96 protein-coding genes, 3 rRNA genes, 3 pseudogenes, 1 riboswitch and 1 other annotated feature (1 of these 104 running past the window's edge) are annotated in these 115343 nt (G+C 31.0%); of the genes and pseudogenes, 28 read left to right on the top strand and 74 right to left on the bottom strand.

The window, feature by feature from the left end; all coding sequences use genetic code 11:
- The first annotated feature begins 155 nt into the window (after window positions 1–155).
- From CLJU_RS07795 to CLJU_RS07780, 4 genes are all read left to right on the top strand, one after another.
- Window positions 156–596, top strand: coding sequence for a hypothetical protein (locus tag CLJU_RS07795; RefSeq protein WP_013238251.1), 441 nt, complete (start codon window positions 156–158; stop codon window positions 594–596).
- Window positions 597–629: 33 nt separating this feature from the next.
- Window positions 630–1133, top strand: a complete 504-nt coding sequence (locus CLJU_RS07790; RefSeq protein WP_013238250.1) for a hypothetical protein — start codon at window positions 630–632, stop codon at window positions 1131–1133.
- 396 nt (window positions 1134–1529) lie between these two features.
- Window positions 1530–1901, top strand: coding sequence for a hypothetical protein (locus tag CLJU_RS07785; RefSeq protein ID WP_242825702.1), 372 nt, complete (start codon window positions 1530–1532; stop codon window positions 1899–1901).
- Complete coding sequence (locus tag CLJU_RS07780; RefSeq protein WP_013238248.1) at window positions 1885–2490, top strand: DedA family protein; 606 nt, start codon at window positions 1885–1887, stop codon at window positions 2488–2490. The genes CLJU_RS07785 and CLJU_RS07780 overlap by 17 nt, the downstream gene beginning before the upstream one ends.
- Before the next feature lie 95 nt (window positions 2491–2585).
- Here CLJU_RS07780 and CLJU_RS07775 read toward each other — a convergent pair whose 3' ends face one another.
- Genes CLJU_RS07775 through CLJU_RS07765 form a run of 3 tightly spaced genes read right to left on the bottom strand, consistent with a single transcriptional unit; the run spans window position 2586 to window position 6084 of the window.
- Complete coding sequence (locus CLJU_RS07775) at window positions 2586–3986, bottom strand: MFS transporter (protein ID WP_013238247.1); 1401 nt, start codon at window positions 3984–3986, stop codon at window positions 2586–2588.
- A gap of 28 nt (window positions 3987–4014) precedes the next feature.
- Complete coding sequence (locus CLJU_RS07770; RefSeq protein ID WP_013238246.1) at window positions 4015–5067, bottom strand: hypothetical protein; 1053 nt, start codon at window positions 5065–5067, stop codon at window positions 4015–4017.
- Between the two features lie 15 nt (window positions 5068–5082).
- Window positions 5083–6084 carry a phosphodiester glycosidase family protein gene (locus CLJU_RS07765; RefSeq protein WP_013238245.1) on the bottom strand — a complete coding sequence of 334 codons (1002 nt, stop codon included), beginning with the start codon at window positions 6082–6084 and terminating at the stop codon, window positions 5083–5085.
- Window positions 6085–6510: 426 nt separating this feature from the next.
- On the opposite strand from CLJU_RS07765, the gene CLJU_RS07760 reads away from it, so the two are divergent.
- Complete coding sequence (locus CLJU_RS07760) at window positions 6511–7716, top strand: MGDG synthase family glycosyltransferase (protein WP_013238244.1); 1206 nt, start codon at window positions 6511–6513, stop codon at window positions 7714–7716.
- Window positions 7717–7782: 66 nt separating this feature from the next.
- Here CLJU_RS07760 and CLJU_RS07755 read toward each other — a convergent pair whose 3' ends face one another.
- The 5 genes from CLJU_RS07755 to CLJU_RS07735 all read right to left on the bottom strand — a co-directional run bounded on the left by CLJU_RS07755 (window position 7783) and on the right by CLJU_RS07735 (window position 13099).
- Window positions 7783–8358 (bottom strand): phosphatase PAP2 family protein, encoded by a 576-nt coding sequence (locus CLJU_RS07755; protein ID WP_013238243.1) that lies wholly within the window; start codon window positions 8356–8358, stop codon window positions 7783–7785.
- A gap of 195 nt (window positions 8359–8553) precedes the next feature.
- Window positions 8554–9990: a sensor histidine kinase gene (locus CLJU_RS07750; RefSeq protein ID WP_242825701.1), complete on the bottom strand. Its 1437-nt coding sequence runs from the start codon at window positions 9988–9990 to the stop codon at window positions 8554–8556.
- Window positions 9971–10651, bottom strand: coding sequence for a response regulator transcription factor (locus tag CLJU_RS07745; protein ID WP_013238241.1), 681 nt, complete (start codon window positions 10649–10651; stop codon window positions 9971–9973). Before CLJU_RS07745 ends, CLJU_RS07750 begins: the two co-directional genes overlap by 20 nt.
- Window positions 10652–10707: 56 nt before the next feature.
- Window positions 10708–11286 (bottom strand): zinc dependent phospholipase C family protein, encoded by a 579-nt coding sequence (locus tag CLJU_RS07740; protein WP_013238240.1) that lies wholly within the window; start codon window positions 11284–11286, stop codon window positions 10708–10710.
- A 394-nt stretch (window positions 11287–11680) separates the two neighbouring features.
- Window positions 11681–13099, bottom strand: coding sequence for a sugar porter family MFS transporter (locus CLJU_RS07735; protein WP_013238239.1), 1419 nt, complete (start codon window positions 13097–13099; stop codon window positions 11681–11683).
- A 307-nt stretch (window positions 13100–13406) separates the two neighbouring features.
- Here CLJU_RS07735 and CLJU_RS07730 point away from each other — a divergent pair, with 307 nt between their 5' ends.
- Together CLJU_RS07730 and CLJU_RS07725 are read left to right on the top strand one after the other, a co-directional pair.
- Complete coding sequence (locus CLJU_RS07730; RefSeq protein WP_013238238.1) at window positions 13407–14168, top strand: DeoR/GlpR family DNA-binding transcription regulator; 762 nt, start codon at window positions 13407–13409, stop codon at window positions 14166–14168.
- Between the two features lie 19 nt (window positions 14169–14187).
- On the top strand, window positions 14188–15417 hold the full coding sequence (locus CLJU_RS07725; RefSeq protein WP_013238237.1) for an aminopeptidase: 1230 nt from the start codon (window positions 14188–14190) through the stop codon (window positions 15415–15417).
- 368 nt (window positions 15418–15785) lie between these two features.
- Here the strand turns inward: CLJU_RS07725 and CLJU_RS07720 are convergent, their stop codons facing one another.
- From CLJU_RS07720 to CLJU_RS07665, 12 genes are all read right to left on the bottom strand, one after another.
- Window positions 15786–16631: a TylF/MycF/NovP-related O-methyltransferase gene (locus CLJU_RS07720; RefSeq protein ID WP_013238236.1), complete on the bottom strand. Its 846-nt coding sequence runs from the start codon at window positions 16629–16631 to the stop codon at window positions 15786–15788.
- A gap of 53 nt (window positions 16632–16684) precedes the next feature.
- A complete protein-coding gene (locus CLJU_RS21595) occupies window positions 16685–18862 on the bottom strand; it encodes an HD domain-containing phosphohydrolase (protein WP_013238235.1) in 2178 nt (725 codons plus the stop codon).
- Between the two features lie 418 nt (window positions 18863–19280).
- Entirely contained in the window at window positions 19281–20693 is a 1413-nt protein-coding gene (locus tag CLJU_RS07710) for a L,D-transpeptidase family protein (RefSeq protein ID WP_013238234.1), read from the bottom strand.
- Window positions 20694–21346: 653 nt separating this feature from the next.
- Entirely contained in the window at window positions 21347–22027 is a 681-nt protein-coding gene (locus CLJU_RS07705) for a M15 family metallopeptidase (RefSeq protein ID WP_013238233.1), read from the bottom strand.
- Between the two features lie 281 nt (window positions 22028–22308).
- Window positions 22309–23268, bottom strand: coding sequence for a DUF4367 domain-containing protein (locus CLJU_RS07700; RefSeq protein WP_013238232.1), 960 nt, complete (start codon window positions 23266–23268; stop codon window positions 22309–22311).
- Window positions 23269–23270: 2 nt separating this feature from the next.
- Complete coding sequence (locus CLJU_RS07695; RefSeq protein ID WP_013238231.1) at window positions 23271–23816, bottom strand: sigma-70 family RNA polymerase sigma factor; 546 nt, start codon at window positions 23814–23816, stop codon at window positions 23271–23273.
- A 192-nt stretch (window positions 23817–24008) separates the two neighbouring features.
- Window positions 24009–25580, bottom strand: a complete 1572-nt coding sequence (locus CLJU_RS07690) for a serpin family protein (protein WP_013238230.1) — start codon at window positions 25578–25580, stop codon at window positions 24009–24011.
- A 332-nt stretch (window positions 25581–25912) separates the two neighbouring features.
- Window positions 25913–26893 (bottom strand): VanZ family protein, encoded by a 981-nt coding sequence (locus CLJU_RS07685; RefSeq protein ID WP_013238229.1) that lies wholly within the window; start codon window positions 26891–26893, stop codon window positions 25913–25915.
- A gap of 268 nt (window positions 26894–27161) precedes the next feature.
- Window positions 27162–28217, bottom strand: a complete 1056-nt coding sequence (gene arsB, locus CLJU_RS07680) for an ACR3 family arsenite efflux transporter (protein WP_013238228.1) — start codon at window positions 28215–28217, stop codon at window positions 27162–27164.
- A gap of 83 nt (window positions 28218–28300) precedes the next feature.
- Entirely contained in the window at window positions 28301–30046 is a 1746-nt protein-coding gene (arsA, locus tag CLJU_RS07675) for an arsenical pump-driving ATPase (RefSeq protein WP_013238227.1), read from the bottom strand.
- Window positions 30047–30067: 21 nt separating this feature from the next.
- Entirely contained in the window at window positions 30068–30445 is a 378-nt protein-coding gene (gene arsD, locus CLJU_RS07670; RefSeq protein WP_013238226.1) for an arsenite efflux transporter metallochaperone ArsD, read from the bottom strand.
- Between the two features lie 31 nt (window positions 30446–30476).
- Complete coding sequence (locus CLJU_RS07665) at window positions 30477–30803, bottom strand: ArsR/SmtB family transcription factor (protein WP_013238225.1); 327 nt, start codon at window positions 30801–30803, stop codon at window positions 30477–30479.
- 366 nt (window positions 30804–31169) lie between these two features.
- Between CLJU_RS07665 and CLJU_RS07660 the strand changes: the two genes are divergently transcribed.
- Window positions 31170–31628: a C-GCAxxG-C-C family protein gene (locus tag CLJU_RS07660; RefSeq protein WP_013238224.1), complete on the top strand. Its 459-nt coding sequence runs from the start codon at window positions 31170–31172 to the stop codon at window positions 31626–31628.
- A gap of 185 nt (window positions 31629–31813) precedes the next feature.
- Here CLJU_RS07660 and CLJU_RS21590 read toward each other — a convergent pair.
- The 11 genes and pseudogenes from CLJU_RS21590 to CLJU_RS07615 form a co-directional block, all read right to left on the bottom strand.
- Window positions 31814–31975, bottom strand: a pseudogene (locus CLJU_RS21590) (N-acetyltransferase family protein); the annotation flags it as partial.
- A gap of 13 nt (window positions 31976–31988) precedes the next feature.
- Complete coding sequence (locus CLJU_RS07655) at window positions 31989–32645, bottom strand: pentapeptide repeat-containing protein (protein WP_013238223.1); 657 nt, start codon at window positions 32643–32645, stop codon at window positions 31989–31991.
- Window positions 32646–32867: 222 nt separating this feature from the next.
- Window positions 32868–33986, bottom strand: a complete 1119-nt coding sequence (locus CLJU_RS07650; RefSeq protein WP_013238222.1) for a Ger(x)C family spore germination protein — start codon at window positions 33984–33986, stop codon at window positions 32868–32870.
- Window positions 33980–35059, bottom strand: coding sequence for a GerAB/ArcD/ProY family transporter (locus CLJU_RS07645; protein WP_013238221.1), 1080 nt, complete (start codon window positions 35057–35059; stop codon window positions 33980–33982). The genes CLJU_RS07650 and CLJU_RS07645 overlap by 7 nt, the downstream gene beginning before the upstream one ends.
- A complete protein-coding gene (locus CLJU_RS07640) occupies window positions 35060–36517 on the bottom strand; it encodes a spore germination protein (protein WP_013238220.1) in 1458 nt (485 codons plus the stop codon).
- A 483-nt stretch (window positions 36518–37000) separates the two neighbouring features.
- Window positions 37001–37525: pseudogene (locus CLJU_RS07635) on the bottom strand (AIR carboxylase family protein); the annotation flags it as partial.
- A gap of 317 nt (window positions 37526–37842) precedes the next feature.
- Window positions 37843–38571: an MIP/aquaporin family protein gene (locus CLJU_RS07630; RefSeq protein ID WP_013238218.1), complete on the bottom strand. Its 729-nt coding sequence runs from the start codon at window positions 38569–38571 to the stop codon at window positions 37843–37845.
- A 35-nt stretch (window positions 38572–38606) separates the two neighbouring features.
- Entirely contained in the window at window positions 38607–39887 is a 1281-nt protein-coding gene (gene larA, locus CLJU_RS07625) for a nickel-dependent lactate racemase (RefSeq protein ID WP_013238217.1), read from the bottom strand.
- A gap of 182 nt (window positions 39888–40069) precedes the next feature.
- Entirely contained in the window at window positions 40070–40744 is a 675-nt protein-coding gene (locus tag CLJU_RS07620) for a LysR family transcriptional regulator substrate-binding protein (RefSeq protein WP_013238216.1), read from the bottom strand.
- On the bottom strand, window positions 40732–40926 hold the full coding sequence (locus CLJU_RS22885; RefSeq protein WP_242825718.1) for a helix-turn-helix domain-containing protein: 195 nt from the start codon (window positions 40924–40926) through the stop codon (window positions 40732–40734). Before CLJU_RS22885 ends, CLJU_RS07620 begins: the two co-directional genes overlap by 13 nt.
- A 146-nt stretch (window positions 40927–41072) precedes the next feature.
- A complete protein-coding gene (locus tag CLJU_RS07615; protein WP_013238215.1) occupies window positions 41073–43010 on the bottom strand; it encodes a molybdopterin-dependent oxidoreductase in 1938 nt (645 codons plus the stop codon).
- A gap of 199 nt (window positions 43011–43209) precedes the next feature.
- Here CLJU_RS07615 and CLJU_RS07610 point away from each other — a divergent pair, with 199 nt between their 5' ends.
- Entirely contained in the window at window positions 43210–44157 is a 948-nt protein-coding gene (locus CLJU_RS07610; protein ID WP_013238214.1) for a S8/S53 family peptidase, read from the top strand.
- A gap of 89 nt (window positions 44158–44246) precedes the next feature.
- Here the strand turns inward: CLJU_RS07610 and CLJU_RS07605 are convergent, their stop codons facing one another.
- The 9 genes from CLJU_RS07605 to CLJU_RS07565 all read right to left on the bottom strand — a co-directional run bounded on the left by CLJU_RS07605 (window position 44247) and on the right by CLJU_RS07565 (window position 52924).
- Window positions 44247–45986, bottom strand: a complete 1740-nt coding sequence (locus tag CLJU_RS07605; protein WP_013238213.1) for a methyl-accepting chemotaxis protein — start codon at window positions 45984–45986, stop codon at window positions 44247–44249.
- 414 nt (window positions 45987–46400) lie between these two features.
- Window positions 46401–47165, bottom strand: coding sequence for a MerR family transcriptional regulator (locus CLJU_RS07600; RefSeq protein ID WP_013238212.1), 765 nt, complete (start codon window positions 47163–47165; stop codon window positions 46401–46403).
- A gap of 87 nt (window positions 47166–47252) precedes the next feature.
- A complete protein-coding gene (locus CLJU_RS07595; RefSeq protein WP_013238211.1) occupies window positions 47253–48419 on the bottom strand; it encodes an ABC transporter permease in 1167 nt (388 codons plus the stop codon).
- A 13-nt stretch (window positions 48420–48432) separates the two neighbouring features.
- Complete coding sequence (locus tag CLJU_RS07590) at window positions 48433–49095, bottom strand: ABC transporter ATP-binding protein (protein WP_013238210.1); 663 nt, start codon at window positions 49093–49095, stop codon at window positions 48433–48435.
- A 47-nt stretch (window positions 49096–49142) separates the two neighbouring features.
- Window positions 49143–50084: an efflux RND transporter periplasmic adaptor subunit gene (locus CLJU_RS07585; RefSeq protein ID WP_013238209.1), complete on the bottom strand. Its 942-nt coding sequence runs from the start codon at window positions 50082–50084 to the stop codon at window positions 49143–49145.
- A 75-nt stretch (window positions 50085–50159) separates the two neighbouring features.
- Window positions 50160–51419 carry a sensor histidine kinase gene (locus CLJU_RS07580; RefSeq protein WP_035787953.1) on the bottom strand — a complete coding sequence of 420 codons (1260 nt, stop codon included), beginning with the start codon at window positions 51417–51419 and terminating at the stop codon, window positions 50160–50162.
- A complete protein-coding gene (locus tag CLJU_RS07575) occupies window positions 51379–52065 on the bottom strand; it encodes a response regulator transcription factor (protein WP_013238207.1) in 687 nt (228 codons plus the stop codon). The genes CLJU_RS07580 and CLJU_RS07575 overlap by 41 nt, the downstream gene beginning before the upstream one ends.
- Window positions 52066–52124: 59 nt before the next feature.
- Window positions 52125–52568, bottom strand: coding sequence for a MarR family winged helix-turn-helix transcriptional regulator (locus CLJU_RS07570; RefSeq protein ID WP_013238206.1), 444 nt, complete (start codon window positions 52566–52568; stop codon window positions 52125–52127).
- Window positions 52569–52600: 32 nt separating this feature from the next.
- Window positions 52601–52924: a DMT family transporter gene (locus CLJU_RS07565; protein ID WP_023163293.1), complete on the bottom strand. Its 324-nt coding sequence runs from the start codon at window positions 52922–52924 to the stop codon at window positions 52601–52603.
- A 218-nt stretch (window positions 52925–53142) separates the two neighbouring features.
- Here CLJU_RS07565 and CLJU_RS07560 point away from each other — a divergent pair, with 218 nt between their 5' ends.
- The 6 genes from CLJU_RS07560 to CLJU_RS07540 all read left to right on the top strand — a co-directional run bounded on the left by CLJU_RS07560 (window position 53143) and on the right by CLJU_RS07540 (window position 57761).
- Window positions 53143–53418 (top strand): hypothetical protein, encoded by a 276-nt coding sequence (locus CLJU_RS07560; RefSeq protein ID WP_013238204.1) that lies wholly within the window; start codon window positions 53143–53145, stop codon window positions 53416–53418.
- Window positions 53419–53868: 450 nt separating this feature from the next.
- Window positions 53869–54345 carry a MarR family winged helix-turn-helix transcriptional regulator gene (locus CLJU_RS07555; protein WP_013238203.1) on the top strand — a complete coding sequence of 159 codons (477 nt, stop codon included), beginning with the start codon at window positions 53869–53871 and terminating at the stop codon, window positions 54343–54345.
- Window positions 54346–54377: 32 nt separating this feature from the next.
- The gene (locus CLJU_RS07550; protein ID WP_013238202.1) at window positions 54378–55430 is read left to right on the top strand and encodes an HlyD family secretion protein; all 1053 of its coding nucleotides are present in this window, start codon (window positions 54378–54380) and stop codon (window positions 55428–55430) included.
- Between the two features lie 8 nt (window positions 55431–55438).
- The gene (locus CLJU_RS23135; protein WP_013238201.1) at window positions 55439–56131 is read left to right on the top strand and encodes an ABC transporter permease; all 693 of its coding nucleotides are present in this window, start codon (window positions 55439–55441) and stop codon (window positions 56129–56131) included.
- Window positions 56086–56592, top strand: coding sequence for an ABC transporter permease (locus CLJU_RS23130; RefSeq protein WP_278244765.1), 507 nt, complete (start codon window positions 56086–56088; stop codon window positions 56590–56592). The genes CLJU_RS23135 and CLJU_RS23130 overlap by 46 nt, the downstream gene beginning before the upstream one ends.
- Entirely contained in the window at window positions 56592–57761 is a 1170-nt protein-coding gene (locus CLJU_RS07540; RefSeq protein ID WP_013238199.1) for an ABC transporter permease, read from the top strand. The genes CLJU_RS23130 and CLJU_RS07540 overlap by 1 nt, the downstream gene beginning before the upstream one ends.
- A 577-nt stretch (window positions 57762–58338) precedes the next feature.
- Here the strand turns inward: CLJU_RS07540 and CLJU_RS07535 are convergent.
- Together CLJU_RS07535 and CLJU_RS07530 are read right to left on the bottom strand one after the other, a co-directional pair.
- Complete coding sequence (locus tag CLJU_RS07535; protein WP_013238198.1) at window positions 58339–58860, bottom strand: nitroreductase family protein; 522 nt, start codon at window positions 58858–58860, stop codon at window positions 58339–58341.
- A 31-nt stretch (window positions 58861–58891) separates the two neighbouring features.
- Window positions 58892–59104 carry a zinc ribbon domain-containing protein gene (locus CLJU_RS07530; protein WP_013238197.1) on the bottom strand — a complete coding sequence of 71 codons (213 nt, stop codon included), beginning with the start codon at window positions 59102–59104 and terminating at the stop codon, window positions 58892–58894.
- 159 nt (window positions 59105–59263) lie between these two features.
- On the opposite strand from CLJU_RS07530, the pseudogene CLJU_RS23330 reads away from it, so the two are divergent.
- Window positions 59264–59507, top strand: a pseudogene (locus CLJU_RS23330) (ISNCY family transposase); the annotation flags it as partial.
- Between the two features lie 45 nt (window positions 59508–59552).
- Here the strand turns inward: CLJU_RS23330 and CLJU_RS07525 are convergent.
- The 9 genes from CLJU_RS07525 to allE form a co-directional block, all read right to left on the bottom strand.
- On the bottom strand, window positions 59553–61016 hold the full coding sequence (locus CLJU_RS07525) for an NCS1 family nucleobase:cation symporter-1 (RefSeq protein ID WP_013238196.1): 1464 nt from the start codon (window positions 61014–61016) through the stop codon (window positions 59553–59555).
- A gap of 40 nt (window positions 61017–61056) precedes the next feature.
- Window positions 61057–62415, bottom strand: a complete 1359-nt coding sequence (gene allB / locus CLJU_RS07520; protein WP_013238195.1) for an allantoinase AllB — start codon at window positions 62413–62415, stop codon at window positions 61057–61059.
- Between the two features lie 18 nt (window positions 62416–62433).
- Entirely contained in the window at window positions 62434–63801 is a 1368-nt protein-coding gene (gene allB / locus CLJU_RS07515) for an allantoinase AllB (RefSeq protein WP_013238194.1), read from the bottom strand.
- A 110-nt stretch (window positions 63802–63911) separates the two neighbouring features.
- Complete coding sequence (locus tag CLJU_RS07510; protein ID WP_013238193.1) at window positions 63912–65381, bottom strand: NCS1 family nucleobase:cation symporter-1; 1470 nt, start codon at window positions 65379–65381, stop codon at window positions 63912–63914.
- Between the two features lie 196 nt (window positions 65382–65577).
- Window positions 65578–66573, bottom strand: coding sequence for a ketol-acid reductoisomerase (gene ilvC, locus CLJU_RS07505; RefSeq protein ID WP_013238192.1), 996 nt, complete (start codon window positions 66571–66573; stop codon window positions 65578–65580).
- A 66-nt stretch (window positions 66574–66639) separates the two neighbouring features.
- Window positions 66640–67578, bottom strand: a complete 939-nt coding sequence (gene arcC / locus CLJU_RS07500; RefSeq protein ID WP_013238191.1) for a carbamate kinase — start codon at window positions 67576–67578, stop codon at window positions 66640–66642.
- 18 nt (window positions 67579–67596) lie between these two features.
- On the bottom strand, window positions 67597–68610 hold the full coding sequence (locus CLJU_RS07495; RefSeq protein ID WP_013238190.1) for an aspartate/ornithine carbamoyltransferase family protein: 1014 nt from the start codon (window positions 68608–68610) through the stop codon (window positions 67597–67599).
- Window positions 68611–68654: 44 nt separating this feature from the next.
- Entirely contained in the window at window positions 68655–69893 is a 1239-nt protein-coding gene (locus CLJU_RS07490) for a Zn-dependent hydrolase (RefSeq protein WP_041705071.1), read from the bottom strand.
- Window positions 69894–69913: 20 nt separating this feature from the next.
- Window positions 69914–70681, bottom strand: a complete 768-nt coding sequence (allE, locus tag CLJU_RS07485; RefSeq protein ID WP_013238188.1) for a (S)-ureidoglycine aminohydrolase — start codon at window positions 70679–70681, stop codon at window positions 69914–69916.
- Window positions 70682–70933: 252 nt separating this feature from the next.
- Here allE and CLJU_RS07480 point away from each other — a divergent pair, with 252 nt between their 5' ends.
- The 4 genes from CLJU_RS07480 (at window position 70934) to CLJU_RS07465 (ending at window position 77416) form a co-directional block, all read left to right on the top strand.
- Entirely contained in the window at window positions 70934–71467 is a 534-nt protein-coding gene (locus tag CLJU_RS07480; protein WP_013238187.1) for a nitroreductase family protein, read from the top strand.
- A gap of 240 nt (window positions 71468–71707) precedes the next feature.
- Window positions 71708–73381, top strand: a complete 1674-nt coding sequence (locus CLJU_RS07475) for a PucR family transcriptional regulator (RefSeq protein WP_013238186.1) — start codon at window positions 71708–71710, stop codon at window positions 73379–73381.
- Between the two features lie 412 nt (window positions 73382–73793).
- The gene (locus CLJU_RS07470; protein ID WP_013238185.1) at window positions 73794–75860 is read left to right on the top strand and encodes a helix-turn-helix domain-containing protein; all 2067 of its coding nucleotides are present in this window, start codon (window positions 73794–73796) and stop codon (window positions 75858–75860) included.
- A 182-nt stretch (window positions 75861–76042) separates the two neighbouring features.
- On the top strand, window positions 76043–77416 hold the full coding sequence (locus tag CLJU_RS07465; protein ID WP_013238184.1) for an MATE family efflux transporter: 1374 nt from the start codon (window positions 76043–76045) through the stop codon (window positions 77414–77416).
- A 4-nt stretch (window positions 77417–77420) separates the two neighbouring features.
- Here the strand turns inward: CLJU_RS07465 and CLJU_RS07460 are convergent, their stop codons facing one another.
- The 9 genes from CLJU_RS07460 to CLJU_RS07420 form a co-directional block, all read right to left on the bottom strand.
- The gene (locus CLJU_RS07460; RefSeq protein WP_013238183.1) at window positions 77421–78143 is read right to left on the bottom strand and encodes an effector binding domain-containing protein; all 723 of its coding nucleotides are present in this window, start codon (window positions 78141–78143) and stop codon (window positions 77421–77423) included.
- Window positions 78144–78399: 256 nt separating this feature from the next.
- Entirely contained in the window at window positions 78400–79344 is a 945-nt protein-coding gene (locus CLJU_RS07455; RefSeq protein ID WP_013238182.1) for a helix-turn-helix transcriptional regulator, read from the bottom strand.
- Window positions 79345–79369: 25 nt separating this feature from the next.
- Window positions 79370–80680, bottom strand: coding sequence for a DUF6179 domain-containing protein (locus CLJU_RS07450; protein WP_023163284.1), 1311 nt, complete (start codon window positions 80678–80680; stop codon window positions 79370–79372).
- Complete coding sequence (locus CLJU_RS07445; protein WP_013238180.1) at window positions 80680–81153, bottom strand: DUF6323 family protein; 474 nt, start codon at window positions 81151–81153, stop codon at window positions 80680–80682. Before CLJU_RS07445 ends, CLJU_RS07450 begins: the two co-directional genes overlap by 1 nt.
- A 568-nt stretch (window positions 81154–81721) precedes the next feature.
- The gene (locus tag CLJU_RS07440) at window positions 81722–83644 is read right to left on the bottom strand and encodes an ABC transporter ATP-binding protein (protein ID WP_029170170.1); all 1923 of its coding nucleotides are present in this window, start codon (window positions 83642–83644) and stop codon (window positions 81722–81724) included.
- Window positions 83631–85373 carry an ABC transporter ATP-binding protein gene (locus CLJU_RS07435; RefSeq protein WP_013238178.1) on the bottom strand — a complete coding sequence of 581 codons (1743 nt, stop codon included), beginning with the start codon at window positions 85371–85373 and terminating at the stop codon, window positions 83631–83633. Before CLJU_RS07435 ends, CLJU_RS07440 begins: the two co-directional genes overlap by 14 nt.
- Before the next feature lie 45 nt (window positions 85374–85418).
- Window positions 85419–85862 carry a MarR family winged helix-turn-helix transcriptional regulator gene (locus CLJU_RS07430; protein WP_013238177.1) on the bottom strand — a complete coding sequence of 148 codons (444 nt, stop codon included), beginning with the start codon at window positions 85860–85862 and terminating at the stop codon, window positions 85419–85421.
- A 143-nt stretch (window positions 85863–86005) separates the two neighbouring features.
- Window positions 86006–87904, bottom strand: a complete 1899-nt coding sequence (locus CLJU_RS07425) for an AAA family ATPase (protein ID WP_013238176.1) — start codon at window positions 87902–87904, stop codon at window positions 86006–86008.
- Between the two features lie 281 nt (window positions 87905–88185).
- Window positions 88186–88647 (bottom strand): hypothetical protein, encoded by a 462-nt coding sequence (locus CLJU_RS07420; RefSeq protein ID WP_063562603.1) that lies wholly within the window; start codon window positions 88645–88647, stop codon window positions 88186–88188.
- Window positions 88648–88872: 225 nt separating this feature from the next.
- Window positions 88873–88974: riboswitch (purine riboswitch) on the top strand.
- 174 nt (window positions 88975–89148) lie between these two features.
- Between CLJU_RS07420 and CLJU_RS07415 the strand changes: the two genes are divergently transcribed.
- Together CLJU_RS07415 and CLJU_RS07410 are read left to right on the top strand one after the other, a co-directional pair.
- Window positions 89149–90465 carry a nucleobase:cation symporter-2 family protein gene (locus CLJU_RS07415; protein ID WP_013238174.1) on the top strand — a complete coding sequence of 439 codons (1317 nt, stop codon included), beginning with the start codon at window positions 89149–89151 and terminating at the stop codon, window positions 90463–90465.
- A gap of 21 nt (window positions 90466–90486) precedes the next feature.
- A complete protein-coding gene (locus tag CLJU_RS07410; protein WP_013238173.1) occupies window positions 90487–91059 on the top strand; it encodes a xanthine phosphoribosyltransferase in 573 nt (190 codons plus the stop codon).
- 243 nt (window positions 91060–91302) lie between these two features.
- Here CLJU_RS07410 and CLJU_RS07405 read toward each other — a convergent pair whose 3' ends face one another.
- Window positions 91303–91818: a hypothetical protein gene (locus tag CLJU_RS07405; protein WP_013238172.1), complete on the bottom strand. Its 516-nt coding sequence runs from the start codon at window positions 91816–91818 to the stop codon at window positions 91303–91305.
- Between the two features lie 309 nt (window positions 91819–92127).
- On the opposite strand from CLJU_RS07405, the gene CLJU_RS07400 reads away from it, so the two are divergent.
- Complete coding sequence (locus tag CLJU_RS07400; protein ID WP_013238171.1) at window positions 92128–92769, top strand: hypothetical protein; 642 nt, start codon at window positions 92128–92130, stop codon at window positions 92767–92769.
- A 72-nt stretch (window positions 92770–92841) separates the two neighbouring features.
- Here CLJU_RS07400 and ilvA read toward each other — a convergent pair whose 3' ends face one another.
- A complete protein-coding gene (gene ilvA / locus CLJU_RS07395; protein ID WP_013238170.1) occupies window positions 92842–94053 on the bottom strand; it encodes a threonine ammonia-lyase in 1212 nt (403 codons plus the stop codon).
- A 175-nt stretch (window positions 94054–94228) separates the two neighbouring features.
- Window positions 94229–94502 (bottom strand) — a binding site (T-box leader).
- Window positions 94503–94681: 179 nt separating this feature from the next.
- On the opposite strand from ilvA, the gene CLJU_RS07390 reads away from it, so the two are divergent.
- From CLJU_RS07390 to CLJU_RS07380, 3 genes are all read left to right on the top strand, one after another.
- Entirely contained in the window at window positions 94682–95413 is a 732-nt protein-coding gene (locus CLJU_RS07390) for an ABC transporter ATP-binding protein (RefSeq protein WP_013238169.1), read from the top strand.
- Window positions 95403–96587: an ABC transporter permease gene (locus CLJU_RS07385; protein ID WP_013238168.1), complete on the top strand. Its 1185-nt coding sequence runs from the start codon at window positions 95403–95405 to the stop codon at window positions 96585–96587. The genes CLJU_RS07390 and CLJU_RS07385 overlap by 11 nt, the downstream gene beginning before the upstream one ends.
- A gap of 89 nt (window positions 96588–96676) precedes the next feature.
- Complete coding sequence (locus CLJU_RS07380) at window positions 96677–97717, top strand: M42 family metallopeptidase (RefSeq protein WP_013238167.1); 1041 nt, start codon at window positions 96677–96679, stop codon at window positions 97715–97717.
- A 92-nt stretch (window positions 97718–97809) separates the two neighbouring features.
- Here CLJU_RS07380 and CLJU_RS07375 read toward each other — a convergent pair whose 3' ends face one another.
- From CLJU_RS07375 to CLJU_RS07360, 5 genes are all read right to left on the bottom strand, one after another.
- Window positions 97810–99723: an endonuclease MutS2 gene (locus tag CLJU_RS07375; RefSeq protein ID WP_013238166.1), complete on the bottom strand. Its 1914-nt coding sequence runs from the start codon at window positions 99721–99723 to the stop codon at window positions 97810–97812.
- Between the two features lie 399 nt (window positions 99724–100122).
- Window positions 100123–100284 (bottom strand): hypothetical protein, encoded by a 162-nt coding sequence (locus CLJU_RS21580; RefSeq protein WP_013238165.1) that lies wholly within the window; start codon window positions 100282–100284, stop codon window positions 100123–100125.
- Window positions 100285–100320: 36 nt separating this feature from the next.
- Window positions 100321–100905, bottom strand: a complete 585-nt coding sequence (locus CLJU_RS07370; protein WP_013238164.1) for a DUF4291 domain-containing protein — start codon at window positions 100903–100905, stop codon at window positions 100321–100323.
- A 15-nt stretch (window positions 100906–100920) separates the two neighbouring features.
- The gene (locus CLJU_RS07365) at window positions 100921–101820 is read right to left on the bottom strand and encodes an NUDIX hydrolase (RefSeq protein ID WP_013238163.1); all 900 of its coding nucleotides are present in this window, start codon (window positions 101818–101820) and stop codon (window positions 100921–100923) included.
- Between the two features lie 59 nt (window positions 101821–101879).
- On the bottom strand, window positions 101880–103448 hold the full coding sequence (locus tag CLJU_RS07360) for a PucR family transcriptional regulator (protein ID WP_013238162.1): 1569 nt from the start codon (window positions 103446–103448) through the stop codon (window positions 101880–101882).
- Window positions 103449–103675: 227 nt separating this feature from the next.
- Here CLJU_RS07360 and CLJU_RS07355 point away from each other — a divergent pair, with 227 nt between their 5' ends.
- Window positions 103676–104824, top strand: coding sequence for an iron-containing alcohol dehydrogenase (locus tag CLJU_RS07355; RefSeq protein ID WP_013238161.1), 1149 nt, complete (start codon window positions 103676–103678; stop codon window positions 104822–104824).
- A gap of 22 nt (window positions 104825–104846) precedes the next feature.
- Complete coding sequence (locus CLJU_RS07350) at window positions 104847–106823, top strand: oxidoreductase (RefSeq protein WP_013238160.1); 1977 nt, start codon at window positions 104847–104849, stop codon at window positions 106821–106823.
- A 225-nt stretch (window positions 106824–107048) separates the two neighbouring features.
- Here the strand turns inward: CLJU_RS07350 and CLJU_RS07345 are convergent, their stop codons facing one another.
- The 7 genes from CLJU_RS07345 to CLJU_RS07315 all read right to left on the bottom strand — a co-directional run.
- A complete protein-coding gene (locus CLJU_RS07345) occupies window positions 107049–108500 on the bottom strand; it encodes a sensor histidine kinase (RefSeq protein WP_013238159.1) in 1452 nt (483 codons plus the stop codon).
- A 23-nt stretch (window positions 108501–108523) separates the two neighbouring features.
- Window positions 108524–109219: a response regulator transcription factor gene (locus CLJU_RS07340; protein ID WP_013238158.1), complete on the bottom strand. Its 696-nt coding sequence runs from the start codon at window positions 109217–109219 to the stop codon at window positions 108524–108526.
- A 21-nt stretch (window positions 109220–109240) separates the two neighbouring features.
- The gene (locus tag CLJU_RS07335) at window positions 109241–110053 is read right to left on the bottom strand and encodes a CPBP family intramembrane glutamic endopeptidase (protein WP_013238157.1); all 813 of its coding nucleotides are present in this window, start codon (window positions 110051–110053) and stop codon (window positions 109241–109243) included.
- A gap of 44 nt (window positions 110054–110097) precedes the next feature.
- Window positions 110098–110346: a hypothetical protein gene (locus CLJU_RS07330; protein WP_023163267.1), complete on the bottom strand. Its 249-nt coding sequence runs from the start codon at window positions 110344–110346 to the stop codon at window positions 110098–110100.
- A 231-nt stretch (window positions 110347–110577) separates the two neighbouring features.
- Window positions 110578–110695 (bottom strand): 5S ribosomal RNA (gene rrf / locus CLJU_RS07325).
- Between the two features lie 267 nt (window positions 110696–110962).
- Window positions 110963–113852: ribosomal RNA gene (locus tag CLJU_RS07320) — 23S ribosomal RNA — on the bottom strand.
- Between the two features lie 418 nt (window positions 113853–114270).
- Window positions 114271–115343 (bottom strand): 16S ribosomal RNA (locus CLJU_RS07315); it runs 437 nt beyond the window's last position.
- Together the 16S, 23S and 5S rRNA genes form the textbook arrangement of a ribosomal RNA operon.

Raw genomic sequence — 115343 nt, 5'->3', positions numbered from 1 at the left:
TCATAATCCAATAAATGAATTTCAAAATTCTAGCAAATAAATCCATTGATAATTATTTATTCACATAGTTGTCACAGGGTTGTCACAATTCCTATTTATAATCAAGATATTTAAAAAATGAAAAATTTATCATGTATAAAAAGGAGATACATTTGATGACCAAAAATGCCCTTTTAAAGAAAGCAACAGTATATTCACTTGTAATTTGCATGTCTACAATCTTATTTGCTGGATGCCAAAATGATACATCTAAGGCAGCCAGCAGTAATACAAAAAACATATCACAAAGTGGTGCTAGACCTTCTTCTAGTCAGATGGAACAAAGAGTACAAGATAGTGTTAAATCTTTAGTAACTGCAGGAACTATTACACAAGCACAGGCAGATAAAATTACAACAGCTTATACAACACATCCTAATGGAAACAAAAATAAGACACAGAATAATCAACAGGGAGGCACTCAAAACAAACAAAGATTTAATCCTTTAAGTAAATTGGTAAGTGATGGTACTATTACACAAGCTCAAGCTGATGCTGTTACTCAAAAACTAAGGGGAAATTTTCAACATAGAAATAATGGGCCGTCTTCTAATTAGATAGCCTAATATAAATAATTAAGAGGTGAAAATATGAACACAATAAATAGTAATCCAAATCAATATAATTTGTATACTCAGAACAATCCACAGGTTTCAAACACACAAGCTCAACCAAAAATGCATCACCACCATCATAAAAGTACAGAATCACAGGACTCACTAAAGCTTAGCCAAGATGGACTCCAAGCTGTAAGTAGTTCTAGCCAAGATGGGACAAGCAGCACTACATCTAAAAATCCATTGGACAGCTTGGTAGCTAGTGGAACAATTACGCAAGATCAGGAAAATGCTATAAAAAATGCCTTTCAAACAGCAAGACAAGCTAATCCATCAGGAACATATAATAGTAACCCAACAAATCCTATAAGCAGCCTTGTAGCTAATGGAACTATTACTCAGGATCAAGCAAATGCTATAAGCCAAACAGCAATGCACCACCATCATCATGGACAACAGACGCAAGGAGTATCAGAGCCCAGCCAAACTACACAAGCATCAAATAACTTAACAGAACCATCAAGTAGTTCATTATAACCAATACGGGATAATAACTAATCAAAGCTTACAAATCGGTACCTCAAAATTAAAAAGGGATACCGATTTTTATATTTATCCGATCGCTACCATTGCTAACACCCCCATCGAACACAGCGAAAGCGACTATCAACAAATCAAAGATTTGGGATATCTGCTTTTTATCAAAGTTGAGGGTGATAAGCACTGCTACGCGCCTGGATAACAATTTCTCCTAAAGGATAACGCCTTCTAAGTGCTGAAGCACTAAGAATCCTGTTAATAAGCATCAGGTGGAGTCAAAACTCAACCTGATGCCAAGAACTCTGTTTATGAACTTTAGTACATATTAATATCAGACTGTGAAACGATATATTATATATATTTAAAGTAATATAAGTGAGGTAAATGTTTGTAATGAAAAATCTAAAAATAAGCATATTATCAATTTTAATTATTACAATTGTACTTATAATAACTAAGGAGTCCATAACACTACACAAAGAATTTAAAAATGTTCAAATTCCTACTAAGCAAAGTAGACAACTTGGAAATATGAGTACTTATAAATGGTTAACTGTTAAAAAAATATCTCACAAATATAATATAAATGAGCAAGAGATTTTTAAATCTTTGGGAATTATTCCTCACAGTGGAGATGAAAATATACCTCTTATTCAATTAACAAAAAAATATAATAAAAATCAAGAACAAATGAAAAGGAACTTAAAGAAACTTCTTCAACGCTATAGAAATCTAGAGGGTAAAAAGCATGAACAATCTTACTAATTTACTAATAATATATTTTAGGAATTATAACATTTGGTTTTTAAGTATCTTAATCATGTTTGGATGCATAGGAGTCCCTACAGGAGCAAGTTTGGTAGTAATAGCATCTGGCGCTTTTGCTTATGCCGGTCAATTCAATATAGTAATTCTTCTATTAGAAATCTGGTTTTTTTCATGTGTCGGTGATAATATTGCCTATATTATGTGGAAAATTATAGATAATAAATTTTTAGATAAATCTTTTAAATTAAAAACTTATTTTCAACCTAAAATAATAAAGTCACAAAATTATTTAGAAAAGCATGGTAAAGGAGCAATTTTTTTTACCAGGTTTTTAATATCAGCTATGGGACCTTTTGTTAACGCAGCAGCAGGTATTACAAAATACAAACTAAGTACCTTCAATTTATTTGTTGCTTTAGGTGAGTTATTATGGTCATGTATGTACTTAGGATTAGGATACTGGTTTGGTGATTCTTGGGAATCTATAGTTCCTATAGTAACCCAAGTTGGTCAAATTTTAACCTATGCTACTATTCTAATTGTTGCAATATACTTTTTTATTAAAGCCAAAAAAATGAGAAGGTAATATTAACTAAGGGCATTTAAATGATAGATTTTGCAATTTAATTTGCAGGGACAGATTTTCATATAGTTATATAAAATAGAGCCTAAACCAACTAGTTATTTAATCAATTTAGCTCGTTTACGAAGAATGGATTTTACCTCATTTATGTCTTCTTCATTATTTTTTGACATCTTTATATAAAATAAAGATGAAGGAATTAAAAATAGTTCAAATAATGATAGTGTAATTATATACTTCTGCGGTTCTCTTACATATAAGGAAACAACAGATAATAGAACGCCAACTCCAGCATTTCCTATAGCTCTTCCTAACCCATTAGCAAGATTAGCTATACTAAAAGCTATTCCTCTATACTCTGGAAGATTTACATCAGTTATTAAAGCAAGCCAATTTGGTGTATTTGCAGATTGAGCTGCACTTGCAAGAAAAGACAATAAAAATATCATACTTATCCAAGGATTCATAATAATTTGCCTTAATAAGTCTAAAAGTACTAATAAAGAGTTGTTGCTATCCGGTAATGATAGTTTATTCATTGGAATTAAAAACATTGCTATGTAAAATATCATGGTTATAAAAATAAAAAAAGATGTAAGTAATGACCTTCCTTTATACGTTTTTTCTTGAAGTATATCTCCAAGATAACCAAAAAAAGGTGATGTCAAACCGCCTAATTGAAATATTGCAAAAAGATATCCTGAAGCAATAATTGCAGTCTTCATACTATATCCTTGATGTTGAATTTTTGAAATGTATAGTGTTGGAAGCCATATTAAACTTCCAGTTGTTATATTCATAAAAAATGACTGTAAAAACAATAAGACATTACTCTTCCTCGAAATAATATCATATAAATACTTAAACTCAATGCTGGGATTATACTTATATCCTGCTTTAATAATATCTTGTAATTCTGGTTCTGATTCGCCTAAGTTAGGCTCTCTTATAAAAAAATACATAATAATTAGTAAGAATCCAATAATACTCACAACTTCAAAAGGTTTTCTCCAACTTGTAGCAGGAGCAATAAGAGATGCCATTAAAGCTCCTACTATTCCACCAAATCCCTGTGACATGCCCCAAAGACTTAATAACATGCCCCGAAACTTATATGGAATATAATCAGTCAAAACGCTAAATCCAATCGAAGCTATACACCCAAGTCCTAATCCAGTAAAAAATTGAAAAATAAAAAGTTGAGTATAGCTACCACAACGTGAAGTTAAGTATACCGATGCTGACCAGAAAACGGTACCTATCATAATAAGCCTTTTTCTATTAAACTTTCCTGCAAGATAGCCCCAGCAAATTGACGAAAGAGATGTAACTAAAATGTTAACAGCTGAAGCAATCCCCAATAAGTATACTTGTATATTTAAATCCTTTGCAATAGACGAAAAAAGTGGTGGAAATAATCCTATAATTATATTATCAAAAGCTGCCAGGGCCACGAAAACAAATATGGTATAAATTATTTTTATATTACTAGTATTCATATAGTGATAGCTCCTTTAAGATTGTAATTTATTGAAATATAGTTTTAATAATTTGGTTGTTTTTTTCGCTTATTATACCCTCATTATATATATCAATTATATTGCCATTATAATATGTTTCCTTTCCTGTTAAAAACTCATTAATTGTTGATTTAGAACTATCCTTTATAAAGATTTGTCCTTTAAAATTTACATAAATGTTATTAGTATCTACTGATGTTTTAATATCAATCTTTTGCCAATTTTCACCAGATATATTACCATAGTATATTAGTTGTGTTTTATTATCATTTGTTAATGCTAAATATACATTATCACTATTATCTACTCCTAATAAACTTAAGTTACTGTTTCCTTCAATTTCTATAGGTAAATTATTATTACTACTAAAAACTTTTTTGTCATCTAAGTTTTCATATATTAAAACATCGTCTTGCTTAGTAGAAGCAATTTTCCCAATATTATGGGTTCCGGTATTAATACTATTTTCCTGAGCCATTATATTTATCCTATAAATTTTACTATAATTGTTATTTAAATTTGACAGCTTAACATATATAACATTGGTAAGCGTAGACATATCTATTAAACTTATTTTTTCATTGATATTATGCATAGGTATTTCAATATTTCTGTTATTTACTTCATTAAATATCTCAACCTTAGCCTTATTATTCATATCATAATAGTAAAATTTGAAGTATGCACCATTTTTCGGACTAATTGGTCTTTCAACTAACACCAATCTATTTCTATCATATAACCATTTATAATATGAAATTTCCATTCCATCATTTGCAGACACCTTAGTTTTCTCAGCATTTTCTGAGTTTAAAACAAACAAATTATTATCCTTTAAATAAGCAAGATATTTTCCATCAAATGATGCTGTTATATTTGAACTTCCATTTTCTAAAATTAGCTTCGGTTTTACAGCTTCTTTAGCTGTATCATTTTTTATTTTAGTTGAAGAATAAGATACACTGTCAACAAAATATACATTTTCTAAAAATACTAATACACCAAATTGGATAATCAACATAGTTAAAAATCCAACTATAAAAATCTTAAGATATCTCAACTTAATCCCTCCTAACTATGGTTCAACATATAGAGCTGTTGCTACAGTCCTTTCCCCCAACGGGTTGCAGGGATTATTTATAATACTGCCTTTGTAATACATCGTACTTGATGAACCACCGTCTAAATTAGTAGCATTATAAGCATTATAATCTAACATAATTTTTTGTATATCACGTAATGTTGCCCCTGGCATGTCTATTTTTCTTCCATCAACCACTAATAACAGTATAGTACCATCCTTTCTCTGTCCTATAGCAGTTCTTGCAGTAATACCCTGACCTCCATCGCCACTAAAAGTAGTTTTCCCATTTATTATTAAAGGCGGGCCAAAAGATATTGCCTCAGATACTTGAAGATTTTTCAAATCACTAATGCTATGACTTCCTACTATCATTTTTCCTTGGAAATCTAATGCCATAACATCTAATGATTTTGTATCCAACACATCCTGATATACAATTTTCCCATTAGAAAAAACAAATCCTGTAGGATACGCTCCTGTTCCAGTCCATAAACTTCCACTATTGGATTTATCCATAAATCCCCCACCATTAATAGCAGCAACAGCGTTATGATCTTTTGCAATATCACTTGTCCTTTCTCCCTGCTTTGTTAAATTATTTGTATAACCTACTTTCACTTTAAGAGGATTTTTGACAACAAGTATATATCCTTTGAATCTTGAGCTATTTATATTATATCTTTCTATGTTGTTGTCTTTATAATTATTGATTTTGATATTTGAAATTTTTTCTTCTGTACTCCCCGTACTTTCCATACCACTACTTAATATTTTAGATATCTGTGAATTATTCAAAAATAGCTTAGCAATATATTGATGCTTATAGCTGGACATGGAGGTACCAACAATCATCTTTCTAACCACTGGGAATGGTCCATAAAATACTAATAAACAGCTTATAAAAGACGCTGTGAATATTTGCAACATAATTATTAATATTATAATTACTACTGATATTTTCTTTCGTTTTATTTTATATCCTTTGTTTTTCATTTTTAAACCTCTTAGCACATTAATAATTTTCATTAACTTTAATAGTTAGTTAACCTCTTGTTTTATAGATCTTAGTTTGTATTTTTACCCTATAAGATTAAAATTACATTAAAGTCAAATTAAAAACGCCTTAGATATTCTTATTTATATAAGAAATATTATTCCCATTCATAATCTTTTCATTATAATTAATTTATAAAAAATGAAAAACTACTTAAAATAAATTGTATATGTATTTATTAACTGATCAAGATACTAAATTTAATCTAATTTTAATGAAATCTTAAACTTACTTTAAATTTAATTAGCTAGTATATAATACGAATGATAATGGTTTCCTACTTATAATTTTTATAAACTTACATAGCTATTCACTCATTATAATACTAGTAAGTACCTAATTTATCTAACGAAAGGAGGTATATTATGATTAATAATATACTTATCATTTCCTCTGATTTTACGGGACATGGACATAAAAGTATAGCAGAGGCTTTATGTGAAAAATTTCAAAAATATAATAACGTTAAAATTCATGTTGTTGATGGATTTTCCCTTGGTGGAACAACATTATTAAACATAGGTAAGGCATATGGTCCAATCACTAGGAAATCCGAAAACTTATGGGAACTTATATGGGATATATCCTCTACTAATCCTTCACTCATCAATGAAATCATTGAATTCAAAATAAAAGATAGGTTTTTGAAATTGTTAAAAGAGGTACATCCTGATTTAATTTTGACAATACATCCTAATTTTAATGGCTCTGTTATAAACATACTGGAGAAATATAATATCAAAATACCTGTGGTTACTCTTATTGCAGATCTAATAAGTATATCCCCACTATGGGCAGATCCAAGAGCTGATTACATTATAAGCCCTACACAAGAGGCAAAAGATAAATGCATGAAATTTGGTGTTATGGAAGATAAAATAAAAGTATTAGGATTTCCAGTGCGTTCAAGATTTTACAACTATTCAAATAGTCTCATAGAACATAATAGCTATAATACAAGCAGACCTTTAAAATGTTTAATAATGAGCGGCGGCGAAGGTGTTGGAAATATGGAAAAAATAGCCGACATTCTTCTCCTTAACTTTAATTGTGAAATAAAGATTGTTGCAGGTAGAAATACATCATTAAAAAATAAATTACATCAATCATTGGTTGAAAAATACGGAAGCAAAGTTGAAATATATGGTTTTGTTGAAAATATACAAGATTTAATGATGTCTTCTGATATAGCATTTACAAGAGGAAGTCCCAATGTTATGATGGAAGCTATTGCATGCAGTGTACCACTAATAATAACCGGTGCCCTGCCAGGCCAAGAAGAAGAAAATCCAAAATTTATTGAAAAATACAATCTTGGAGTAGTATGTAAAGATATTAATAATCTACAATTTATTATAAATAATTTAACATTAAATAATGGAATTGAATTACACAAAATTAAACATGCTCAAAAAGTCTTCAGTAATCCATATACTTCAGAAAATATTGTAAATTTCATTTTAAGCATAGATAATAATTCTAATAAAGTTATGATACAAGATATAGTTCCATTGGTTAGTAAAAATTCCGATAAATCTATTGTATATAGGCATTTACAAAAACTAAAATAGCTGAGTTTCCAATAACATGAGCTAAAATTTTTATGCTCATGTTATTAAAGTATTAAAAACAATTTTTCATAATATATTTTGGTAAAACATTGCAACCTTTTCCATAAATCCTTCTTGTAAAATTATAAAAATTAGCTTTGAGCATAATATGCCAAGTATAACTCCTGCTATAACATCTGTTGGATAGTGAACATATAAATACATTCTGGATAAAGCTATTAAAAATGCTATTCCTATAAATATCAACTTATACTCAGTAAAATACATGGATAACACTTCTGCAGCAGCAAAAGAAGACAAAGTATGTCCTGAAGGGAAAGAATAAGATACAGGCTTTGAAATCAACATATTCAAACTATTTTGCTGATTACATGGCCTAGTTCGTCTTACTATGTGTTTCACTATTCCTTCTCCAGTAATTGTGCTTACAATTAATGTTAATATTACTACATTTCCAACCATTCTATATGGTTTATCTAATATTAAAATAATAGCTATAATAATCCAAACAATGCCCAGGTTCCCCATATCTGTCACTATAGGCATCAACATATCTAAATATTTATTTTGTACATACTTCTTAATAGAAAACAAAATATAGTTATCAAACATATCTATTTTTCTTAAAATATTTAAATTCATATTTTCCCTCCTGGTAATTAAAATTTAATAGCTTTTATCCTCTTATATATTATCAACTTAGTAGATTAAAATTGGGTTAAAAAGTCCTTAGATTTATGTTAAAAGATGATCTTTACTTTTTACCATAAGAAAATATGACAAAAATTAATAAGGTGAATTTTTTAATTTCTTTCACCTTATCTAAATATTATTACATTACTTATCTAATTTTAACGTAACAGTTATTTTTGTACCTTTTCCTTCTTGACTTTCTACATCTATAGCCCCCTGGTGCATATCTATAATCCATTTAGCAATAGATAGTCCAAGCCCTGTTCCCCCTTTTTCTTTAGATCTTGATTTATCTACAATATAAAATCTATTAAATATATTTTGAATTTCTTCTTTTGGTATTCCAATGCCTGTATCACTAACAGATATTTTTACAACTTTACCCTGTACTTCTGAATTTATATCTATTTTTCCATGCTCTGGAGTAAACTTCATGCTGTTATCAATAAATACCCTTAGCATTTGTTTTATCATCTTATAATCTGCACAAACTCTTACAGTGTCATTTCTACTACTGGATATTACATGATTTTGTTCTATTATTCTGCTTTCTTTAACTACTTCATCAATTAATTCATTAAGCCAAAATTTCTTTTTTTCTATCAACTGAGTACCGCTGTCACCTCTTGCAAGGAACAATAACTTTTCAATTAAATTAGCCATATTAGCAGCCTCTAACTTAATTCCATAAATTGATTTTTCTAAAGCATCTCTATCATCTTTTCCCCATCTATCTAATAGATTGGCATAACCCTGAATAACAGCAACAGGAGTTCTAAGTTCGTGTGAAGCATCTGATACAAATTGTGCCTGCTTATTAAAGGCTTCTTGAAGTCTATCTATCATCTTATTAAAAGTGCTGGCAAGTCTCTCCAGCTCATCTTCAGGTTCTTTTACTTCTATTCTTTCTTTTAAATTGTTAATACTTATATTTTCAGCAGTCTTAGTTATATAATCAATGGGCTTTAACATTCTCTTGCTTACAATATACCCCAATATAATAGAGGCGATAATGCCTATGAAATCAGCTGCAGCCATAACTCCGAATAATATTTTCATAAAATTATATTCACTATTCATATCTTTTACTATTTGAATATATACAGTACCATATTTTTTGCTTTGAAATTTAACATTTTTATATGTCAAATGCCTATCTTTATCTTCCATGTGTCTTTCCCTATTCTGAACCTTTTTATCATTATTACGAGGAAGTTTAATTTTATAATCAAATTTTTCAGATGAATTTATTACTTTACCACTTTCTTGTATTATTCTTACAGATATATTTTCTTTAGAAGGAATATTTAAAAAGATTCCTTTATCTGACAAATCCAACTGCTGATTTTTTGCCGTAATATTATTTAATATTATGGTTTGCATATCATCTATTTGCTTATTTGACTGGTTATACAAATAATACTTTACACCATATAAAATAGATGCATTTAATAAAAGCAGTACTAACGAAAACATAAAAGCATATACTATTGTTATCTTTATAGAGATCTTTGTACCCTTAATAATCTTTAAACTGTAATTTATCATCTTCGAAATACAATTAATTATCTTTGATAACATATCCTACACCTCTTATGGTAGTTATAAGCTTATCTTGACGTTCATTGTCAATTTTACTTCTTAAATACCTTATAAATACATCTACCACATTGGTATCTCCTGAATAATCATATCCCCATACTTCCTCAATTAACTTATCTCTTGTAAGTACAATATTTTTATTAATTAACAGCATTTTAAGAAGATTATATTCTGTTTTGGTAAGCTCAATTTCTTTGCCATCTCTTAAAACCTGATGTGTTTTATTATCCATGACAATATTTTTTACTTTAATTTGATCAGTTTGATTTTTCAATGCTTTATCTCTTTCATATACACGTATTCTTGCCAATAATTCCTCTATTGCAAAGGGTTTAGATAAATAATCATTAGCCCCTGCATCAAGTCCTAAAACCTTGTCTGGTATATCACTTTTAGCAGTCAGCATTATAATAGGTACATGAGAGAATTGCCTTATTCTTCTGCAAACCTCAATTCCATTTAGATTTGGTATCATAATATCAAGAAGAATTAAATCATACTCTTTATCCTCCACTTTTTCTAAAGCTTCTCTTCCATCATATGCTGCATCAATTTTATATCCTTCATGGGTAAGTTCCATTTGAATAAACATTGACATTTGCTTTTCATCTTCTACTAAAAGGATTCTAAAATTCTCCAAGCTGCCACCTCCATATCAAAATAGTTATCTGCGATTCTTCTTATTAGAACATAATATTAACATACTTTACTATTATTTTTGACATAATTATACTCCAATCTGTCTGAGCTTACTATTGTTTCTGTAACCATTATTGCTGCTGAAATTGCATAATTTATATCTTTTGTAAAAGATTTATTTTCTTTATCATACTTTTGGTAAACATCATTTATTATTAATACTACATCCTTTTTAACGATATCTTCATTCATAATAGTTTTTAGTTTTCCGCATATTAAAAGTTTTATAAAAATAAAATGAAGTACTATTTCATATATCACGTGTTGAAAAATATTTTTATTTTTATATTTTTCTGTATGATATAAACAAAAATAGTCACAAATAAAATGGCATACCATACCTAAAGTAATAGAATATTTCTTAATTGACATTTTATTGTGAATCAACTGCTTGGAATATTCTCTTACCATATTTATACTTCCACTTATACAATGACAATAATTGGAGTCATCTTTTACGAAATCTGGTTTTATGTTACCATATGCAAAACTCCATTTGTTCAATTTAATATTTAATTTTTTTCCACAATAATTATATATAATTTTAGAAATTAGTAGATGTGTATTTGTTATCATTTTAAAATCCACCTTTCTATATGTATGGTTTAATTTTTATATTATCAGATTAAAGTTAAAATTAAATTAAAAAAACCGTAAATTTACTTGATAAAATATTGGCACATTTTTATCCGATTGCTACCATTGCTAATACCCCCATCTTCTATCAAAGTGGGGGATAAGCACTGCTATGCACCTGGATAAGTTCTTCCCCTAAAGGATAACGTATTCTAAGTGCTAAAGACACTAAGAATACTGTTAATAAGGTTCAGCTGGAGAAAGTCATCCTTATAAGCAAACTCCATCTGAACCTAAGAATCACTTGATATATTTAAGACATAATAAAGCTGCACCCCTATCAACTATAGGAATGCAGCTTAAAAATAATCTAAATTTATTCTCGTATAATTCATTAACTTTGTACATACGCCTCCTTACAATTTTTCATATTATAGTTTCTAAAGGATTCTTCTAATTCTTCCAAAGACTTATTGCGCGTTTCTGGTACAAATTTATAAGTAAACAATATATCAATAACGCCAAATACTACAAATACAATAAATGAACAAGTTAATCCAACTGTCTTCAATAATATAGGATACATAAACCCAACACAAAACGTACCTATCCATAAAAAGAATGTTGCAATTCCCATACCTAAGCCTCTTACTCTTAGTGGTAAAATTTCAGACATTTCTAACCAGGTTACAGGACCAATAGTTCCTTGAAAGAAAGCCAAAAAAATCATAGTTAAAGCAATAACTAAGAATGGAAGTAACGCTGATCCTGTTAACTTAAACGTAACTATAGACAATGCAGCCATTGATAAAGTAGTAGCAGTATATCCTAATAATAACATAGTCCTACGATTAAACCTATTTGCCAAAAATTTCATATAAACCAATGCTGAAATAACCGATACCATTCCATTTCCTATATTGGCAATTAAAGCTGCTTTAACTCCAAATCCAGCCTTCTCTAAGATTGTTGTACCATAATACATAACTATATTTACTCCAGCAATCTGCTGTGCTATACCTATGCCGATGCCAATTAATACAAGACGACGAATCCACGGAATACCTAAATCCTTAAAAGTTACTCGTTTCAAATTTTCCTCTGTATTTATGTTACTCTGTATTACTTTAAGTTCTTTTTGTGCTTCCATTTCATCACGGATCATTTTTAAAACTTCAAGTGCTTTAGCAGTTCTTCCTTTTGCAGCAAGCCATCTTGGTGTTTCTGGAACTAATAACATTCCAAACCATAAGATAACTGCTGGAATAGTAGCTATTGCTATCATATATCTCCATATTCCAGGATTACCAGAAATACTTCCTAAAATAGCATTAAATATGTAAGCTAGCAGTTGTCCTAATACAATCATAAATTGATCTTGTGAAACAATACTTCCTCTAATGCTTGAAGGTGCCATTTCTGATAAAAATGTTGGTACAATAGCTGATGCTCCACCTACTGCTAATCCCAGTATAAATCTACAAATAATAATAACTGATGCAGTTGGTGAAAATGAACATCCTAAAGTTGCAAAGAAAAAAATTACCGCAAGTGTTCTAAGCAGCTTTCTTCTTCCATATTTGTCAGATAAACGTCCTGTAAACACTGCTCCTAAAGCTGCTCCTAAGGTTAGAGAACTTGTAACAGCACCTTGAGTAACAGCTGTTAAATTCAATTGATCTTTTCTTGACATAAAAGTAAGTGAACCATTTATAACTCCTGTATCATACCCAAATAAAAGTCCTCCGAATGTTGATATAATAGATATTTTTTTCAAAAACCTTGATTTTTGTATATTAGAAGTTTGTACCATTTTAAATCATCTCTCCTATCATTTTTGTAATGGTAATTTATTTGTTATATATTGAGTATATTTTGATTAAATGTTATCACTTTTCTTATAACTTAGTCAATATTTTCCCATAATATCCTTTTTATTTATTCATAACTAAGTTTATTCTGCTTAACTTACAAATAACATCCTCTCAATTATTTACTTTTAATAATTTTTATATATAATTATATTTAGAATATGAATATATTCCCTGTAAAACTTACTAATGCTGTATAATGTTTTACTATTAACATATTAAATTTAGATTTTTGAAAGGTATGGTATTATGAAATCAAACAGAATAAATCAGATAGAGGAATATGTATTAAATAAAAATACTGTAACCTTAGATACCTTAACTGATGTTTTTAATGTATCCAAAAACACTATACGTAGAGACATACAGGAACTAATTAAAAGAGGAAACATAAAAAAAGTATATGGAGGTGTTGCATCAAATTCTAAACTATTATCACCATTTAATGAAAATCAAGTAAAAAATACCTATACTAAGGGTTTAATAGCAAAGGCTGCTTCACGTTTCGTTAAAGATGGAGATATAATATTTATAGATTCAGGTACAACGACTTTAAATATGGGAGATTTTTTAAAGGATAAAAATAACCTTACTATAGTAACAAATAATCTAACCTTTATCATGAACTGCTTAAAATATACTAACTTGAACATAATTTCAACTGGAGGAACACTAAATCGAGAAACAAATTCTTTTTCAGGAATAGATTCTTTAAACCTGCTTAAAAATTATAATATAAATAAAGCCTTTATGAATGCCACAGGAATATCCTTAACTAATGGAGTTACAAATTCTTCTCCACTTGAAAGTGAAATAAAAAAAATTGCAGTAAAAAAAAGCAGTGAAGTATTTATACTTGCAGATTATTCAAAATTTGATATTTGTTCTCTAGTAACTTACTGTGATCTAGATGATATAGATTACTTAATAACAGATAAGTTTCCACCTGAAGCGTATAGCCAATTAATTGAAAAAAATTCTATAGAATTAATTGTCTCAGAACAATTATAAAAATGAAGGAGATATAGGCATGAATAAAAATTATTTAGAAAATTATTCAAAAATAGTTGTAAAATCAGGTCTTAATATACAAGACGACCAAATATTAGTTATAAATTCACCAATAGAATGTGCTGAATTTACTAGATTAATTTCTGAAGTTGCCTACAAAGAAGGTGCACGAGATGTAATAATAAATTGGAGTGATGAACTTTCAACAAAAATTAAATATTTAAATGGAAAGGACGAAATTTTTGATGAGTTTCCAAATTGGAAAAAAGAATTATATACATCTTATGCTAAATCCGGAGCTGCATTCTTAAGTATTTATGCCCAAGATCCAGAACTTATGAAAGATGTAAATCCAAAAAGATTAATGCGAGCAAGCAAAGCCCAAAATATTGCACTTTCTGAATATAGAGAAAGGATTATGACAGATAAAAATTCCTGGTGTGTTGTATCAGTTCCAACTAAATCCTGGGCAAAAAAAGTTTTTGAAGACCTTTCAGAAGAAAAAGCAGTTGAAAAACTGTGGGATACTATCTTTAAGACTGTAAGGGCAGATAAACCAAATCCTATAAATGCATGGGATACCCATAAAGCAAATCTTAAAAAAAGTATGGATTTTCTCAATAAAAGTAAATTTAAATATCTCATGTACAAAAATTCACTAGGTACTGATTTAAAAATTGAACTTTCAAAAGATCATATATGGCTTGGTGGTTCATCATCTACACCTGAAGGTGTAGAATTCATGGCAAATATACCTACAGAAGAAGTGTATACTTTCCCATTAAAATGGGGTGTAAACGGAAAAGTTGTAAGTTCAAAACCTTTAAATTACAATGGAAATCTTATAGAAAATTTCTCTTTAACCTTTAAGTATGGGAAAATTATAAGCTTTACCTGTAAGAAAGGTTATGAAACATTAAAAAATCTTATTGAAACAGATGAAGGTTCTCATTACCTTGGTGAAGTTGCATTAGTACCTTTTAATTCACCTATTTCCAATTCAAATATATTATTTTACAACACACTTTTCGATGAGAATGCATCCTGCCATTTAGCTATAGGTGAAGGTTACCCCACCTGTCTAGAAGAGAGTCAAAATATGAGTAAAGAAGATTTAAAAAATGCAGGTATAAATTCTTCTCTAGAGCACGTTGACTTTATGGTTGGTACAGAGGATCTAAATATAACCGGAGTTACAGAAGATGGAAGAGAAATTCCCGTATTTATAAATGGCAATTTTGCATATTAGGCAGTCATTTTTTGAAGTGATTTTTACTTTAGCTGCCAAACTTTATCATGATATTTTTGTGTATGAGTTCAATCATTATTTTGAAACATCAGATATGAATTTTATAGTTTAAAAATAATCGTATACGCAGAAATATTTTTACAATAAACAAGCACATTTAAATGTTTTGCATATAAGGCTTAGTGAAAAATTCGTAAAAATCTTAGATTTTTTCAATTGTTTGAGGTACGAGTTTTCAAAAGTTCTTAGATTTTTTAAAATTTTTCACTTAGGCTTATCAAAATATTTAACCGGGCTTGTGTTTGTAAAAAATATTCGGAGTATACGGTTATTTTTGCTTAGGAACTCTATATAAAGTTTGTGTATATCTACTGTTTAACTATTACAGCAGTTCCATGTAAATCGCATATTGGAACTACAAATACATTTTCTTCTCTGCAAAACTGTTGTACCGCCTCTCTTACCCCAGAAAATTGAGTGTTATTATAGTCATGTATGATCATATATCCTCCTACACTCATACGGGGATAAAAAAACTTTAATCCTTCATATATTGGCTGATACAAATCTGCATCTAAGCTAACCACTGCAAAATTTGCGTCTATTCCATGTGCAGTATCAGGGAAGTATCCATTTTTAAATATAGCCTGTTCTTTATAAGGCAGCCTACTGGATACCATGTCAATACTGGTATCATTAAATTTCCCAATTTCACTACGGGAAAATTCATTTTTCTTTTCAATTTCTATATCACGCCCATCAAATCCCTCAAAAGTATCAAATAAATATATATTTTTCTTTGGAAATAAAGCGTTTATTTCAGCTGCAAATTTGCCTTGATATACTCCTAATTCTGCTACATCCCCTCGAATATTCCTCTGCTCTACTTCTCTAGCAATCAACTTTAAAACTGCAAGACGAATATCTAACTGCTGTCGATATTCAGTAATACTAATAATACTGCATTTGATTCCTAATGCTCCAATTTGTAATTTTACTTCCTTGCAAGCATCCTTGTTTAAAATTGCTACATAAACATAGTCTGGTTCTGTATCCAAAAGTTGCTGCTCATTAATAACAGGTATATTGTCAATCTTAGTCCCTTGCATTTTTTTATTATTGTCACAATACGCCACAACTTTCATATCTGGACTTAAGAGATTTTTCATCATTTGTCCGCCTTGTCCTACACCCCAAATTACAACCTTTTTCATTGCCATACCTTCTTTTACAAGTCATTTTTAATTTATTACTAGTATTATGCCTTTTAACAATGCAGTTTATCTAATACCTTTTCAATAAATACACCTATAAGTTCTGGATCAAACTGAGTGCCTGCATTAAGCTTTAGTTCCCCTATAGCAACTTCTTCTGGCAAAGCACTTCGATAACTTCTTTCGCTGGTCATAGCATCATAAGAATCTGCTATAGCTATAATCCTCGATTGAAGTGGTATTTCTTTTTCCTTTAGACCCTTTGGATATCCCTTTCCATCCCACCTTTCATGATGAGCCAATACATAGTATGCCATTTCTGACATATCATCTACTGTATTAAGTATTCTATATCCTATTTCTGGATGCCTTTTTATTTCCTGCCATTCTTCATCTGTAAGTTTTCCAGGCTTATTCAGTAGATGTTCCTCTATAGCTACTTTTCCTATGTCATGAAGCAATCCAACAGTTTTTAATTCCCTAATTTCGTGTTCAAGTAAACCGAGAGCCTCACCCATATCCTCGCATAATATTGAAACTCTATGAGAATGTTCTTCTTCTCTTTTATTTTTTTCATGAAGTGCAGTAATTATAGCACTTATAGTTTTTCCTATCATATTTGGCCCTTCAAAAAGCTTTTTTTTGTACATGTAATCTTCAGCTTTTTTAAAAGTTTCTTGAATTTTTACTTCTCTACTTTTCTTAGTTTCATAGCCAAAGGAAATAGATATGTCAATGGCACCTATCTTTTCTTTTGCTGCTATGGATTTAATACGTTTAAGAATTTGTTCTGTTTGAAAAGCATCTGTTTTAGGTAATAAGATTACAAATTCATCCCCTCCCCATCTAGCAACAATGTCTTCTTTTCGGCATCCCTTTTTTATGACTTCTGCCACCTTTTTAAGGAGTTTATCTCCCATAACATGTCCAAGAGAATCATTCACAAGTTTTAAGCCATTTACATCTCCCATAACAATTGTAAGTGGTAAACTTCTTTCCACATCTAGTCTATTTAATTCTGCTTCAAAAAACCTTCTATTATACAAACCTGTTAATTGATCACGGTAACTCAAATATTCCAATTTAAGTTCCATTTCCTTTCTATCTCTAATATCCCTCCATAAGGAATGAAAAACTTTCTTTCCATTAAGAAAAATGGTTGTTAACATAACCTCTACTGGTAATACATTTCCATCGGCCTTCTTATACCACCATTCAAATTTACATTTTCCTTTTTCTATAGTATTTTTACGCATTCTAATAACTTTTTCTCTGGTTATTTCCCCATCTGGCTGCTTTTCAGGATAAAACTCAAGTGGATCCTTGCCCAGTATAAATGTCTTTGAATCATATCCTAATGCTTTAATCATGGCTAGATTACAATCAACTATCTTTCCGTCTGAAATTATAAATATAGCATCCGATGAGTTTTCAAAGAGGTTTCTAAAAGTGGCTTCACTTAATTTCAATTCCATTTCGTTTTGTCTTTCATCAGTAACATTTCTCGATATAGCAAGTATTTCTTTTTCATTATTTTTTACCATTCTAATTTCAAAGTGATGTTCCTTATTATGAATCCACACCTTATATTCAAAGCTATCCAATATTCCTTCTTTAAGCACTACCTGCATTTTTTCATAGAGTTTTTCTGACATTCCTTTAGGAAAAATTTTCAAAATATTCTTTCCTATAAAATCTTTTTTCGGCATGAGCACATATTTTTCATCACTTGACATACAATCTATCAAATACCCTTTATCATTGACAACAAATAATGTATCTGGTAATGCCTTAATAATAGCCCTGCTTTTCTCTTCACTTTTACTTAGTTTCTTTTCACTTTTAATGATTTCATCATATTGAAGTCCTAATTTTTTCTTTGAGTCAATCAATTTTTTTACATATGATTTAAGTTCTTCATTAACTAATGATAATTCTTTATAGCTTTCATTAAGTTTCTCTTCTACTAAAGCAACCTTTTTTAAAATATTGCTTATTAATAAATATAAAACAAATGAAGTTACAGCAACATATAGACATCCCTTGTATGTACTTATAGCTAAGAACATGCTGTCGTTACCAGCAAATTTAATTGCAATTCTATCAGAAAAGTAAACCCACGGTAAACTAATCCCTAAAAATATTAAACATATTCTTATACTTTCGTATTTCCACGGCTTATTGTTTTTATTAAAAATTGAGTAGATTTTTTTTCTTATTGATACAAGCATACTATACCCCCATCTGTAATATAATTCTACAATTCCGCTCAATTTATTGACATTAAAACATTATTAGCTTTATATTTTAATATAAAGTGATTCTTAGGTTCAGATGGAGTTTGCTTATAAGGATGGCTTTTCTCCAGCTGAACCTTAGAAGAACTTATCCAGGTGCGTAGCAGTGCTTATCCCCCACCTTGATGGAATATGGGGATGTTAGCAATGGTAGCAATCGGATAAATGTGATATATCCTTATATACTGCTTATTTCGATAAAATACAACAAAAATTATTTAACTACATTATATCAAAAAATTAAAAAAGGTGATAACTTTTTTAATTATCACCTTTTCAATTAATTCATCTTATGTTAATCATATAGATTATTATTTAATCAAACATATTCCTAAAATCGTATAGTATTATACTAATAATAACAAACAACTGGAGTACCTTTATCAATATTTTGGTATATTGTACTTGCCAAATAATATGGTGAGTTTACACAACCATGTGAACCATCTGACATATATATACTTCCACCAAATGAACTTCTCCAACTTGCATCGTGAATTCCAATACCTCCATTAAATGGCATCCAATAATCTACTGGTGAACTGTATCCTTCACCTTTTAATGTGGCATGTCTCTCTTTATATTTCACCCAATAAACGCCTTCTGGTGTTGGATGTCCCTGACTTACATTACCTGTAACAACATCCCCTTGTACTACTAGTGAACCATTTTTATAAAACCATAAATGTTGATCGCTCAAATCTACTTCCACATAGGTATTTCCTATATCATTAGCTCCACGAGATGCCGCAGTTTGACTATATGCTGGTTCTTTTTTTACAGTTCCACCTTGTTTAATGTAGGTGATCAAATTTTCTGTTTCCTTAGAGGAATCAATGTCCCAACCATAATCACCGCCGCCAACACTTATTGTTCTTCCTGAAGTTGTAACAAAACTTCTTGTCTTTCCAATTGTATCGTAAGTTTTTGAAAGCTCAAGCATATACTTTTTTATTTTATCTTTGTCAAATTCAACTTCGAAATTATCATTAACTGTAAGCCAATTATTTATCTTAGAACCATCTACCGTTTCCTTTTTATCTCCAAACGTATAGATAATTTTAGAAGATACATATTTATTAAGAAGATCCCTAATTTGGGTAGTTTTTGGTGATTTTACAGTATACTTTGGATTTACATAACAATTCGTTGCTTCTAAATCCAACGTAGTTTCACCTTTAGATATTGCCTTTACTACATTATTATATAATGCAGTTTTATCTATTTTACTTCCATATACTTCACTTACAATATTATAACCTTTATCTGAGTATTTGAAGCTCGGATTTTTAGGTTCAATTACATTTTTACTATCAAGACAAGAGAGTTTATCTATTTTATCTTCCAATAGCTGATTATCATATGAAACTGCAGCTGTCATTTTAGTATCATTTGTATCTAAGAATGCTATAATCCATTTATAATTACCTTGCTTATCCTTAAGTTTCCTAAATTCATTATCTGAATTATACTTTAACTTAATGTCAGATCCACTAATTTGTTCGCTTTTACTACCTCGCTCTTTTAAATTTAACTTATATGATTTTATCTGAGATGTCAATTCCGTATTTAATTGCTCAGCAGTTTTACCTGAAACATTCACACCATTAATTTCAGATCCAAAATAAAAATGCTTTGTGAAGTACGCTGCCATCCCAAAATATATAATAAGTAAAATGCAAATAGAAATGATAGTACCTTTGATAATTTTATTGCGCTTATTTTTTCCCTCCTTCTCATTTTCCTTTTCTGCATCATTTTCCATAATACCCATCCCTTCTATAATTACAATAAAAATTTAAAAATTAAGGCTTTATAGTCTTTAATATTAATTAACTTATATAGATAAAGGCTACATTATATTTTGTGTAATAAAACTGATAATTAAAACAATTATTACTTGATAAAACTGAAAAAATAAATAAACTAAAAGAACGGATATTAACTATTTATTCAGCTCAAAATTATATAGCAACTTCTAACATTATAGTTAATTCAAATAAAAAGTTATATTATCATGTACACATTTTAATTATAATACACAATAAAAATATATCACCTTTTAGTACCCAAAACAACAACCACCTGCAAGTCATTAAGTATCACTTAATACTTACAGGCAGCTTGTATGGTAGGGGTGACGAATTGTCTTTAAAATCCGCCACTTAAGTATGTATCAAAATCATTAATACATATCATTTCTACAACACATCTCAGGAAAACTTCTCTTCTTTATTTTACATTATTCCAATTTTTGTGTCTACCTTTTATTTAAAAGCAATATCCTAAGCATAACACTGTAATTTTACAGCATTATGCTTAGGTTTACAAATCCATTTATTTAACAAATAATACAATTTTTATTGATGATCTACTGATTAAAATAATTATTTGCTAGATTCATCAATTATATCAAATTTATTCTTCACCTAAGTACTCCTCCAGCACCATATCCTTACTATATATTTCTTTTGCTGCTTTTACTCCAACATATCGTATATGCCAAGACTCATAATTATAACCTGTTATAGCTTCTTTTTCTTTTGGATATCTCATAATAAATCCAAATCTATAGGCATTATCCTTTAACCACTTTCCCTCTCTTGTTTGTCCAAAATCTACTGTTAACATGCCTTTGAAACCAGCTTCATTTGTAACATCTATCGCAAGACCTGTTTGATGTTCACTTGTACCAGGATGTGCTACATATTCATCAGCTTGCTTTTTGCCTACCCGTCGAACTCTCTCATCATATACTTGTTTTTGTGATTTGTAAGATCTATATGCCGATACACCATATAAATTCATATCCTTTTTATGAGCATACTTGAATAAATTTTCCAACTGCTCAGCTGCTTCACCTTGCATCATCTTTTCTTCATGAGATGCACTTGGTGAAAATTCCACATTAAGCATTGTTAAATTCTCAGGTATATAGCTTGATGATAGAGGATGATTTTTATTTGCTAAAATTAAAAATTCATTTGAATTTTGATTATTTGAGTATACATGATTACTTTTAGCTTGATTTAAATTGCATACTGAGTAAATTATTACTGCAACTATCAACAATAGTGGTACTATAACTAACTTTTTCAATTTATATGCCTCCACAACTTTTGATTATTTTGTTAACTCTACTATGTAAGACACATCTTATACCAAAAAGGTTCAATTAAAAATGCTATAATTAATTTAAAAATTGATTTTTATCATCCTATTAAAAAATATTATAAGCATAATACTAAACTACTTCAGTATTATGCTTATTCTTATCAAGTGATTCTTAGGTTCAGATGGAGTTTGTTTCTAAGGATGATTTTCTCCATCTGAACTTTATTAACGGTATTCTTAGTGCCTTTAGTACTCAATCATCTTGTTTATTTAATAGAATCTGCAATTTTTATTAATTCAGTTTTCCCAAATACTCCTCTGCCTGATAAATTATAAAGTACCCCACTATTCTCCCAGTCCATACTTTTATTATCAGACAATATTGCATCTTTTCCATTAACTTTTACTTTTTCAATTTTTCCATCTGTCCCATCTTCATATTTAGTTTCTTTGCAAGCAAATCTTTGCTGCATTTGAATATACTTTCCTGTTTTTGCATTAGTAAAATATAAATCAATATATTTATTATTTACGCTTCCATCGTTATCTTTATAAAATTCTGCCCTATCAAATTTATAACCTTCTGGTAAATAGGAAGGCAGCTTGACATTAAAACAAGTATATTTATTTAAACTGCTAGAATTTTTAACTATTAGCATATTTTTCTCAATTTTTTCATCTTCAGCTTTTGCCTCACTTACTGTTACTATCTTTCCATTTAAAATTGTAGCAATTTCTTCACCTGATTTTGTATACAATTTTCCAGTATTTTTTGTAACTACTGTTACAGGATTTTTATTTTTATCAAAGATTTTGCCTTTTAAATCGGTTGGAATTGCCACTTGCGAAGGTTCTTGCATTTGTTCTGCTGTTATATGACCAAGAGATATTCTATTTATTACTTTTTCTGCTAAACCTTTAGCAAAAGAAGTCTGGGTAAACACACCACCTACTACTAAAAATACTGCTGCTGCAGCAGCTGTCTTTTTTATTCTATTTGATTTTTTCATAATATTATCTCCTTTATGCTCATTTATATTTTTTAATGTTTTATTAAAAACAGCTTCTTTATTACTATTTTCACTGAAATCTTTATTTGCTAAAGTTTTACCGATTTCTAAAAGTTCATTGAATTCTTCACTGTTTGATTTATCAACATTTTGTATTCCATTAAGATAAGCATCCATATTCACAGAAAATTTATCCTCAATATTTTTTTTGTTCATATCTATACCTCTCTTTCCAATTCTTTTTTTAACTTTTTCATCGTCCTATAAAGTATTACCCCCACATTACTTTCTGTAATGCCAATAATTTCTGCAATTTCTTTATTTTTTAAATTTGCTCCAAATTTAAATGCTATAATATTTCGTTCTTTTATATTTAAAATATTTAGCGCTTTTAAAAGTTCATCATTAGTCTCTGATTTTACAAATACATCTTCCGGATTCTTTTCCGTGGATATTACCTTTTGCAATTTATCCATAGAAAACACTTTATGCTTTTTTAATTTTCTAAAATAATCATTTATCACGTTTCTTGCTATAGCAAAAATCCATACTTCAAAAGGAGATTTATCTTCACTATACGTGTTAATTTTAATCATTGCTTTTTCAAATATCTCACTTGCCAAGTCTTCTGCTTCTTCATTACAATTAATCCGGTAATATATATAGTTGTAAATTCTCTTATAGTAGGTTTCAAAAATATAAGTAAAATCTTTATCTCTAGATTTTTTTTCATCTAAAGCATTAATTAATGTAGTTTGTTCCATATATTTTAAAACCACCCCTTTCTCTGATTTTTTTACCTAGCTAAGTAATTCATCATATGTTAATACGTATAAACCCTAATTTCATTACACAAATTTAAAAAAATTTCTAAAACAACTTGTAATGTATAAGTTGTCTACGAAAAAAAAGCAAGCTCTTTCGAACTTACTTCTTTTATATATTATATATTTTAACTATTTTTGTGGATTTTCAACTTTTCCCATAAATACTATTACTCCTGTGTTACAATCTCTTATTGCAAAAACAAAAGGCCTGTCAATAGTAAAATCAACATTCTTGTATTCTGGCGGCATTGATGATCCAGTCATTTCTAAAGCAGTTACTGCTGCTGCTGCTGTTCCCTTTTCATCTACATTGATAGAAGTTTTATGTGTAATTTTACTTATAAATAGAGGCTTTTGCTGCGAAATTCCACTAAAATCAGCTTTATTTACATCAAAAGCTGTAACTATACCTAACTTCTTAAGTATATCAACCATGTTGTCTTCTTCATATTCCAGTTTGAATTTAGGTATTTTCATGGTAACTCTTGCATCATAGAAGTCATTCATCCATTTGTCCATATTGCTTTTACTAAAGCTTGATACAAAATTGTTTATATCTACTCCCTTATCTGGTAAAAACAAATCCATTTCTAACCCATCATAGTATGGAATTTTCACAGCTGCAAAATTATCTCCTTTTAAATAACTACTTACACGTGTATCTTCCATATTATCTACTTTTATTTTTTGACCGCTAGATAAATTAAATTCTTCTGGTTTTGTATTATCTTTAGGGAATTCATCTAACCAGGTTCCTTTAAAGTTTACAGAATTGATCAAAATAGCTGCATCGTCTGCATTAATATTATCTATTATCTTTTTTACTTGTCCATCTGTACTTTTATCTACCCAATTATTGATAATATCTACTGAATTATTATCTTTGAAGTCTAACGTGCTTACTTCTGAATTATAATATTTTCGTGAAGTATCAGCAAATTGCTTATTTAAAATTGTGTCTTTATCAACCCATATGGAATCCACTGTTTTTAGCTTTGTTGATTTGAAATTATTGTAATAATCCAATAAACTATAGTATTGTTCATTTATAGTTTTATCATCTGCATTACTTAACCCTATAGACTTTAATATTTCATTTTTTGTATCTCCTGCCGCTCCATTTTGTGTCTCAGCTAATATGGTTCCTATGCTTAACGGTGATATTATTATATTTTTATCCTTGTCCTTACTTGTCAATTGATTCATTAAATCAAATGCAAACTTATTATTTGATACACTTACCAAACTATCTTTACCTATATCTATTGTTTTAATACCATTAATTGTAAATTTCATAGTAATTGGCTGCTTAAGGTTACTTGCAGATGAATCTGTTTTAGTACAAAATTTCAAGTCTTTAGAAACATTCAAATAATAGGTTTCTCCTGTCTTATATCCATCCTCAGGAGGATATATTAAAATACTGTTACCATAGTTTGCTTCATCCATTCTCACATTAATTATCTTACCCGTTGAATCTGTTACAGTAATAGCCTTGTCCAAAGATGGCCAATCAACTAACAAACCCTGCTTAAAAGTTAATTTCCACACTTTTTCTGTACTAACATCCTTTTGTTCTGTCCATTGTTTTATATTTTCCGCTGCATCACTAGCTTTTACCTTTTGCATATAATATCCAGAGCCTGCGGATACAAGTATAATTGAAACTAAAACAGGTATAACTAGTTTCAATTTGAACATATAAAATCCCCCCCAATTAAAAACCAGTTCAAGTTATCAATCTTATATAAATAATATTAAATTACACCTACTATTATATCACTTCTAATTATACTGTCATCCAATTATCTGCTCCTTTTAATTGTCGCATAAATTCTTTATACTAAGTACCTACTGCATTTGATAATTTATAATAAGTATAATTTTGCAAATCAATGAAGAATCCTTACGCTAGCTCATTTCATAGTTGTTAAATATAGTAAAACCATTTTCATTTTTAAAGTTCTCTTTTTTAATCCCCCTTTTATTTTTTAGAACTCTATTATTTAAGAGACATTATATACAAAAAAGGTTCAAAATTTTTGCTGTTCCCTAGATTCATCGAGAATACTAATTACATTTGCAATAAATTTTCCTTTATCATATTTTCCCCATACAGATATTTTTGTACCAGAGGATAACTTACTTATATTCTCAGTAGGAATTTTACTGTAGGTAACAGTTAAACTATATCCTTTTAAAAATTTTTTCTTTAAAACACCTTTTTCCAAATAAACCTTAGTAGATTTATCTAACATTACTTGAACGTTCTCTTCATTAGCATTTTTAGTATCATTAGAACTTACTGCAGTACTTTCGTTCTTATTATTTCTAATAATTTTGTCTACAGTAATTAGATCTCTTCTACTATTCACCAATTTTCCAAATATATCAGCCTTACCTTTTGGAACATTTTCCCCACCAATAACTTGTTCATGCAATTTACTAATTCCTAAGTATGTCCCAAATTGATCTACAGCAACAATACCTCCACCAATAAAGAATATAAAGGTCATTATTATTATGCTCACATAAAAAGTATTTCTTTTTGGTATCAGCTTATTGATGTATTTATATAAAACATATCCTATAATTCCTCCTGTAGTATTTAAAATAATATCATCAATATCACTACTTCCAACACCTAAAATATACTGAGAAATTTCAAAAAATAAGCTAAAACAAGCTGTAGATATTAATACATTACTAAACTTTGAATATTTTTCATTTAAAGAAGGTATAAAATAACCGAATGGTATAAATATTATTATATTGCCAAAAGTATTAGATACGGCACTCATATATCCCATTGTCCTACTATTAATAAGATCTCGAATAACTGTTTTAAATGGAATTAAATTAATTGACCTCATTTTTCCATAACTCCCACTGAATAATTGACTTATTGAAAAATATCTAAATATTAAAACTTTAAACAAAGCAGCAATATATGCTATAAATAAAATTCCTATTACTACTTTTAACAACCTGGTTTTATCAAATTTAATCTTCATCTTTCTTCTCCTTTTATTTTAAAATATCAAATTTTGTTTTTCTTAAATACTTTTTGATACAGCATCCTTCAACATATAAGACACATGTTGCACCTAAAAGGTTCAATTTGCAAATTTTTTAGTTAAGCTAAATACTCAATTCAAAAGGGTTAGTTTAATATGTATTAAACTAACCCTTTTGAACTATGTTTATCTATGAAATTCTATTTTTTCTTATTTATACTCTTAAATTTTTTAAATCTTTTAAACACTAATGTATTAAACATATTTACTTTTCCTGTTTTAAACCAAAATACTTTCTTCCCCACAATAAAGCTACATTAACAAGTCCAATCATAACAGGTACTTCAATTAATGGCCCTATAACAGCAGTAAAAGCTTCCTGAGACTGAATGCCAAAAACTGCTACTGCTACTGCAATTGCCAGTTCAAAATTATTGCTTGCAGCTGTAAATGACAAACTAACTGTTTTATGATAGTCTATTTTTGATTTATAACTTATAAAGAAAGATGCAGAGAACATGATTATGAAGTATATAATTAGAGGGACAGCAATTCTTACAACATCCATTGGAAGCTCAATAATGTATTTTCCTTTAAACATGAACATTATAACTATAGTAAATAATAATGCTATTAGTGCTAAAGGACTTATCTTAGGCACAAAAGTTTTAGTATACCATTCTGTCCCTTTCTTAGGTTCCAAAAGTAGTCTTGTAAGCATACCTCCAATAAAGGGAATACCTAAATAAATTGCCACGGAAGAAGCTACTTCACCCATAGATACGTGAACCTGCATACCTTGTAATCCTATTGCCTTTGGCAGCACAGTAATAAATACATAAGCAAATATTGAATAAAATACTACCTGAAATATAGAGTTAAATGCAACTAGTGCAGCAGCATATTCGCTGTCACCATCTGCAAGACTGTTCCATACAATAACCATAGCAATACATCTTGCAAGTCCTATTAGAATTAGTCCTACCATGAAATGCGGATAATTTCTAAGAAATATAACTGCTAGAGTAAACATTAAAATAGGTCCTATAATCCAGTTTTGAACTAATGAAAGAGTTAACACTTTTGGATTACGAAAAACCTTTCCAATTTCCTTATAGTTAACTTTAGCAAGTGGTGGATACATCATAATTATAAGACCTATAGCTATAGGAATAGATGTTGTTCCAACTGATAAATTTGACAGTGTACTAGATAAACCAGGCAAAGCCCATCCTAAAAATATTCCCAGGGCCATTGCTATAAAAATCCACAATGTTAAATAACGATCAAGCAATGATAATCTTGATGATTGATTACTCATAATAATTCCTCCTAAATTTCCCCAATTATTAATATCCTTTAATATCTCATTGAGAATGTATATCTTTTTATCAAACTTAGTCTTTATTTAATCAGATCTAACAACTTATCACCTTTCACTTCTTCTGGTTTCCATTCGATAACCGCAAAATTTCCTTTAGAAATTTCACTTACTTTATTTATCCAGGATATCTCACTGTTTGCTTTTACTTTAAGGATATCATTAGTAGTATTAGTAGCAAACAGGCTTGAATTTATAATCCACCATTTACTACTAATTCCTGCTCTCTTTAAATCTTTCTCTAATCTCACAGCTTCATATACAGGTGTAGCTTCAGCTAAAGTTACAATGATGACTTCTGTTTCATCGGCATTTCTAAGCTTTGGTAAAAGTTTTTTAACTGACTTTGGTATGTCACCTTGTGATCTTTTTATCTCTCTATTATAGTTTTGGGTAGAATCCAGTAATAGTAATGTATGACCTGTTGGTGCAGTATCAATAACTACTATTTCTTCTTCAGATTTTTCAACTATTTCTGCAAAAGCTCTAAATACAGCTATTTCCTGAGTGCATGGAGACCTTAAATCCTCTTCTACATAAGCTATATCTTCTTCACCCATAGTTTCTCTAGCTTTACTCAAAACTTCTTCTTTATACTTTTCTAGTTCCTTCTTTTCATCAACATGACTTAAATTGATACCAAAGCTGGCGTCTAAAACAAACTTTAGATGTGCTGCTGGATCTGTAGTAGTTAAATGTACCTTTTTACCTTTTCTAGCAATTCCTAAAGCAATAGCTGCTGCCACAGTAGTTTTACCAACACCGCCTTTTCCCATTGCGAAAATTACTTTTTTATCCCTATTGTATAAATCATCAATAACATCCTTTAATTTAGATATCTTTTTATCATTTAAAGTTTCATTACTATATTCAATATTATCTTCCTTTAAAAAAGCTCTTACATTTTCAAGTCCTGTTACATTATAAGGTCTTAGTGGAATCGCATAGGTCTCTAGTTTTTTTAGATATTCTGATATATACTTTAAAGCACTTTGCTGCTTTTCATAAATTGCATTTGAAAGACCGTCATCATGGTTTTTTAGAACTCCATTTATAATCAATGTCTGATTATTTATTCCTATATCCCGTAATTCCTTAGATGCTCTTTCTGCTTCCTTTAAAGGTGTATTTTGAGGCCTCGATACAAGTATAAGGGTAGTTTTTTTCCCATTTGCTAAAGTTTTTACAGCATTTTTATATACTTCCTTTTTGCTTTCAAGTCCTGCTAATTGTCCAAGACAAGATGCTCCATGGGTGTTTTCACTTATAAAATTGCTCCAGGCTGACGGCAACTGCAGCATTCGCAGTGTATGACCTGTTGGTGCAGTATCAAATATAATATGATCAAATTCTTTTTGTATTTTTTCATCAGTTATAAAATTAGAAAATTCATTAAAGGCTGCAATTTCTACAGTACAGGAACCTGATAGCTGCTCTTCCATATTTTTTATTACTGTATCTGGAAGTTTTCCTCTATAGGGTGAAATAACACTTTCTCTATATTCTTTAGCAGCATCTTCTGGATTAAAATTTGCTACAACTAAATTTGGTACTTTCTTAATAACAGTTCCTTTGTTATTTAAATCTGTGTTAAATACATCCTGCAGATTTGAAGCTGGATCTGTACTTACAAGCATGATTTTTTTACCTTGATCTGCTAAGCTAACTGCAACTGCACTTGCTGCTGACGTCTTTCCCACGCCGCCTTTTCCTGTAAAAAATATATATTTGGTTAAATGTATATCATTCAAGTTAAAAGCCCTTATCATGGGTTAATCCCTTCCTTCTTTCTAGCAGCAGCCTTTATGGTTGCAGCCACAACTTTTAGTAGGTTTTTTTATTGTTACATTAGATATTTCTTTCTTAGACAGTCCTGACCATTCCGCAAATTCCTCATTTGTTGGGTATTCCTTAATTTTTTTAACTTCGCCATCAACAAGGGTTATTGGAAGTATATCAGCACCCTTTGAGTTTAAATATTCATTGATTTTCTTGTTGTCTATAAATGCCTGCGGCTCACTGGAAAGATTATGCCTTACTACATTAGCACCTTTTTTAACCATGTTATTTATAACTGTTGCAACTCTTAAAAGTTCTTTATTTATGCTTGGTCCGCAAACACCTGTTGAGCAGCACATAGCTGGATCAAAAATCTCTATTTTACTCATTTATATCGCTCCCTATAATTTAATCTCATTATTATTTACAGCAATTAAGTTTATTTTTTCCTTTACAAATACAATCATCTGTATCAGTGATGATATTCATTAAAAATAACATTAATCTGTTTGCATTATTGTTATTCAAACTGTAATGACTCCATAAACCTTCTTTTCTAGATTCTACAAGTCCACATTCCATCAAAACTTTCATATGGTGAGATAAAGTAGGCTGTGTAAACTCAAAATATTCTAGTATGTCACAAGCACATTTTTCACCGCAGGATAATATGTCAAGAATTTTTAATCTGCTGGGATCTGATAATGCCTTAAATATCTTAGCATTAATTTCATAACTTTTATCCATAGTATCACCTCGTGTATATACAATTATCTATATATAATATAAACTATAATCTATATATAGTCAATAAAATATAGTGATATTAATTGGAGTTATCATTTATATATAAATAATAATCTATACATATATTTTATGTATTTAACTTTAAAGTGTTCCAATCAGTTTTTTAAATATGTTTTATTTATTGTAGTATATTAAAATTATCTTATAACATTTGCTTATACAAAAGTGCCCTTTTATTAATATAAGTAATAATTATTGCAAGATAAATTTATTGAATTTAATATGTGATTGAGGGGAATTATATCAAACTGCTTAAAATTATATGGCAGCTTTAATATTATAAAAACACTATAGGAGGAAATTACATTGAATAATATTATTGACTTACATAAAGTAAGAACTATGGCAGAAAATTACTACCGCAATGGGGATTTTTATTGTTCTGAATCAATCGTAAAAACAATTAAGGATGAATTTAACCTGCCAGTATCCGATGACATTATAAAAATGGCTTCTGGTTTTCCAGTAGGTATAGGTGGATCTGGATGTACATGTGGTGCAGTAACCGGTGGCATTATGGCAATAGGTTTATTCTTTGGAAGATGCGAACCCAAAGATGAAAGGGTTAATAAAGCTATGGCTTTATCTAAAGAACTGCATGATATTTTTAAAGATAAACATAAATGCTTATGCTGCAGAGTTTTAACAAAAGATATGACCCTTAGTTCTGAAGAACATATGAAACAATGCATTTACTTTACAGGAGAGGTTGCAGAAGAATCAGCAAAAATAATAGCCAGAGAGTTAAACCTAAAGGTGAAATAATTAATCTGTTTAGCATGAAACTCCCAATGCCAATCTTGGGAGTTTTAATAATTTATCCGATGGCTACCAGCCGTAATACCCCATCGCACTCTATGAAAGCGACTATCATCAAATCAAAGATTTGGGATATCTGCTTTTCTTATAAAGTGGGGTATAACGGCTGCTACGCCCCTAGATAACAATTTCTAAGCATCAGGTGGAGTCAAAACTACATCGTACCATTTTCCATTACTCATCTTTCCTAGTCTTTCTCTTACACCTACTTCTCTAAAACCACATTTTTTATGTAGTGCTATGCTTGTTAAATTTTCTTTTATAATTCCAGATTGTAAAGTCCAAAATCCATTTTAAACAAAAACATTATTCCTTTAACACAACTCCAAGTATGCTAATAAGTGAAACAGCCTGAGTATATGAGATTATTGCACCACGAATATCTTCCACACCTGCAGCGATACCATCAATCCTACAGCTTGTAAAATCCATTCCTTTTAGTTTAGTATTGCAGAATTGCCCCTGCGTAATATCGGTATCTTTAAGCTCCAATTTAGAAAATTTACTCTCGTAAAAATCAACATATGGAAGCTGACAGTTACTGAAGATTGCCTGTTTGAAATCTGTAAATCTAAAACATGTATATTGTCCACTGCACTGATCAAACATAACATTTCTAAAAACCGCTTCCGTAAAATTACTTCCTGTGAGTTTACAGTTTATAAACTCTACTCTATGTATTGAAGCTTCACTCAAATTAACATTAGATAAGTCACAGTTTTCAAATCTTACATCTAAAAATTCTACCTGCTCAAATGATATATTTATAAACTTTACATTTCTGAATATTACTTCATTAAAGGATACTCTTCTTGCCTTAAAATTTTCCACCAAGCATTCATTCACCAATACAGATGAAATCGAATCATAATCAGATATTCCTTCTTGTAATAAATCAACTTCAGGTAAATTGTCTTTAATCTTTGGCTTTAGTACTTTAGTAACATTACTATTTTGAACCATTTTGTTTTTATCTCTCCCCTATAACTTACTCTAAAAATAAGTTTTTCATATCAGTAATTATGGATTACGCAAATCTTTATATTAATTATAAAGCACATTTTCACACATTACATTATAATATGATGTGTAATAATTTTGCTATAGAGATGGCATATCAAGCTTGTATATAAATGAATTATAGATAATCATTGGATATCTAAAAGCTGACAAAATGGATATAGTCTAATTTATAACACCATGACCTGAAATATTTAATTTTACATTAACATTAAACTTAACACTGGGATACACGTTTTTCCAGTTAACATTCTCAAAGTAAGAATTATATTTAGCGCGAATAATGTCACCTATTCCCAAAGGATCACTATGAACTTTTTGTGTATAGGTTAAAACTTGCTCACAACTTTTTTTTATCTCCGTTTCTAATGTTTTTTCAATATTTTTCTGTGCTTCCAAATCTGGAATAGAATTCCAATGCATTTCATTCAACGAACCATCAAAGTTTAAAGCAATATCTGCTATTGGTATATTGTTCTCCAAATAAACATTAACTTTTCTTTTAACTTTTCTAATACCAATGGCACATCCCCTTTTCCCATTATTATATCCTGGATTTTCAAAATGTTTACTTACATATACAGATTTTTTTGCTTTTCCCATCATCGATAATAATAATAAAGTTTGATTTGTATCTATTTTGCCAACCATTTTATCTTCAGAAAAAAGTGCTGACCCAGTTACTTCAATACCTTTTCCCTTATCATACTGCAATTTTATTATTGGAGTAATTGGATCTATGCCTGGTGAAAAAAATGTTGTAGTGAATCTATGTATCTGAGTATCAGGTACATAAGATTGTTCTACATTATCCTCAATTAATTGATGTATATAAAATGCTGGACGGGGCTTATCTCCAAAACTTTGAGCTTTTTCCATCAAATTTCTTGGACTTCCTTCCACAACTACAACGTATGCTATTATAGAGGTAGTTGGATCTCTTTCAAAAATTTCCAATAAATTATTTATGCCCTTTGCAGCTATGGAATCTGATATTAAAACTTGCTGTACTTTTCCCGCTTCCAACATCTTAGACGAAATTTTTCTTGCATCTTCTCTAAATTCTCTTAATAAATTTTCCTTACTACCATATATAACTTCAACCTTCTCTTTTGATTTTGGCTCTACAACTGGATCTGTATAAGTAATCAGGAGATTATTATTAGAGGGCTCTATCCCAACCTGTAATATAAAACCTGTTCTCTCATAAATTGTTTGATCCCAACAACCTTCTAAAAATGTGGTAAATATTAAAATTATAGTAATTAGTCTTTTTTTCAACATTGCTCCCTCCCTTTTAAACATGAAATGAAAAAGGAAATTATTATAAATGCTATATTCATTATTCCCCATATAGCCATATAATTGATATATCTGCAAATCATCTGTATATCCCTAAGTGTTACTCCAATTATGAACATCATTATAAAAATTACTGCAATTAATAGTTTTTTTCTTTTTATTCTAAATATTTTTAAAACACAATAATAAGATGAAAAAAAATAATTTCTTACAGAAGATGCCATCATAGGGAACCAAATCAATATAAAAATCATATCAAATCTTTCTATAACGGGTACTCTTACTGCCTCCTCAATATTATAGATTGGGAATACAAGCATTTTTAACTTCATTTCACCAAATATAAGTACTGAAACTACAACAATAATTAGATAAAATAGTGTAGTATATAAAACACCTTGTATAATATGCATTGTTATATGTTCTTTGTTAACTACATTTGGATAAAAAACTGAAGCAAGCTCAAATCCTAAAAAAGAATAAATTGTATAAGGAAGACTTTTTATTATTAAGTTAAAATCTGACTTAGCAATAGGCATTATATAAGTAATTCTAATATCTTTAATAATCATTGCAAATGTAAAAATTATTACTATATGAGATAAATACAGTAGTGTAGTAAATCTACATATTACCTTTAATCCTTTAGCAGTAAGATAAGTTGTAGGTAAAGCAATCAAAAATGATATAACAATTTTGGGAGTTTCCCTTAAGACTAAAACACTTACTATTCCAGTAAGTAACCTTATGTTGAGAGCTGCAAAAGCAAATGTATAGCAAATAAATATAAAGTTCAGAATTACTCCCAAACTCTTGCCATATAATTTTATATTTATCTCCAAAATTGAATTATTTTTATATCTTTTTAAAAGCGCTAACTCAAAGAGTGAAGATAACAATACTAAAACTCCTGTTAAAATAACAGCTATCCAACCATCATGACCAACTTTTTTTGCAAGAACAGAGGGCAATGTCATAATGCCTAAGCCAATTTGAGACGATAATGCAAATGTCCTTAATTGTTTAGAAGTGATCTGATGCCTTTTATCATCCAACTATTTACCACCCCTTTTCTTTTTGAGTGGCTTTGATATATGCGGCATTATCTTCATAAAATCTAAAGGTGCTCTAATTATAGTGTCCTTAATATTCTTTTTTTTGAAAGGAATTATAGGCATTAAATAGGGCTGCCCCAATGATTCCAATGATAATAGGTGTGCTATTACTAAAACCGTAGATATTAATACTCCTATGATTCCAAAAAAAGATGCTAAAATTAAAAACATAAATCTTATCAATCTTAATGCTGACCCAAAGTCATAAACTGGATTTACATAAGATGCTATAGCAGTAACTGCAACTATTATAATAAATAAGCTGCTGACTATTCCGGCATTAACAGCTGCCTGCCCAATTATAATACCACCTGTTACAGCTATGGTAGTAGAAATATAGGTAGGCAACCTAATAGATGCTTCTCTAATTATTTCTATTGTAAATTCCATTATAAGCGCTTCAACAATAGGTGGAAAAGCTACTTGAGTTCTGGATATTGCCAAAGGTTCAAGCAGATTTATAGGTACTAAATAATATTGAAAGGATGTTATAGATATGTAAATGGAGGGCAAAATTACAGCAATAATCATTGAAAGCAGCCTTATCAACCTAAAAAAAGATCCAATCATCCACTTAGTACTATAATCATCTAATGCTTGAAAAAAGCTCCAAAAAGAAACTGGAACTATTAAAGCAAAGGGAGTGCCATCCATTAATATTGCAAATCTTCCTTCCAATAATGCAGCTATTACCTTATCTGGTCTCTCTGTAGGTAAATATTGTGGAAATGGCGAATTTGGTGAATCTGTAATATATTGTTCAATATATCCAATAGCCAATAGCCCATCCGTATGAATTTTGCTAATCTTAGTAAGCAATGTGTTTAGTAGTTCCGGATTTGCAATACCTTGAATATATCCGACAGTTACTCTCTGCTTTGTTCTACTTCCTACCTGAACAGTTTTAAACTTCAAATCATTGTCCTTGATTCCCCTTCTTATTAATGTAATATTTGTGTCAAGGTTTTCAATAAAACCTGTATGTGGGCCTCGCACATTCTTCTCACCCTCAGGTTCTTTTATACTTCTCTTTTCAACTTCCTTTAAATCGCATATGATTGCATAATTTAACTTATCCATCAAAAAAACTGTCTTTCCGTTTAGTACTGATGTAACAAGAATATTAATATCATAACCTAGAGAGGTATTAAACAAAGGCAAATAATCCAAAATTTCTTTATCAGATATATTATCAATGTCTATAGACAAAATAGGCTTTATAAAATCTCGCTGAATCAAATCAAAATTTATAAACCCCTTGAGATAAAAAAAACATCCTTTTATTCCGTTTTTTAGAATCAACTTTTTAGTTAATATATCTGGACAATCCTTGAACTTTTCACCTAGTTCATTTATATTGACATTTATATCTTCGGATAAAACTTTATTGGAATTCATCTTTTAAGTACCCCTTAGTAAATATAATAAATTCTGTAAGCTTATATCTATTATTTTTTATGAGTGCTATAATAAATATTTTTCAAAATAGAATTACATTTTTCACTTAACCTTCTATATTATTTTAGTATAGCTATTTTAATTCAAAATATGTAAAATAAACTTGCTTAAGTGCACTACTTCACATACTCATTGCTTTAGCAATTACAGTAAAAATGAAACTTAAAATTAGATATTAACTGGATTAATAAAATATCTCATAAACAGATTGTTGCTTAGAAATGAAGAAAGCGTAACTACCAGAAGTATAATCTCTAATTGATCTTTCCTGTGTGGGAAGGAATGGATATAGATTTGTGTAGAAATCAAATCTATATCCATTATTTTTGTTCTCCATAACTGAGAACTGTGTAATTATTCCATTCTTTTAATGTATCAAATTGAGAGGCATTATTCCTTTAACACAACTCCTTATAACTTATTAATTATATTTGCCCCTCTAATAACATCCAATCTTGCAAAAAGTCTATGTATTCCTACAACCCCTACATCAATCACTTTTTCAACTCTATTTCCTAGTATCTTTGCAGTTTCATACGCCTCTTCTACTACTGGCAAGTCAGAAGTTCCTGCCGAAACAATAGCTATATAACTATCTGTAATGACTTGTTCTTTTTTTCTGATAGTTATTGTTTTTCCAAGCTTATTGTACTCTGCCTCAATGCATATCTCCCTTACCGCATTATACATTTCTTCATTTGCTCTAGTACCTAATATATTAATATTTTTTGTAAGCATAAATTTGACGATATATCTAACTTGATCTACTGTCTTTCCAGCACAATATATTACTTCCGGATAACCAACTCTAATTTCTCTATGATTATCTATTTTTGCAAAACCCAAATCCTTAAAAGGTAAATCTTCTAATTTTTCAAGAGCTTCTTCTACATTTATTCTATTCTCTTTAACACTTTTCAATAAAATTTTAATTTCTTCTTTATCCACTATGACCTCTCCTTATATCAATTACATAATTATAATCTTGCTCTTTAGCAATATATAATATGATACTAAACACTGCAGTTTTGCAAATTATACTCTTAAGACATTTGAAATATAAATAAAATTTTATAGTGTATCTAGACCTCTAGCGCTTCGATGACTTTTAACAAAGTCACTTTAATTAAATAAAAGTGTAAATGTTCACCATCAATAATTTGATAATTAACATTTACACTTTTACAGTACCACTACAGTTTGCCTATAACTATAATAAATCTAATAGGTAATAGTAATGACTATACAAATTTATAATAAATTTATTAATAAATTTGTTTAAATAAAAATATCGCAATAATGCTTCCAGCTATTGGTGCTACCACAGGAATCCAAGCATATGACCATTGAGAATTTCCTTTATTTTTAAGAGGAAATAATGAATGTACGATTCGAGGACCTAAATCTCTGGCAGGATTTAATCCAGGACCAGTTGGACCGCCTAAGGATGTAACTAAAGTACATACAAGAAAACCAAGACCAAGATATCCTATTCCAATGGTTTGTTTTAAGTCTGTGGAATTAAGCATAAATTCTGCACCAAGAACTAATAAAAATGTACCAAAAAATTCCGTAATAAATCCATTTATATAACTTCCAGAAGCTGATATGGTAGAGCATGTACCAAGAATGCTTTCAGTATTCTCTGTTTTTTTATAAAATGGAAGATAAACAAAGTAAAGAATAACCTGACCAATTATAGCACCAATAAGTTGAGCCACTACATATGGAAAGACTTCTGACCAAGAAAAAAATCCATTTATTGCTAAGCCTATGGTCATAGCTGGATTTATATGGCTGCCACTGATTGGCCCAAACATTAAAGCTGGAATCATTACACCAATTCCATAACCAACGGCAATAATAAGCCATCCATTGTGATAGCCTTTTGTTCCTTTTAATTCTACATTAGCAACGGCACCATTACCAAATAGCACCAAAATTGCTGTGCCAAGCATTTCACAAATCAATTTTACAATTAAACTATAATGCATTATTTAAGACAACTCCTTTTTTATGTTACCAATCTCTATTTGACAATAACAGAAAGTCCATCTGGGATAACTGTTACTTTAGCGTTTTCTCCTTCTATCTCATAAGCACGCTTTAGTGCCTGATCAAATGTTGTAGCAAGTTCCATATGCATGTCTTTAATAAGCTTTGGCTCAACAAGATCAGAAACCATTATGACATGATGCTTTGAAAGAATACGTGCCAATATTTGAGAAGTCCACTGGTCTGGAATAGTTTTCTGACGCTCTGTATGAATAGCTTTTTCTAAGAATTCCTCAGGTGTTTTGGAATTGGCAAGATTTTTATAAAATCCTTCACCACCATGACCATCGACGCAGCCGGCAACCATTATAATAACGCCGTTTTCTTTATTTGTAGCTTCTGCTGCTGTCATTCCTTTTACTGCTTGATAAATATTTTGATCAAGAGGATAACCGCCATTTGTTGATACAGCAATATCACAAGGTATCTTTTTAACTTGTGCCAGCTCCTTTACAAAATTACAGCCAGTTTCATGAGCTTTTTCAAGATCTCCAGCAAAGGAGCCTATGATTTGTTTGTTACCATCAAGAACAACATTTAAGATAAATTTAAGACCAGCTGTTTTAGCTGCATATACCATATCTTCATGAACAGGATTACCTTTTATATTACCAGTACGTGCCTTATTTGAATCTATAAATTCACCACAATGATTTGCCATAATTGTTTTATAAGATGCTATTCCAGGTAATACAGATTTACGTCCACCAGAAAAGCCAGCAAAAAAATGCGACTCAATAAAGCCTTCAGCAATTAGTAGATCAGCTTCAGCAGCAACTTTATTAATAATGCATGGTCCACCTGATGGAAGAGTGCCTATTTTTACCATAGTAGAATCATCGGTTGAAACATGCATTACAATATTTTCATTTTCGACAATTTCCTCACCATATTTATTTACAAGTTCTTCGTGAGTGGATGGGCGATGAAAACCTGTAGCAACAAGTATTTTAATATCTGCATTAGGTTCAACACTTCGAATACGGCGAAGAAGTATAGGTGTAATAATTTTTGAAGGAACTGGACGTGTATGATCTGAACTTATCAAAACAATATTTTTCTTTCCTTTTACTAGCTCCTCCAATTTAGGTGAACCAATAGGGTTATCAAGGGATTTTTCAACAATTTCTTTTTGAGATAAGTTATTTTTGTAATTTTCTGATTTTGAAATTAAAATACCAGCTAAGTTTTTTTTATTTACTTTTGCAATAATTTGCTTTTTATCATAGGGCAAATTTATATTAACATACTCCATAATTAATATCATCCTCTCTTTATACTTTACGAAGCATCCTTTTAAAAAGCTTCTTCTTTTGTATGTCGAAATTAGTATAATTCAAGAAAGTATGCTTGTATAGCCAAATAAAAAGATAGCTGACATAAGAAAAATTTATAACAAAATTAGTCTTATATCAGCTATAATAAAAATAATAAATATTAGCTATTATTTTTATTTAATTTGACCACATAATCAATAAATAGTTTTATTGCACGGTATTTTGGATTTTCTTTTTTATATAATAGGAAGGCTTTCATAGTATATGATGGGTCAATATTACAGTATCCATGCTCATAGCTATCACCGAGCGTATTAAGAAGACGTTCTGCAATAAGTGCTCCGGCAGTATTTTTCTTGCAATATTGAATTATAGCATAGGGAGATGGCAATTGTGCTGCCACAACCGGTACTTTACCAGCAATGTTAAAATACTGATCAATCATTTTGTTCATAAAATTATCTGGTGGATACTTTACTAAAGGAAAATTTAAAATAGTTTTTATACTTATTGTATTACATATTTCCGTAATATTAGGTGCATAATACACCATCTTATCCATTCGAAATAGGACTTTTTCAAAGTTTTCTAGAGTTTCATCATCAGAAAGAAAACTGGATGCAATATCAATTTTACCACTATTTAAAGAGTGTATAAGTTCATTTTTCTCCATACTGTAAACAGTAATCAATATATTCTTATTTTTTTGAAAATAAGTGACATACTGATTCATAAGTATATCACCAAGCGATGTAAGTACACCTACTTTTAGTTCTATTGCTTTTTCACTACTTTTTTGCTGAAATTCATAGATTGTTTCAACTAATTCTGGCAATATTCCACATATTTTTTATAAAAAATTTTACCTTCAGGTGTTAAACAACTTCCCCGATTGGAACGTAAAATAAGTTTTACTCCCAAAGTTTCTTCAAGTTTTTTCATTTGAAAGCTAAAAGCAGATTGGGTTATATTTGCTTGATTGGCGGCAAGTGTAAAATTTTGTACTCTTTCGTAAATTATAAAATTCTTTAACTCTTCAATGCTAGGTAACTCTTTTATTTAAAACATCTCCTTATCCTTTGTAATATATCATATCTGCTTTTTAATTGCAAGAATAGCATATATTTGAATAAATATATGCTACTTATCCAATTTTCTTCTATTTATTTCTTAATTTCTACAAAAGTATCATAATAAGCTGCCTGCTTACCCATATCGGCAATTTGATTTTCCGTTAGAAAATTTGGATTTGAACTCTTTTCCCACCAACCTACATTCATATGGACAAGGTTATCTGATACTTTATCCGTTATATTTATCTTTACCCGTATTTCTCCCCTAGAAGATTTCAATTTAACAATATCACCATTATGTATATCCTGTTTCTCTGCTGTATTTTTACTTATATTAGCTGCAGCCATGGTGTCTACATCTTTAAAGCTTTGAGACATAAGTGATTTTTTAGGATGAGTAGTTAAAAGTCTTAATTTATCACTTTTTTCGTCATTAACATAAACTGGTATTGGACTCAATCCATCTTTCTCAGCCTCTTTAGAATATATCTCTATTTTTTTAGATGGTGTTTTAAATTTTAGATCACTCCAGGCAATAGAATTTTCCTGTATGGTTACATATTCATTTTTTATTTTTTCAAGGGTTATTCCCTTCTTTTCTAAAGGTTTTATTACTTGGGTTAAGTATTCCCTTTTAGATACGTAAGGGTACTCTTTCATCCCCATCTTTTTTGCAAGTTCCATAAAAAAGTAGTATTCATCCATTAATTTATGCTTTGGCTCTACGCACTTTTCATTATATATTATGTAGGGATTACTCATAGAAGAATATAACAGGTCTTCGCTTTCCAGTGTATTAGTACATGGAATAATCAAATCGCAGTGTTTAGCCGTATCAGTCATAAACATATCTATGCATACCTTGAACTCTATATTTTCAAAAGCCTTTATAAAATTATTCAAATCAGGCCATTGGTTTAATGGATTAGCCTTACTTACAAATATAGCCTTAATATCTTTCGAGCATTTAAGTAATTTATGAAAATTCCAGTTTCTATCCTTTAATGCATATTTATAACTGCCATAGGGGTCCAAATTTAATACTTTAGGATACACCTTGTTGGAATAATTTACTCCACCGCCTTTTTTCCCTACACTTCCCGTTATAGCAGCAAGGGCATCTATGCTCCTTACAGAATTTCCCCCATTTTTATACCTTTGAAGTCCATATCCCATACATATAGTACTGTACTTTTCTTCAGCATAAATATGAGAAATTTCTTTTATAGTGTCTATGTTAACGCCGCATTCTCTAGACAAATACTCCATACTAAGAGTATCTAAATAAGCTTTATATTCCCTAAAGCCCACTACATTTTTCTTTATGAATTCCGCATCCTGCAGATTTTCTTCTATTATTACCTTTGTCATAGCCATGGCCATAGCAGCATCTGATGCTGGATTTATCTTTATATGAATATCACAAAAATTTGTGCTGTCAGTAGAAATAGGATCTATAACTATTATTTTTGCCCCGTTTTGCCTTGCTTTTTTCAAAAATGGCAGCAGCTGAATATGAGAATTTGCTGGATTTTTGCTCCACAGTATTATATTTTTTGCATTCAATATGTCTTCTATGGAATTTGATTTATTATCTCCAAAATCATACTTTTGGGCCTTATTACCTGCACTCCAGCATATTTCATTTTCTATTTTAGTTATGCCTCCATAAAAATTAAAAAATATATCTTCTATACCTTTCAGTATAGTTCCCGTTCCGGATGAACCATAATGAATTACAGAGTTTGAAGAATATTTTTCTCTGTAATATCTCAATTTATCCGAAATTATATTTATTGCTTCTTCAAAAGTTATATTTACCCACTTACCATTTTGTTTTTTCATAGGTGAATACAATCTATCTCTGGCATTTAACCTCTTCAAATGATTTTTTGCTTTTTCACATACTATACCCTTTGTATAAGGATGGTTTTTATCTCCCTCTATTTTAACTACTTTATTATCTTCCACATATACATTTAATTTACAGCATCCAAAGCAGTCCAGGGGACATCCATGACTCTTCATAATCTATACGCCTCACTTAAAACATCTAATTTTATATATTTTACACCAATTATTTTAAAATTTTCTCCATTATATCTTTTTAATTCATTAAGTACAAGCCTCAATATTTTAAAACTATCTTGCTTTCTTAAAAAATTAGGATTACAATTGTAATTGACTTTTAAAATTAATTTTACTTATAATATGGAGGCATTAAAACATGAAAAGTAAATCTAAAAAAATTTTAATAACTATACTCATAGTTTCTATAACGCTCAATGTGCTTTTGCTATCAAAATTGCACAATCAGCCATGGAATATTCATTTTACAAATGCAAATTCAAGAGATAACTATTTTACAATACACAATGTAAAACAAGCTCAAAGCATAAGTAAAGGAAAGGGAATTAAAGTAGGCATTCTAGATCACTGTTTCGGATATGAATATCATAAAGATTTATACGCTGGTGCTGTTGATTTTATGAATAGTCCTTATGCTTTAAATAAATCAAGTGAACATGGTTACTGGATGGCGAACACTTTAAAAGAAATTGCTCCAGAATGTCAAGTATATGCATTAAATACTGCAGATAGCATGAATGAAGATAAAAGAGTTACTGCCATGATAAAGGCAATAGATTGGGCAATAAAAAATCACATTGACATTTTAACCTATTCTCAAATGCCTATATCAGATAAAAATCGTAAAAGATTTGATGCTGCTGTAAATAAGGCAGTAAAAAATAATATTGTAACTACTTTTATACATTATGATAATCCTAATAATATTTGGCCAGAGGAAATGTCTGATCCTAGATTTGCAGATAAAGGTCAGCGAAAACCAGATTTTAGTATATTTCCTTATGACTATAGCGATCTCAGAATAGATACTTACACTGCATATGAGAAATTAAAAAATAATGTTTCTACTGCTGATGGAGATGATATTCCATATTTCTCAGTTTCATCCACCTCGCCTGTTACAGCAGGCTTTATAGCTATATTGAAAAGCATAAATAATAAACTTACGCCGGATGAATATAGGCAAATTTTGAAGAAGACAAGTTATAAAACTACTTTTAAAGATCCTTTTAGATTAAATACTTTCCAGTGTTCAAATGTTATAGATATAGGAAAAGCTGCTGCATATATCAAACAGAATCATTAAATAAGTAGTTTAAAAAACGCTGTAATAAAAAACTTACGGCATTTTTTATGCGTGTAAATTGAGATTTGTTACTTATCTATTTTGCCAGCTTATATTTTAAATTTACTTATATCCTGTTTTAAATCCTTAGAAATTTCTTTTGATGCTTTTGTACTCTCAGCTATGGAATTTACCTGTTCTATTATATCAAGTATTCTATCACTTATGTTAGTAGTAGCAAGGGTACCTTCATTATTTGCTTTTGCTACCTGTTCTATAGTATTTGAAACATCTTCAATTGAAGTTAAAAGATTACTTGTAGTAACTCTAAACTGAGATACAAGAGTATCTACAAATTTTGCATCCTCATCATATTTTCCAGATACATTTAAAATTTTATTATAATCACCATTCACATCTGTAAGCATAAAATCAAGTAGTTTATTGGAACTTAAAGATAATTTATTTACAGATTCCACTACTTTTTTAGTCAAATCTTGTATCTTTATTACAGTAGTTTTTGACTCATCTGCAAGTTTTCTTATTTCATCCGCTACTACGTTAAACCCCTTACCCTGTTCACCAGCTCTAGCCGCTTCTATAGCTGCATTCAAAGCCAATAAATTTGTTTGATCTGTAATTTGTATTATAGTATCAGACAAAATGCTTATCTTATCTACCACTTTTGAATCCTCTATTGCCTTTTCAAGTTCTTTTTTTGTCTTTATAAAAATTTCATTTGCCTTTTCTCTGGAGCCAGTAATATTTACTTTTATCTTGTCAGCTCTGCTGCTTATTTCAGCTGCAGAATTTTTTCCTTCTAGTGACTTATTATCTATAAACTTAGTTTCCTTTGTCAGTTCTTGAACACTTGCGGAAATTTCTTCAGAAGATGCTGATGTTTCTTCCATTTGAGCTACAATTTCTTCTGTAGTTGAAGATATTTCTTCTACATTTATATTCAGGGCTTTTATATTTTTAAAAACAGTCTGTACTGCCTCTTCAATACGTAGTGATTTTTTCTTTATACTATCTATCAATGATTTCAAGGATAACTGCATAGAATGTATGGTCCTTGATATATCTCCTATCTCATCTTTTCTATTTAATGATATTTTAGAAACGTCGTTTGAAAAATCTCCCTGCGAGATAACTTTTAAATTACTTACAGCAGATTTAAGTGGAATTGTTATATTTTTGCTTATAATTATAGAAAATAGTATTACAATTATGCTTATAAAAACTGCAACTAAAATTAAAATAACAGTCATTTTATATACGTAACTTGAAGTTTGTTTTTCAATCTGTTGGCTATCTTTATCAGCTAAATTCACCACCTTGTCTATACTTTGTCTATGCTCTCTATATGCTTTTGACATGGAACCATTCAGCAAACTTTCTGCTTCTTGTTTATTTCCCAATTTTATTTGTGGAATAAAATCACTATCTCTTATTTTAAAAAATTCATCTGCATACTTATAAGAATCTGATATAAAATACTGTTTTAATTGACCTTGAGAAAGGGTACGTTCCCAATATTTATGTCTCTCGTAATATTGTTTTTCTAGTTTGTCTCCCTGTTTTATAAGGTCAGATACATTAGCAGAATTACTCTCTCCTAAAAGTTGATATGATATGAGATATGACTCAATTATGTATTCTGGCGGTGGCAGTACATCTGATACAAGATCTTTTTTCTCTATAATATTATTATAGGTAGTCCCATTTATCTTTATCTTAGAAAGTGAATAAAAGGCATAAGTTCCAAAAACAATAAATCCTATTATGAATAAACTTATCATTGCAAAAATTTTATGTCTTATCCTTAAATTAGCAATAAAATTTAACATATAATCCCTCCATTACATGGTATTTTATCATTGTCATACTTTTTATATTATATTTTTATATTATATGTAATAATACTACGATATTTTTAGAAAATCAATAATATTTGCATATTTAAATTTAAAAAAGCACAAATTACTTTTTATTTATACTATTGTTATAATTTATATAGAATACAAATTAAGGCATGAAAAAGCCGCTATAAGTATTAAGTATAGCGGCTTGATTTTAATTCTGTACTAGCTAAAAGTATAGTTTTTATCCGATCTCTACCATTGCTAATACCCCCATCTTCTTCAAAGTGGGGGATAAGCACTGCTACGCGCCTGGATAAGTTCTTCTAAGGTTCAGATGGAGAAAAGGATTCCTTATAAGCAAACTCCACCTGAACCTAAGAATCACTTGATAAATTAAATTTATTTTTTAATTCCAGTATAAACTAAAACTGCATCTCTTAAAAACTCTGCTGTCCCTGGCTGTTTTTTGTCATAATACGCTTTAAATCTTTCATCCTCTACATACATTTTAGCAATACCTGCGTGAGCTTCTTTATTGTAATTTCCCCAATAAAAACTTATCCACTTTGCATGGAGAGAAGCAGCCCTTTGAGCCAGTTCACCTGCAGGATTACCTGTTTTATAGGCTTTACTCAGTGTTTCAAGTATTTCATTTTCAAGTCCAGTTACCTCTTCATATTCCTCAGGTGTCATATTTTTAAGATTGCTATTTGCTTTATCTACAATTTCATCTCCGTATTTTTTTCTAATTTCTTCTCCATATTTTCTTTCATTGCCATCAATAAGTTTTTTCTTGAATCCTTCAAATTTTTCTCTATCACTCATTACAATTCTCCCTTCCATAGATTTAATTGTATTTTCAACATTAGAAATCAATAAATCCAGTTCAATTCTTTTTTCAAGAAGCTTTTTGCGATGTTCTCTCAGTGCTTTAACCCTGTCAAAATCAGGAGAGGTTATAATCTCTCTGATATTTTCAAGCTTTATGCCAAATTCCCTATAAAAGAGTATTAGCTGAAGTCTATCGACCTCATTTTGACCATAAATGCGATATCCTGATGAATTGATTTTTGCCGGCTTTAAAATTCCAATTTCATCGTAATATCTAAGAGTCCGCGCACTGACACCCGCCATATGGGCTAATTTCTGCACTGTATATTCCACTGCTATCACCTCCTGACGATTTAACTATAAACTTATACGCTGCGTCAATGTCAATAAAAAATCTCTGTAAAATACAGAGATTTTTTATTATTCAAATCTGAGTGCATCAATTGGCTTGAGTTTTGAAGCCTTATATGCCGGGAATATACCAAATACAACTCCAACTATAAGGGAGAAAGAAAATGCTACTGCAATTATAGGCAGAGAGAAGGTAACTGACATTCCAAGAGTTGATACAAGCCATCCTATTCCAAGTCCAAATAATACCCCTATTACTCCTCCAAGAGAACTTAGTACAAGTGCCTCAATAAGAAATTGAATCAGTATGTCCTTTCTAGAACCACCCAGTGCCTTTCTTATGCCTATCTCCTTTGTACGCTCCGATACAGATACAAGCATAACATTCATTACTCCTATGCCCCCTACAATTAAAGATATTGCAGCTATTCCTCCAAGCAGATAAGTCAGAGTATTTGTTATCGAACTCATTGTGTCAAGAAGCTGTTTTTGACTCATAACCGTATGGTTTTTATCCGTTGACTTGAAGAAATTCGTAAGATAATTGTCAACTTCATTTGTTACATAATCAACATTATTGTCATTAGAAGCTTTTATATACATGGTACTTACATTTCTATTTCCTGCAAGAGATATAGCAGTAGTTATTGGTATAATCACCATATCATCTGTATTACTTCCCATAGAATTTCCCTGAGATTTTAGCTCACCTACTACCGTATAAGTACTTCCCTTTATAGTTATATTCTTTCCAACAGGATCTGTAAGTCCGTACAGCTGTTGTGCTATATCTGACCCTAAAACAGCTACTTTACTTCTATAATCCACATCAAGGTCGGCTATAAATCTTCCTTCTGCAACGTTCATGCTCCTTATTTGAGAAAAGTTGCTGGTAGTTCCGGTTACTGCGGTATTTTGCGAATTTTCTCCTACTTTAACCGAAGTACTGGAAGATATAATAGGAGCCATTTCATCTACACCATTAAGCTTCTTTATATTATCCATATCATCAAGAGTCAACTGCTTAGTTCCACTGCTGAATGTATTAGCTACAATAAGATTAGTTCCAAGTGATTCAACTTGAGAAGTTATATTCTTTGTAGATCCACTTCCCATACCAACAAGTACTATTACAGATGATATTCCTATAATTATACCTATCATAGTAAGGATAGATCTCAATTTATTGCTTCTTATATTTTTTATAGCAAGCTTTACCGTTTGAAAAAAGTTCATCTAATCTCTCCTCCTATGCATATAATTTACCATCTCTTATAGTTATGATTCTCTCAGCTTGTTTAGCCACATTAGGATCATGAGTTATAAGTATTATAGTTTGTCCCTTTTTATGGAGTTCTTTGATAAATTCCATAAGCTCAGCACTTGTTTTACTATCCAGTGCACCTGTTGGTTCATCAGCTAAGATAATCTTTGGACTTCCTACTAAAGCTCTTGCGATAGCTACTCTCTGCTGCTGTCCTCCAGATAACTGATTTGGTTTATGATGTTCTCTTCCTTTAAGCCCCACCTTCTCTAGATAGTCTAATGCTAACTTTCTACATTCCTTTTGGTTTATTCCTCTATATAAAAGGGGAACTTCTACATTTTCTACTGCATTTAACTTAGGCAATAAATTAAAATTTTGAAATATAAAACCTATCTGCTTGTTTCTAATTAGGCTTAACTCATTTTCGCTTGCATTTTCTACATTTACATTATCAAATATATAGCTTCCGGAATCAGGTATATCCAAGCATCCTAGTATATTCATAAGAGTTGATTTTCCTGATCCTGAAGGTCCTATAATAGATATAAATTCATTTTCATCTATACTTAAATTTATATCATCCAATGCCTTTACTACTGTATCTCCCATGGTATAGTATTTACATACATTTTTAATGTCTATCATAAGGTTCTCCTTTCTTTAATTCTCACAGCTTTGCTGTTGCTACAAACTTAGTTACTGCTTCTACTGCTGCTTCCTTGAGAACCAGATTGTCTATTTCCTCCGCCAGAACCTCTCATCATCTGGAAGCTTCCCATTCCTTTCGTTGAAGAGCTTGTAGTAGAACTTTTAACTTGTGGGAGTTGAACCTCTTCTCCTGCTACCAATCCATTAGTTACTTCAACTGACTTTCCATCACTTATACCAAGTTCTACTTTCTTCATAGATGTTTTATTACCATCATACACAAGTACATATTTTCCACCATTAATGTCTCTAACTGCTTCTACCGGTATTGCAAGTACATTATTTTTAGAATCTGTAGTTATCGATACTTCTGTAGACATTCCAACTTTAATATTTTGAACATCATCAAAATATACTGATACATCAAAATTTGATACTCCATTTGAGTATTGTCCCTGCTGACTTATACTTGTAACTGTTCCTGTAAATTTGGTATCAGGAAAAGCATTTAATTTTATGTCAGCCTTTTGTCCTACCTTTAACTTCGTTACATCCGTTTCATCCACAGATATAGTTGTAAGAAGATTTGTATTATTAAACATAGTTACAAGTGGAGTACCTTCATTTACATTATCTCCTACATTAACATTTACAGCACTTATAACTCCACTCATATCTGCCACTATAGGCGCACTTCCATTAGTAAATGTCACAAGTTCATCTCCTGTACTGACTATTTGATTATTATTTACAAGTACAGATGCAACCGTGTCTTTACCTGCTGCTTTGAATACTTCACTTTGAGATGCTTGAACACTTCCCGAACCGGATACAGACTGTGTAATGTCCTTTACAGTTACCTTTCCCCTAGCAAACTGAGAATTCACATTTTGAGCTGACTTCTTAGCTGATACATTTTTATATACCAAGAAGCCTCCAACTGCAACTACCGCCACTAGTACTATGCCAACAATCATTTTTTTCATATTTATCTATTCCTTTCAATAAATTTAATGTATCCTTTATGAAAATGATTATGACATTTTAATCTTAACTTTTGCTTAACTAAAATTATTTTTTAAAACTACTTCTACAACCGTTCCTCTAGGTATATTTTCAAAAATATTTATAGTTCCTTCATGTTTTTGTACTATCCATTTAGCTATAGAAAGTCCAAGACCTGCACCACCTGTTTCTCTATTTCTACTCTTATCACCTCTATAAAACCTTTCAAATACTAATTCTTTTTCCTCACTTTTTATACCAATACCATCATCTTTTACATAAATGATGCACTTATTATCTTTTTGGGTAAGAACAACCTGTATATTTCCTCCTCTATAAGTATATTTAATAGCATTATCCAAAAGAATTACCATTAGCTGCTTAATTCTTTCTTCATCACAGTTTACAATTAAATTTTTCTCTAAATCAGTTTTTACCTGCTTATCCTCCATATCTGCAGCTTCAGCATATATATCAGTTATTTTTTTAATGAGCAAATACATATTTACAGTTTTTTTATCTATTTCTACTGCATCAGAATCAGAACGGGTAAGAATGAGCAAATCAGCTACCAGTTTTGATAACCTTCTTGTTTCCGATAAGGCTATTCCTAAATTTTCACTTTTAGTTATTATCTTATCCTCTGAATTTCTAATAACCAACTCCAACTGTGCCTGTATTACGGTAAGGGGTGTCCTGAGCTCGTGGGAAGCATCCCCCACAAACCTCTTTTGTTTTTCCCATGCCTTAACTATTGGAACCATACTCCTTTTAGCAAGAAGATTTCCAGCTAGCGTACAAACTAAAAGTACAATAATACTTCCCCATATTATTATTTTTAACAAATTCTTTAAGAATTCTATTTCTGAATTTGTATTTCTAAGCAGCTGAACCATTACTGTTTCACTCTTTAGTTGAGCTGAAAATGCTATGCTTCTGAAATGAAACCGTTTAAAGTTTATGTCATATAATTGATCCACCTTAGTTGGTTTGATATATTCCTGATTTGCCCTATAAAATATATTTATATGAGTATCCAAAATAACTTTTCCACTTTTGTCACGTACTATGGCTATCACCCTTGGATCTAATGTAGATAAATAAGAACTATTTTGTGGCATATTTCTTTGAATCATATCTCTTGAAATCAGCAAATTTTTATCTATTGAGAAATATATATTAGATTTAGCATATAAGTAAATAACAACATTAAATGTTAAAAAAAGTATAAAAAATACCCCTACATTTAAAAATGTAAGCTTTAATTTCAGCTTTTTAAACATTTGACTTATCACTGGATTTAAACATGTATCCAATTCCCCTTACAGTTTTTATTTCTCCATCACAACCGTGTTCAACTAATGTTTTCCTCAATTTGTGCATATATACCTCTACAATATTTATGGCAGTATCTGATTCAAAACCCCACACTCTATCAAATATCTGCTCTTTAGTGAGTATAGTTCCTTTGTTATTTATTAGATACTCCATAAGATCAAATAGTTTAGCCTGTAAATTTACCTTTTCATTATTTATTGATAATTCTCTAATTTTGATGTCGATTTTTAAGTTTCCACATTTCAATATATTTTCATTTATCAGTGCTCCACTTCTTCTAAGTAATGCCTCAATTCTCACTTTTAGCTCTTCTATATGAAATGGCTTTGAAATATAATCGTCAGCACCTATTTTAAAGCCATTTATTTTATCTTCCAGAGAATCCTTTGCGGTAAGCAATAGTATTGGCGTACTTACTCCATTTTTCCGCAGACTTTTAAGTATTTCATCTCCATTTAAACTTGGGAGCATTATATCTAAAATTATAAGGTCATATATATTTTGTTCTGCCATATAGAGTCCTTCTTCTCCATCCAAGGCAGTATCTATACTGTAATAATCTTTAAGGCTGTTTTTTATACTTTGAGAAATAAGTTTATCATCTTCTACTACAAGTATTTTCATTATTTTTCCCTTTCAAATAGAATGTTCTTTTAATTAAATATTCCCATATAGGCTAGATATTATTTAGAAAGGCTTTTGGTTAATAAATCAGATAACAAGCAGAAACTTTCCACCATAGTCCTTCTTTGCTCTTGAGACATATTACTGAGAGCTTCTACCTCCGATGCTTTAAGCTGTTCTAATATCTCTTTTGCATATTTACTTCCCTGTTCTGTGAAGCTGACTACTTTATTTCTGCGGTCTTCAGGATCTAATTTTCTAGAAATATATCCTTTTTTCTCAAGGCGGGATAATATTAAAGAAACCGTCTGTTTTGGCAGGCATAATTTATCACAAATTTCATTTTGACTGCAGCAAGGAGAAACTTCTATTACATATAAAATAAACATAACCGTATCCTGAATACCATGCTTTTTTGACCAGATACGATAAATTTCATTAATTTTAAACCAGGATTCATAATAATCACTTAATAGCTCAGCAACTTCATTTTCTTCATTCATATTTCATACACTCTTTTCTAATTATAAAAAGGTTAGTGACTAACGCCGCTAAAGTTTAATCCTACAACTCCTAATATAATAAAAAATATAGACAAAACTTTTAAAATACTTATATTTTCTTTAAAAATAAAAATTCCTATTACTGATATAATAGTAGTTCCTGCAGCTGACCATATAGCATATGCCACACTCACAGGTATCTTTTTTAAAGATATTGAAAAAAGTACAAAGCACAAGCCATACGTTAGAATTGTTCCTAAAGCTGGCAGTAATTTTGTAAATCCATCAGACATCTTCATACAAGTTGTTCCTATTGTTTCAAGTATAATAGCTCCAATTAGATAAATCCATTCCAACAATAAAACCTTCTTTCACTGTTTATAATAATATTAGTCTATTTATGGACTAATATTATTATAAGCTAAAGGTTCTTTTTGTTCAATTACAAATAATTTTGCTGAAAACAAAACGAAACTATATAATAAGATGATGCTCTTATTACAATCTCTATTGGCCTAAATTCTTATGCAGTGCTATAATTACATTATTAATTTAAAGTACAGAGGTGCAAATTATGGACAACACAACTACTGAATTAGAACTGCTTTATACTGATGCTAAAAAAGATCCTTCCTTAAGAAAGAAGCTGCTGGAAACTCATCTCGCAGATGATCCTATGGATACATTTTGTAAAATAGCCTGTGATGCAGGACATCCTATAACTGTTGGGGGTCTTCTTGCAGTTGGACAAGAGTACAGTGACAACCAATGCAAAAGCACAAACGGCGGAAATCCAGATCCCTACGATTCATTTGAAGACGCATACGAAATGTTTTTATCTTCCTTATAATCTCACTTAATACATAATTAATGGATTGCCTAATTTTAAGGCAATCCATTTTTGTGGTCCATAACTTTAGTAACTTCGTACATTTGCCGGACACTTGATAATGCAAACACGTTACCTATATTTAACCCCTCTAACAATTCGTATCCTACATACCCTATCATTTGTGTAATACTTTTTTAATGTCAAATCTCCAGCATTTTCTTGGTAACACACATTTTTGAACTTAGATTTCCAGTTTGCAGAACTAAAACTAAAAGTTACAGATTATTAATAATAATTTCCAGTTATTGATATTGAAACTAATATAATAATGTGTATAATAGTTAGTATAGTTAATTATTAGATATGCTAACTATTAACTATACTAATTATTACTCATGCTAACTATCAATATATTAAATTAATAATGTTAACAGAATAATATGAAAAAGCATTTTAGGAGTGTTGTTTATGAATAAGAAAGATACCGATTTAATTAAGATTGATCCAATGGAGTTAACTTTTGGGGTAACTGACGAGATTATTAAAATATCAGATTTAATAAATAAAATTGGTGAAGAAGGCTATAAAAAGTTTGAATTAACACAGGTACAATTCAAAGTTCTGTATTACCTATATTTATGTGGTGATGAAGGAAGTACTTCATCTACTCTTAGTAAGAAATTAGGAGTAAAGAAACCTAGTGTAACAACTTTAATTGATAGAATGACATTAAAAGGAATTGTTCTACGACAGGAAAATAAAAATGATAGGAGATATACAAAGATTACTATAACAGAAGATGGGAAGAAAATTTTAGCTGAGATATTACCAGATAAAGAAAATATTATAGTGTCTTTATTAGGTGTTTTACCAGAAGAACAGATGCAAATTCTACATGAATCACTTGTAAAAATTAGACAACGTTTGACTAACAGGTTCTTATAAGTAAATATATTAGTTGGTTTGGGAGGATTTATATGAAAAGAAAAAAAATTGCATTAGTATTAGCTCTAACAATTACAACAGGTTTGTTTTCAGGATGTAGTAAGAATTTTGTTTTGACAGGAGATAAAATAGTAAAACAGCAAAGTGACCACTTAACTGTTCAAGGAGACATAGAGACTAAAGAAATAAATATAAATTCTAAAGCTGCAGGAAAAATAACAGCTATAAAGGTAGCTGAAGGTGACAGCATAAAAAACGGACAAGTTTTAATAACTATAGATAATAGTTCGCTAATTGCAAAAGAAGCTCAATCAAAAGCTCAAATCGATGCAGCTACTGAACAAATGAAAGCAGCACAAGCAGCAAAATCATCAGCACAAGCACAACTTCAGAAGGCTCAAAATGGAGCAAGACCGGAGGAAATTGATGAAGCCAAATCTCAATATGATTTAGCGAAATCTACATACGATAGGATAAATGCACTGTATAGTAAAGGCTATGCAGCTAAAGAAGATTTAGATAAGGCTCAAACAGATATGGAGGTGGCACAAAATCAATATGATGTTGCTAAAGATGGATCAAGACCTGAAGATATAGCCGCATTACAAGCACAAGTAAGTCAAGCAGATGCAACAATACAGGGATATCAAGCCCAAATTAAACAAGCTGAAGGTGGGCAAGATGAAGTGCAAAGTTATATAAATGATACAACAATAACAGCACCGGCAGATGGAGTTGTAAATCAGTTAAATGTAGAGGTTGGTGAACTTGTATCTACAGGAATGCCTCTTCTTGTAATGACAAATACAGTTGCACCCTGGGTTGAATGTGATATAAAAGAAACAGATCTTTCAAAAGTGAAGTTAAATGAAGAAGTGCCTGTGAAAATTCCTGCTTATCCTAATCAAAAGTTTAAAGGTAAAATAGTTAGAATTAATAAGGATGCTGATTTTGCAGTTAAAAGGGCAACAAATGATAATGGGGATTTTGATATAGTGTCCTATGGGATTAAAGTTGAATTAATTGATATGAATAAACCACTTCATGCTGGAATGACAGCCTTTGTTGATTTTGGAAAGAAGTGATGATTATTATGAAAGAAACAATATTAAAATTTAAGTATATGATAACTCCTATCTTAATGCTTTTTATAATTGGCATTGGGGGGGCTATTGTTTTAGCACTTGAATTTAGTGCTCATTCACTTAGTCAAATTCCAACTATTATTGTAGATCATGATAACTCTTTATTATCTCAATCTTTTGTTAGGGAACTAAGGACAAATTCAACATTTAATATAGTTGCATATAGCCAAATTGATAATGATGTTAAAGATTTAATAGACAAAGGAGACATAGCTGTAGGATTTATTATTCCTAAAAATTTTTCAAAGGATCTAACTGATGGAAAGAATCCCAACATTATGGTTGTTTATGATGGGGCACAAATGGCCATGACTGCTTCTAGTAAAACAAAAATTGCACAAATTCTAGGTACCATTAAATCAGCATATTTAATAAATGTAGCAGAGGATCAACTTGGATTAATGCCAGAAGTAGCTAAAAATTATATCAATCCTATAGGTTACAATTATAGACTTATAGGAAATCCTACTCAAAATATGTTTAATTTTTTCATTCCAGGATTTTCAATCAATACTATTCAGGTTGGAATGATTATAGTTGTAATTTTATTAATAAAAAAGGTAATAGCTATAAAAAAATATGGATTAAAGGTATTATGGTTGGACTTCTGGGATCAGCTTGTGTTTTTACTATATTTGTAATTTTTTGTAAATATTTTGGTTTACCTTATAGAGGGTCTGTTGAAGCAGGAGTTATGTTAACTATTCTCTTTTGTATTGGAATGACATTTGTGGGAGTACTTTTAAGTATCTTGTTTAATGGAAAGCAGATAGATGCAGTAGGACTAGCAGGCCCAGTAGCAATAACTCTATTTTTGGTTGGATACACATTTCCAACTGTAGCTATGCCTGATATTGCTCCTATAATAGCTAAATATATTCCATTTTACTACTATGCCATACCTCTAAGAGATTTAACACTTATAGGCGGAAGTTTTCAAGATAACTTATCTAATATATTCTGGCTTACTAAATTTATGATTTTTATGTGGGTGGTTACATTCCTTTTATATAAAATGAAAGAGGCTAAAAGGCTTAGAAATATTAGAATAAATGAGAAAAATAGTATCATCAATAGTCAAGATGAAGAGGTGATAACATAATGAACAGTCTTTTTAAGATATTAAAAGAAGAAAGAAGCTCCCTACTTAAGACTATTATACTCACTATTGTAGCAACACTTATTTTTGGCTATGCCATGTCTAATCCTTATATAGAGCATCTTCCATTTGGTGTAGTTGATAGAGATAATTCAAATTTGTCAAGAACTATTGTACAACAGCTTAAAATTAACCCAGGTTTAAATGTTAATTATTATGCAAATTCGGATACTGAACTTGAAAAAGCAATAAGAGATCGTAGGGTAAATGGAGGTATAATAATACCTAAGCATTTTGAAAAAGATGTAAGTATGGCAAAATCACCTAGTGCCTTATTGCTAATAGATGGAACTGATCTTCCCATACTATCCAATGTTTTAGCATATGCTAGTCAGGTTTTAGGTACGGTAAATGCTGGTGCTCAAATAAGTGTTCTTCAAGGAAATGGTATGGTTCCATACCAATCTAAGCAAACTGTTTTAAACTTTTCTTATGTTGAACGCGTACTGTATGAGCCTCAAAGTAGTTATCTTAGATATTTAATTTATACTTTGATACCTTTAGTTAATCAAGGTTTTTTTGTACCACTACTTTTAGTACCTGCTTTAATGAAGAAGAAAGAGCAATTTGCACATATTAAGATGCGTTCAAAAGAAGGTGTAAAAGCTGTAATTGGCCTTATAGGAAGAATATTACTATATTCTACTCTATGTAGTATAGTAATTTTCACTTGCTTATGTATTGTTGATAAATTATTCTGTGTACCTCTTCGTGGTGATATATTAATATATATTGTTTTAATGAGTTTATTTTTTATTAACCTTACAGCTATGGGATTAGTTTTAACATCATTTATGGATAACCTTGGTCACTTTATACTGTTTTTTAATTTGATAAATATAGTTATATTTCTAACCTGTGGTGTTGTGATGCCAGATTATCTGCTGCCAAATGGGATGGCAGATGCTCTTAATATTCTATGGCCATTCAGACATATGACTGTAGCATTAAAAATGTTAAACTTAAAAGGATTAAGCTTTGATCTTATGCTTCCTTATTTGCAAAATGAGCTTAGGTTCGGCGCATTTTGGTTACCAGTAGGACTTGCACTATACTCTGCTAAAATTGCCTTTATGAAATATAAAAACAGTAAACTACTACAGAAAGCTTAGAGCTTTACATTTTTCATCTTCACTAGAAACATACTTAATATTGGCATTAAAATTTGTTGTTTCTGTGTTTCTTATATAAATCATAAAGTTTAAAGTTAAATCTATCATTACCTAAAATTGCTTATATAAGTCTCAGTTGAATTTATAACTTTAGCATTTAAATAAAGTTAGCAATTTGGATAAGCTTAATTGTAGAGTTAACTATCTATAGGGTTTTTAACTAATAACTTAAATTATACATTAATTGAAATCTATTGATCTCAATGGTTTAACTATATGCATAATTTAATTTTAGACTTATAAACCCTATACAAGATTTCTAACTTAAAAATCAACTTATACGTAGGCATATTTTTAAGTTAAGAATTAATAGTGAGTGAATTTTTTTCTTCAATATGCTCGAAAAAACTTAAATTTAAAGTTTATTGAAGCTTTGCTTTAATTGCACTATGTTTTAGATTTTCTGTAGTATTAACGGAAGAAAATCAACCATAATTATTAATTCTTAACTCTTAATTTCTAATTATTAAAAATATCCGCAGTATAAGTTGATTTTTCGTTTAGAAATTTTATATTATTATTTTACAAATTTAATAACTCCATCTTTTCTCTCATGTGCTTTTGATATGCCTTCAGGATATCCAATGGATGCCATTCCCCAAACAATATGATTTTCAGGTATACCAAAACTACTTAGTACTTCCCTTACTTCTTTTTCATCACAAATAGTTCTTAATTGATTGATCCAACAGGAACCTATCCCTAGTGAATTTGCCATTAGAAATATATTTTCAAGAGCACAAGCACAATCAGCAAGTCCATTTACATTTTCCTTCTCATTGGACAACATAATTAAAGTTGGAGGTGCATAAAAATTATATCCAGCGTCTCTTCCTAATGCTTTTCTAACTACTTTTGCTAGCAGCTCCATCTTCTCTCTACTTTGAACGACTGTAAACTGCCAAGTTTGTTTGTTCATACCACTTGGTGCATACACCCCAGCTTTTAAAATCAATTCTAATTCTTCGTCTTTTATTTGTTCTTCTTTGAACTTTCTTACACTTCTTCTTGTTAAAATATTTTGTAAAACTTCATTCATAATGATGTCTTCCTTTCATATATATTATAAGTTAATTGCCTATAAGAAAATCTAGAATATTCCATCCAGCTGAAGACTGTGCCTTATACAATTCTGTATACCCACATTTTTTACAACTAATAGTAATAAATTTCTTATTCTGTACATCAAATATCTTTGAGAAATTTCCTCCTGTTGCCTGAAATTGATCTGATTCATATTCTGTATTTCCACATTTTGGGCAGATGTATTGTTTCTTTTCCATTTAAACCCTCCTCTTAACCTATATATGATTGTAAAATAATTATGATTGATTTACGATAATATCTTAGTATACCCTTTGCAATTATATTCCAAATAAATAAAAAATAGTGTTAAAATATAACTCATAACAATATATAAATGAGATAGACATAATTAGAAAGGTACAGAAATTAAAACTAGTAGTATCTCTCAAGCAAATGGTCGTGTAGAGCGTCTATTCCAAACGTTACAGTCACGGTTACCCTTAGGATTTGAACTAAGCAGCTGTAACAATCCTGGAACAGGCAAATGAATTCTTCAACCACTACATAAAAGAATTCATTACCAAATTTGCTCTTGAAATCAATCATACCAAATCTGTGTTTGAAAAACAACCATCTGTTGATAAAATTAATTTAACACTTAGATCATAAGATTGATTGTGGAGATTTTCGAAAATGGTTGACGCATTACTTCTGGGAATTTATTGTACTTAATTTTATATTTGGAGAATCAATTTTCATTAAACCTACATAAACAATTGCAGCTATAGCAACACCTACAAACCATGAAATATTACTTAAACTTTTTAATGAAGGAATGAAGTCTCCTATTAGTGCAAAAAATGCTCCAATTAGCGTAGCAATAAATGCTCGATAATTATATCCTTTATTATAAGTATATTCTCCATTCAAAGCATATAAATCATCCACATTTAATTCTTGCTTACGTATAATAAAATAATCAGCAAACATAATACCTGCAACCGGACCAAGTGCCCCACCAATTGTTCCTAAAAATGACATTACATTTGTAGCACTTTCCATTGTCTTCCATGGAAAAGTAAACACAGCTAAAATTGCTGTAATATAAGCTCCACGTTTAAAATTTACATACTTAGGAAATAAATTAGCAATATCATACGCAGGTGAGACCATATTTGATGCAACATTAACCGACATTGCTGCAATGCAAAGTGTAATTACTGCAGCTGCAATTACAAATGGACTATCAAAACGAGAAAGTACATCTACAATATTCCAAATTGGTTTTCCATAAGCTACCTGAGTTCCTGACGTTACAGTAATACTAGCAAATGCAAACAGTGCAAAAGTTCCAGGTAATCCTAAAAATTGTCCCTTCTTTTGAGCTTCTTGAGATTCCGCAAAACGTGTAAAATCAGGAATATTTAATATCAAAGTTGCCCATATTGATATAACTCCCGTAACACCTGCAACAAAAGGCCAAAATGCTTCCTTAAATGTTCTAAACTTTCCTGGTTGAGAATAAATTGGTCCAAGACCACCAGCAATGCTAATAGCCCAAAAAACCATACCACCAAAGACTAGATAAACCATTGGGCCTGCAAAAACTTCAAATTTTTTAATAGATTCCATACCATGATTTAATGTAAATAAATGAAGTGCCCAAAATAACAAAAATGAAATCATACCCGAAAGATGAAGTCCAAAAAAACTCCAGTTACCACCAAGGCTATTCCATGATGGCCAAAGTTTTTGTATCAAAATATTAATAGCTGTGCTTCCTGCATATGTTTGAATTCCAAACCACATAATAGCAACAAATGCTCTCAACATTGCTGGAATATTAGCACCAATAACACCAAAGGAGGAACGAATTAAAACTGGAAATGGTACTCCAAATTTTGTGCCTGCATGTCCATTAAGTGTTAATGCAGCATATAATATTAGAGAAGCAGTAATAATTATTCCTAGGGTTTGCCATGGCGAAAGCCCTAATGCTATTAACCCTCCTACAGTAGCATAAGTAGGAATATTATGAATGATTCCCATCCAAAGTGTAGCATAATTAACAGTCTTCCACGTACGTCTTTCTTTTATAATCGGTTTTAAATCATCATTTGTCAATGAATTAGAATTTTCAAACTTATAATTTTTCAATTTAATGCCCAAAATATAAACCCTCCTCATATTTAAATAACAATTCTACCTTTTATCGTATAGCTTTAACTAAACAGCCCGTACCATGTTTTCCTACAATTTTGCCATCATCATAAACTATATTTCCCCTTACTATTGTAGTAACTGGAATTCCTTTACCCTGAAGTCCAATAAAAGCTGATATTTTATTTTTATAAAAAAGTGACTCTGAAGTAATTTTCCATTTTCTTCTTGGATCAACAATTACAATATCAGCATCTGAACCAATATTTAAATTACCTTTTCTAGGATATAAATCAAAAATCTTTGCCGGCTCATTAGATAAAAGTTTTGTCAATATAGTAGGGGATAATCCTTTCTCATTCACTACTTTATTAAACATAACTTGGAATGTAGTTTGTATGCCACTTATACCTCCCCAGATTTCCCATATGTTATGTTTATCTTCTGATTTTTCTTCAATAGTACAAGGAGAATGATCGGATGCTATGCAATTTATTGTGCCATCCATCACATAATCCCAAAGTTCCTCCTTATCTTTATAACTTCTTAATGGTGGAGCACATTTGAATATTGCACCATTTTCTACCATATCATTATCCGTAAATACAAGATAATGAGGGCATGTCTCTGAAGTTACATTTACTCCTTGATTTTTTGCTTTTTTTATTTCTTTAGCAACCTCTGGGTGGCTTACATGACAAATATGAACTTTTCCACCTGATTCTCTTGCCATTTCTATCACATTTTTAACTGCTAATAATTCTGCAATAACCGGCCTTGATTGAAAATAATCTGATCTAGCAAATTTATTCTCCTTTTTTAACTTTGTTTCATAACTTTTTATTATTGAATAATCTTCACAATGGAATCCAATAACCATTCCTAATGGAGTAGTTATTTCTAATGCCTGTCTTGCTATTCCCATATTTATGGTAGAATAATCAGAAGAAACTGGACCTAAAAATGCTTTTAGTCCTATTGCACCTGACTTATAAAGTTCCTCTATATTCTGCACATTATTATCTACAAGACCACCCCAGAAAGCATAATCAACAACAGACTTGTGCATGATTTTATTTTGCTTATCTAAAAATATTTTACTTGATGTAAGTGCAGGTTCATTCTGAAGCGGCATATCAATTATAGTTGTTACACCTCCTGCTGCTGCTGCTTCAGAGCCATGAATGAAGTCTTCCCTCCATTCAAATCCCGGATCATTTAAATGTGCATGACAATCTATAGCACCCGGAAATATCATTTTTCCAGAAGCATCAATTACATTAGCAGCATCAATTTTAATATCAGTATTTGTAATGCCCACTATTTTACCGCTTTTTACAGCTATAGAACCTTTAAAAATATAATCATTTTCTATGATTTTGCCACCTTTAATAAACAAATCTAACATCTAAATTTCACCTCAAAATCAATTAATTATCAATTCACCACGATAGCCATCATCTAAAATCTTGCCCTTTTCAAATACTTTATGGCCTTTTGTAACTGTGTAAACTACCTTACCTCTAAATTTTTTACCAATAAATGGGCTAACCGAATGTTTGTATAGCAAGTCTTCTTTTTTCAATATAAAAGATTGATTTAAATCAATAATGGCCAAATCCGCATCACTTCCAACTGAAATTGTTCCTTTCCTAGGATAAATTCCAAATCTTCTAGCTGGATTAGCAGATGTTAATTTAGATATTAATTCCAGTGAAACTCCCCTCTTCCAATATCCTTCCTCTAACAGAACATTTAATGTACTTTGAGCTGAAGAGATACCTCCCCACACATTAAATATGTTTTTTCCATCACTCATATCCTTTAAATCGGGTGAAGATGGTGAGTGATCAGAAGATATAATATCAATATCCCCATTTATGAGCGCTTTCCACAATTGATCCACATCATCTTTTTTTCTAAGTGGAGGAGAACATTTCGCTATTGCACCCTGTGTTACGATGTCATCTACAGTTAAAGATAAATAGTGTGGACAAGTCTCTAATGTAACATCCACTCCTCTATTTTTTGCAAGTTTAACTCTTTTAACTACTTCACTATTACTTACATGAGCTATATGAATTTTACAATTTGCCACTTCTGCCATACACATAGCTCTATCTACAGCCTCAACTTCTGAAATAATTGGTCTTGAAGCAGCATAATCTTCAGCAGCAATTTTTCCTTCACTTATTGCCTCTGAAGCTAAATGACTAGTTATAACCTCACTTTCTGCATGAAGCATTACTATAGAATGTAGATTAGATATTTTCTTCAATCCTTCAAGCAAGCTGTTATCATCAAGATAATTAAATTCCTTGATACCACTGTTTGACATGAAACCTTTAAAGCCTATAACTCCACATTTCTTTAAATCCTTTAAATAATTTAAATTTTCAGGAACTAATCCTCCTAAAATGCCAAAGTCAATTATAGATTTTTTCTTTGCCAAATCTTCTTTTATTTTAAATTGGTCAGGATAAATTAAAGGCGGATCACTGTTTAATGGCATGTCAAAAAATGTTGTAACTCCACCTGCTGCCAAACTACAACTACCAGTATAAATACCTTCCCACTCAGTTCTCCCCGGCTCATTGAGATGAACATGTACGTCAATCAATCCTGGTAAAATATAAAGTTCTTCTGCATCGATTATTTCATTAGCAGTTGCAGTCTCATTTATTTTAGGACTCACTTCAACTATTTTACCGTTTAATATTCCAATATCTCCTTTTTTAATAGAATGTTCAGATACAATATTTCCATTTTTTATGATAAGATCATACTTATTCATTACTACCTCCTACTTAATCTAAAAATAGAACTAAGAATGTAAAGAACTGCCCCATTCAAAATATTTATTTTTTTATAAAAACGTTTAATTATAAAATTACAATCAAACAACTATAAAGAATGTTCCTCTTTGTAATCGTTAAGATCGGTAACAACAGTATCCTTCATTAATATCCAATAAGAAAGTCCGCTTACAAATACTCCTATAAACCAGGAAAATGAAGCTATTACTTTAAATGCAGGAACCATAGCTGCAGGTACAGATATTATCACTCCAAGCAATAATGCCAATACAGCCTTTTTATTAAAACCATTATCATACCAATATGATCCACTCAATTGAAATAACATTTGTACATCTACTTTTTCCTTCTTGACTACATAATAATCTACTATGATTATCGCAAAAATTGGCCCTAGAAATGCAGCCAGACCGCCTAAAAAGTAATTTACTGCAATTGGATTTGCATATATTTTCCATGGCAGTACTACTATGGAAAGCATGGCAGTAATTATTGCACCTCGCTTGAAATTAATATGCTTTGGAAACAAATTTGCAAGATCATAAACAGGAGAAACTAAATTTGCTATAACATTAATTCCTAAAGTCGCAATCATAAATCCAACGGCTCCAATAAGTTGAGCTGTATTATTGGGAATTTTTTGTACTAATAGTATAGGATCATAAATTGCCGAACCAAATATAACTATACTTCCTGCAGTCGTAATTACACTTGCTATGGAGAATAATGTAAAATTAACAGGCAATCCTAAAAAATTAGCTCTTTTAACCACTTTAAAATTTGGTGAAAATCTAGTAAAATCACAGACATTAAGCATAATTGTACTAAAATATGCTACTACCAATGCAATTGCTACTACAAATGTATAGACGGCATTTAACCCAAATAATCTTTTACCTGCTAAACCAACATTTAAGTTAATATGTCCACCCGATGTATTTACAACCCATATTATCAAGAAAAACATTAAAACGTAAACTAAAGGCCCGGCTAAGTTATTGAATTTTCTGACTATTTCCATGCCATATATCATTATTAACAATTGAACAGCCCACATAATTAGGAATCCAATCCAATAAAGACTATTCAACCCCAAAAATGATCGTAACATTAAAGATTTAGCACCCGGAGCAAATATTAATATAATGCCTACAACCGACACCGATGCTAAGTAAGTCTGTATACCATACCAAAATACTGCAACTAGGCCTCTAATTAAAGCAGGTATATTGCCTCCCCAAACCCCAAAAGATATACGGCTTATTACAGGATATGGAACTCCAAGCCTAGTTCCAAGCCTGCTGGTAAGATTGGAAAAAAACATTACAATAGATATACCAATAATTTCAGCTAATAAAACTTGCCATGCAGTCAGTCCCATAAAAAATAAACCTGCTGCAAAGGTATATCCACCAACACTATGGACATCAGACATCCACATTGCAAATATACTATATGTTTCCCACTTACGTTCTTTTGCAGGAGCAAGATCTTCATTATATAGTCTTTCATTAGGATTAACTAATTCTCCATCAAATACATCTATATCTTTTTCCATTATAATTCCTCCCTAGTTTGTTAAATAAATCACTTAAGCATATAACAAAATTTCCAACCCACTTTCTTATCAAAATAGCCTATTGAACTTAATAATATATCAACATCATAGTTACATACATATCTAGTACAATAGGCTAATTAAGTTTAAAAACTTTTTTATCAATCATTTAATTTTCATATTTCTAATTTTTATGTTATACTTCTTTACTGAACTTTTCTCTCCACTCTTTTCCTACAACTTCCATATTCGAATTCTTATGAGTTCTTCTCAATCTGTTTAAAGTAGGCATACCGCATTGGAATTCCAATAACCATCTTTTTGCAAATTCACCTTTTTCAGTTTCTCTAAATATTTTTTCAATTTCATCATAATTAATAACTCTGGGTCCAGAAGTTCTAACTGCAAATTCACAAGTTCTGCTGCATCTTTTCGACAAATATTCTTCTATTCCAACTCGATCTATATCGTCAATTACTGACCTAATGGACCTTATAGCCTTTGCATAAGCAAAGGATTTTGGATATCCATTCTTAGCCATAGTTTCATACACTGCCCTCATAAGATTGATTGTTCCACCATAAAGAACCTGTTCTTCAAAGTTATCTCCTTCAGTCTCATGTTGGAATGAAATATATACTGTACCAGTTCTTGTGCTGCCAACACCTTTAGCAATCGCAAGAGCTGTTTCTTTAGCATGTCCAGTAACATCCTGGTCTACAGCAACTGCACCATATATTCCTGAACCATCTAGAAATTTTTGCCTTACAACAGGACCTGGTCCATTAGGAACAAAAAGTACTACATCTACAAATTCTGGTGGCACAATTGTTCCATACAATATTGCAAACCCATGTGCAAAGCAAAGTGTCTGATTTGGTCTTAAATTTTGATGAATTGATTCATAATAAACTGCAGGTTGAGCAGGGTCTTGAAGTAATATCATTACTACATCAGCTTTTTTAACTGCCTCATCAAAAGGATATACAGTAAATCCATCTTTTTCCGCATTTTCCCAATCCGGATATCTATCCTTATTTCCTGCACCAATTATAACATTTACTCCATTGTCTCTTAGGCAATTGGATTGTCCTCTTCCCTGACTTCCATATCCCATTATTGCTACAACCTTACCTTTAAGTGCATCCATATTAACATCTTCATCATGATAAACCTTTTCAATACTACTCATACTTTTTTACCTCCTACTATTATTTATAATCTCTTTTTATTAGTTTTTTAATATTTATAATAATACCTATGCAACAATTACAGTCCCTGTTTTACCTTCAATAGCATCTGCTGCACATTCTAGTGATGTAATTATTGCCTTTCTCTTACTACTGGATTTTACAAACTTAATTGCAGCCTGAACTTTTGGAAGCATGGAACCTGGAGCAAATTGTCCTTGTTCAATATATTTTTCTGCATCTTTAATTGTTAACATATCAAGATTAGCTTGATTTGGCTTTCCATAATTGATTGCTGTCTTATCCACTGAAGTAAGTATTATTAATAAATTTGCGTCAAGTATTTCAGCAATTTTTTCACTAGCAAAATCCTTGTCTATAACTGCAGAGACTCCTATTAAACTATTTCCTTTAGCAATAACAGGTATGCCTCCTCCTCCAACAGTTATAACAACCTCTCCATTGTCAACAAGAGTTTTAATGGTTTTTTTTTCTGCTACATCTATAGGAATTGGAGATGGTACAACTCTTCTCCATCCTCTTCCTGCATCTTCCTTCATTATATAACCTTTTTCCTTAGAAATAGCTAAAGCCTCTTCTCTACTATAAAACGCACCTATTGGTTTTGATGGCTTATCAAATGCTGGGTCTTGCTTGTTAACAATAACTTGGGTTATAACAGTTGCTACAGGAATATTCATCCTTCTACTTAACAATTCTTCCCTTAATGCATTTTGAAGATGAAATCCAATATACCCCTGGCTCATGGCTCCACACTCTGGAAATGGCATTTTGGGAGTTTTAGCACCAGTTTTGGATGCAGTCTCCAAAGCAAGATTTATCATTCCAACTTGAGGTCCATTACCATGAGCTATTATAACTTTATCTCCCCTCTGAATTAAATCAACAATTGGTTTTACAGTACTTTTTACTAATCGCTTTTGTTCTTCTGGTGTATTACCTAAAGCGTTTCCACCCAAAGCTACTACTATTTTTCTGCTTTCCATGCTTTTAGTTCACTCCTTTTATGAAATACCTATCATAGATGCAATAAGTGCCATTCTTATTGCTACACTAAAGCTTATCTGCTTAAAATATAGCTCATGTTCTGTATTATCTATTCTAAAATCAAATTCTCCTTTGAATCTTGGTAGAGAATGCATTATTCCTATTATTTTTCCAGTTTTCTTTTTTGCTTTCTCTAAAGTTTCTAGATCAATATAATAGTTTGCTGCCTTTTCCATGAATACATCTCTTGCATCCTGTCCTACAGGAACGCTGCAGCCTGGAAGATAAACAAGATCACAAGTTGTTATTAATTCACCCTGCTCTTTCTTGTTTAAATCAAAATGTTCTTCATATTTTGCACCCATATCATTTAATTTACCTTTTATAAGATCTGGAGTTTTCAAATTCTTTGGTCCTGAATATACTATCTCAGCTCCCATTCTGGCCAAACCTAAAGCAAAAGAATGCCCACTTCTTGCTCTTGTTAGATCTGGTGATGTTACCATTACTCTTAATCCTTCAAACCTTCCAAAAGCTCTGTAAACTGTATACATATCAAGAAGTCCTTGAGTTGGATGAGTTATATTTCCCCAGCCGCAAGAAATTACTGGAACTTCAGCTGCTGGAAGTGCTTCAAATACTTGCTTATCATCAGGATGTCTTAAACCAATTATGTTTGCATATTGAGAAACTACTCTAAGTGTATCCCATAATGATTCATCTTTAGCTACAGAAGAATTATGACTTGGATCTGATTCAGTTATAACTGAACCTCCTAATCTAATCATTGCAGTTTCAGTACTAAATCTAGTTCTAGTACTTGGTTGAAAGAACATTGTGCATAAAACTTTACCATTCATTATATTTAATTTTGATCTCCAGTACGGTTCCAAAACTTCAGCCGCCTTAAATAAACTTAATAATCCTTCCTTTGAAAGATCATCAACAAATTTGAAATTTTTCCCTTTGAGTCCAGTAGCTTCAAGATAATCACTAAGCTTATTTGGTTTAAAATCTTTAGTAATAGCCATAATAAAATTCATCCTTTCTTAATTTTATACATTTCTAACTTTAACTAAATTTTATCTAGTTTTAGCAGTGTTTCTAGTAATACATCACTTCCCCTTTTTATATCTTCAAATGAAGTGTATTCTTCAGGTACATGGCTTTTCCCATCCTTACTTGGTACAAATATCATACCAACATCAGTAATTTCTGCCATTACTGCCGAATCGTGAACTGCTCCACTCAACATTTTGCAATAGGAATACCCTCTGCTTTTAACAATATCCTCAATAATATTGTTAATTTTTTCACAAGTTCTAGTGCCTTTAAACGAAGTTATTTGCCTAATATTGCATTTAACTTCATATTTATCTGAAATTCTATTTGAATAACTTATTACTTCTTTAAGCACTCTATCCATAGCATAGTCATCTAAGTCTCTTATATCAATTGTAAAGCCTACTTTTTCAGCTATAACATTTGATACATTAGGGTGACATTCTATTTTACCTACTGTAGCAACTGTTGTAGATAACCCATTTTCTTTCACTATATCGTTTACATGTGAAATTATTTCTGAAGCTGCTATCAAAGCATCTTTTCTCATATTCATAGGCGTTGCACCAGCATGATTTGATTCTCCTATAATCTCCACACCATAAGTTCTAGTCCCAGCTATCCCCTTCACAATACCTATAGACAAATTATTTTTATCTAGAACTATGCTCTGTTCTATATGAAGTTCTAACATACCAAGAATGTCCTTCTTGTCTAATCTTTCATTATCAATATTTTCAGGATTAAGACCACTTTCTTCTAAAACTTCATAATAACTTTTTCCTTCAAAATTTTTTATATTTTTTAATTCAGATGAAGCAATTTTACCAGTTATCACTTTACTCCCCAAAGTAGTAGCTCCAAAATTAGAACCTTCTTCCTCAGCAAAACCAATTAATCCTATTGTATGCTTTGTATTTATGTTATTTTCTTTTAATACTCTAATAACTTCGAGGGCTGCAATTACTCCAGTTATACCATCAAAACTTCCTCCATGTTTCACTGTATCCATATGAGAACCTACCAAAATAATTGGTAGATTTTCACACTGGCCCTTATATGTGCCTCTTAAATTTCCAACTCCATCTATTTTTACATCCATACCAAGTGAAATCATTTCGTCTATTAAATAATTTTTTGCTTTTTTATCCTCAATACTATATGAAAATCGTGTACATCCTTGTCCAGGAGTACTGGTGAACTTTTGAATTGTTCCTATATCCTTTTTTATTCTTGCTAATGAAGTCTCCATACTCATCATTTCCTAACATTTTATAAAATTACGTCTCTATTACAATCCTTAGAATAAATATAAGTTAGTCTTTCTCTTCCTGTAGTATACACTGCTTGTTTCATGAAAGGCCCAAACCATATGAAATCTTCTTTCTTAACTTGTACCCATTCATCTCCAAGTAAGTATATTCCTTGTCCCTGCATTAGATATGCTCCATGCTCCTGTACATGTGTTTCTACAAAAGGATGACAGCCATCTGGTTCAAAACTTAAAATATGCATATTCATGTCAAATCCTAATTCAACTGGAAGTAAATCCTTTATAAATACGTTTTCCATTTCATCATAAATTCTTTCTTCTATATCATTGACATTGCCAAATACTGCCCTAGCTGATTTTCCTTCAAGAGGAATATATCTTTGTTTATAAAGCAATATCCTCATTGTTCCTTTAGATTCATTTTTTATGTTCATCCCTAAATCTGCAGGTGCAAAAGCATATCCTCCCTGTTTTAATTTCTTTTCTTCGCCTCCAACTTTTACTTTAAGCTCTCCTTCTCCATCCAAGAAGAATACAAAAGTTTCAATACCATCTCCTCCAAATGTTTTAGTAGTTTTTGCATCTGGTGCTACTTCACCTATATACTGTACAAAACTTGTTCCCATTTTTGGTGAAGCAAGTATTGTCATTTTAAATCCTTCAAAATTTGGTATAACATTAATTACCCTTCCTTCTGGTGGTAAAACAGCATACTCCCCTAATTTAATTACAGCTCTTGATACAAGATGATCTTTTGGATAACTCATTTTATAACCCCTCCTAAATTTTTTAAATTATTTTCTATATTTTATAAATTTTGTAAAATAAATTACTATATATTCTAAAATAAGGAAATGGAAATTATCTATTTTGGATAATAAACTTCTATAAATTTTCTCTTATATCACTTGTTATGGATAAACAACATTAAACGTTTTATCCATAATAGATACATTTTTTAATCAATTTTATGTTACTATTTATATTAAGAAACAATTTATTAAAAGGAGGATATAAAGATGCTCGAACTATTAAAAAAGAGAAGAAGTATAAGAAAATACACAAATGAAAAAGTTTGCGATGAAAAAATATTAAACTTAATACAAGCTGCATTATTCTCACCAACATCTAAAAATTCTAAATCTTGTGAATTTATTATTGTTAAAGATAAAAACTTATTAAGTAAACTTTCTAATTTCAAACCAGATGCCTCATTTTTAAAAAATGCTGATCTTGGAATTATCGTTATGGGTAATTCCTTGCTAAGTGATGTATGGATAGAAGATGCTTCAATTGCAGCAAGTAATATCCATTTGTTATCTCAAGAAATAGACCTAGGTTCTTGTTGGATTCAAGTAAGAAATAGAAATTATAATGAAAATACATCCTCAGAAGAATACATTAGAAACTTGTTTAATGTTCCTGAAAACATAAACATTCTAGCAGTAATCTCTGTAGGCTTCCCAGGTGAGCAAAAAGATCCTTTGACAGAAGAAAACTTAAATTACAATAAAGTATATTTGAATAGTTATTTAAATAAATACTTAAAGTAGCAGTATGAATTATTATCAAGGGACTGTCGCACTAAGGAATTTACATACAACACATTGTTTTGCAAGTCACTTGCTAACACAATATGTTGTAGAATCTATTTTTAGTGCGACAACCCCTTCTTGAATTATTTAAAGTAAATAATTCTTTTAAGCAAAAATAGAGGAATATTATAAATTATTATCGTATACAATAATATATTCTTTTTGTATACGATAATGATTTATATAGAGGTGTTCCAATTGTTAAACATTTTAATCGAATTTCTTAAAAATAAAGTTATTTGCGAATATTACATTCTAAAAGAATATCCTTATGATGATAATTTTCTTTCTACAGTTTTTACTGATGACTGTGACAACAATGATGATATTCAGCCAAATTCTTTATATATTCTTAATTTAAAAACTTTTGATTTGACCAAAGATAATATTATCAAAACATTAACTAAGCTTTCAAATAAAAATATTACTTTAATTTTATTTAGCAATAAGGAAGATAACATTATTAATAAAAACATTTCTAATATATTTGTTCAATATGAAAAAGGACTTAAAATATCAATAATATACATAGTAACAAATGAGCCGGTTTCCAAAATTATCAATCTACTTTTACTGCAAATTAACCAAAGTTATCTAAATGAATTAAATAGAATCAAAAAAATTTATGATGCATTCTCTTATATATCTTTAAAAGAATTAGGTCTTCAGGCAATATTAGATTATTTTAAAAAATCCATAGGTAATCCAGTTGCTGTATTTGACATAGATAACAAATGTATTGCCTCAACAGATAAATATTTGGATAAATACTTTAAAATTAAAAGTTCAGCTATCAGAAATGATTTTCATAATTTGTACTACTTTGCACAAGCTGTCCAAATATCTAATAACAGTTCAAATAAGGAAATATCTGAAATTTTCTTTCCTATAACTGTTCAAAATAATGTAAAAGCTTATATTTGTATTTTTGAAATCAATAAAAAACTAAAGGATACTGATTATTTTACTCTGGAAGTTGCGACTACTGCTACTCTAATTGAAATGAAAAAGCACATTGCAATGAAAACCATTGAAGAAAGATTTATAAATGATTTAATTTATGATCTTATAAATAATAAAGTTACTGATGAAAAAATGCTTTTAGAAAGATCCAGTCTTATTGGTTTAAATATTAAAGGAAAATACTCAGTAATACTATTAGACATTATTAGCTCTTCAAAAACAAAATTAAAAAATCCAAATCTAAAACATGAAGATATTTATGATAAAATTTTCAAATTGGCCTCAAGAAAAATTCAGCATAAAAACCACCACTGCATAATTGGTAAGTTAAGTAATACAGTAATTACTTTATGGTCAATGGATGAGCAAGATGTTGAAATTACTCTTGCTTCTATAAAGGATATTTTTAATAGCATTCAGAAAAAAATTATTGAAGAATATGAAGATATTAAAGTAGTCTCCGGTATAGGAAAACCAGTAGATAATCTTAAACTAATATATAAGAGCTATAGAGAAGCAAAAGATGCTATTGCGCTTGGTTCCACCATCTATTCTAAAAATGCTATTATTAGTTTCAAGGACTTAGGAGTTTTAAGATTAGTAAGTAAAGTAGATGATAGAGATTCCTTACTAGAAATTATACCTAAAGAATTAATTAATCTTAAAAAACATGATGAAAAATATAATACCCAATTACTTGAAACACTAAGGATTTATCTTGAAAACAATGGTAATGCCTCAAAAGCTGCCCATGTTCTATTTGTACATTATAAAACCATTTTGTATAGATTGGAAAAAATAAACAAAATTTGCAACATTGATTTAGAAAATTATTATAACCGTCTAGAACTGGAAATCGGTCTGGAATTAATTAAAGTACTAAGTTATAACAATATTCCTGTAAAATGATACAAAACATACTACTAAACATATCTGTAAAATACTTGAAGTGTTTGGGATTCAACACAAAAAGATAACGGAATTGTAGCTTTAATTGGCAACAATAATGCGGCAGCTTTTCTTATTTCCATTTGTTTCTACTAATTTCTTAATAACCTCATATTTAATTGTACCTTTCTAATTATATTCACTTTATTTATATGTTGTTATGAAGTATATTTTAGCACTATTTTTTATTTATTGGGGACATAATTGCAAATGGTATACTAAGACATTATCACAAATCAATCATACTTTTTAACAAACAAATTCCCACTTGCTTGAAAAAACTTTTTTCATATATTATACTGGTTATAATTTTAAAAAGTATTGCTAGGGCTTGGCCCTTCTTTTCCCTAAAGAAGAAAGGAGTTCAATATATATGAGGAGAAAATATATAAATTATCCTTCAAATATACCTGTTTCTATAAATTTAACAAATATAATGAATTATCCTCTCCACTGGCATAATTCAATAGAAATACTTTATGTCCTAAAGGGCACTCTTTATATCACCATAGAATCTGACAAATATGAACTCATAGAAAAAGACATAGAAATAGTAAACATAGATGAAACCCACAGTATTGTAAGCAGTGATGCAGATAATAGAGTCTTAGTATTTCATATAGATCCTTATTTTTTTGAAAAATACTACAGTGATATTGAAAACATGTTTTTCTTTACCAATACCACAGATGACAGGGCTCAAGAAAGTGAAGAATATGATATTTTAAGAACCTTTTTAGCTAAAATAGCTTGTGAGTTAATTCAAAAACAAGATAACTACGATGAAGAAATCGAAACTATCCTTATAGACCTTCTCTATCATCTCATAAACAATTTTCATTATTTAATGTATGAAAATGAAGATTTAAAGGAAAAAGAAGAACAGCTTGAAAGGTATCACAGAATTTCCAAATACATATTTAATAATTATAACGATAACATAACACTGCAGGATATTGCAAAAAAAGAATTCTTAAGTACTGACTACTTGTCCCACGGTATAAAGGATGTCACAGGATACAGTTTTACAGATTTATTGAATTCAAATAGAGTTGAAGAGGCCCTAAAACTTCTTTTAGATACAGATAAAACTATATCTGAAATTTCAGAAGAAGTAGGATTTTCGCATACCAGGTACTTTAACAAACATTTTAAAATTCAATATAACTACACTCCCCTTCAATATAGAAAAAAATTCAAAATAAATGATGAGACTTTTGAAAAACAAAAAATCATTGAATTTTTTAATCTAGAAGAAAGCCTTCAGTATATAAATCATTATTTGGAGGACTATGACAGGTTCAATTATGAAGATAAAATAACAAAGATAAATATAAATATGGGAGATGACCTTGGAAAGTTCAGCAAAAATTTTAAAGATATATTAAATGTAGGAAATGCCTTTGAACTTCTCCTGGAAGATAACAAAGATATATTAGGAGTTCTTCAGGAAGAAATAGGCTTTATCTATGCCAGACTTTTAAATATTTTCAGCGAAGATATGTGTATATTTCCAGAGTCTAAGTTCTATAATTGGAATAGAGCTCGGGATGTACTTGAATTTTTAGATACACTTAATATAAAACCTATTATAGTCTTAAATGATACTGGCTTCTCTACTTCAAGCTTTCTATTAGCTATAAAATCTTTCTTAAATTATTTTAATGACTTAGATAGTTTAAACTTAGATTCCTTTAAATTTCAATTTGACTCTACTCTAGAGCCTGCTGTTATAAATAAAGTAACAGAACTTTTATCTACAAAATATAAACTTGAAATAATTAAAGATGCATTTTATACAAAAGACAGCATAGATTTTATCTACGATACCACATATATGCTGCCCTATATTATACATAGTGTAATAAACAATACAAATTCTTTAAACTTTTTAAGAGCCTTTGATGTGTTAGATAAACAAATTAACTTGACTAATGAAGTGTTTTTTGGATACCCAGGACTTATAAATAACAAGGGAATAAAAAAGCCTTCTTATTATGCCTATTACTTGTTGAATAAACTTGGAGACACTTTAGTTGCTAAAGACAAAGGGTATATAGTTACAAAATCTAATAATGAGTATCAAATCTTACTCTACAACCACCATGACAATATAAATAAACTGATTCCTTTTGAGAATTTTTCAAAACTTAGAGCTGTGAAAAACGCTGCTGTACAAAAACTTTCAATAAATATAGTAAATATACCTTCATCTATAAAAATAACTACTTATGAAATGAATGAAAAATCCGGTTCCTCATACAATTACTGGGTTGATATGGGAAAACCCAAAAGACTAGGCAAAGAAGAAAAACAGATTCTTCACAAAGCTTCTTTTCCAAATATACATTTTAAAAGTTTTAAAAAAAGTACTGTATTTAATATACGAGCTAAACTCAAAGGTTATGGTGCTCTATTAATTCTAATAAAAGAGGTCTAATAATATATTAAAACAGGTGCTATTATGCTATTTCAATAATGTGACTATTTTCACGCTATAACGACATAGTACCTTTTTATGAACCTTTAAGTGAATGTAAATTTTGCCAAAAAGCATTATAATTTAACTATAGAAAAAGTTAAGCCTACTTTTTAATAGCTTAACTTATTGAGGTGAAATTTATGGAAATTGAAAATAATACTCTTAAACAAGGTAAAATAAGAAAATTACTTTTAAAATTTGCCATACCTTCTGTGTTCGCACTTTTGGTATCTGAGCTTTACAATATTGTAGACACGGTGTATGTAGGACACTACATAGGAGTTACTACACTAGCAGCTATTACTATAGCATTCCCAATTCAAAAATTATTAGTAGCCCTTGGGCTTTTGATAGCTGTAGGAGCTTCCACTTATGCCGCTAGAAGTTTAGGCGAAAAGAATTATTCAGAATTTAAAAAAATAGTATTTACTTCTTTTAGTTTGGTTCTAATATCACTTACAATAGTTTCATTAATTATTTTTATATTTAGAAGGCCAATTTTTTATGTATTAGGTGCAGACAATCTAACTTATCCTCTAGTTAACAAATATGTGTCTATACTACTTTTAGGAGGCATTTTCCAGTCCTTATCAGTAGTGGCCTGTTATATTATGATTTCTCTAAAAAAGACAAAAGCTCTTCTATATACTAATTTAATAGGTGTTACTTTAAATATTTTAATCAACTATATATTAATAGTTAAATTACACTTTAAAATAGAAGGTGCTGCTATAGCTACTGTATTGTCTCAAATAACTGCCTTTACCTTTGCATTTTACAAGTTTAAAAATATCATAAGGGAATTTCATATGGAATTTTCAATGCATTCCATTCACAATTCAGTTACAAAAGAAATTATATGGGGCATAATTACCGTTGGATTCTCCACCTTTATAATAGAAATTGAGGATGCCTTAGTTACTGTAGTTCTAAACAACCTTCTTTATACTGAGGGCGGAGAATCTGCCATTGTCATGGTAGGAGTAATAACTAAAATTTCTATGTTTCTATTTGTAACCATAATAGGCATAAGTTCTGCAATGCAGCCTATAGTGGCTTATAATTTTGGTGCTGAAAACTATGATAAAGTTAAAAAGGTTTTAAATACTTCAATTAAAGTAGTTCTAATAACCTCTTTTGCACTTTGGTCAATCTTTATGCTATTTCCAAATTATATCATAGGCTTTTTCTTAAACGATACTACCCTTTTAAATAAAACAGTTAAAGCATTCAGACTATGCATATGTCTAATTCCCTTAACAGGAATATATTATGTAGTAATAAACTATTATCAGGCAATTGGTGAAGCTAAAAAAAGTTTCTTACTTTCAATATATAGAGAAATCATAGTGTTTATCCCTTTAGCCATACTACTTGTTCAACTTTTTGGTATAAAAGGTGCCTGGGCTGCCTACCCTATAACTGATGCATCCGCTGTTTTAACCTCTTTTTACTTTTTAAATAAAGCATTAAAGGAAGATTTTAATCAAGTTGGAGTGAGTGAAAAATTTTAATGGATTACTTTACAGCCACATATATATCCACTTCGGAATTTTCACTCCCATCATATCTCTCATCATAAATCTCAAAATCTCCTGTATATGTTCTTTCAATATCAGCATTCCATATATATCCCCAGGCTTCTCCAATGCTTTCCGGCATTTTTCCCTTTACTGTTACCACATAATATTTAGATGCCGGAATTACTTTATATGTCATACCATCAGGTATGTTACCTATATCTTTTACTTGAAGTCCAACCATATAAGAATAATGCCCAAATTCTTTATTTTCATACTCACTATATAATCCTAAAACTTCACCGTTCTTCAACTTATTGGGTATTTTATCCTCAAGCTTTTGCTCACTGAATTCTTTCCAGAGTTTTTCAATTGCAGCCTTGCATTTGCCACCTTCATTAGTAGTCCTTATTTCTTTTCCAACCAATATAATTTGATCCTTTTTAACTGTTTTACAGGTTATTTTGCTCTTTCTCCACCTTTTCAAATTTGGAAGACAGTTTGCCATAAGACCCCTTGCTTCACTTTCCTTCATTCCCTTTTGAACCATAAAAGGTACAGAAGCCTCAATCATCTGTTCCATAGTTAAATCTGGCTGTTTAAAATCTCCATTTTCATAACAGTAAATACAATATTCCTGATTTTTTTTATTATTCTTTTCAGTACCATAAAGTTCCTCACTCATTGGCATTCCACAACTTTGACAGTATTTTTGTTTCATATAATATTCTCCTTCCCTATGGGTTAATTTATCCGATGGCTACCAGCCGTAATACCCCCATCGCACTCTATGAAATCGACTATCACCAAATCAAAGATTTAGGATATCTGCTTTTCTTATAAAATGGGGTATAACGGCTGCTACGCCCCTGGATAACGATTTCTAAGTTTCAGGTGGAGAAAAAACTCCACCTGAAACCAAGAACTCTGTTTATATTTTTATTATACAGGGAAGCTTTGACAGCATTATGTCAGGTTTAATTTTGTTTTTCGTAAATATCATTCATTTTTTTGCATCTATTTTTTATAATCTCTCTTACATGAAGAGGTTTTATTACCTCTACATATTCCCCATAGCCAAGTATCATGGAATAAATCCATTCATCCTCCAAAAATTTAATATTTACTATGATGCTTCCATCTTCTTGAAAGGTCATTTCATCCTTATCAAAAGAATCTTCTACCCTATATCTAACTTTTTCTGAAAATTTAAGAGTAAGTTTTGTAGGCAGCTTTTCAACTTTATTCATGCTTAAATATTTTTCATAAGAAATTCTACCTTTATGAATATCTTCATTTAAAATACTCAAAGTATCCATTCTAGAAAGTTTAAATATCCTGTAATCCTGCCTTAAATTGCAAAAAGAAAATAAATACCACCCAAAACCTTTAAAAACAAGGGTTATGGGTTCCACCTTTCTCGAAATATATTCACTTTTTGCATTTCTATAGTTAAAAGACATGCACTTCTTGTTCTCTAAAGCCTCATATATCATATTATACTTCTCATTTTCTTCACTAGATTTTTTAAAGCCCCAGGGCAAAGTATCTATAAATATTTGTTTAAAATGCAAATTGAAATCACTCTTCTTTTCATCTGGCACTATATTTTTTACTTTTTCAATGGCTAAATCCACATTTTTATCATTTAAAACTTCATTTATGTTTCTCAAAGCTTCTACTATGGAAATCATGTCATCCAACGTTAAAAACTGATGGTTGATTTTATAATTGTCCACAATGTAAAAACCTCCATTATTTCCGGACTGAGATGCTATGGGAATCCCTGACATGTTAATTGCTTCAATGTCTCTATAAATAGTTCTTACAGATACCTCAAATTTTTCAGCCAATTCTGCTGCAGATATTTTCTTTCTATTTAAAAGCATGACAACAATTGCAATAAGCCTATTTATTTTCAAAACTAAAATCCTCCATATATTTTAATTACAGTTCCTCTCCTAAATCAATATCCATAATTATCTTTTCTATGTCTCTTATTCTTTTTTCTTTTAGTTCTAGTAAAAATTCGATGTAATAATTCTGCCATTCATATTCTAAAGTACCTTTATAAACAAGCAGCTTCTCATCCGTGAGTTTAAAAGAATTACACCTTAAGTCATCATAAAATACATTTTTACCAAGTACAGCAAGGGACATGTCATCAAGTAACTGAAATGCCTCTTTATATTCATCGCCAAATAAACATTCCAAATTCAAAATGTCCATGTAATCTTCAAGAGAATGTACATTTTCATTTATAATTTCAAGCTTGTCTTTAACACTTTCGCATTTTGTAACCTCATCCACAACACAACTAAATGCATAATCATCCATTTTCCTGCCTTTTTCAAAGGCAACATAATTTTGTTCATTATCTTCTTTATCTATAACAACCATATTATAAAGATTCCCGCTGCTGCAGGCAATCAAAAACCTAGTTTTAAATGAATTCTCATACTTTTTTATATAGCCTATAAGTTTCAAGTTTTTTATATTAAACTTGGAAATAATTTTACTAAAAGTTCTGTTTACAATTAAACATATCTCCTCTTTGCTTTTTCCTAAAAACCTTTCACTTATTCTTTTAAACTCACCCATTGATATTGTAAGTTTTTCTTCACTGCTTTCTGATAAAACTAGAAAAGCAGACTGATCAATGAGTATTTCAAAGACATTTATTGGAGCTTTTATAATATTTATTTTATACTTTTTACCATAATCTCTAAGTAATTTTCTAATAGCTGCCTGTGTAAAAAAGTTACAAAATTCAGTTTCAATCTTCAATTTTTCAAGGTATTGTTTTATATAATAAATGCCTTTTATATTCATATTATCAAATACAAGGGGATAATCCATAGTACATGTTATATCCTGTGCTGCAAAAATTATATCATAGCTTTCAAAGAAATAAGGTAATACTGTATCTATCATATAATTATATACTTCATTTGGAATATGAAGCTTGTTTTCTTTTACTTCTCCATAAAGTTCTTTGCACTCTAACACAGATTTTTTAAGAATTTCAATGCCACCTTCATACGTTTTAACTATATCATCTTGAACCATCAAAGAAAATCCTTTACTAGAATTTGTGGAACTTTTAATGTAGGCATTTATTGCATAGTAAATTGAATTCAAAATACGAACTGCTGTATCCTCTTTTATGGAACTGCTTTTACCTTTTGTGTATCTTACTATTAGATTTTGAAGAATATATAGTGCATCTGTGTTTCTATTTTTAATAAATTCTTTCACTATTTATTGTCCTCCTCTTCTTTTATATTATTAACATCTTTACCATTTCTAAAATTATCTACAATTTTAGAAATACCTTTGCCTTTTATAAGTTCCATCGAACCACCATAAACTGTATTGTAAAAAAACATTATAGTTTTTAATATTTCATCATCACATAAAAAATCTGATGTAGAATTTTTCACATAATGAAATACTTCATACATATCACTAATTGTTTCAACTAAATTGTCCTGATTTACATAAGAAGATTTTCCAAGCTCCTTTATAATAGATTTCATCACATCTAAATTTAGCTCAATCCTACCCTGAGCTTTTAATGCATTGTTTCTGGTCCTTATTATATCTTTTGCATCTTTGACGCTAAGAGCAAGATCATGGATTTTAAGGTCATCATTTAATTTAGAAATTTCATTTATACTGTTTGATTCCTGTAACTTGCTGAGTGAATTAAATATTTCAGGTAAATTCATCGTTTTTCCTCCTAAAAATGAAAATAAAGTACTTGACACAAAATTCATTTTATGATATAGTATTATTGAGTAGTTGTATGTTTATGCAATGGTTATTATAACACATCTCTTATTATAATTAAATAGATAATGTGTAATTTACTATTTTTTATAATGTGAAATCGATAAAATTCATTATAGTTTATATATTTTTACTTATAAAAATATAGTCCAGTTAAATATTTTGCATTTAATTTAACAAAATATCTAACTGGACTTTTAGCTTTAACTACACGCAGTTAAAAATTCATTTCTATAGGTTTCTACCTTAAAAATCAACTTATGCGCAGGCATATTTTTACAATAATCAAGCTCTTTTAAATATTTTGTAAATAAGACTTAGTAAAAAATTCGTAAAAACTTAGAACTTTTGAATTGTCTGAGGTACGAGTTTTCAAAAGTTCTTAGCTTTTCTAGAATTTTTTACTTAGGCTTATCAAAATATTTAACCGAGCTGAAGGTTGTAAAAAATATCCGGAGTATAAGGTTGATTTTTTGCTTAGAAACCCTATAGAGATTATAATTGACTTTATGACAGTTCAAAGGCTCCTGTATATAACTGATAATATTTTCCTCTTTGCTCAATCAAATCGTCATGACTTCCTCTTTCAATGATTCTCCCCTGTTCCAGCACCATAATTACATCTGAATTTTTAACCGTTGAAAGCCTATGAGCAATTACAAATACCGTTCTTCCTTTCATAAGCTTATCCATTCCTTCTTGAACAATAGCTTCTGTTCTTGTATCAATGCTGGATGTAGCCTCATCAAGTATTAAAACCGGTGGATCTGCAATAGCAGCTCTAGCAATAGTTAATAGCTGTCTTTGACCTTGTGACAGGTTTCCACCATCTCCAGTAATAACCGTATCATATCCCTTTGGTAAATGTCTTATAAATCCATCTGCATTTGCAAGCTTTGCTGCTGCAATTACTTCTTCCTCTGATGCATCCAATTTTCCATACCTAATGTTATCTGCAACTGTTCCTGTAAACAGATGCGGATCCTGCAGTACAATTCCAAGAGATCTTCTTAAATCATCCTTCTTGATTTTATTAACATTAATGCCATCATATCTAATTTTTCCATCCTGAATATCATAGAAACGGTTAATTAAATTAGTAATAGTAGTCTTTCCTGCACCTGTAGCACCTACAAAGGCTACTTTTTGTCCCGGTTTTGCATAAAGCTTTATATTATGCAGTATAACTTTCTCATCAGTATATCCAAAATCCACATCATCAAATACTACCTCTCCGAGAAGCTTTGTATAAGTAAGCGTGCCATCATGATGAGGATGTTTCCATGCCCAAATTCCCGTATGCTTATCAGTTTCTACTAATTCCCCTTTTTCATTTTCTTTTGCATTAACCAAGGATACATAGCCTGCATCTTCTTCTGGCTTTTCATCAAGAAGTCTGAATATACGTTCAGCTCCTGCCAGTGCCATTATAACGAAATTAAACTGCTGTGACATTTGATTAATTGTAGTACTAAATGTTCTTGTCAATTGCAAAAATGCTGCAATTCCTCCAAGAGTAAATCCGCCAAATCCACTAATGGCTAAAATAGAACCAAAAATAGCAACAAATACATAATTTATGTAACCAATATTACCCATAATAGGCATTAAAATGTTGGCGTACTTATTTGCATTATTTGCACTATGATAAAGATCGTCGTTTAACTTATCAAAATTGATTTTTGCCTCTTCTTCATGACAAAAGACTTTAACAACCTTCTGGCCATTTATCATTTCTTCTATATATCCATTTACCATACCTAAATCTTTTTGTTGAAGCCCGAAATACTTTCCACTTTTTCCGCCAATATTTTTGATAACATAAATCATCAAAATTACAATCAAAATTTCAACTATAGCCAGTGGGAAACTTAAATATACCATTGAAATAAAAGTACTGACAACAGTAATAATTGCTGCTAATATTTGCGGAATACTTTGACTAATCATCTGCCTTAAAGTATCTGTATCATTTGTATAAAGACTCATCAAATTTCCATGGGAATGTGTATCAAAGAAACTAATAGATAGACTTTCCATATGAGAAAATATGTCATCCCTTATTCTTTTAAGAGATCCTTGAGAAATTATAATCATCACACGACTGTATACATATGTTGACACAACTCCAACATAATAAATTGCTGCCATAGTAGTTATCATTTTTAAAAGCGGTCCAAAATTAGGATTTGATTTTTGTAAAAGAGGTGTTATATAATCGTCAATTAAATTTCTTAAAAATAATGTACCAATAACATTAGCAAGAGAACTTATGGTAATACCTACTAATACAATAAGAAATAAAAACTTATATTCCTTAATAACATAGGCTAATAATCTTTTTAATGTTTTTAAAGAGTTTTTACTAGGCTTTACATATCCACGATGTCTGCCCATTGCTCTAGGTTTACTATTATTATTTTGAGCCATTGTCATCGTCGTCTCCTTTCACTTGAGATTCATAAACTTCATGATATATATCATTTGTCTTTAGTAACTCCTCATGAGTTCCAAAGCCATCTATTTTTCCATCGTTTAATACAATAATTCTATCTGCATCCTGAACTGAAGATATACGCTGTGCAATAATAATTTTTGTAGTATCTGGTATTTCCTCTACAAATGCTTTCCTAATAAGAGCATCAGTTTTAGTATCCACTGCACTAGTAGAATCATCTAAAATCAATATTTTTGGTTTTTTTAGCAGAGCCCTTGCAATACATAATCTTTGTTTTTGACCGCCTGATACATTTGAACCACCCTCTTCAATAAAAGTATCATACTTATCAGGAAACTTTTCTATAAATTCATCAGCTTGAGCCTCTCTACACGCAGCAACTATTTCTTTATCAGAAGCATTCTTATTTCCCCATCTTAAATTTTGCTTTATTGTCCCAGAAAACAATACGTTCTTTTGCAGCACCATTGAAACTTCATCCCTAAGAGTCTCTATATCATATTTTCTAACATCAACTCCGCCAACTTCAACAGTTCCACATGTAGTGTCATATAGTCTTGGAATAAGTTGAACTAAAGTAGATTTTCCACTTCCTGTTCCTCCTATAATACCTATGGTTTCACCAGAATTAATCTTCAAGCTTACATTTTCCAAAACTAGATTGTCCATATTTTTGCTATAACTAAAACCAACTTTGTTAAATAATATGGATCCATCTTTTACTTTACAAATTGGATTTTCTGGATTTGCTAAATCACTTTTTTCATTTAAAACCTCAACAATTCTTTCAGCAGATGACTTGGCCATAATTACCATTACAAATACCATTGAAATAATCATAAGACTCATTAATATATTAACGGTATAAGTAAACAAACTCATAAGTTCTCCCGTTGTCATGGATTTTGAAACAATCATTTTTGCTCCAAGCCACGACAAAAGTAAAATACATGTATACACTGCAAATTGCATTGCAGGAGCATTAATTATTATTAATTTTTCAGCTCTTATAAAGTACTTATACAAAGTTTCAGAAGCTTTATAAAACTTGCTTTTTTCATGCTCTTCTCTTACATAAGCTTTCACAGTCCTTATAGCAGTTAGATTTTCTTGTACACTAGCATTTAAATCATCATATTTTTTAAAAACTTCCATGAAATATGGATGTACTCTTGTCATAATAATGTACAATATAATTCCCAAAAAAACTATGGCACCTAAGAATACAAGAGCTAACTTTGCATTTATATAAAAACTCATTGCCATAGCAAAGATTAGCATAAATGGTGCTCTAACAAGCATTCTTATTATCATTTGAAATGCATTTTGAACATTTGTTATGTCTGTAGTTAGTCTAGTTATAAGACCAGCTGTAGAATATTTATCTATATTAGAAAAAGAAAAGTTCTGAATATTATAGTACATTGCTCTTCGCAGGTTTCTAGCAAAACCAGTAGATGCTTTAGCCGCATATTTTCCTGATAATGCACCGCAGGTAAGTGACACAAATGACACCATAAGCATTATAGTTCCAACAATGCATACATATTTTATATTTCCTTTTCCCACGCCATTATCAATTATCAATGCCATCAACAGCGGAATAATCGTCTCCATTATGGCCTCTAAAGCAACAAATATAGGCGTTATAATAGAATCTCTTTTAAATTCGCCTATATAACTTGATATCTTTCTTATCATAACCTTGTTCCTCCCCTTGTTAGATTTCTAACTAATATTAGGAATCTATATTCCATCGCCAATTTTTTCAGACAATCTGTCAAGTAAATCGACTAATATGTCTGTCTCCTCATCACTTAATTCATCCTTTAAAGATTCTTCCATTCCAAGAATAAAATCATATACCTTTTTTTGAATTTGCAAACCTTTTTCTGTTATTATTATCTTCTTAAGTCTTGCATCTTCAGAAACACTTACCCTTTTGATATATCCATTTTTCTCCATCAGCTGAAGTACGCTAGTTACTGACGAACGTCTAATATCAAGTTCTTCTTCTATATCCCTTTGGAATATATCTTTTTTATTGGACTTACAATATATAAAACCAAGTATCCTAGCTTGAACAGCAGTTATACCATACTGTGATGCCTCTTTATCTATTCTTCTATGAATTCTTCTAGAAAGTATACTAACTTTTCTTCCAATGTACATTTCTGTTTTATTGTTCATTTTCACGCCTCCACCATTTGTTAGATTTCTAATTGTAAGGTTTCTAACTATTATAATTTTAATTATACATTATGTCAATAATTTTTCGCAGAATATAAAAACTATGAAGTTTAGATTAAAAATCTTTCTTCATAGTTTTTTTATTACTCCATAAGTTCTTTTATCCATTTATTTATCCTATAAGGTTCATTAGACCAATATTCGGCAATCTGAGGTAAAATTTCATATTGAATAATATTTTTATACTCCTCTTTGCTTAATGTATGCTTTGGCGTACAAAAATAGCTGTGCCCTATGCGAAAATCCCCACCTAAGAAAGGATCATTTTCAATATCTTCATTAAGTTTTATAAACTTTTCAATAATACTGTCTGCCAAATCTTCGTTCTTATTTTCGATATATTTTTTAAAATTTAAATTATTAAATGCAGGTTCAATTTCAATAAAAGCAAAACGTCTTCTAAGACCACAATCAAACACTCTGCTGCTATCTTTACGTGCAGTCATAGTACCTATAATATAAACATTTCTCGGTATATAAAATAAGTTTTCAATATAAGGTAGGGATATAGCATAATTTTCTCCACGCTTATCAGCCTCAACAAGCATGATAGCTTCTCCAAAAATCTTACTAAGATTTCCTCTGTTTATTTCATCAATTATAAAATAATAGGGTCTTCTAGGATCACTTTCAGCCTGCTTACAAAAACGATAAAATATGCCGTATTTAAGACTAAATCCATTCTTTTCTGGTCTATAACCTATGACAAAATCTTCGTAAGAATACCCTTCATGAAACTGAATCATCTTAACCCTTGTATCATCTCTTTGCTCCATTATAGAGTAAACAAATTTTCTAGCTATAAGGGTTTTACCAACACCAGATGGACCTTTTAGAATTATGTTCTTTTTATACCTTAAAAGGTTATATATAACATCATACTGGCTTTCTTCCATGAATATTTCATTTAAGAAAGCCTTTTTAGAATACGTAGATTCTGAACAAACAGATATTTCTGAATCTTCTTCATCAATAGCATCCTTGTTTAGCACAATTTCATTGTACTTAGACTTATCTATTTTCATTCTCTCTATGCTTAGTAATTTCATATCCAATACTTTGTAATTCCTAAACAGACACTCTTCATCCCTAAACTTTTTAATTTTTCTAGTATTTTCAATGTAATTTACAAGCTCTTTTGGATCTGTAAAAATTACACCTTTTTCTTCAAGCAAAACGTAATCTTCAATTGTATCTGTGTTAATTATAGGGAAAATATAGGGCTTCAAACAATGAAGAATAACTGAAGCTTCCACTGCTTGCATACCTTTTATGCTAGTTTTAAAGGTTTCCTCAGCCATATGAAGGATTTCATTTTCATCATATGATTTATGTATTCTTATACACAAAGATATAAATCTTCTAGCGCTCTCTTCGTCTGATTTTGAGGCAAATGTGTAAAATCCAGTACTAAACATTCCTACAGACCATTCACCTACAATATTTTCATATTCATGTTTTCTAGCCCTCTCCATTACAGAATTAAATATTTTTGTTAGTCTTTTCTTTTCTTCTATAGGCAAATGACTATTTTGTATTTTTTGGATCTTATACTTTACTTTAACTTTCCAGGTTCCCACAGTCATAAAATACAACATATCCAAATCACTTACATCTATAACATCTATTGGTGTTCTTGAAAAGGATTCTACTGTTTCCCGAACAAGCTCATAGGACCCATCATATTTATCTGGATCTACATCAGGCATATCCATTATTTCCTGAACAAGTTTGTTTTCTTTAAACTCCTCATACAACTTCAAGGAATTAAAAAGATTTTTTGATTTTATATTTTCATCATCCTCTTTTTCAGTATAAGAAAGTTTAGAAAAAATAGACTCACACTTATCCCTTGCATAAGAATCATCTAGATCTCCATAAGATTCTTCTATTATAAGGCAATTTGAAATTTGAGCATTACAAGTCATATCATCTAACTTTTTAATTATTTTTAGCCATTTATAAAATACGCTTTTATTCATAGGAATTCCCCTTTTTAGTTTATAATAAACAGAGTTCTTGGCATCAGATGGAGTTTTGACTCCATCTGATGCTTAGAAATCGTTATCCAGGGACGTAACTGCTCTTTACTCCCACTTGGAGAAAAGCAGATATCCCAAATCTTTGATTTGGTGATAGTCGCTTTCACAGAGTGCGTAGGAGTATTAGAGCAGGTAGTCATCGGATAAAAAGCAGCTTCATAATTTATCCTTCCATTTTAATCGATATTATATTACATTAAATTAAATTTATATAATTTTATTTACAAATTGGCTTTCAAATTTTGAATTAGCTTTACAGGATTTATTATTTTCCCTAGTTCATAGACCTTCCCTTTGTTTTTAAATTCAATTGTATCTCCAGTTTTTAATGCTACTTTCCAAAATTCTTCAGGATCTATATTGGGATCAACCTGACATGCCAGTGCATAAACGCCTGCTATATAAGGAATTGACCAACTCCAGCCACCTTCTCTGTAAAAAGCATAATCATTATAACCCGTTGGGCTTGCAGTAGACCTCGAGTCCATAGGAACAAGCAGTGTATTATTTGAATCGTATTTTCCGTTATAATAATCTTTTTGCCACCATAATCCTGGGGTATATGATGATTCCACATCAGGATTTAATAAAGGATTTCTTCCAAGTCCATTGAATTTAAATCCATAAGTATGTCTAAGAGATGAAGACACCACAAATATATTTTCCTCCTTGGCTCTCTTCACAGCTTCTGTTACTTCTTTATATCCAATGTCCTTTGGACCCCAACCAATTGAAATAGAAATAACCCTTATTTTCTAATACAAGTAAATTTTAAGGATTATCTTTGAAGAAGTACTTATTAAATTTATTAAGATTTAATTAAGATCTCAAAATGTTTCTTCCAATACGATGAAATATTTTACATTATACTTTAATGTGAAATGTGTTATAATCTTATTTGTGACTTTAACCATACATAAGTAATAACTCGTATACATTCGGTAATATGGTCCGACAGTTTCTACCTGCTAACCTTAAATAAGCAGACTACGAGGTTATTTGAAGTTTTATATATCTTTCAAATGTACCTCATTTTTATGGGGTATTTTTTATGTACTTAACTTTCGCAAGTTAAGAATTAATAATGAAAATTTAATAGTGAAGGATGATTTTTAGCTATCAAAAAAAATCCACATTAACTATTAATTTTTAATTCTTAACTATTAACTAAAAAGGAGCCTATCATGGAAGCTAAAAGACAAGAAGAACAAACATCTGAAACAGGATTAATTTATGGAGTTTATGATAAGCCTAAATTATTATCTCAAATTTTATTAGGATTTCAGCATATTTTTGCTGCTTTTGGTGGAATTATTGTAGTTCCAATAATTATTTCATCTTCACTAAAACTTGACTCCCATACATCTACAGCACTAATAAGTGCTGCAATTCTAGTAGCTGGAATAGCTACATTCATACAGTCTAGGGGTATTGGCCCAGTTGGAGCAAGGGTAGCCTGTATTATGGGAACGGACATTACTTTTGTAGCTCCGGCTGTAGCAGTTGGGAAAAAATTTGGACTCTCCGGTATATTCGGAGCCACTATATTAGGGGCACTTATTGTAATTATTTTAAGCTTTTCTATTAAATACATAATGAAACTTTTTCCACCAATTGTAACTGGAATAGTTGTATGCCTAATAGGACTTACACTTCTGCCAATTTCAATAGATTGGGCGGCAGGAGGTTCTGGAGTCCAAAATTATGGAAGTTTAAAAAATATAGGCATTGCGTTAACTGTAACCTTAATTACTTTACTTTTAAACCATTATGGCAAAGGACTTTTAAGCAGTGCTTCAATTCTAATTGGAATGGCAGCAGGTTACATAATTTGTATTGCTCTTGGTATGGTAGATTTCTCATCTATTTCAAAAGCAAGTATAGTAACACTTCCAAAAATATTTGAACATGGTATCACCTTTAATTCAAGTGTTCTACTTCCGTTTATTCCGGCATATTTAGTTTCTGTCATAAGTACTGTAGGAAATTTAAGAGCAATAAACGAAATATCTGGTATTAAAGATGATGATATTATAATTTCACATGGTGTACTTTCTGATGGGCTTGGAAGTGTAATTGCTGGAATATTTGGAGCTATGCCAAACACTTCTTTTAGTCAAAATGTTGGATTGATTCCCCTTACTAAAGTTGCAAGTAAATTTGTCACAATGACCGCAGGAATAATACTTATTATACTAGGATTATTTCCCAAATTTGCTGCGATAATAAACGCAATGCCTCAAGTTGTACTCGGTGGTGTTGGAATAGTAATGTTTGGAACAGTTGCTGCTGCTGGAATTCAAACTTTAAGTAAGGTAAAATTAAATAATAGGAACCTTCTCATAATAGCAACTTCTATAGGTTTAGGTCTTGGAGTTACCTTTAGGCCTGAAATTTTATCAAACCTTCCAGAAAGTTTAAAGATGATTTTTTCATCTGGTATCTCTACAGGAACTATTGCAGCACTTATATTAAATCTTATTTTAAGAGAAGAAAAATAAAAAATCGCGAGGTGTTAATTTATGAAGGAATTACGAAAAAAAATCTTAGAGGAAGGACATGCCTTAAGTGAATCAATATTAAAGGTAGATTCATTTTTAAATCATAAAGTTGATCCAAGCCTCATGTATTCCATAGGAAAAAGTTTCACAGAACATTTTAAGGACATGGGGATCACAAAGATATTTACTATTGAAAGTTCAGGAATAGCCCCAGCTGTTATGACTGCACTTCAAATGGATTTGCCTATGGTAATACTAAAAAAGAAAGAATCCAAAACATTAAATAAGGACGTGTATCAAACTACAGTTCACTCATTTACCAAGGATTCTGATTATGAACTCACTTTATCTCAAAAATACATATGTCCTGAGGATAATATTCTTATAATTGATGACTTTTTAGCTAACGGAGAAGCTTCAAAAGGTACTATACGCCTTATTGAACAGTGTGGTGCAAAGGTAGCAGGAATAGGAATTGTTATTGAAAAATCATTTCAACCCGGCCGTAAACTCCTTGATGAACAAGGATATCATGTATATTCCCTTGCCAGAATAAAGAGGCTTGCAAAAGATACTATTGAATTTATGGATTAATTAAATTTGTATGAGTTTCTATTGTGACCTGGATGGAAAATAGATGAAAACCTTCATTTATTTTTCATCTTTCTTTTATACCCAGATAAAAATCAACTTATTCCTAGATTCCTTCCAAATTTAATTTCCATAAATATAAAAAGAACATACAATTTCCATAACCAGTTTTATAAGTATTTATATCAGCTAATGTACTATAAAATTCTGATATACATATTTTATCTGGCAGGAATTAAAGTTTATCTATAGATCAGAAAACATTTTAATGTATTCTTCAGAAAAAGGCGGTATGTTACTAAGTAAACTATCTACTATTTCATCAACATTTTCATCTGTAATTTTTATTCCTTCCATACCATCTTCATCTTTTTTAATAAAATTTTCATCTTTGAATTTTTTCATGTCTTGTTCATTATTCTTATCTTCTAATTTCTTCACAAATTTATTATATTGGTTTTCATAAATAGACCTATAACTATCATGTTCTAATACTTCTGAATTACTTATACATTTATTTGATAAATAAATGTTATCTTCCGTAAACATAAGGTTTCCATATACATAAGCTCTCATACAAGGAGCTCCTCCATTTGTAGGTAAATTTATTTTTCTGTTTTCTTTTTGATGTATATTAAACCTATAATCAGATTCATGCCTTTGTAAATAGCACTTAGAGTCCAGCTTTTCTAACTCCTTCATAACAAATTCAGATACATCTGGCTTTAACTTTTTTATTACATTTTTAACTGTAATGCCCATACTATCTCTCCTTATTCATATCTTTTTTGGTAGTTAGTTATTAAGTACTTTTAGAATATTTAAATTAAATTAAATACTCTTATCTTCTATTATACTATTTATATTGATAATCTCAAAATTTGCATTTATTTACAAGAAAAATTTTACTTAAAATTATTAATGCATGCCTAAAATACTAATTAAAATTTACTTTATCTGATGAATGCACTTAATTTGTAACAAATAAATAGTACTTAAATATCCATATATACTGGGGAACATATTAGACTCTTGCAATAGTCTAATATTAACAATGATTAGGAGGAAAAAATGATGTCCCATCATCATAAAAATGAAGTCAATATTCGTGAATTAGAAGATACTTCTTTACAAACAGAAGGTTTCTTAATAGGAGCAGCAGCTTATAATAGCTCCTGCAATTTATCTGATAATGACAAAGGAGTTGGCGTACTGTATCAGCAGCAAGGTGCTGTAAAGATACACAATGGAAGAATAATCGGTTGTGATGGTCAGGGTTATATAGTACGACATTGTTCAGATGCAAGTAAGGGAAGTCCTTTTAAGTATGATAAATTCTATTTTTACAATGAAAAGTATTTTCATACTCATAGTATTCAACACGCTCATGCACATGCCTTTATTAATATTGGAATAAGGGACAATAAACATGTATTTTGTTACTATGGGAAAGAAAAAAATGCTAAAAATCTTCACACTCATAATGGTGTATTTCATTCTTTTTCCTATAAAGATCCTATAACTAAGAAGTCTGTAACCAGCAGTGATTTTACTACCTTTTTAAGTTTTCGTATGACGCCCCATTTAGTAAACAGTATAGTTTACTATCATTATATTCAAGAGTATGACAATAAAAAACATCAAACTGTTTTTAAATATGTAAAAACTTCAGCTGATCATATAAAGCATTATGGAGAAGTACCACACAAATAGATTATCTAATCATGTTTCAAATAAAGCGGATAGCTTTAACACTATCCGCTTTTTTAAGAATTTATTTTATTCTTAACAAACTCTATCTACATTATATCCTTCATCATTTAATGCCTTAACTATAGATTCTATATGCTCATATCCATTTGTTTCTACTGTAACTTCTAAAACCACATGTTTCAATCTATCAACAGCCTTGAACTGATTGTGATCCAGTTTTATTACATTAGCTCCTTTTTCAGCTAATATCTGAGATATTTTAAGAAGTTGTCCTGGAGTGTCCTTAAGTTTAACTGAGAAACAGAATATTCTTCCTCTTGAAAATAATCCATTATTCAAAACGGATGCCATTGTTACTACATCTATATTTCCTCCACTTATTAAAGAAACTACTTTTTTTCCTTTAAAGTTTAATCTTTTTAGTGCTGCTAAAGACATTACTCCCGTTGCTTCTGCTGCAAGCTTATGTTTTTCCAAAACAACAAATACAGCTTCCATAAGTTCTTTATCACTTACTGTAACAATTTCATCTACATATTCTTTTATTACTTCAAAAGTAAGATCTCCAGGCTGCTTTACTGCTGCACCATCAGCGATAGTATCAACTTTATCTGCATAAGTGAGTTTACCTGTATCAAAAGAAACTTTCATAGGATTTGCACCTTCTGCTTGAACTCCTATTACTTTTATATTAGGATTAATAGATTTAGCAGCTACTGCTATTCCACTTATTAATCCACCTCCACCTATTGGTACTAATATAGCATCTACATCCTTTAGTTCTTCTATTATCTCAAGTGCTATAGTTCCCTGACCTGCCATTACATCTACATCATTAAAAGGATGAACAAAAGTATACCCATGCTCTTTCTCTAATCTTTTAGCTTCTTCATAAGCCTCATCATAAACTTTTCCTTTAAGTACTACGTCAGCTCCATAGTTTTTAGTAGCTTGGACCTTTATAAGTGGAGTAGTTTCAGGCATAACAATTGTTGCCTTAATTCCAAGTTTTTGTGCAGAGTATGCTACACCTTGAGCATGATTTCCTGCAGAAGAAGCTATAAGCCCCTTTGCTTTTTGTTCATCACTTAGTTTAACGATTTTGTTTGATGCCCCTCTTAACTTAAATGCTCCAGTAATTTGAAGGTTTTCTGGTTTTATATATACCTCATTACCACTTTCTTTGCTAAATTCTGAACTATATATTAATTTAGTTTTTACACATATTCCTTCTATTCTTTTACTAGCCTCTAATACATCCTTTAATGTTAAATTCACTTTCATAATCTTCAAATCTCCTCTCTTATACTCGATATAATAATATTATTACGTATTGCACCTTGCCCCAATTCTAAAAATTTTCTAATATAAAGTAAAAGCCCCCTCTTCACTCACCTCTCAAATTTTATAATATAATAAAAAAATCTTTCGTTCTTATAAACATACTTTTAAATATGCTTATAAGGACGAAAGATTAACTTTCCGCGGTACCACCTCAATTACAATTAGATACACTAATTGCCGCTCAACTCAGGTCAACGTTAATAAAAACATCTATTCATCGTGAACCCTAACCATATATCGCTGGTATACGTCCTCATTTACTTGGCAAAAGCCTTTCTACTTGGAAGCTCCGGAGTGATAGCTGCATATTTATGTTAACACCAACTTACACCAACGCTGGCTCTCTGTAGTTAAACATCAAATATTTCTTTCTCCATCAAAGCTTGTATTTATTACTAACTTGTTGTTAAGTATATTATTTTTTTGCCATATTGTCAATCTATTTTTCTAATTTTTTTCTAAAAATATTTAAATCTTTAAAACTTACAGTTTACAATTTTCTCTTATTATTGCATAATAATTTGAGAAACAAGTTAACTTAAAATAAAAAAGAAAGGCAGGAAACACATTGATTAAAGTTCAATCATTAACTAAAATATTTAAAAAGATTTCAGCTGTAGATAATATTAGTTTTGAAGTTAACAATGGGGAAATAGTAGGACTTCTTGGTGAAAATGGAGCAGGTAAAACAACTACACTTAGGATGCTTGCAACTATGCTAAAGCCTACATCAGGAACAGCTCTAATAAACAATTATGACGTGAATAAATATCCAGAAAAAGTAAGAGGAGAAATAGGAATACTCTTTGGCGGCGAAGTTGGTCTTTATGATAGATTAACTGGAAGAGAAAATATAAGATACTTTGCAGAACTCAATGGAATGTCAAGGTACGAAACCGAAAAGAGCATAAAGTATTTAGCAAAAAATCTTGAAATGGAAGACTATTTGGATAGGAGAGTAGGTAAATTCTCAAGAGGAATGAAGCAAAAAATTTCTATAGCTAGGTCTATCGTACATAATCCATCAGTAGTATTATTTGATGAACCAACATCAGGTCTAGATGTCAGTTCATCTAGAATAGTACATGATTTTATAAAAAAGTGTAAAATTGACAATAAAGCTGTCATATTTTCAAGTCACAGTATGGCTGAAGTAGAAAAGCTTTGTGATAGAATTATAATAATTCACAAAGGAAAAATTATAGAAACAGGAACAATAGAAAATTTAAAGTCTAAATACAATAATGATGACATGGAAGAAATATTCATGCAGTTGGTAGGTGATATAATTGAAAACTAATGTTGTATTAATAGTGTTAAAAAAAGAACTTTTAGATATGTTTAGAGATAGAAAGACAATCCTCATGAGTATATTAATTCCCATGCTGCTTCTTCCTGTACTTTCGTTTGTTATAGGAAAAGCTACAAGTACAAGTCATAAAAATGTAGAAAGCAATTTAAAAATAGCTGTGGTTGATAAAGGCAGCAGCAATTTAGGATCATTTTTTAAATCACAAAAGAATGTAAAAATAATTAAATCCAACAACATAAAACAAGATGTAAAAGATGGTAAAATTTTAGCAGGAATAACTATACCAGAAAATTTTGATGAAAATATAAGTAAAGATATGAATGAAAAAATCACATTAACTTATGACAACTCCAGTAGTGACAGTATGGAAGCCTTTGACATATTAAATTCTTACATAGATAAATATTCAAAGAATATAGTTTCTAAAAGATTGGAAAAAAGAAATATAGATTCTAAAATATTAACTCCAATAAATGTTGCCCAGGATACTATAGAAAAAAAGGAAAGTGGTATTGGGAAATTAATGCTTAATATAATGGTACCACTTTTATTGATTCTTGGAAGTGTTGGTAATACAGTAGCACCCTCCTTAGACTTAGGTGTTGGAGAAAAGGAAAGAGGTACTCTAGAACCACTTCTAACTACAAAAGCAAGTAGAATGTCCTTACTTTGGGGAAAATTTCTTGCAATTACAATAGTGGGAATTATAGTATCACTGGCAAACCTTGCAGGATTATTTATTTCAATGAATCAGACAAATGGAATGTTTCAAGGTGCAAATGACATCAATATAGGATTAGAAACTATTATTTTGATAATGATTTTGCCTATACTTTTAACTATGGTTTTTGGGGCCTTAGGGTTGTCCATAAGTATTTATGCAAAATCATCAAAAGAAGCTCAAACATATTTAAGTCCTTTTACAATAATAGCTGTCATATTGGTTTATGCCACAATGATGAAGGACGCTAAAAGTATAGAAACTTATTTTTTTAGTATACCTATAGCTAATGCTTCTTGCCTTACAAAAGAGTTCTTAGTTGGAATACACAATACAGCACATATAGCTATAACCTTTGGCTGGATGATAGTGTATATAGTTGCTGCAATCTCATTTGCAAGATATATGTTCAATAAAGAAAGTGTTATTTTTAGGTCATAATTTTCTAAGCAAAATTGACTCTTACTATATTGTAATCATAAAATAAATATAAAGACTAAACTATATTTTACACTTGGAGGATTAAAATTATGAATTATGACAAAAATACTATTTTAAATATTCTAAAAACTATTCTTTCTATACCAAGTCCTACAGGATATTCTAAGTTAATAATGCAGTATCTCAAGGATGAACTTAACAAAATAAATATACCTTATAAAACCACAAATAAAGGTGCTCTTATTGTATCTTTTACTGGAATAAATGACGATTATCAAAGAACCTTTACATCCCATGTTGATACATTAGGTGCAATGGTTAAAGGCATAAAGGAAAATGGCACTCTTTCCATGGTTCCTATTGGCGGATATATGATGTCAACACTTGAAGGTGAAAATTGTACTATAAAAACTTTAGATGACGTAAGTTATTCCGGTACTATTCAAACCATCAAACCTTCTGTCCATATAAGCGGTGATGAAGCCAACAGTCTTAAGAGGATTCCTGAAAACATGGAGGTAATACTAGATGAAAAAGTGTTCTCTAAAAATGATGTAGCAGCTCTTGGTATTGATGTAGGAGACTATATATGCATAGATACAAGGACAACTATCACTGAAAAGCAATTTATTAAAAGTAGATATCTAGATGATAAAGCTAGCGCATCTCTTCTTATGTATGTAATTAAATACATTCATGAAAACAATATAAAACTTCCTTACACAACTAATTTCTATATAAGCAATTATGAAGAAGTTGGTCATGGTTCTAGTGCTGCTTTACCTGAAAAAACTAAAGAGTTCATAGCTGTTGACATGGGAGCCCCTGGCTGCGATCAAAATTCATCAGAATATAGCGTATGTATTTGTGCTAAAGATTCCTCTGGTCCTTATGATTATGATCTTAGAAAAAAATTAGTTAATACCTGCAAGAAAAATAATATTTCATATAAGCTAGACATATATCCTCACTATGGTTCAGATGCTTCTGCTGCACTACGTGCTGGTTGGGATGTTAGAACAGCCCTTATAGGTCCTGGTGTTTTTGCATCTCACGCCTATGAAAGAACTCATGTAGATGCATTGTTAGCTACAGTTGACCTTATTATAAAATATATTACTGAAGCATAACCAAGCTTTATAATAAGCCGAGATCTTAAATTCCCGGCTTATAGTGTTATTTTAATTCATAATAAACAATAATGTTTATATAGTGCAAGATTTCATTCCTTATGATATTGATTTTTTATTTCTTTTTGAATCTTTTTTAAAGCCTTTTTAGAGCCCCTTATAATGTCTCTTTCTAACTTTCTATCTTTATAACTTACAAATAGAGTATTTAAATCATAGTCCTTAGGATACAAATCTTCTGCTTTTAATTCTAGCCTGATTCTCTTTTCATTAACTTCTATAAAATTTTCTTTATACAATACAGTAACATTGTTAAACCTATCCTTTTCTTTATAGACAATAGCAAAATCTTCATAGTCCATAAGAAATACCCTATCTCCTATTTTAAAGTAGTAATAGTTTTTGTGTTCATCAAATTCTTCTTCAACTTTTCTATTTTTAATTTTGCTCTCTTTAACTAATTTAAAGTTATAATCTTTATTTTTTATATAGCTTTCTGCTTTCTCAAGTACAGAGTTTTTTATACCCATTTTTTTAGATATCCAAAGTGCATTGCTCTCTCCAGATTTACCTATAACTAATTTATACAATGGTTCTAATGTTTCACTTTCAAATTGCATAGCCGCATTTTGAAAATCTTCGTGAATTTCTGAAAAATTCTTTATTTCACCATAATGAGTAGTAGCTACTGTAATACATCCTTTATGATAAAATTCCTCTAATATGGCTATAGCAAGTCCTGCTCCTTCATTAGGTTCTGTTCCGCTTCCTATTTCATCGCACAATATAAGTGTAGATTTATTGCTATTGTCAATTATATCTGCTAAATTTTTTATATGGGAAGAAAAAGTACTTAGTGCATTTTCTATACTTTGATCGTCTCCAATATCAACAAATATTTTTTCAAATACAGATATTTCTGTTCCTTCTGCAGCTGAAATATGAAATCCTGATTGAACTGCTAAGGTTAAAATTCCTACTGTTTTTAATACTACTGTTTTTCCACCTGCATTAGGTCCTGTTATTATTAAAGTTCTATAATCATCACCTACCTTAAAATCTAAAGGTACTACATCACCCTTTAACAATGGATGTTTTCCCTTTATGATATTTATATATCCATAATCATTAATTTTAGGCTTCATTCCATTAATAGCTTTACTGTATTTCGCCTTAGCAAAAATCATATCATATTCTTCAATAACTTCCATATTAATTTTAATTTCTCTTAAATTATCAAATACTAATGCTGTTAAAGTAGATAGTATTTTATATTCTTCTATTGATTCTTCAGCTTTTAATGCTGTTAATTCTTCTGTACTTTTACTTATATTATTTGGCTCTATGAATATAGTGGAACCTTTAGAAGAAGTTTCTACTATATTGCCTGGAACTTGATTCTTATATGCAGCTTTTATAGGTATAGTATACCTTCCATTTCTTTTGCTTATAAAAAATTCCTGTATATATTTTTTATTACTACTATTTTTTAAAAACTTTTCTAATTTATCTTGTATCTTACTTTCCGTATTTTCTATAAGTCTTCTTATTTTTCTTAATTCTTTGCTAGCGTTAGAATCCACCAAGCTTCCCCTTATAGAAAGTTCAATCTCTTCTTCTATAAATGTAAATTCTGTAATTGAATTACCATATGAACTTAATGTTGGAGCATAAAATTCTTTATCTTTCATAAAATTCTTAATTTTTCTGCACCCTCTTAAAAAATTGCAGAGAGTAGTTAAATCTTCTGGCTCCAGCACCATACCTTTTTCAACATTATCTATAATATTATCTATATTGAATATTCCCTCTAAAGGTATATAACTGCAAGTATCTAATAAAGCTCTTCCTTCACTGGTTTCATTCAGCCTTTTATCTATAACCTTTAAATTTGTACTTGGCTTAAGCTTATCTATTAACTTTTTTCCTAATCCGCTTACACAATAAGATTTTACTATTTTCTTTAAGTCATTATATTGCAATTTATCAAAAGTGTTTGTATTCATTTTCTTTTCTCCTTACATAGAATTTAATATTCTATGAAGATACAAATATCTTGGATAGATTTCACCTTTGACACATTATACTTATTAAATATTATTTTTACAAAAAAAAAAACTGTGGACATTTCCACAGCTTAAAATACATACCATTAAGATAGCCATAAAGAACTATCCTGTAAATATAATAACGGTATTTTATAGCTTTGTATCTCCATAGATTGCTTTAAATAAATCTACGACAAACAAAGGTATAAAAACTACCCTTTTTTCAAAGATTTATTTAAATATAAAGTTTAATCTATTTAGATACTACCACGCTCATAAAATACCTCTTTATTTTTATTTTAATGAAATCTATCTTTTTTTATTGTATTATATACACATATCTATTGTCAACTATTGTTAGAGATAAATTTCTATAACAAAATTTGCTTTCCACCACTGGCTTAAACAAGTTTTTGTAATACTAGCATCCTTAGAGGGTTGGTGCCCACCAAAAAATAAGTATTTCATTCTTTTCCCCTTTTGAAAATCATGTTTTAAACTATCAATTGCATATTTCATTTTTATAATTTTCTCCTCATCAATTGTGAAATAACTTTAAATACTCATACCTAATTTTTCTTTTATAAGATTGTCCACATAATACTCATTTTCAACTGGCAATTCTTTAAAATCTAGCTTTTTATCCCGAATATCCTTTGACCATTTACTCACCTTATTTGTCATATCTTCAATATTTAAAATCAAATTATTAACGTATTTATATACCATTTCTCCCTGAAGTCCAATTTGAATTGACCTTCTGTCTAGCTTGTTTCCATAAATATCCCTTTCAGGGTCCCACTGACACCTTACATTTGAAGTTTTTAATTGAAATTTCCAATTTTCATGAGACTTATATACTTTTTCGCTATATGTTGACAAAACAACGTTGGACAGCATTTCTTCAAATCCATTTCTTGAAATATCTATAGCAAGAACTCTCTCTTGATTTTCTTTTTTCCCCCAACCACATCTATACATCATCCATAAAAAAGATGGTTTTATCCAAGTCATTCTTTCCATCTTGAAAGATTCACCAAAAGTACCTAGCTTAAGGCACTCCTCCGCAACTTTATTATTATACGCTTGATATACCCGAATTGAATTTTCAGTATATGAAGCACATATTTTCTTTTCCATATTTAAATTCTCCTTTTACATGTTTCTTTTCCAACCTGAATTATATCTAAATAATTTTGAAGGTCTATGCCCAGCATCCTTTGTAAACTGATTTGTTTCAATAACCATACTTGCAACTTTTCTTCTAAAGGCAGCTGCTAAAAGTTCTTTTCCTTGTATAACCTCATAAACCTGCTGAAGTTCCGTTAACGTAAATAATTCTGGCATAAGATTAAATGCTAAACTTGTATATTCAATTTTATTTCTTAACCTGCTAATAGCATATTCAATAAACTTACCATGATCAAAAGCAATACCTGTAGATTCCGTAATTTCTCTACTTACTTCACCATCTGGATTTTCTATAATTCTTATCTTGGCAGATAGTTCCTCATTTTCATTCCAGAGTTTTATTTGTACTATTTGTTCATAAATATATCCTTTTTCCATTGCTTCTTTTTTTTCTTGAAGCAAATTGTAACTGACATTAAACCATGCCGCATCTTCTTCATCACTGCCAGCTTTAATGCTTAATGAACTGCTGTCCACAAGTGCCATATAAGATGAACTTATTACTCTAGTCCTAGGATCTCTATCAACTTCTCCCCAGGTATATAACTGTTCCATATAAATATCATCAACATTAGTTTCTGCTCTTAATACACGTAAAGCTGCTTCGTCCAAGCTTTCATTAATACCTACAAATCCACCAGGAAGTGCCCATTTCCCAATGCATGGATGATCTCCTCTCTTTACTAAAAGAATCTTTAAAGATTTTTCTGGAAGCTTCCTGTAATTTTCCTTTTTTTCGTTCATTACTGTAAAAATCAACATATCTACAGTAAGAGATGGTTTTTCATATATACTATCATCATATTGCTTTAAAAACTCTTCTTCAGTTAATCCTTGTTTATTTTTAATGTCCACATATTTCATATTATCACTCCGAGTTTACTTTTAATTTTTATGATATTATCACTTTATCATTAACGTAATTATTTTTCAATTCCTATTTGTTTTACTAATTTTAAAACCTTTTCTGATAATTGTACTTCAAATAACAGTTCACTATTATTAAAGTCAATATTCGTTAATTCTATAATACGTTTAATTCGATATTTTAAAGTATTATAATGAATGTGGAGAGCTTTCGAAGTTAAAGTAACATCCTGATTATGTTTTAAATAAGCACACAGTGTTTTAAAAAAATCACTATTTTTTTCTTCATCAATATGAATTAAAAGTTTTACAATTGGGTGAACAAGGATTTTAAGATGTGCTTTGTCTCCAAAACTTAAAATCATATGTGTCACTATAAAATCATTATAATTTAAAATTCGCTCAGAACTATGTATTTGATTTCCAATTGATAAACTAGTAATAGTTTGCTTATAATATTCTGATAAATCATATAAATTATGAAAAACCTTACTGATACCAGCCCTACAGTTGTGTTTTTCTAGTAATTTTCTAAATAAGTTCAATTCATTTTTATTAAATATATTTTCTCCTTTAACATCCAGTAAAACCACAATATATTTATCATAAATAATTACTGTATCTCTATTAAAATAATTTTGCATTTTTCTTTTCAAATAATAGATTTTATCTTCATTTCTATTTATATCATTTAATTCAATGGCAATAACATATAAATTATCATAAAGTTTTAAATTGAATGATCTTGCACGTTCGCTAATGGCATCATGGTCATATAATTTCTGATTGAGCAATGCCGTAATAAATGAATCCACTAAAGGATTGGTAGATGAGAAACTTTCATTAGAGCCCTTAATCGTCAAAGAAAGAAATCTACAGAGAGTTATTAACATTTGTTCATCATATTTTGTAATTGGCTTATTGTATTCTAACATCTTCAAATATGCTAAAGGCTGCTTATTTTTTAAGACTCTTCCTACCAATTGCCTATGATTTAGTAATCCGGATTCCCATAAAATTAGATCTGAATTTTCATTATGCTCACTTTCTATATTCCTATCAATTTTATTTTCCATGATTGAATTAACATACGCTTCAGTTACATAGCCTTTGGAAAGTGTCCATTCCCACAGTGGTTCATTTTTTATAGTATTTCCTCCAGCATGAGCCATAAAACAAAGAGAAATATCCACTAATAATAAAGGGTTGCCTAAAGTTTCATACCCAACATCCAAAAGCTGCTGGATAGTTGTCCCCTCTTGACAAAGTTCTAACAACTTATTTGTGAAATTAACCATTTTAATCTCCATATCAAATAAGTCCTGCAAGATGTCTATGATAGAGGTAATGTCACTCTTGTTAGAAACTAAAATGATATTGGACATACTTTCTTGCTTGTATAAAGTAGATAATAGAATATCTTCATATAACATATAGTTTGCTCTGCTAGAAGAAGGCATTTCTGCCAAGTCGGACACTTTCCCTATATACAAATAATCAGAAAGATATACTGAAACATCTTTATTTAAATATCGAAATCCTATCAATTCACAATCTTCTTTAAGATGGACTTTTATGCTGAATTTATCAAGTAATCCAGTAATTGTAGAAAATTGTACAGACATAATTATCCCTTCTTTGTTGAAATATTAACTATCTTACTAATCTAATCATAGCAGAAATTAGCATAGTAAACAATTCCATAAGCAATAATATCCAATTAATACTTGTAAAAAATTACAAATTATATTATTCAAATTCTCAAACCTTGACGAAGATATTAAAAATATGCAGTGTTATAATTTTCTTAAGGTTGATAAAAAAATAACAATAATTGCTTGGAGGGATAAACATGATAAGAAGATATGGTCAGCTATGTACAGTAGCTTACAGCGCTGGTGCAATTAATTCAACGGGAGAAATTGCAAAAGAATTAGGATTTACAAAAGTAATGATTGTAACAGATAAACAAGTTGAAGCTTTAGGACACTCTCAAAAATCAATAGATAGCTTAAAAAAAGCAAATATAGAAACTGTCATATTTAATGGTGTAGAAATGGATGCACCTGATTACACAGTAGAAGCTGGTGGTAATATGGCAAAGAAAGAACACGTAGACGGTATTATCGGTGTAGGTGGGGGAAGTGTGCTGGATACAGCAAAAGGAATAGCTTGTTTTACTGCAAATGAAATCACAGTTAGTGATATGATACATCATGCACCTATGAAAAATCCACCAGTAAAATTTGTTTTAATACCAACCACATCAGGTACTGGCTCAGAATGTACCTTTGTAGCTGTCATTACAGATACTAAAAATCACGAAAAAGTTGGATGCTTTTCTGTGCCATCTTTTTCAATTTTAGATCCAGAACTTACTCTCAGCTTGCCAAAGGATATTACAGTTTATACAGGTATGGATGCTTTTTCACACTGTACTGAATCCTTAACAAGCATGCAGCCAAATCCTCATTCTGATTTACTTGCTTATGATGCAATTGAAAGAATTGTAAATTGGCTTCCTGTTGCATATAAAGAACCTGGTAATTATGAAGCTAGAGATAATTTGGCTTTAGCAAGTAATTTTGCAGGTAAATCCTTCAATGATTCTACAGTTCATGTTGGACACGCTATTGCACATTCCTTTGGAGCTAATTTTCACATTCCACATGGCATAGGTTGTGCATTAGTAACACCTACTGTAATAGAATTAACAGCTCCAAAATTCCCTGAAAAAATTAAAAAAGTAGCTAAAATCATGGGAATTATAGTTGATAGTGAAGATGGTGTTGTAATTGGAAAAACAGTTGCAGATAGTGTTCGTAAATTTATGAAATCCTTAAATATTCCTTCTTGTAAAGAGCTGGGACTTAAAAAAGAAGATGTTTTAAATTGTACAGATTATGTACTCAGTGAGCCTTTGCGCAATTTTGCCGGTGTTCCTGTAACAGATGAAATGGTTCCAAAGTTGCTTGAAAAAATCTATGACACATATCAATAAAAGAATATAGGAGGATTTACTTATGAGTTATGAAAATTTATTATCTCCAATAAATATTGGAAGCTTAAAAATACGAAACCGTGTTGTAATGGGAGCTATGGGATCAGCAACTGCAAATGAAAATGCAACAATTTCTGAATGTGAATGTGCATACTATGCTGAACGAGCTAAAGGCGGAGTAGGCCTTATTATAAATGAGGTTACTCGAGTAAACAACGATACTGGAATTATGATGCCCCGCCAATCTTCTGCAGCTACTGATGAATGTATTCCAGGTCTTAGAAAGCTTGCAAATGCAGTACATTATTATGATGGTGCTATCTTCATTCAATTGCATCATCCAGGACGTCAAACTGTATGTGAAGTAATTGGTGGAAAACCAACAATTTCTCCAAGCGGCATTAAAAGTATGCTAACTCAAGCACCCTGTCGTGAAATGACAAACGCAGAAGTAAAGAGTCTTGTACAAGATTTTATAAATGCAGCAGAAAGATGCTACAAAGCTGGTATTGATGGTGTTGAACTTCATGCAGCACATGGATATATGCTAAATCAATTTCTTTCCCCATTTACAAACAAACGAACTGATGAATACGGTGGAAGTACGGAAAATAGAGCTCGTATTATTAAAGAAATTATCCAGGGAATTCGTCAGCGAGTTGGCCGTGAATATCCAGTAATTATGAGAATATCTGCAGATGAATTTTTAAGAGATTCTGTATTTCCAATTAAGGAAGATGGATTATTGTTAGATGAAGCTGTTGAAATTTGTAAATACCTTGTACCTTTTGGACTGGATGCCATAAATGTATCTGCTGGAATTTATGAAACAATGAATAAAGCTTGGGAACCTACTTCTTATCCAGAAGGATGGAAAATATATTTAGCAGAAGCTGTTAAAAAAGCAGTTGATGTGCCTGTATTTGGAGTAGGTACCATCCGTAATCCTGATTTCGCTGAAAAAGTTATCTCAGAAGGAAAAGTAGATTGCGTAACAATTGCCAGAGGCTTACTTGCTGATCCCGATTGGGTAAAGAAAACTGCTGAGGGCAGAGTAGATGAAATTCGAAGATGTATTTCATGTTTAAATTGCATGGATTCCATGGCAGTTAATGGTATGAAAGGTGAACCATTTTCTTGTGCAATTAATGCAAGAGCTGCTCGTGAATGGTTTTATAATAGTTCCAGACAAGATGGAAATGGACGTATGGTAGTTGTCGTAGGTGGAGGTCCATCCGGAATGGAAGCAGCACGTGTTCTAGCAGAACGTAAATTCAAAGTAATACTATTTGAAAAAAATTCAGAACTTGGCGGACAATTATGTTTAGCAAACAAGCCACCTCACAAAGAAAAAATTAATTGGCTTATTAAATATTTTGAAGTTCAATTAAAAAAACTAGGTGTTGAAGTTCATTTAAATACACCAGCAACAATAGAATCCATTAAAGAATTGAGTCCATATGCAGTGTTTATAGGCACAGGCTCCACGTCTATAGTGCCTAAATCTATTCCTGGTGTACAAGGTAAAAACGTTTGTACAAGTTCTGATATTTTATCAGGAAAAGTTAAAATTTCAAATAAAAAGGTGGCAGTTATAGGTTCTGGTATGACTGGGCTTGAAACAGCTGAATTATTAGGTACAATGAACAATAAAGTATACGTTGTAGAAATGATGGATAAAATTGGTCCTGATGCTAGCTGGCAAAACTTAACCGATGTACAAGGTAGATTAGAAAAAATGAACACCTCTTTCATGCCATCTCACAAATTAGTAGATATTACAGACGAGTCAGTTATATTAGAAGAAAAAGATGGAGAAAAAGAGAAGCTTCCAGTTGAATATGTAGTACTTTCTTTAGGAGTACATGCTGATCAGACTTTAGCAGAGAAATTAAATACAAATTTCCACAATGTAATTAAAATTGGTGACACTGCACAAGTTGGCAGAATTGCAAATGCAGTATCTACAGCGTTTGCAGAAGCTTATAAATTAAACTAAGAAATGTATTAGAATTGCTACTAAATTAAGTGATTCTTAGGTCCAGATGGACTTTGCTTATAAGGATAGCTTTCTCCAGCTGAACCTTAGAAGAACTTATCCAGGCGCGTAGCAGTGCTTATCCCCACTTTGATAGAAGATGGGGGTATTAGCAATGGTAGCGATCGGATAAATACTATGGGACTGCTGCACTAAGTAATTTACTCTTAGTGCAGCGCTCTCTTTTTAAAGTTTTAGCCTAAATACTGTTTTGTATTTCTTACATTTTTCAAGAGTCAAAGTTCCTCCATGCTTTTGTACTATTTTATTCGCAATAGAAAGTCCAAGTCCCGTACCACCTTTTGTATACCTTGACTTGTCTCCTCTTACAAAGGGTTCAAATATATTTTCCTTTAGACTTTCATCAATGCCAACTCCATCATCTGCAATTATAAGTTGTATTTTTGAATTGTCATAAGTCAATTCTATTTTTGCCTTTGTCCCAACTTCATTGTACTTCAATATATTAGATATAATATTTGAGATAGCCCTTTCCATCTCTACTTTATCAAATTCATATATAATTTCGTCCTCTGGTAAGTTTATTTCAAGTTCAAAATTCTTTTCTTCAAATTCATTATAGTATTCAGATACTATTTCTCGTACAAACTCACAAAAGTCGCATTCTTCCTTGCTTATTAAAAACTTGCTATTATCAAGTTTTGTAAACTCATGAAGATTTTCAATTAGAGAAACTGTTCTCTTTGATTTATTGTATATTATGTTTAAATACTGTTTAATTTTTTTATCATTTTCTACCACACCGTCATTAAGTGCCTTGGAGTATCCCATGATGGAAGTTAATGGTGTTTTCAAATCATGAGATATATCTGATAAAAGCTGTTGTTTCAAATTTTCCATCCTGTTTCTTTCAAATATTGAAGCTTCAATCTTTTCAGCCATAAAATTAAAAGCATCTCTTATTTCTCCAAATTTATTTTCTGCATTAAAATTAATCCTTGTTGAATAATCTTCTTCAGTCATTCTCTTTATGCCCTGCAGTATTTTTTTTAATGGCATAACTACCTTTTTAGTAGTTAAATAAGCATATAAAAATACGGATACTGTTAGAAACACTATAATTATAAATATACCTACCAATATATAAATTGCAGCTTTTTTAATATACTTGTCCGGGGAAGGTGCTATGTCCACATTTAATGTCACTATTCCAGGAGGCACTTTCACAATGCAATAAAGATCTTCACCATTACTATTAAAAGCTGTAACAGAATAAAAGTAAGAAGTGCCACTTTTTAAGTTATTATAGGATAAATCCATAAAATTCAAAAGTTCATTTTCAGTATAACTTGTTACCTTATCTTTTTTAGTTCCTATAACATAGATAACCTTTTTATTTGAATTAAGTATCTCAACCCAACCTTTTGAAGCAACAATTTTTGATGCATCAATTTTTTTATAATCACTTTTTACTATTTTCGATGCCATAAAAAATTTCTGGGTATCTTTTATGTAGTCTTCTGATGAAACCATCTTTCCTATGCTAAAAATCATAAAACCTATAGTGCCTGATAAGACAAGCAGCATTAAAAATACAAATATAATGTAATTTTTGAACATAGTGATATATAATCTCTTAAACTTTTTTCTTAGGTTTTTTAATATTTCAAAAAACATATATGATACACTCCATGCCCTGATTACTTTTTACTTTCAAATTTATATCCAAGTCCTCTTATGGTTTTTAAATACACTGGGTTTTTGGAATCTTCTTCAATTTTATCTCGCAATTTGCTAATGTGAACCATTATTGTATTGTCATCACCATAAAAGGGTTCATTCCAAACAGACTCAAAAATCTGCTTTTTAGTAAAAACTTTTTTAGGATTGCCCATTAAAAGTAGCAAGAGCTTGTACTCTGTGGATGTAATTGATATAGGTTTATCCCCTTTATAAATGACACAGCAACTAGTATCGAGTTTTAACTCTCCAACTACTATAGTTTCCGTATCCTTTTCTTCATTACAATTAAATTCAGAGCATCTTCTAAGCTGTGCCTTTACCCTTGCCATTACTTCCAGTGGATCACAAGGTTTAGTTATATAGTCATCCGCCCCAAGTTCAAGGCCCAATATTTTGTCGCTTATTTCACTTTTAGCTGACATAACAATTACAGGAATTTTATATTTTTCTCTTATTTTTTTTATAAGCTGATATCCATCCATATTTGGCATCATTATATCAATTATTGCAATATCAATTGCTCCTTCTTTTAAAATATCCAGTGCTGAAAATCCATCATAAGCTCCAAATACTTCGTAATTTTCCCTTTCAAGATATAATGTCATCAGTTCTATTATTTCCTGCTCATCATCAGCAATTAAAATTTTTTTCATAGATACAAGCTTTCCTTTCCTTTAAAATGCTTTTTTACATTTTCTATAATTTCTATAAGAATATAAAACATATATAATAAATAGTATAATACCTCCAATCATAAAGCTAGAATTAACATTTAAGAAATTGTTTCCGCCGCCGCTGCTTTTCAAGCCACTTATAAAAGTAATAAAATTGTTACACATATGCAGTATAATTGAAGGCACCAGTGACTTATACTTATATACAAGAAGAGCACAGCTTATTCCCAAAAATAAAAGCATAGGGTTTATATTTAAATGCATAACGAAAAAAATAACTGAAGAAAACAAGATTGATTTACCAATTCCATATTTATTGTACAACCTGCCCATAAGTACTCCTCTAAAAATGAATTCCTCTGCTATAGGTGCTATAATAACTGTTGATATGAAACTAATTCCTATAATAAAATTTGTATTCAATTCAGGAGATTTATTTACCAAATTTGACTGCACATTGCTTAACATAGTTGGGTTTATATAACTTACTAAAGCTAACATTATCAAAATAAATCCCAGGCCTCCCATATAGGTTATTATTAAATTCACTGGGAGCTCTAATACAAATCCTTTTTTAGAAGGTTTCTTTACAAAATCATATACATTTATATTATTATTTTTCATAAACTTTAAAGTAATCAGAAACCATAATACTGTTATTATAAGTGCACACATTTCTATATGGCTATCTGTCAAATGTACTTTAAAAATTTTCCCAAGTACTACAAGTATTCCTATACCTAATCCAAGTATGCAAAGCATTTTTAAAAATAAGTATCTTGTCCTAGTCCCTTTAAGTAATTCAAAATCCATAAACATTCTCCTTTTATGCTGTAATTTCTTTATTCCAATTTGTTTTAACAAAATAAATGCTCAAAGCTGTTCCTATAACAAAGCAAGCAATTCCAAGCGCAGCCCACTTTTCTCAATTCTAACATAAACCATACTAAAACCCCCAAATTACATAATAGTAAAAATAAATTTTCATCTAATATTCCTGTTGATTTTACAAAGCTTAGTTCAGAAATTATACAGAAAAAAATTACTACAGCAGCATAAGCCAGTATTACTTTTCTTATTTTCATAGTTTTAAAAAAATTATCCATATACAATACATCCTACCTTTAAATTTAATTTTTACATATTTAAGTTTAAACGTGTATACTTTCATGTCTCTTAACTAAACCTTAAAGTTCCCTTAATTTTTGAAATAAAAAAGATGGAGCGTTAAATAACACTTCATCTTTTCATCACCTTCGTAATTAAAAAAATTTACTTTTAACCATATACTTAAATACCCATTGCATAGAATGTTCTATACAATGGGTATCTTACTTACCTGGCAGCGACCTATTCTCCCACAGGACCTCCCCTGCAGTACCATCGGCACTCTGAAGCTTAACCTTCCTGTTCAGGTATGGAAAGGGGTGTTACCTTCACGTCATTACCACCAGATTTTATTATCAAAAATTGCTATTAACTTCGCCCAGCTTCGTCAAATACCTCTCTGCGGTGCTCAATTACCTCAGTAAGTTCCGCTTCTCGTTCAGCATTTTCCTCGCTGTACTTGTTACTATCAATTTTCTTATATATTAAATTTAAGAAGTTCAAATCAAATTGAAATTAATATCTTTAACTGTCAACTCTCCACTGTCAATTATCAACTTCATTTTATTTGTCCTCTCAAAATTGCACAGTAAACTTTTTTTCTTTCGTTTTTATTTGGTCAAGCCCTCGACCTATTAGTATCAGTCAGCTTAACAGGTTGCCCTGCTTACACCTCTGACCTATCTCCTCGTGTTCTTCGAGGGGTCTTACTAGCTTACGCTATGGGAAATCTTATCTTGAGGTGGGCTTCACACTTAGATGCTTTCAGCGTTTATCCCTTCCCAACTTGGCTACCCAGCTATGCTCCTGGCGGAACAACTGGTTCACCAGCGGTCGGTCCATCCCGGTCCTCTCGTACTAAGGACAGCTCCTCTCAAATTTCCTGCGCCCGCGACGGATAGGGACCGAACTGTCTCACGACGTTCTGAACCCAGCTCGCGTGCCGCTTTAATGGGCGAACAGCCCAACCCTTGGGACCTACTTCAGCCCCAGGATGCGACGAGCCGACATCGAGGTGCCAAACCTCCCCGTCGATGTGAACTCTTGGGGGAGATCAGCCTGTTATCCCCGAGGTAGCTTTTATCCGTTGAGCGATGGCCCTCCCACGAGGTACCACCGGATCACTAAGCCCGACTTTCGTCCCTGCTCCACCTGTTTGTGTCGCAGTCAAGCTCCCTTCTGCCTTTGCACTCTTCGAAGAATTTCTAACCCTTCTGAGGGAACCTTTGTACGCCTCCGTTACTTTTTAGGAGGCGACCGCCCCAGTCAAACTGCCCGCCTAACATTGTCCCGTCTCCAGTTTCATGGAGCCCGGTTAGAATTCCAGTACTATCAGGGTGGTATCCCAACATCGACTCGGTAATGGCTGGCGCCACTACTTCCTAGTCTCCCACCTATCCTGTACAGACAATACCGAAATTCAGTGCTAAACTGCAGTAAAGCTCTACGGGGTCTTTCCGTCCAATCGCGGGTAGCAAGCATCTTCACTTGCACTTCAATTTCGCCGGATTTGTTGTCGAGACAGTGCTCAAATCATTACGCCATTCGTGCGGGTCGGAACTTACCCGACAAGGAATTTCGCTACCTTAGGACCGTTATAGTTACGGCCGCCGTTTACTGGGGCTTAAGTTCTGACCTTCGCTTGCGCTAAGTCTTCCCCTTAACCTTCCAGCACCGGGCAGGCGTCAGCTCCTATACTTCAGCTTTCGCTTTAGCAGAAACCTGTGTTTTTGATAAACAGTTGCTTGAGCCTTTTCTCTGCGGCCACTTGCGTGGCTCCCCTTCTCCCTAAGTTACGGGGTTAATTTGCCTAGTTCCTTAACAACAATTCTTCCGATGGTCTTAGGATTCTCTCCTCACCTACCTGTGTCGGTTTGCGGTACGGGCACATAAAAACTCCATAGAGACTTTTCTCGGCAGCGTGAAATCAGGTACTTCCCCTTGCGGGTTCCCCATAACACCTCATCATTGATATACCGGATTTTCCTGGTATACCTGACTCGATGCTTAGACATACATCCATTTGTATGCACACCTTATCCTCCTGCGTCATCCCTTTTGTCAAACGCTTTTATGCGGTATCGGAATTTCAACCGATTGTCCATCACCTACGCCTTTCGGCCTCGGCTTAGGTCCCGACTTACCCTGGGCGGACGAACCTTCCCCAGGAAACCTTAGGTTTTCGACCAATAAGATTCTCACTTATTTCTCGCTACTTATGCCAGCATTCTCTCTCCTGTACAATCCACCGTTCCTTCCGGTACGACTTCTACTCATACAGGATGCTCCTCTACCACTCTTTCGAGTCCACAGCTTCGGTGGTAAGTTTTAGCCCCGGACATTTTCGGCGCATGATCTCTTGACTAGTGAGCTATTACGCACTCTTTAAATGAGTGGCTGCTTCTGAGCCAACATCCTAGTTGTCTTAGAAATCACACATCCTTTCCCACTTAACTTACACTTTGGGACCTTAGCTGGTGGTCTGGGCTGTTTCCCTTTTGACCACGGATCTTATCATTCGCAGTCTGACTGCCGGAATTCAAGTATATGGCATTCGGAGTTTGATAAGGTTCAGTAACTGTTGTCAGCCCCTACCCCATTCAGTGCTCTACCTCCATTACTCATTTCCGACGCTAGCCCTAAAGCTATTTCGAGGAGAACCAGCTATCTCCGAGTTCGATTGGAATTTCTCCGCTATCCACAGCTCATCCCATGGTTTTTCAACACCAACGTGGTTCGGTCCTCCACGGAATTTTACTTCCGCTTCAACCTGGCCATGGATAGGTCACTCGGTTTCGGGTCTACAACATACAACTTTTCGCCCTTTTCAGACTCGGTTTCCCTCCGGCTCCGTACCTTAAGTACTTAACCTTGCTGCATATCGTAACTCGCTGGCTCGTTCTACAAAAAGCACGCCGTCGTACTTTACGTACTTCGACTGTTTGTGGACACACGGTTTCAGGTTCTATTTCACTCCCCTCCCGGGGTTCTTTTCACCTTTCCCTCACGGTACTCCTTCTCTATCGGTCACCAGGTAGTATTTAGCCTTGGGAGGTGGTCCTCCCTGTTTCCCACAAGGTTTCTCGTGTCTCGTGGTACTCTGGATTAGATCTGACTGCTCTTTGTTTTCATTTACAGGGCTTTTACCTTCTCCGGCGGAGCCTTCCAGCTCTCTTCAATTAACACTTCACAGTTTTTATGACCTATCCGCAACCCCAGGAACAAGTTCCTGGTTTGGGCTCTTTCCCTTTCGCTCGCCGCTACTTAGGAAATCGATGTTTCTTTCTCTTCCTCCGGGTACTTAGATGTTTCAGTTCCCCGGGTTTGCCTCTACAAACCTATGTATTCAGTTTGCAGTACCTAGCGTTGTCTAGGTGGGTTTCCCCATTCGGATATCTCTGGTTCTCTGGCTATTTGCGCCTACCCAGAGCTTTTCGCAGCTTATCGCGTCCTTCTTAGGCTCCTGGTGCCAAGGCATCCTCCATGCGCCCTTTGTAGCTTGACCTTTATTGTCGAAAATCGTCATTAACTTCGTCCAGCTTCGTCAAATACCTCATTCCGGTGCTCATTTACATAAGTAAACTCCGCTCCTCATTCGGTCTTTTCCTTGCTGTACTCGTTACTGCCAATTTTCTTAGTTCCATATATTATCTTAAATCTTTAAAATAATATACATCTACTACAAAGGTTATATTATAACCTTTGCTTTACTTTATTTCTTATTTACTGTGCAATTTTCAAAGGACAAATTTTTTCAGTGGTTAAACAATAATGTTTAACTCACCTGGGATACATATAATATCATGTCGATCAATTTTGGTCAACATGTAAATAATCCCTGGAAATTAAACAGAGTAGACTTTCTAACTTACTTAAACCATCAATTTATAAGATAGATTATACTCTATCTTTCGACTCCCTAGAAAGGAGGTGATCCAGCCGCAGGTTCTCCTACGGCTACCTTGTTACGACTTCACCCCAATTACTAACCCCACCTTCGGCCGCGTCCTCCTAAGTTAGACTACGGACTTCGGGTGTTGCCAGCTCTCATGGTGTGACGGGCGGTGTGTACAAGGCCCGGGAACGTATTCACCGCGACATTCTGATTCGCGATTACTAGCAACTCCAACTTCATGTAGGCGAGTTTCAGCCTGCAATCCGAACTGGGGGCAGTTTTTGAGGTTTGCTCCACCTTGCGGTCTTGCTTCTCTCTGTACTGCCCATTGTAGCACGTGTGTTGCCCTGGACATAAGGGGCATGATGATTTGACGTCATCCCCACCTTCCTCCGCGTTAACCGCGGCAGTCTTGCTAGAGTGCTCAACTAAATGTTAGCAACTAACAACAGGGGTTGCGCTCGTTGCAGGACTTAACCTAACATCTCACGACACGAGCTGACGACAACCATGCACCACCTGTATCCCTGCCCCGAAGGGCTTCTCTTATCTCTAAGATATTCAGGGTATGTCAAGTCCAGGTAAGGTTCTTCGCGTTGCTTCGAATTAAACCACATGCTCCGCTGCTTGTGCGGGCCCCCGTCAATTCCTTTGAGTTTTAATCTTGCGATCGTACTTCCCAGGCGGAGTACTTATTGTGTTTACTGCGGCACAGAAGGGGTCGATACCTCCTACACCTAGTACTCATCGTTTACGGCGTGGACTACCAGGGTATCTAATCCTGTTTGCTACCCACGCTTTCGTGCCTCAGCGTCAGTTACGGTCCAGAGAATCGCCTTCGCCACTGGTGTTCTTCCTAATCTCTACGCATTTCACCGCTACACTAGGAATTCCATTCTCCTCTCCCGCACTCTAGATATCCAGTTTGAAATGCAGTGCCCGGGTTAAGCCCGGGTATTTCACATCTCACTTAAATATCCGCCTACGCACTCTTTACGCCCAGTAATTCCGGACAACGCTCGCCACCTACGTATTACCGCGGCTGCTGGCACGTAGTTAGCCGTGGCTTCCTCCTTGGGTACCGTCATTATCGTCCCCAAA

This window comes from Clostridium ljungdahlii DSM 13528 (assembly GCF_000143685.1).
Classification (GTDB): Bacteria; Bacillota; Clostridia; order Clostridiales; family Clostridiaceae; genus Clostridium_B; species Clostridium_B ljungdahlii.
Note: the sequence above shows the minus strand (reverse complement) of the source record. Positions and strands in the feature narration are given on the sequence as shown.

Bases quoted from the DNA above. Each gene is read 5' to 3' on its own strand.
- CLJU_RS07785 (WP_242825702.1), top strand. From the start codon at position 1,530: ATGAAAAATCTAAAAATAAGCATATTATCAATTTTAATTATTACAATT.
- CLJU_RS07610 (WP_013238214.1), top strand. From the start codon at position 43,210: ATGAAAAGTAAATCTAAAAAAATTTTAATAACTATACTCATAGTTTCT.
- CLJU_RS07425 (WP_013238176.1), bottom strand. From the start codon at position 87,904: ATGAATAAAAGCGTATTTTATAAATGGCTAAAAATAATTAAAAAGTTA.
- arsB (WP_013238228.1), bottom strand. From the start codon at position 28,217: ATGAGTAATCAATCATCAAGATTATCATTGCTTGATCGTTATTTAACA.
- CLJU_RS07490 (WP_041705071.1), bottom strand. From the start codon at position 69,893: ATGGAGACTTCATTAGCAAGAATAAAAAAGGATATAGGAACAATTCAA.
- CLJU_RS07460 (WP_013238183.1), bottom strand. From the start codon at position 78,143: ATGAAACAAAAATACTGTCAAAGTTGTGGAATGCCAATGAGTGAGGAA.
- arsD (WP_013238226.1), bottom strand. From the start codon at position 30,445: ATGAGTAAAATAGAGATTTTTGATCCAGCTATGTGCTGCTCAACAGGT.
- CLJU_RS07550 (WP_013238202.1), top strand. From the start codon at position 54,378: ATGAAAAGAAAAAAAATTGCATTAGTATTAGCTCTAACAATTACAACA.
- allE (WP_013238188.1), bottom strand. From the start codon at position 70,681: ATGAGTTATCCAAAAGATCATCTTGTATCAAGAGCTGTAATTAAATTA.
- CLJU_RS21595 (WP_013238235.1), bottom strand. From the start codon at position 18,862: ATGCTTGTATCAATAAGAAAAAAAATCTACTCAATTTTTAATAAAAAC.
- CLJU_RS07360 (WP_013238162.1), bottom strand. From the start codon at position 103,448: ATGTCTGTACAATTTTCTACAATTACTGGATTACTTGATAAATTCAGC.
- larA (WP_013238217.1), bottom strand. From the start codon at position 39,887: ATGGAGTATGTTAATATAAATTTGCCCTATGATAAAAAGCAAATTATT.
- CLJU_RS07735 (WP_013238239.1), bottom strand. From the start codon at position 13,099: ATGGTACAAACTTCTAATATACAAAAATCAAGGTTTTTGAAAAAAATA.
- CLJU_RS07740 (WP_013238240.1), bottom strand. From the start codon at position 11,286: ATGATAACAAATACACATCTACTAATTTCTAAAATTATATATAATTAT.
- CLJU_RS07570 (WP_013238206.1), bottom strand. From the start codon at position 52,568: ATGAATGAAGAAAATGAAGTTGCTGAGCTATTAAGTGATTATTATGAA.
- CLJU_RS07555 (WP_013238203.1), top strand. From the start codon at position 53,869: ATGAATAAGAAAGATACCGATTTAATTAAGATTGATCCAATGGAGTTA.
- CLJU_RS07335 (WP_013238157.1), bottom strand. From the start codon at position 110,053: ATGGATTTTGAATTACTTAAAGGGACTAGGACAAGATACTTATTTTTA.
- CLJU_RS07650 (WP_013238222.1), bottom strand. From the start codon at position 33,986: ATGTTGAAAAAAAGACTAATTACTATAATTTTAATATTTACCACATTT.
- CLJU_RS07495 (WP_013238190.1), bottom strand. From the start codon at position 68,610: ATGGCTATTACTAAAGATTTTAAACCAAATAAGCTTAGTGATTATCTT.
- CLJU_RS07575 (WP_013238207.1), bottom strand. From the start codon at position 52,065: ATGAAAATACTTGTAGTAGAAGATGATAAACTTATTTCTCAAAGTATA.
- CLJU_RS07445 (WP_013238180.1), bottom strand. From the start codon at position 81,153: ATGAATTTACCTGAAATATTTAATTCACTCAGCAAGTTACAGGAATCA.
- CLJU_RS07605 (WP_013238213.1), bottom strand. From the start codon at position 45,986: ATGTTAAATTTTATTGCTAATTTAAGGATAAGACATAAAATTTTTGCA.
- CLJU_RS07750 (WP_242825701.1), bottom strand. From the start codon at position 9,990: ATGTTATCAAAGATAATTAATTGTATTTCGAAGATGATAAATTACAGT.
- CLJU_RS07540 (WP_013238199.1), top strand. From the start codon at position 56,592: ATGAACAGTCTTTTTAAGATATTAAAAGAAGAAAGAAGCTCCCTACTT.
- CLJU_RS07775 (WP_013238247.1), bottom strand. From the start codon at position 3,986: ATGAATACTAGTAATATAAAAATAATTTATACCATATTTGTTTTCGTG.
- CLJU_RS07640 (WP_013238220.1), bottom strand. From the start codon at position 36,517: ATGAATTCCAATAAAGTTTTATCCGAAGATATAAATGTCAATATAAAT.
- arcC (WP_013238191.1), bottom strand. From the start codon at position 67,578: ATGGAAAGCAGAAAAATAGTAGTAGCTTTGGGTGGAAACGCTTTAGGT.
- CLJU_RS07480 (WP_013238187.1), top strand. From the start codon at position 70,934: ATGCTCGAACTATTAAAAAAGAGAAGAAGTATAAGAAAATACACAAAT.
- CLJU_RS07755 (WP_013238243.1), bottom strand. From the start codon at position 8,358: ATGAATTTAAATATTTTAAGAAAAATAGATATGTTTGATAACTATATT.
- CLJU_RS07765 (WP_013238245.1), bottom strand. From the start codon at position 6,084: ATGAAAAACAAAGGATATAAAATAAAACGAAAGAAAATATCAGTAGTA.
- CLJU_RS07685 (WP_013238229.1), bottom strand. From the start codon at position 26,893: ATGAAGATTAAATTTGATAAAACCAGGTTGTTAAAAGTAGTAATAGGA.
- CLJU_RS23130 (WP_278244765.1), top strand. From the start codon at position 56,086: ATGGTTGGACTTCTGGGATCAGCTTGTGTTTTTACTATATTTGTAATT.
- CLJU_RS07725 (WP_013238237.1), top strand. From the start codon at position 14,188: ATGAATAAAAATTATTTAGAAAATTATTCAAAAATAGTTGTAAAATCA.
- CLJU_RS07795 (WP_013238251.1), top strand. From the start codon at position 156: ATGACCAAAAATGCCCTTTTAAAGAAAGCAACAGTATATTCACTTGTA.
- CLJU_RS07695 (WP_013238231.1), bottom strand. From the start codon at position 23,816: ATGGAACAAACTACATTAATTAATGCTTTAGATGAAAAAAAATCTAGA.
- CLJU_RS07330 (WP_023163267.1), bottom strand. From the start codon at position 110,346: ATGGATAATTTTTTTAAAACTATGAAAATAAGAAAAGTAATACTGGCT.
- CLJU_RS07375 (WP_013238166.1), bottom strand. From the start codon at position 99,723: ATGAATACAAACACTTTTGATAAATTGCAATATAATGACTTAAAGAAA.
- CLJU_RS07595 (WP_013238211.1), bottom strand. From the start codon at position 48,419: ATGAACTTTTTTCAAACGGTAAAGCTTGCTATAAAAAATATAAGAAGC.
- CLJU_RS07430 (WP_013238177.1), bottom strand. From the start codon at position 85,862: ATGAACAATAAAACAGAAATGTACATTGGAAGAAAAGTTAGTATACTT.
- CLJU_RS07690 (WP_013238230.1), bottom strand. From the start codon at position 25,580: ATGTTCAAATTGAAACTAGTTATACCTGTTTTAGTTTCAATTATACTT.
- CLJU_RS07340 (WP_013238158.1), bottom strand. From the start codon at position 109,219: ATGAAAAAAATTTTAATTGCTGATGATGAGCAGGAAATAATAGAACTG.
- CLJU_RS07365 (WP_013238163.1), bottom strand. From the start codon at position 101,820: ATGAAATATGTGGACATTAAAAATAAACAAGGATTAACTGAAGAAGAG.
- CLJU_RS07760 (WP_013238244.1), top strand. From the start codon at position 6,511: ATGATTAATAATATACTTATCATTTCCTCTGATTTTACGGGACATGGA.
- CLJU_RS07370 (WP_013238164.1), bottom strand. From the start codon at position 100,905: ATGGAAAAGAAAATATGTGCTTCATATACTGAAAATTCAATTCGGGTA.
- CLJU_RS07405 (WP_013238172.1), bottom strand. From the start codon at position 91,818: ATGGGCATTACAGTTAAAAATGTAATAAAAAAGTTAAAGCCAGATGTA.
- CLJU_RS07585 (WP_013238209.1), bottom strand. From the start codon at position 50,084: ATGAAAAAAATGATTGTTGGCATAGTACTAGTGGCGGTAGTTGCAGTT.
- CLJU_RS07440 (WP_029170170.1), bottom strand. From the start codon at position 83,644: ATGGCTCAAAATAATAATAGTAAACCTAGAGCAATGGGCAGACATCGT.
- CLJU_RS07345 (WP_013238159.1), bottom strand. From the start codon at position 108,500: ATGTTTTTTGAAATATTAAAAAACCTAAGAAAAAAGTTTAAGAGATTA.
- CLJU_RS21580 (WP_013238165.1), bottom strand. From the start codon at position 100,284: ATGAAATATGCAATTGATAGTTTAAAACATGATTTTCAAAAGGGGAAA.
- CLJU_RS07435 (WP_013238178.1), bottom strand. From the start codon at position 85,373: ATGATAAGAAAGATATCAAGTTATATAGGCGAATTTAAAAGAGATTCT.
- CLJU_RS07470 (WP_013238185.1), top strand. From the start codon at position 73,794: ATGAGGAGAAAATATATAAATTATCCTTCAAATATACCTGTTTCTATA.
- CLJU_RS07560 (WP_013238204.1), top strand. From the start codon at position 53,143: ATGGACAACACAACTACTGAATTAGAACTGCTTTATACTGATGCTAAA.
- CLJU_RS07630 (WP_013238218.1), bottom strand. From the start codon at position 38,571: ATGCATTATAGTTTAATTGTAAAATTGATTTGTGAAATGCTTGGCACA.
- CLJU_RS07535 (WP_013238198.1), bottom strand. From the start codon at position 58,860: ATGAATGAAGTTTTACAAAATATTTTAACAAGAAGAAGTGTAAGAAAG.
- CLJU_RS07790 (WP_013238250.1), top strand. From the start codon at position 630: ATGAACACAATAAATAGTAATCCAAATCAATATAATTTGTATACTCAG.
- CLJU_RS23135 (WP_013238201.1), top strand. From the start codon at position 55,439: ATGAAAGAAACAATATTAAAATTTAAGTATATGATAACTCCTATCTTA.
- CLJU_RS07530 (WP_013238197.1), bottom strand. From the start codon at position 59,104: ATGGAAAAGAAACAATACATCTGCCCAAAATGTGGAAATACAGAATAT.
- CLJU_RS07510 (WP_013238193.1), bottom strand. From the start codon at position 65,381: ATGGAAAAAGATATAGATGTATTTGATGGAGAATTAGTTAATCCTAAT.
- CLJU_RS07400 (WP_013238171.1), top strand. From the start codon at position 92,128: ATGATGTCCCATCATCATAAAAATGAAGTCAATATTCGTGAATTAGAA.
- CLJU_RS07355 (WP_013238161.1), top strand. From the start codon at position 103,676: ATGATAAGAAGATATGGTCAGCTATGTACAGTAGCTTACAGCGCTGGT.
- allB (WP_013238195.1), bottom strand. From the start codon at position 62,415: ATGTTAGATTTGTTTATTAAAGGTGGCAAAATCATAGAAAATGATTAT.
- CLJU_RS07380 (WP_013238167.1), top strand. From the start codon at position 96,677: ATGAATTATGACAAAAATACTATTTTAAATATTCTAAAAACTATTCTT.
- CLJU_RS07710 (WP_013238234.1), bottom strand. From the start codon at position 20,693: ATGGAAAATGATGCAGAAAAGGAAAATGAGAAGGAGGGAAAAAATAAG.
- ilvA (WP_013238170.1), bottom strand. From the start codon at position 94,053: ATGAAAGTGAATTTAACATTAAAGGATGTATTAGAGGCTAGTAAAAGA.
- allB (WP_013238194.1), bottom strand. From the start codon at position 63,801: ATGAATAAGTATGATCTTATCATAAAAAATGGAAATATTGTATCTGAA.
- CLJU_RS07665 (WP_013238225.1), bottom strand. From the start codon at position 30,803: ATGGATAAAAGTTATGAAATTAATGCTAAGATATTTAAGGCATTATCA.
- CLJU_RS07730 (WP_013238238.1), top strand. From the start codon at position 13,407: ATGAAATCAAACAGAATAAATCAGATAGAGGAATATGTATTAAATAAA.
- CLJU_RS07415 (WP_013238174.1), top strand. From the start codon at position 89,149: ATGGAAGCTAAAAGACAAGAAGAACAAACATCTGAAACAGGATTAATT.
- CLJU_RS07700 (WP_013238232.1), bottom strand. From the start codon at position 23,268: ATGAACAAAAAAAATATTGAGGATAAATTTTCTGTGAATATGGATGCT.
- ilvC (WP_013238192.1), bottom strand. From the start codon at position 66,573: ATGAGTAGTATTGAAAAGGTTTATCATGATGAAGATGTTAATATGGAT.
- CLJU_RS07780 (WP_013238248.1), top strand. From the start codon at position 1,885: ATGAACAATCTTACTAATTTACTAATAATATATTTTAGGAATTATAAC.
- CLJU_RS07410 (WP_013238173.1), top strand. From the start codon at position 90,487: ATGAAGGAATTACGAAAAAAAATCTTAGAGGAAGGACATGCCTTAAGT.
- CLJU_RS07350 (WP_013238160.1), top strand. From the start codon at position 104,847: ATGAGTTATGAAAATTTATTATCTCCAATAAATATTGGAAGCTTAAAA.
- CLJU_RS07615 (WP_013238215.1), bottom strand. From the start codon at position 43,010: ATGAAGAGTCATGGATGTCCCCTGGACTGCTTTGGATGCTGTAAATTA.
- CLJU_RS07655 (WP_013238223.1), bottom strand. From the start codon at position 32,645: ATGGTTCAAAATAGTAATGTTACTAAAGTACTAAAGCCAAAGATTAAA.
- CLJU_RS07720 (WP_013238236.1), bottom strand. From the start codon at position 16,631: ATGAAAAAGGTTGTAATTTGGGGTGTAGGACAAGGCGGACAAATGATG.
- CLJU_RS07590 (WP_013238210.1), bottom strand. From the start codon at position 49,095: ATGATAGACATTAAAAATGTATGTAAATACTATACCATGGGAGATACA.
- CLJU_RS07465 (WP_013238184.1), top strand. From the start codon at position 76,043: ATGGAAATTGAAAATAATACTCTTAAACAAGGTAAAATAAGAAAATTA.
- arsA (WP_013238227.1), bottom strand. From the start codon at position 30,046: ATGATAAGGGCTTTTAACTTGAATGATATACATTTAACCAAATATATA.